The following is a 115,343-nucleotide window of genomic DNA, read 5'->3' on the forward strand; positions in this document are numbered from 1 at the left end:
TTTTGTTCATGAAACAGTTTTACAAGATTTAACAGATAAAGCAATTGGTTATATTGATGAAAAAGCTAAAGGAAACGAACCGTTCTTTTTATATTTTCCGTTACCTGCACCACATACACCAATTTTACCTACAAAAGAATTTTTAGGAAAAAGTAATACAAATGAATATGGAGATTTTGTAATGCAAGTAGATGATGTTGTACGTCAAATTAGAGAAACACTTAAAAAACAAGGTATTTCAGAAAATACATTATTGGTATTTACAAGTGATAATGGTTGTTCTCCAAGAGCAAATTTTAATGAATTAGAAAAGTTTAATCACGACCCTAGTTATGTTTATAGAGGAATGAAAGCCGATATTTACGAAGGAGGTCATCGTGTGCCTTTTGTTGTAGAGTGGCCAAGTAAAGCATTAAAAAATTCTAGTTCAGACCAAACAATTTGTACTACAGATTTTTTTGCTACTTGTGCAGAAATTTCTGGATATGAAATAAAAGATTCAGAAGGTGAAGATAGTTTTAGCATGTTGCCTTTAATTTTAGGAACTAATAAAGTTGCAGCTAGAGAATATACGGTTCATCATTCTATAAATGGAAGTTTTGCAATAAGAGAAGGAGATTGGAAATTATGTGTTACTGAAGGTTCTGCTGGATGGAGTTATCCAAAACCTCAAGAAATTAAAAATAAGAATCTAGATTTACCAGCAATGCAATTGTTTAATCTTAAAGATGATATTGGAGAAACTAAAAATCTAATAGCCGAATATCCAAAAAAGGCAGCTGAACTAAAAGAAGCATTAAAGAAAATTATTTTAGAAGGTAGAAGTACCAAAGGAACTACCCAAACAAATGAAGAAATGGATAATTGGAAGCAAATAGAGCCAATAATTAATTAAATTATGAGAAACGTATTTTTTTTTATTTTTTTAATTGCATTTATTGTTAGTAGTTGCAAAGCTCAAAATCCAATTTTAAAGAAAACAGACCCTGGATTTATTTATGCTGCAGATCCTGCTGCTGAGGTTTTTAATGGGAAGGTGTATGTTTATTCATCTAGAGATGTTCCAGATGCAGTAAATTTTAGCACTATGCAAGACTATGCTGTTTTAGAATCTTCAGATTTAAAAACTTGGATAAATCACGGAGTGGTTATAAAACCAAGAGAATATACTTGGGCTCATGGGCAAATGAATGCTCCAGATGTGGCTTATAAAAACAGTTGGTATTATTTCTATTTCCCTTATAATAAAACACATATTGGTGTAGCAAAAAGTAGAACTCCAATTGGTCCTTGGCAAGAAGCAGTTTCAGATAAGATTACAACTATTTTCGATCCTACAGTTTTTGTAGATGATGATGGTCAAGCTTATATTTATGGAAATGACCATAAAGTAAATATTGGCGAACCAGGAGCACATATTATGGGTGCAAAGTTAAAAGATAATATGATAGAACTTGATGGTCCTTGGGTTCGATTAAGTGAAGAAATTGTAAGCGAAGCAGTGCATATATTTAAAAGAAATGGTATTTATTATTTTAATGCAAGAGTAGGACCTGTTACTAAATATTGGATGGCAGATACGCCTTTACCACAATACGCAACCTTAAAGGGAACATTAGCACCTGATGCTCCTAATGCACCTAATCATGCATCTGCTATAGAATTTAATAACGAGTGGTATTTCTTTTACCATAGAGGAGATGTTAATGATGGTTCATTTTATCGTAGATCCGCTTGTTTTGAAAAAATGACATTTCGAGAAGATGGAACAATAGTCCCAATTGAGTATACATTAGAAAATGACAAAATTGAGAAATAAACTATATTAATTTATTTGACAAAATACTAGAGACTCTTAAATTATAATCAAAAAAAACTATCATTAATGAAAATAAAAAAATTGTATAATATCTGTTTAGTTATATTATGTTGTATGTTTTTCAACAGTACTTCTTATGCACAAGAAATAAATAAGCCTTACAATGGTAGTTGGGAATCACTTCAAAAAATGCAAGTTCCAGCTTGGTTTGATGATGGAAAAATAGGAATTTTTATCCACTGGGGGCCATATTCTGTAATTGGTCATAGAAAAGGAAATAGAGGTTATGCAGAACACGGACCTAAGATTTTGTATGAAGATCCAGCATATTATTATCCATATATGAAAGAACGTTGGGGAGCAAATCCACCAGACTTTGGATATAAAGATATAATCCCAGAATTTAAAGCAGAAAATTGGAATCCAGAAGAGTGGGCAGAATTATTTGCCGAAGTAGGTGCAAAATATGTTGTTTTAACAGCTGAACATCACGATGGTTGGGCAAATTGGGATTCAGAATTAACACCATGGAACTCAGTTGATATGGGGCCAAAAAGAGACATTGTTGGAGATTTAGGGAAAGCGGTACGTAAAAAAGGTTTAAAATATGCACCTTCTTACCACAGAGAAAGACATACTGGTTTTTTTGCAACACAAAAATATGTGGTTAATGGAGAGCCAAGACCAGATATTGTTGAAGAAATAAAACGTGTACCTAAAGCAGCATCACTTTATGGACCATTTACGTATAGTAAAGAATTTGTTGATGATTATGTAGCGCGTTGGAAAGAAATTCAAGATAAATACCAACCAGATTTTTTATGGATAGACGATATTCCAATCTTTACGCGTGATGGAAATAATGCGGCAAAAGCAATATTTAAACCAGAAATTCAATATTATTATGATCAATTAAGGTTAATGATAACCGATTTTATGAATAATGGAGCTGCAAAAGGACAAGAAGTTTATTTAAATAATAAAGGAGGAAATAGAAACTGGCCAGATGGAGTTGGAGCTTTAGAAAAAGATAATTTAAGATTAAAAGTAATAGGACCAAAATGGCAAAGTTGTACAACATTTGGTACTTCATTTGGTTATTTAGCAGAGGAAGAAGATCCTAATTATCCATTTAAAAAGAAATCTGTATCAGATGTTATTCATGAAATGGTAGAAATTATTAGTCGTAATGGAAATTTCTTAATTAATATAGGACCTAAAGGAGATGGAACCATTCCAGAATGGCAAGTAGAGCGCTTAAAGGCCATGGGGAAATGGTTAAAAATTAATGGAGAAGCTATTTATGGTTCTAGATATTGGAAAATAACACATCAAGATAATGAAAACTTATCTTTTACAACAAATGGAAAAAATTTATATGCTATTAAAACAACTAAACCATTAAACTCATTTATAATTGAAGGTACTAAAGGTTGGAAAAAAAGAACTGTAAAATCGGTTAGTTTAATAGGATCTGAAAGTAAAGTTAAATGGAAAATGACTTCAGAAGGACTTTTAATTACACCTCCAAAAGACTTAGGAAAAAGCATGTATGCATGGTCGTTTAAAATTGTAACAAAAAAGGAACAACATCATCCTAATGTAATTCAAAAAGATGCTTCAAAAGCATTAAAAGGAACAAAAAAAGTAGATTTAGACGGGTTTGACAGAGATTAAAAGAAGAATTAAAGTTTGTTTAAACAAAGCCTTCTGAAGAAATTTAATATGTTGTTTTTATTGGTAATACAACTAACAACCGTTTTTTTAGAAATCCTAATGTTAATAGAATGAAAGTGAAAGAATTATTTGATGTGTGTTTAATGATACTTTGTGTCGTTTCTATAAGTCACATTACGTATGCACAAGATGTGAAAACGGTGAATGTATTTGTTTCAAAAGTAGGTTCAAATATTAATGATGGAAGTGAACAAAAACCATTTTCAAAAATTTCGAACGCAATTGAAAAAGCAAAGCAAATTAAGTTTCAAGATTCTAAAACTAATATAATTATAAATATACTTCCTGGTGATTATTATCTATCAGAACCAATAATAATACCTTCAATATTAAGTGGTATTAGTATAAAAGGAACTAAAGCTTCAGAAGTTAGTATTAAGGGATCTAAAGTGTTAAATCCAATCTGGAAAAAATATGATAAAAATATTTTTGTTACTGATGTTGCTGAAAACTCAGATTTTGATCAATTATTAGTGAATGAAGTTCCACAAATTTTAGCACGCTATCCAAATTATAATGAAGATAGTCGTTATTGGCAAGGCTACGCTTCAGATGCAATTTCTAAGGAACGTGTAGCATCTTGGAAAAATCCTGAAGGAGCCTATTTTAATGCTTCACATGCTGGTAGATGGGGAGGTTTTCATTATGTAATTACGGGTGTAAATAAAGATGGAACTCCTATTTTAGAAGGCGGACAGCAAAACAATCGTATGTCTAAACCTCATAAAGAATATCGTATGGTTGAAAATGTTTTTGAAGAATTAAACAGTCCAGGTGAATGGTATTTAGATAAAAAAAATAGCAAACTTTATTATTGGCCTTTAGATGTAATTTCTATAAATACCTCAAAATATGAGGTGTCAGTACTTAAAGATTTAATTAAGGTAGTAGGTACATTAAATAACCCAGTAAAAAATGTATCTATTTCAGAAATTACTTTTAAAAATACCGAACGTACTTTTATGGAAACCTACGAACCTTTATTAAGAAGTGATTGGACAATCTACAGAGGAAGTGCATTGTTTTTTGAAGGAACTGAAAATTGTAAGGTAGAAAATAGTGTTTTTACGAACTTGAGTGGTAATGTTATTATGGCAAGTAAGTATAACAAAGGTTTAGAAGTCAAAGGAAATCATATACATAATTGTGGCGCAAGTGCTATTTCTTTTATTGGAGATGCTTCAGCTGCTAGGTCTCCATCTTTTAATTATACCGAATTTGTATCAATTTCAGAAATGGATACTATTGCTGGGCCTAAAAACGAATTGTATCCTAGAGAATGTTTAGTTGAAAATAATTTAATTCATCGGATTGGTAGAGTTGAAAAGCAAACCGCAGGTGTTCAAATTTCCATGTCTATGGATATTACAGTGCGTAATAATAGCATTTATGATGTACCTAGAGCCGGAATTAATATTAGTGAAGGAACTTGGGGCGGACATATAATTGAATATAACGATGTGTTTAATACTGTTTTAGAAACTAATGACCATGGCTCATTTAATTCTTGGGGTAGAGATCGGTTTTGGCATCCAAATCGTAATGTGTTAGATAGTTTAATTATTGCAAAATCAAATATGTATAAGTGGGATGCTATTAAAACTACCATTATTAGAAATAATCGTTTTCGTTGTGATCACGGCTGGGATGTAGATTTAGACGATGGTTCTTCAAACTACCATATTTATAATAATTTAATGCTAAATAAAGGGCTTAAATTACGTGAAGGCTTCAATCGTTTGGTTGAAAATAATATTATGGTTAATAATTCCTTCCATCCACATGTCTGGTTTGTAAATAGCGAAGATGTTTTTAAAAGAAATATTGTTTCAGGAGCATATAAAGATATTCGTTTATCGGGTTGGGGAAAAGAACTTGACTACAATCTTTTCCCTACTGAAGTAGCCTTGCTAAAATCTCAAATTCACAATAGAGATATTCATAGTATTTATGGAAATCCAATGTTTAAAGATCCGGCTAACTTAGATTTTTCGGTTGCTGAAAATTCACCAGCATTAAAAATAGGATTTAAAAACTTCCCAATGGGTAGGTTTGGTGTTCAAAAGCCTAGTTTAAAAGCCATTGCTAAAACTCCTAAAGTTCCAATTATTGAAAAAATTACAGAAAATAAAAAGGAAAGTAGTTCTGTAGTAGTGTGGTTAAAAAATAAGATTAAAAGTGTTGAATCTAAAGAAGAACAATCTGCTTACGGTTTAAATTTAGCTGAAGGTGTAATTGTATTAGAAGTTTTTAAAGAGAGTCCTGCAGTAAAAAACAACGGCCTTAAAATAGGTGATGTTATTTTAAAAGCTTCAGAAAAAAAGATTAAAACAGTTAATGATTTTTTAAAAGTTAATGTAGAAAATACTAATGGTAAAATAGACTTACTTATTATGAGAAATCAATCAGAAAAAGAAATATCAATTAATATTAAGTAAGTTCAGATTATAAAAACAAAAGTTTGAAGCAACATGTTGTTAAAGAATTTTTGAAGTAATAAGCGATATTAAAATTAGAATATAATGAATAAAAGAAACTCGAAAACAACTATTTTTTCAATTTTATTAGCACTTAGTTTAGTGATGAGTGCTTGTTCTACAAAACAAGAAATTTATCAAATTGATTCTCCAGATAATTCAGTGCAATTAAGTCTAAAAAAGTTAAAAGGAAACTTAGTTTATACCTTAAATTGGCAAAAAGAAAGTGTTATAGATACATCAGTCTTAACAATTAAACCAAATGCTGAAATTGAAATTATTAAAGCAGAACTTAAATCGTCTGATACTACGTGGAAACCTACTTGGGGACAATTTAGTGAAATTAGAGATTATTATAATGAGTTGGTTTTATCGATTAAAATAGATAGTATTGAAGGAAAACTTTTTGCAAGAACTTATAATGATGGTATTGGTTTTAGATTTGAGTTAGATGATATAAAAAAAGAAGATCAATTTAATTTTTATAGTGAATATAATTTATCTAATACAGATACTTTTTATTATACGGCTAAAGGAACACAGCCTAAAGGGCCCTATAAATTAAACAACCTTAGTAAACAACAAATAGGTATACCAGTAGTAGTTGAAAAATCATCGAAAAAATTTCTTTCTATTTTAGAATCAGATTTAATTTCTACAAAAGGATTTCAAACAATGAAAATTGATTTTGATGAGCATTCAGAAAAATTGATTTCTAAAAGTGAAACTAATAGTCTAGATGGAAAATTAATAACACCTTGGAAAGTAATTTTATTAGGAGAAACAGCAGGAGATTTGGTAATTAATTCAGTTGCATTAAATTTAGCAGCTCCTAATAAAATTGAAAATTCAGACTGGATAAAACCCGGTAAAACTTTATGGGATTGGCGCGTTCATGGCTATACAACTGCAGACGGATTTAAATATGGCGTAAACACAGATAGTTACAAGCGATTTATAGATTTTGCAGCAGAAAAAAAGATTGAATATTTTTTAATTGACGCTAATTGGTATACAAAAACATACAAAGGAAGTTTTGATATTGCTAAAGAATTAGACTTGCAAAAAGTAATTGCTTATGCCGCAAAAAAAGAAGTAGATTTATTACTTTATTACGACAGGCATAAAGGAAATTATGGGGATGATGCATTGTTTCCATATTTTAAATCTTTAGATATGAAAGGTATAAAATATGGCTTTATGGGAAATAATCCTAACTTTTCTAGAGATGCCATTATTAAAAGTGCTGAAAATAAATTGTTAATCGATTTTCATGACAGTCCTGTTCCTTTTACAGGTGTACAAAGAACCTATCCCAATGCAATTACTAGAGAATATTGTCACGCACAGCAAGATTCTAGAAGTGCATTTACGCCAGAAACCTTTATTAAGATGGCACTAATTAATGCAGTTCAAGGACCGTTAGATATGAATAATGGAAATTTTGATTTAACTGGAATTAATAAAGGAGATAGACAAAAAGGACCTAAAAAAACAAATTCTTATTTTTCTACAGTAACTTCTGAAGTAGCAAGAACTTTAGTGATTTTTAGTGGCTTGGTATGTATTCCAGATGCTCCAGAAGCCTATGAGTCAAAAGCAGATTTATTTGAATTTATTCAGAAAATGCCTGTGGGTAAATGGGATGAAAGTAAAGTTTTAAATGCTTCTATTGGTAAAAATATAACTACAGCACGTCGTTTTGGAAAAGAATGGTTTATTGGAAGTGTAATTGATCAAAAAGGAGGAACACTTGATATAAATTTAGATTTTCTTGAAGAAGGTCAAAATTATGAAGTTACGTTTTATGAAGATACAGCAGAAACTTATTGTAAAACTAATCCAGAGGCGTATCAAATTAGAAAAGGAAATGTAAAAAAAGGAGATTTAATTAAAGCAATATTAGCCCCTGGAGGAGGACATTGTATGTGGATTAGACCTGTAAAATAACAATTCTAAAAATGAAAATATGAATACACAAAAGTTACTGATAATACTATTTTTATCCAGTTTAAATTTTGGGTGTAAAAGTAAAATATCAACAATTGAGTCATCCCAAAGTACCTTTTCAGATAAAATGAAACTCGAATATGTAGGTGTTGCAGCAGAGAATAAAGGTATGCATGTTTGGGGTTCATCTCCAGTTATAGATAAAGATGGAAAAGTACATCTTTTTGCAGCCCAATGGCCTATGGCTACTCAAAAAGATTTTAGTGGCTGGTTTAAAGACTGTGAAATTGGTCATTATGTAAGCGATAGTCCAGAAGGACCTTTTAAATATGTTGGTATTGCGGTAGAAGATAAAAACGGATTATTTAACGCTCCACACAACCCAACTATTAGTTATATAGATGGTAAATATGTGTTAAATTTTATTGTAAACGAAAACAATAAATTAAAAACACAACGCATTATTATGTATGTGGCAGATGACCTTAATGGTACTTGGAGACCTGCAAAAGGAGCAGAAACTGATGGTACAATTTTAAGAAGACCATTAGATACAACAAAATGGAATTATACAGCGGTATTAGGAGTTTCTAATCCGTCGTTAATAAAATTTAAAGACAAATATATGTTGTATCATAAGTCGGTTATACCAAGAAAAGGAAGAGGAGGAGCTTATACTTATGGTGTTGCAGTTGCAGATAAATTAGAAGGGCCTTATGTTATTCATCCAGAAAAAGTTACACCACCTAATATGGCTTTAGAAGATGCTTTTGCATATACAGTAAAAGATTCAGTATATATGATGAGTCGTGATTTTGGAAGTACACTAGGAAACAGTGGAGGTGGTCTTTTATGGCGCTCTGCAGATGGATTTACTTTTCCTAAAGAAAATACAAAGAGAGCTTATGAAGATTTAGCACATTATTTAGGTAAAGAAACTTTAGAGAAAGGAACTGCATACAGAGGTAAAAAAGATGGTCATTTAGAACGTGCACAAGTTTTAATGATAGATGGCATACCTGCATACTTATACCTTGCAACAGGTGTGCAAGTAAAAGATGGCTACGGTAGTAGTTCGCATGTATTTAAAATTATTTTTGAATAATTTAGAATTTATTTTTTTTAAAGGGTTATAAAATTTAGTGTAAATTAAATTTTGTAACCCTTTTTAATGTAAAGCAAAAAAAAACACTAACTTTTAAAGTTAGTGTTTTTGAGCCGATGGAGGGACTCGAACCCACGACCTGCTGATTACAAATCAGCTGCTCTAGCCAGCTGAGCTACATCGGCTTTTGACGGGTGCAAATTAATTTAAATTATTTTATATGTGCAAGTCTTTTTTGAAAAAAAATCATTTTTTTTCATTTTTTTATTTTTAATGAATTTCTTCGCTTTTTTGACAAAATAAAAGTTGAGATTTTGCGTGTAGTTACTTTCTGTTTTTAAAAAAGAATATCTTTTTTAAGTAGCATATTTAGAGTGTTTTATCAAATTGAAATGCCAATGAGTTATTCAAGAATTAAAAATTGTTTCATAGTTTGCTAGTAATTGTTCATTTCTAAATATTTGTATACGTTAAGAAATACTTATATTTATTGAGAATTCGCATTGTATTATTTTACCAAATTATAAATTATCTTCATGTCAAATAAATTAAGTCTGTTTTTTATTTTAATAATTGTAATGTTACTTTTTTTTAATTGCAGTAGTGGTAAGTTAACAGCGCCTTACGTTTCTGGAAATATACCCTCGGTTGAAAGAGAGTTTAGGGCTGCTTGGATTGCTTCTGTTGCTAATATAAATTGGCCAAGTAAACCAGGCTTGTCTTCTGAAGAACAAAAAAATGAAGCTATAGTATTATTGAATGTACTTCAAAAAAATAATTTAAATGCTGCTGTATTACAAATTAGACCACAAGGTGATGCTTTGTATAAAAGTAATTTAGAGCCTTGGTCGTATTATTTAACAGGTTTACAAGGTAAAGCACCTGAACCTTATTACGATCCGCTTGAATTTTGGATTGAGCAAGCACATTTAAGAGGAATTGAATTACACGCTTGGTTAAATCCTTACAGAGCACATCATGTAAGTGGAGGGTCAGTTACGGATGCTTCCATAGTAAAAAAACACGCAGACTTAGTTGTTCCTTTAGAAACAGGGTATTGGTGGTTAGACCCAAGTAAGCAAGAAACTCAAGATTATAGTTATAATGTAGTTATGGATATTGTAAAACGTTATAATATTGATGGTATTCATTTTGATGATTATTTTTATCCATATCCAGACTACAATAATAATAAAGATTTTCCTGATGGTGAAAGCTGGAATTTATATACTCAAAATGGTGGAAAATTAGCCAGAGCCGACTGGCGTAGAGACCATGTAAATAAATTTATTAAACGAGTTTATAAAGGAATAAAAAAAGAAAAAGCAAGCGTTAAATTTGGTATAAGTCCTTTTGGTTTTTGGCGACCACATTATCCAGCTTCGGTAACTGTAGGTTTTGATCAGTATAATCAATTGTATGCAGATGCTAAATTATGGTTAAATAAAGGTTGGGTAGATTATTATACGCCTCAATTGTATTGGCCAATAAATAGGATAGAACTTAGTTTTCCTGTGTTGTTAAATTGGTGGAATAATGAAAATTATAAAGAACGTCATATTTGGCCTGGAATGAGTATAGGGAGCTTAAAAGGTGAAAGCGCTATTGATGAAGCTATCAACCAAATTATGATTACAAGAGGCATAACTTCTAAAGCTCCAGGACAAGTACTTTGGAACATAAAACCTTTAGTTACTTCGCCAAAATTGGCAACTGCAATATTAGAAGGTCCTTATAAAAAGCAAGCTCTAACTCCAAAATATTCTTGGTTAAATAAAAAAACACCATTAAAACCTAATGTTAGAACTTCCATAGAAAAAGAAATGTTGGCTGTTGAGTGGAGTCATAAAAACAAGAATGAAATAGCTCATTGGATTGTTTATACTAAATATGGGACAGTTTGGGATTATGCTATTTATGGAAGCTTAATAGAGTCTCAAAATATACCATTAAAAATAACAAATAAAAATAAGTCAGGTTCTTCTAAATCTAAAGAGCTAATAAAAACCTTAAACTCCATAGCTGTATCTGTTGTAGATAAATTTGGAAATGAAAGTGAACTTGTAGAAATAAAGAATTTAATACCTTAATAAAGTTCGATTACACAACTTTAATTTTCAGGTCAATTTAGTAGATAATTAACGTAAAATAGCGTTGTTTTTTAATTTTAGTTTTACTGTTGATAATGGTTGTTTGTTATAAGTTGTTGTTATTGGGTAGTTTACGTTTGAATTTGAAGTATTATTGGAATAACTGTATTCTTAAGTTTCTCTAAAGAATTGTTTATTAGATTTGTTATAAAATAATAACAGATATATCTGCAAACTCATTTATTAATCAATAAAATTTGGACAGATGAAACTATTAGAGAATATTTTATTAGCAAATGATTTTAGTAAATCATCTAAAAATGTTTTAGAAACTGCCATTGAGTTTGCAAAAGTTTTGCATTCTAAAATTATTCCAATTCATGTACTTCCTGACGATATTTTAAATAAAAAGGTACAGTTATTATTAAATGAAACTGCCCAAGAAAAGCTAGAAGAAACTGTAAAAAATATTGAAGATTCAGGTGTAGAAGCAGGGAAACCTATACTTAGATTTGGGTCAGTAAATGATGCCATAGTTAGAACGTCTATTGCTACAGATGTCAATTTAATTTTAATTGGTTCTGGAGAAAGTAAAAACGGAGATAGATTTCAATTAGGAACAACCGCAGAACGAATTATTCAAGAAAGTGACAAGCCGGTACTTGTTGTAAAAGAAGGAGTGCCACTTAATATTCAAAACATACTTTGTCCAATTGATTTTTCTGAAACTTCAAAATTAGCGCTTCAAAATGCAATAACAATGGCGCGTAGATTTAGAGCAGAATTAACCATTTTAAGTGTTTGTGAATTGCAAAGTTCTAGTTGGTTTACTTCAGAAAAAGATAGAGAAAAAGAAAATGATCTTAGATGCGCTTCGCACAAAACAAAATTCAATAAATTTTTAGAAGGTTTTAACTTAGAAGGTGTAAAATATATTAAAGAAACACCTGTTGGAAACCCAGCCGAAGAAATACTCAGTGTTATTTCAAGAGAAATGATTGATTTATTAATAATTGGTACTGCTGGAAGAACAGGTTTAAACCGTATGCTTATTGGAAGTGTAACAGAAAAAGTAATACGCGAAGTGCCATGCTCTTTCATTACTTTAAAAGAAGAAGATGTTATTAAGTTACAATTGGAAACCAAAATTAATGATATTGAAAATTCATACAATACGGCAGTTCAATTGGTTGAAGATGGTTTTTATACAGAGGCTATTGCTCAATTAAAAGCCTGTTTAAGAGTTAATAGTATGTATTTACCCGCTTATTTCGGAATTGCTAAGATTTATGAAAAAATGGATGAACCTGAGAAAGCAGCATCCTATAGAAATAGTGGAATGGAAATAAAAGAGAAAATTTATTATACAAAAATAGAAAGCGAAGTTCGTAAACTACGCGGCAGATAATTTATAAAAAATGAATAAATCAAAAGGACGAGTAGTCAGTGTAAACGAATCTCTGGTTGGTGTAGAGATTACCGAAGGGGCGGTAATAAATGGAGAAGTAGCTTACATTATAATTGAGGATGGAAAAAAACTCAAAGCAGAGGTTATAGATGTAAAAACCGGTAATATGGTTTATTTACAAGTTTTTGAAGATACTAGTTGGATGAAATTTGGAGACACTGTAGAGTTCTCCGGCCTTCCTCTAGCAGTAAAATTAGGACCTGGTATTTTAGGTTCTGTTACAGATGGTCTTCAAAATCCCTTGTATGAACTGGCAAAAAAAGAATGGTTTCTTGAAAGGGGATTAGAAGTAGCACCTTTAGATACAACTGTAGAATGGCACTTTACACCTTCCGTAAAAAAAGGCGATATTGTTACAGGAGGTTCGGTATTGGGTTCTGTACCAGAAAAACTTTTTAAACATAAAATTTTCGTACCATTTTCAATGCAGGGAAATTATACGGTTGAAAGTATTGTAGAAGAAGGCGATTATACTATTGAAAAAGATATAGTAATAATTAAAGATGCTGATGGTAATTCTAAAAAATTACAAATGGCGTTTGATTGGCCAGTAAAAACACCAATGCCTTTTAATAAACGTTCTGTTCCGGTTAATCCTTTACCTACAGGAATTAGAATATTAGATGCACTTTTTCCTATAGCTTATGGAGGTACAGCCTGTTGTCCTGGTCCTTTTGGAGCAGGTAAAACAGTACTTCAACATAGTTTGGCAAAACATTCAAAAGCAGATATTGTTATTATGGCAGCATGTGGTGAACGTGCAGGTGAAGCGGTTGAAATTTTTAAAGATTTTCCAGAGTTGATAGATCCAAAAACAGGAAAATCTTTAATGGATAGAACTTATATTGTAGGAAATACGTCATCTATGCCAGTAGCAGCTCGTGAGGCTTCGGTATATATGGCAACAACGGTTGGAGAGTATTACAGAAAACAAGGTTTAGATGTTTTAATGTTAGCAGATTCAACTTCGCGTTGGGCACAAGCTCTAAGGGAAACATCTGGGAGAAAAGAAGAAATACCTGGGCCAGAAGCGTTCCCAATGTATATTTCTACACTTATTTCTGCATTTTATGACCGAGCAGGTGTTGATATTTTAGAAAATGGAGAAACAGGATCGTTAAGTATTATGGGTACAGTGTCACCTGCGGGTGGAAATTTTGACGAGCCAGTTACGCAAGCAACTTTATTAAGTACCGGAGCATTTTGGGGATTGTCTAGAGCACTTTCCGATGCCAGAAAATATCCTGCAATAGATCGTATAGATAGTAATTCTAAATATCCTTCACTTTTAAAACATGAAGAAGTAACTTTTTTATTAGAACTGCTTCGTGAAGGGAAAACCATAGCTTCAAATATCTTACTTATGGGAGAAAAAGGAATTACAGATGAAGCTTATATCACTTATCAAAAAGCTGAATTGGTTGATGCAGTGTTTTTACAACAAAACAGTTTTAATGATGTAGATGGTGTTACCGATCCTAAAAGGTTAAGAATGATGTTTGATGTTGTAAAACAAATTATAGATGCCCCAGTAACATTAAAGGGTAAAGAAGAAATTAGGTCTCATTTTAATTTTATGAGGCAAGCTTATATCGATTGGAATATGGTACAAGTGGATGATGACACATTCCAAAAACAAAAATCACAAATATTGAATTTGGTTAAAACAATGGGAGCATGCTAAAGAAAACGTATGAAAATATAGATAGTATTGGAAGAGCCATTTTAAGCATAAAAGCAAAAGGGGTTCATAATAAAGAATTGGCAGAGGTAATTTATCCAGATGGAAAAAGGGCCTTTGCACAAGTTATTGCAATAGAAGGTGATCGTGTAACACTTCAGTTATTTGGAGGTGGATTTGGAGTTTCAACAGATTGTAAAGTACGTTTTCTAGGAAAACCAGTTCAAGTTGGGTTCTCTGATGATATGCTTGGTAGAGTATATTCTGGAAATGGACAGCCAATTGATGGTGGCCCAGAATTACATTCAGATTTAATTCGTGTTGCAGGTCCTTCAATTAATCCTGTAAAACGGTTGATTCCTAAAAATATGATTCGTACTGGTGTACCAATGATTGATGTGTTTAACACGTTGGTACAATCTCAAAAAATACCAATTTTTGCAAAAGCAGGTGAACCATATAATAAGCTGTTAGCAAATATTGCAACTCAAACAGATGCAGATGTTATTATTATTGGTGGTGTAGGATTAAAGTTTGATGAGTTTCACTTTTTTAAAGAACGTATTGAAGAAGCTGGTAGTAAAAGTAAAACCATTATGTTTGTCCATACACATAGAGATTCTATTGTAGAAGGGTTAATGGTGCCAGATTTAGCATTGGCTGTGGGTGAACGTTTTGCGCTTCAAGGAAAAAATGTATTTGTATTGTTGTCGGATATGACACAATGGTCAGATTATTTACGTCAAGTTGCAAATGCACAAGATCAAATTCCTGCAAATCAAGGTTATCCAGGAGATTTATATTCACAATTGGCAAGCCGTTACGAAAAAGCTGCAGATATTGATGGTGCTGGAAGTTTAACCATACTTGGAGTAACAACTATGGATGATGTAACACATCCTGTACCAGATAATACTGGTTATATAACCGAAGGTCAATTTTATATGAAAGATGGTTATTTAGAATTGTTTGGTTCGCTAAGTAGATTAAAACAACAGGTAAATGATAGAACTAGACCAGACCATAGAAGCATAATGAATGCAATGGCAAGATTGTTTTCTGATGCCGAAGAACGTGTAAAAGCACAAAAATTTGGTTCGGTAAAAGATGATTATTCTTTACGACTTTTAGAGTATAGAAAAGTGTTTCAAAAAGAATTAATGGATCCATTTAGATTTTTAGAGCTTGAAGATGCTCTTGATCTTTGTTGGGATATTTTAGCTAAACATTTCAAAAAAGAAGAAGTAGGGCTATCATCTAAATTAGTTGAAGCATATTGGCCAGAAAATGGGGAATTCAAAATTTTAAAAAACACGACCGATGTCTGAAAAAACATTAGATAAATTAATAGCATCGCTAAAAACTGAAGCTGTTGAAGCTGCAGAAAAAGAAGCAAAAAAAATAGTAGATGCAGCAAATGAAGAAGCTCAAAAAATACTTAGTAAAGCAGACGCTGAAAAAACGGAACTACTTGAAAATGCAGAACGTGAATCTGCTGAAATCATAGAAAAAGGTAAAGGTTTGTTAAAACAAGCAGCAAGAGATTTAAATGTTACCGTACAAAACGATTTACTTAAGTTGTTAAAAGCTGTTTTAAGTACAGAAGTTGAGAAAACATTTACTCCTGATCTTGTAAAATCTACGGTTTTAAAAATTATTGAAAATGTAGATAATACTGTAGAAATAAAGCTTCCAGAAGCTATAGAAAAAGAGTTGGCAGCATATGTTCAGAAACAATTGCAAGAATCAAATAACTTGGTTTCTATAACAAAAGATAATAGTATTTTAAAAGGTTTTACAGTTACAAAAACAGATGAAGGTTGGAGCTACCATATTACGCCAGATGAGGTTTCTGAAATTTTAAATACGCATCTAAGTGAAAAATGGGTGAATATCCTAAAAAATAAATAATAGTTGTTATGACAGGAAATCTGGAATATTTAATGAGTAGTTTGCCTGATTTATCTTTTAAAAATGAAGAAGATACAGAAGAGAAAGTGACTTCTTTGCTCAAAAAATATGCCGATGCATCTGAAGGGAAAACAGGTTTAGTTGCTATTTTAAATAATGAAGCAGCTAAATTTTTATCGCCAAATGAAAGTCAGTTGTTTCAAGAAATTCAACTTGAAAAGATTCATAATAATATTTTTCAGAAGAGTAAAAGTAAAGTGTTAAGTGAATTTTCGAGCTATGTTTTTAAGCTGAAAAAGGAAGTAGAACAATTAAGGATTTTTAGAAAATCTAGCGAAAATCAAAGAGGAGAAAATAAAAAAGCTATTCAAATTATACCAGGTAATCCGCTAGAAGAAGAAAAGCAACTTGTAGAATTTCAATGGGATAAAATTGAAGCAATTTCAACTGGACATTATGCCGATTTTGAAGCTTTAATAAGTTATAAATTAAAATTAATGTTGTTGGTAAGGCTGTGGAGCTTTAAAGCAGAAAATGGGTTTGGTATTTTTGAAAAAAGCATAAATATAGAAGAATATGGCAGATAAGATTTTAATGAATAAAAACTTTTTGGCTGCCTTAAAAATTGAGCTTAAAGAGTATAAAACAGCATTGCCTGTTTTTGAAATGAAAGAACAGCAGCTAAAAGGTGTGGTTCAAGAAATTGAAAATGATATAGTACGTTTACAACAGAGCATTGAGGAAACCAACACTAAAACAAAAGAATGGGTTGGTGTTATGGCAGAAAAAACTATTGATTTGTCTGAAATTGTAAAGGTAGATAGTGTAATTACAGAAAAACAAGAAATTGCTGGTGCCACTATAGATGCATTTGTAGACTTAAAATTTGAAGAGATAGAAATAGACTTGTTTGAAACACCTCTTTGGGTAGACACTGCTATTGAAGTTATTAAAGATCAGAAAACCGATTTGCTTATGATAGCAATAAAACGGAAAAATATTGAATTGCTTAGAGAAGAGTTAGCAGAAGCAAGGCGTATGAAAAATGCTCTTAAAGAAGTATTTATACCTGAAACAATTGATAATATTAGAAAAATTCAAATATACCTAGGTGATGTTGAAAGACTTGCCATTGGTTGTGCCAAATTAGTAAAAAAGAAAAAACAGGATAAAGGAGCTTCAGTATGATTGTTAGAATGAAAGAAATACTGCTTTTTACACTATCAAGTTCGGTAGACGAAACTATCCAAAAACTTGGAGAGTTAGGTGTATTGGATATCAATAAAATTAACCATACTGTTGGTGAGGTAGTTGAAAGAAGATTAGATGCTGTTAATAGAGCAGAAAATGCAATAGCTATTCTAGAAAATTATAATAATAAAAAGAAGCAAGTCTCTTTGGTAGATAATGCACCCATAGAGCCAAAAGAACTTGTAGATCGTATTTTGTTAACTCCAGAAATTGAGCAAAATTGTAATAATAAATTGCTTGAATTAAACCAGCAGTTAGAGTGGTATAATATATGGGGAGAAAATGTAGCTGTTAAAGATTTTAATTACCTACAAGAAAAAGGGATATTTGTGCGTTTGTATCTGGTTGATAAAAGTAGTGTAAATGAACTTAAAAAAGACCATTGTATTGCTACTCTTCAGGAGTATGATAACAAAGTTCCAGTCGCTTTATTTGCAACAAATGCAACAGAAAGGTTAGATTTAAAAGAAGAAACGTTACCTAAATTATCTTTAGAAGTTATTAAAGAACAACTAAAGGAAGCAGAAGAGCAATTAAAGGAATCTACTTTGTTTTTAGAAAATCAAGTTGGAAATATTGCATTATTAAAAGATTATCTTTTAGAATTAGAAGAGCGTTTAGGTGTAGAGCAAACGCTAAATGGAATGGGTAATATAGAAGGGAAACTTAGTTATTTAAAAGGCTATTTACCAAAAGATGCTGTAGAAGATTTTACAACTGTTGCTAAAGAGAATAATTGGGGATATACTATTTCTGAACCTGAAAACCCAGAAGATGTACCAGTTTATATTAAAAATCCGAAATGGATTAATATTATAAATCCAGTTATGAAATTTATAGATATTGTACCAGGTTATAAAGAAGTTGATGTATCTATTTATTTTCTTATTGCTTTTGCACTTTTTTTCGCAATGCTTGTTGGAGATGCTGGTTATGGTGCTATTTTTTTAATAGTAACGTTTTTATTTAGAAAAAAAGTAGATTCTCAAATGCGTTTTTTAATGTATGTACTTAGTGGCTCAACCATTATTTGGGGTGTATTAAGTGGAACTTATTTTGGATCTGAGGATATTGCAGCTTTACCATTTTTTAACGATTTAATTATAGATAATATAGCCAGTTTTGGAGTTGATAATATTTCATTTATGATGCATTTATCTTTTCTTATTGGTGCTATACATTTAACAATTGCTCATAGCGTAAGACTTTTTCAATTTATTAATTCTATAAAAGCACTTAGTGAGTTAGGATGGGTTAGTTTAGTTTGGGGATTGTTTTTTTTAACAGAACAATTGGTTTTAGGTAAAACAGCACCAGAATGGAATGTTTGGTTGTTTGTAGCCGGCTCTCTATTGGTTGCATTTTTCTCTGTAGAAAGTAAAAGTTTTTTTAAAAGTATGGGTGTTTCTGTAGCAAACTTACCATTAAGTTTAATTAGTGGATTTTCAGATATTGTATCTTATGTTAGACTTTTTGCAGTGGGTATGGCAACAGCGGCAGTAGCTTCTAGTTTTAATAATATGATAGTGCCTGATGGATTTTCAGATATGGGAATTTTAGATTTAATAATGGCTGCGGTAGCATTGTTTTTAGGTCACGGACTTAATATTGCATTAGCTTTAATGGCTGTTATGGTACACGGTATACGTTTAAATATGTTGGAGTTTGCAGGGCATTTAGGAGTGCAATTTTCTGGAGAAGCTTATAAACCTTTTAAATTAATAAGCTCAACCAATATAGTTAATAAAGAGAAAGTAAAATAAAACGATAGAAAAGTAAATTAAGAAATTATTCAAATTTTAAAAATTAAATTATGACAAGCATAGCATTAATTGAAACAACAGTAGTACAAGGGCTAGGAGATATGGGAATGTCTTTAAGCATTGCTGCAATAGGGTCTGCAATAGGAACAGGAATAGCCGGAATGGCTGCTATTGGAGCTTGGAAAAAAATGATAACCAATGGGCAAAAAGCAGCAACAGCCTTACTTATTTTTGTTGGAGCGCCTTTATCTCAGGTTATTTATGGGATGATTCTAAAAAACGCAATTGCAGATGCAAACTTAAATCCAGATTCATATTTTTGGCAAATATTAATAGGACTTTTTGCAGGTGCTGCTATGGCAGGATCAGCTATTTTTCAAGGTAAAGTAGGGGCAAGAGCTTGTGATGCTGTTGCTGCAGGTGCAAACGATATTGCAAAATATATTATGATTATTGGTGTTGTAGAAACCGTTGCACTGTTTGTAATGATATTTACAATGACAGGTTTACCTGGATAATATAAAATTTAATATCACTCGTTATTTTTTAAATTAAAATAGCTTTCATATAAAATTATATCCCACAATATAATATGATGTGATATTTTGAAAAGCAGCTGAAAAGCTGCTTTTTTTATGTATAAAAATGACTATTAGGTTAATTAATAATATCTTTGTTTAATTAATAATATTTTTTTCTATAGAAAAATATAAATCATTCAAGTGATGAAAATACTTGTTATTGAAGATAATATTGAATTATTGCAAGACATAAAGCATTTTATGGAAGCACAAGGCAATATCTGTGAAGTTGCACATGATTATAAATCGGCTTTTATGAAAGTAGTAATATTTCCTTACGATATTTTAATTGTTGATATAACATTACCAGATGGCTCAGGACTTGATATAATAAAGGAAGTTAAGCAAAAAAATATTGATGCAGGTATTATTATTATTTCTGCCAAAAATGCTATAGGAGATAAGATACAAGGTTTTGAAATTGGAGCCGATGATTACTTAACAAAACCATTCTATCTTGCAGAACTTAATGCAAGAATTAAAGCGATTTACAGAAGAAAAGTCTATAAAGGAAGTAACGAAATTAATTTTAATGAAATTAAAATTAAACCAGATAATTATGAGGTTTTTATAAATGATAAGCCTATAAATCTTACTAAAAAAGAGTTTAGTATTATTCATTTTTTTGTAGTGAATAAAAATAGGTTGCTAACTAAAGAAGCTATTGCAGAACACCTTTGGGGCGATCATATTGAAATGACAGACTCGTTTAATTTCATATATCCACATTTGGCTAATTTGAGGAAGAAAATAGCGAAATTTGGAGGGAAAGACTATATTAAATCAATCTATAATGTAGGTTATAAATTCGGCGAGTAAAAATGATTTTAGTAACAAAAACTAATAAATATTATTTCATTTTTTTTATATTATTATTTCCACTTATGCTTGGTGCCGATTATTATCTTATTCAACATAAAGTAAATAATGAGGTAGATGAAGTATTACAAAATGAAAGTAAACGAATTAATTATACAATTAAGGAAAAAGGAGTTCTTCTAGCTTCTAATTATTTGGTAACTGCAACACCTATTAATAAAGATATTTCTATTCCAAATAAATACAAAGACACCTTAATTTATGAAGCTTATCAAGGTAAATTAATTCCGTATAGAATTTACGAGTTTACAACAGATATTAATAAACAAAAGATGAGAATTTCTCTAAAACACGTTATTTTAGAGATGAATGAATTAATTATATGGCTTTTTGTAACAACTACATTAATAACATTGTTGTTGGTGTTAGGTGTATTTTTCATCAATCAAGAAATATATAAATGGGCTTGGAAACCTTTTTTTGAAAACCTTCCTAAGCTTACAAATTACGATGTAACTAAAAAAAATCCGGTGCAGCTTAAAGTCTCTAATATTAATGAATTTGAAGAGGTTAATAAGCTAGTTAAAACGCTGATGGATCAAGTGAAAAAAGATTTTCAGAAATTAAAAGAATTTAATGAAAATATTTCTCACGAAATACAAACACCTCTCGCCATTATTAGAAACAAAATGGTGCTTTTATTGGAGAGTCAAAAACTTAATGAGCAGGAACTTCAGTGGGTGCAAGCTGTATATCAAGAAGCTAATAAATTATCAAAAATAGGAAAATCGTTGACGCTAATTTCTAGAATTGAAAATCAAGAATTTACAAGGTTAGATAGTGTTGATGTAAGAGCCTTAGTGCATAATATTATTGGTAATATGGAAGAACTTATTACGTTTAAAAATATTAAAACGACTGTTGAATTGGATCCTGTTAAAATAAAATGTGATTTGGTTTTGGCTAATATTCTTTTTACCAATTTAATTAAAAATGCTATTCAACACAATCACGAAGGTGGTTATATAAAAATGTTTTTAAATAGTGAGAAATTTGAGATTATAAATTCAGGAAAAAACTCTAAAATTGCTACCGAAAAATTATTTAACCGCTTTCAAAAGGGAACTGAAGGAGCAGAATCTTTAGGTTTGGGCTTGGCTATCAATCAAAAAATATGTGAAATGTATAAATTTCAACTCGATTATAAACGTAATGATGGTGAACATAAACTGTCGTTAAAATTTCAAATAAATAATAAAAATCATAATAAATAAAACAATGAATATTTCTAATGAAGCCATTTTAGCATTAAAAAAACAATTATCTGCAGACGATATTTCTAACAAAATTATTCGTTTTTTTGGAACTGAAGGCTGTTGTGGTCCATCTGTACAAATGGCAATGATTGATCAAAAACTTGAAAAAGATGATAATTTCACTATAGAAGGTATTAATTTTAGCGTTGATCCAACTGTAAAAGAAATTTTAGAACCCGTATCACTTAATTTTTCTGAAGAAGGATTTAAACTTGATGGTTTTAAATCTTCTGGTTGTTGCTAAACATTATATAATGTTTTAATGCAAAAAAGCCTGTAAATATTAAGATTTACAGGCTTTTTTGTAATTATTTATAGCTTTATAAGTGTTAAATTATAAAATACTAGTTTTTGCTTTTAGATAAATAAATTCTAGATTATAGTTTCTTTTTAAAGAAATCGATAGTTCTTGTCCAAGCTAATGTAGCTGCAGCTTCATCATATCTTGGAGTTGTATTGTTGTGAAAACCGTGATTTGCATTTTCATAAAAATATGCTGTATGTTCTATTGAATTTTCTTTTAAAATCTTTTCATAATCAGGCCAACCTGCATTTACTCTTTTGTCTAATTCTGCAAATTGAAGTAGTAGAGGAGCTTTTATTTTTGCGGCTTCTTCATCAGAAGGTTGTCCGCCATAAAACGGTACAGCGGCTTTTAATGTAGGTATTTTAACGGCCATCATATTAGAAATCCAACCTCCAAAACAAAAGCCAACAACACCAACATTACCATTGCAATTTTTATGTGTTCTTAAATATTCATAAGCGGCAATAAAATCTTCAAGCATTTCGTCTCTATCACGTTTTCTTTGCATAGCTCTTCCGTCATCATCATTGCCAGGATATCCTCCAAGTGGAGAAAGAGCATCAGGAGCTAAGGTAATAAAGCCTTCTAAAGCAGCTCTTCTGCCAACATCTTCTATATATGGGTTTAAACCTCTGTTTTCATGAACAACAATAATTCCAGGTAATTTATCTTTATTTTTTGAAGGCATAGACAAAAGCCCTTTAATTGTTCCACCACCTTTTGGTGAATTGTATGTGATAAAATCTGAATTTAATCTAGGATCATTAGGTTTTACTGTAATAGTATCAACATAGTTTGGTGAAATAAAACTAAGTAAAGAAGGTAAAGTAATACCTCCAATAGTGTAAATTGATAGTTTTTCTATAAATTTTCTTCTTTCAAGTTTATTATGTGCGTATGAATCATATAACTCGAAAACCTCTTGCGGGATATCTTCTTTTTTTAACTTTTTCATGTTTTTGATATTTTTAATTTTTATAAAAATATGAAAATTCAGTTAATTAAGACTAATATTCATTGTTAACAAGTGTTAATTGAGGGTTTTGTTTAAATAGTTTTCTAATGAATTGTATTTAAATTTAAATCCTGTTTTTTTTATTTTTTCAGACGAAACTTTGCTTCCTTCTAAAAGCATAATAGCGAGTTCACCTAATAGAATTTTTAGAATAAATGCGGGTATATTAGGAAGCCATAGTGTTTTTTTTAATGTTTTAGCAGTTATTTTAGTAAACATTGTATTTGTGATGTTTTCTGGTGTTACCGCATTGTAAATACCTTTAATTTCTATGTTTTCAATAGCTGAAAGGTACATGTTGCATAGGTCCTCCATTGCAATCCAAGGCATGTATTGTTTACCAGTTCCTAATGCTGCACCAATACCAAGTTTTATAGGTTTTATAATTTTTTCTAGCGCGCCTCCTTCTTTAGATATTACAATTCCAGTTCTAAAAATAACCGTTCGTATTTTTAAAGAGTTGAATTTAGCAGTTTCTTTTTCCCATAGCATACATATTTTACTTAAAAAATCGTTGTGAGGCGTATCATTTTCAAAATATGTTTTTTCTGAAGTTATTGCACCATAATAACCAATACCTGAAGCAGAAATAAAACCTTTTAAATTAGGGTTTAATTCTTTTACTTTTTGAAACAATAAATTTGTGGATTTAACTCTACTGTCAACCAATACTTTTTTTCGAGCAGTGGTCCATCTTTTATCAGCAATACCTGCACCAGCTAAATGAATAATATAATCTGTATTTATAATTGCTTCTTTATCAATATAGTTTTTATCAATATTCCAGTAGAAAGTATTGCTTTTTTTTGTTTTACTTCTGCTTAAAACAAAAACAGAATGTCCTTTAGATTTTAGTAAATTACATAGGTTGCTACCTATTAGACCACTTCCTCCAGTAACTAAAATTGATGCCATAAAAAATCGATTATTTGTATGAAAAGATATTATAAAATAACCGATTTAAAAAATGTTTAACTTTATTTATTATTTTAGCTTGGTACTTTTTCGAGGGTAAAAGGTTTTACATTTTCCATTCCTTTTGAGATGGCTTCTTTATTTAGTGGAATTAAATTGTGGTAGCGTTCTGGTAACGATTTTTTTAAACCTTCAATTACATTATCTAATTCAACAATTGGTTTAATTTTTAAAAAAGCTCCCATTACAACCATATTAAATATTTTTTTATTTCCCATTTCAGTAGCTATTTTGTTAGCTTCAATTTGAAAAATATGAATATCTGTTCTAGACGGATGTTCTGATATTCCATTTGGTTCATACAATAAAATACCACCTGGTTTTACACTGTGTTCAAATTTGTCCATACTTTGTTGGTTTAAAATAATGGCTGTATCAAAAACTTTTAAATATGGAGAGCTTATTCTTTCATCGCTTAAAATTACAGTTACATTTGCGGTTCCTCCTCGCATTTCTGGACCATAAGAAGGCATCCAGCTAACTTCTTGATCTTGCATAATGCCAGAATATGCTAATATTTTACCCATTGATAGTACACCTTGTCCACCAAAACCTGCAATAATAATTTCTTCTGTCATAATTAATTATTTTAAAATACCGTTTACTTTTATATCACCTAAAGGAAAGTATGGAAACATGTGTTCTTCCATCCAAATATTAGACTCGTTTGGAGTCATTTTCCAACCAGAATTACAGTTAGAAACAATTTCAATAAAAGACAACCCTTTTTTCAATCGTGTATTTTCAAAAGCTTTTTTAATTGCTTTTTTAGTTTTTCTTGCGTGTTTATGTGTATGTACAGCTTGTCGAGTAACATAATATACACCAGGCAGATTTGAAATTAATTCGGTTATTTTTAACGGAGATCCCATAGTTTTAATTTCTCTACCATACGGTGAAGTAGAGGAGCGCATACCCTCTAGAGTAGTTGGTGCCATTTGTCCGCCAGTCATTCCGTAAATACCATTATTAATAAAAATAATGACAATATTTTCACCTCTATTGCAAGCGTGAATGGTTTCTGCGGTACCAATTGCAGCTAAATCGCCGTCGCCTTGGTAGGTAAATACATATTTTTCTGGCCAAGTTCTAGCAATAGCAGTGGCAACTGCAGGAGCACGTCCGTGTGCTGCCTGGGTCATATCAATATTCATAAAATCATATGCTAGTACAGAGCATCCAACGGGAGCAACACCAATGGTATCTTCGCAAATACCTAATTCATCAATAACTTCCATTGTTAAGTTATGCGCAGTTCCGTGTCCGCAACCAGGGCAGTATGACAGCGTAGTATCTGTCATTAATTTTGATTTACAAAATACTTGATTTTCGGGTTTTATTATGTCTAGTACGTTCATTTTATAATTTTTTGTTCTAAAGCTTCTAATACTTCTTCTGGTGTATGGATAATTCCACCGGTTCTACCAAAATGCTCTACAGGTACTTTGTGTTTTACAGAAAGACGTACGTCTTCTACCATTTGACCAGCATTTAATTCAACACTTAAAATTCCCTTTACTTGATTGGCTAAATCAAATAATATTTTTTTAGGATATGGGAATAGCGTTATTGGTCTTAATAAACCAGCTTTTATACCTTTATCTCTTGCTAATTTTACAGCTTTTTGTGCAATTCTAGCGCTAGAACCATAAGCTACAAATAGGTATTCTGCATCTTCTGTTTGAAATTCTTCGTAACGAAGATCTTCTTGTTCCATTTGTTCATATTTTTTCATTAGTCTATGAACTCTGGCTTCCATTTTTTCTGATTGTAAGTCTAAAGAGGTAACTATATTTCGTTCACGGGTTGTAGGTTTTCCAGTTGTTGCCCAATCGCCATTCAACGTTATAACTTCTTCATCTGTTAAGCGTTTTTGTTGCTCTTTAAGATTTACTTTTTCCATCATTTGACCTATTAATCCATCAGAAAGAATTAAAACAGGAGTGCGATATTTAAAGGCTATTTTAAAAGCATCTTCAACAAAATCTGCCATTTCTTGAACAGATGCAGGGGCAAGAACATATAATTTGTAATCTCCGTGGCCACCACCTTTTACAGATTGAAAATAATCTGCTTGAGAAGGTTGAATAGTACCTAACCCTGGTCCGCCTCTTACAACATTTACTATTACGGCAGGCAATTCGGCTCCAGCTATATATGAAATACCTTCTTGTTTTAATGAAATACCTGGGCTAGAGGAGGAGGTCATTACTTTTTTACCAGTACTTGCAGCTCCATAAACCATATTTATAGCAGCAAGTTCGCTTTCGGCTTGTAAAACAACCATTCCAGTTCTTTGTTCTGGGCGTTCTGTCATTAAATATTCAATAACTTCAGATTGTGGTGTAATAGGGTAGCCAAAATAGGCATCAACTCCTGCTCTAATTGCAGCTTCAGCTAATGCTTCATTACCTTTCATTAATTTTAATTCAGACATACTTTTTAATTTGTTTTTTATGCGGAAACTTTAACTCTATACACCGATATGGCTCTATCTGGACAAACTACTGCGCAATTAGTGCATCCTGTACAGGCTTCTGGATTTTTCATATAAGCATAATGGTATCCTTTTCTATTTACTGTTGAAGACATACCAATAACATCTTCTTTGCATACAGGCATACAAACTTCGCAACCTTTGCACGCTTCTGTGTCTACTACAATTGCTCCTTTAACTTTTGCCATTTTAATAAAATATTAGGTGAATATGAACTTATAATTCTGATATTCTCAAAGTTATGGTTAATTTATTACAAAAAGTATGATAATTATCAATTCGCTGACAATTATCATATAATTTTAAATATTTTTTATATGAAAAAAACATCTAAAAAGGTGTTTTGATAAAGTTATGTAAGAATAAGTTTTAAGTAAATTTTAATATAAATCCTTAAATTTTGAAGGATTTGTTTCTTGCATTATGGCATAAATTGTTTCAAAAATGTCTTCTGCATTTGGTTTTGAAAAATAATCGCCATCTGTACCGTAAGCAGGTCTGTGAGGTTTAGCTGTTAGTGTTGTTGGTTTACTGTCTAAATATTGGTATGCGTCTTGATTTTCAAGAATTTCATTCAATAAATATGCTGAGGCACCTCCAGGAACATCTTCATCAATAATTATTAGCCTATTTGTTTTTTGAATACTTTTTACAATATCATGTTTTACATCGAAAGGAAGTAAACTTTGTACATCTATAATTTCAATATCTATATCTACTTGGTTTAAATCTTTTGCAACTCCTTCAACAATTTTAAGTGTTGAGCCATAAGAGACAACAGTAATATCTGTACCTTCTTTTACTGTTTCAACTACACCGATAGGTGTTTTAAATTCGCCAAAATTAGTTGGATATTTTTCTTTTAATCTATAACCGTTTAAGTTTTCAATAATTAAAGCAGGTTCATCACATTCTAAAAGTGTATTATAAAACCCTGCTGCTTTAGTCATGTTTCTAGGAACTAAAATATTAACACCTCTTAAAAGGTGAATTAGCGCTCCCATTGGAGAGCCAGAATGCCAAATACCTTCTAACCTATGTCCTCTAGTTCTAATAATTAGTGGTGCTTTTTGTGTTCCAAGTGTTCTGTAATGTAATGATGCTAAATCATCACTTAAAATTTGAATGGCATATAATATATAATCTAAATATTGAATTTCTGCAATTGGGCGTAAACCTCTTAAAGCCATCCCAATACCTTGTCCAATTATAGTTGCTTCTCTAATTCCGGTATCTGAAACTCGGAGTTTTCCATATTTTTTTTGAAGTCCAACTAAACCTTGATTTACATCTCCAATATTACCTGTATCTTCTCCAAAAACAAATACATTATTGTTTTTTGCAAAGATAGTGTCGAAATTATCTTTTATAATAATTCTACCATCTACTAAATCTGCGTGTTTATTATAGGTTGGTAACACTTCTTTAATATGCGACACTTTTTTATTAGTTTCGCTGTATAAATGCGAACTGAATTTTGGTTGTTCTGTATTTAAATAGTTTGTAATCCAGTTTTGAAGTTGTTTTTTTTCAATAGAATTTTCATTTCTAACAAATACGGCAACTTTTCTTGCGGTGGCTAATAAATCTTTTCTAGAAGGTTCTAAAATAGTTGTTAATTCAGTTTTTAATTTATTTATAAAAACTTTGTTGTTGCTTTTAGTAGATAGGTTATTTAGAAGATTAACAAGTTTTAATTTTTCATTTTTTATTGGGTTTAAAAAAGCATTCCAAGCTTCTCTTTTTGCTTGAGCAACTAGTTTTTTAGCGTCTTTTTCAATTTGAATCAATTCAGATTCAGAATCTACAAATTTTAGTGTGTTATTGTTTTCGTCTTGTAATTCAAATTCAAAAATCCAGTCACGCATTTTAGCAATACAATCGTGTTGTTTTTCCCAAACTAAGCGTTCTTTAGATTTGTAACGCTCGTGAGAACCCGAAGTTGAATGCCCTTGTGGCTGTGTTAAGTTTTTTACGTGAATTAATACAGGAACATGTAATTTTCTTGCTATGTTAGACGCTTTGGTATAAGTTTCTATTAGTTGTGGGTAATCCCAACCTTCTACAACAAAAATTTCATAACCATTAAATTTATCATCTCTTTGAAATCCTTTTAAAATTTCAGAAATATTTTCTTTTGTAGTTTGAAATTTTGCAGGTACTGAAATTCCATAATCATCATCCCATACACTAATAATCATTGGTACTTGTAAAACTCCAGCAGCATTTATAGTTTCAAAAAATACTCCTTCAGAAGTACTGGCGTTACCAATAGTACCCCAAGATATTTCATTTCCGTTATTAGAAAATTTAGGGTTATTTACTTCTTCAACTTTTCTATATAATTTAGAAGCATAGGCAATACCTAACATTCTTGGCATTTGAGCTGCTGTTGGAGAAATGTCACTAGTTGAATTGTATTGTTCAGTTAAGTTTTTAAATTCTCCATTTTCATCTAAACTATGAGTTAAAAAATGGCCTCCCATTTGGCGTCCACCAGACATTGGGTCTGCTTTTAGGCAAGGATCTGCATATAAACCAGCAAAAAATTGTTGAGGAGTTAGTTCTCCTATAGCCATCATAAAGGTTTGGTCTCTGTAATAACCAGATCTGAAATCTCCTTTTTTAAAGGCTTTTGCCATTGCTAACTGAGGTACTTCTTTTCCATCTCCAAAAATTCCAAATTTAGCTTTCCCAGTTAGTACTTCTCTTCGACCTAGTATACTACATTCTCTACTAATTACTGCTGTTTTGTAGTCTTGTAATACCTCTTTTTTAAATTGTTGAAAAGAAAGTTGCTCTTGGCTTGTTGAAGTGGATTCTAGCTGCATACTTTATTTTTTTAGTTCTGCAAAGGTACAGAATTTATGTGATATTTAAAAATTACTATAAGGCTTTGAATTATTTTTAATAAAAACAATAAATAATGATATTTTTTTAAAAAAACAGTATTAAAGTGAAGATAAAGTTATAAAATAATAGAATTTAATAAAAACCTCTTTTTACAAAATTGTAAATTTGCTTTGGTTTAATAACTAATACAAATCTAATTTTAGAACTGTATTGTGGAGCTGAAACTTCCCAGCCTAGATTTGAATAAAAAGGAAAATAAACTTCTAAAATATCTTGAATAAAATTAAGACGTATACCGTTTTCGTGTGCAAAATAAATACTTTTATTTCTATTTTTTACAAAACCTACATCGTTATACACTTCTACCCATCTCCAAATTCCAACGCTTGTATTTAGTGTTGATAGCCATTGGTTTGCAAAAGAAACTGGTAATTTAGATTTAAAACCACCTTCATTAATAATAATTTGTTGACTAAAAATACCAGAGGTTTCAGATCTACCTAAATAATCGTATTGAAATAAGTAATCTGTTGGCCTGTCAAGTGCAAAACTAAAATAATCGGTTTCTGTTTTGTTGGTTAAAAAAGCACCTGCAAAAAATCTAAAATCAAATTGCCTGTTAGAATCTGTTAATTTTCTATACTGAGCTGTTAAGGTTAGTTTGCTAAATTTACTAGAAACTTCTAAGTCTGTTGAAAACCTAACATCGTCAATTATTCCTGGATTTGAGTAGCCATAACCTAAATTAAAAACACTATACTTGTTTGTTTCGTAATGTTCGGTTTGTGTTGGTGATTTTTCTTTATCTATAAATGTAAATGAAGCAACTAAAGCTTTGTTTCTAACATCTCTTAAGCTTTTTCTTCTAAACTCTATAAAAGCATACGGTCTAACTGTTGTGTACGATAAATTTGGAGCATAAAGAAAATTGCTACCTGAAATTCCGAAGGAAAACTTATTTATTTTTTTATTTTCAGGAAGGTATTCATATTGAAATGAGGCTGAGCCTGAAACTGTTTTGCTTTTAGTGCTAAAAGATGGTGTTAATTTATAGTTGATATTTTTATTTAGAAGTGTTTTGTTTGAAAATGCCATTCCTAAAACTAATCCATCGTAATAATTATAATTATAGATTGGTGTATAGAAAAGTTGATTGTAATAGGTGTCTTCTATGTCTTTAAAAAATTTTAATTGCAGCGGTCTGTTAAAAATTCTGTTGTCTGTGTCTTTCCAATTATTTCTTAAATTATATTCGGGTAATTGCGATTCATAATTTAATGAAAGCTTATTAAAATCTCCTTTTGGAATTGTAATAGTTGTAGTAGAATCTATATCTGTTAGCCACTTTTTAAACGTAATTTCTTTATCCTGAATTCCATATAACTGAATTGGGGCTGTAAAATTTCTTTTATTTGTAATACTTATTTCTAAAGAGTCATTCTTATCTGTTATATTTTTAATTGTATAGTCAATTTTTTTATTAGTTTTAAGGTAATCGTTTTCAAACCACGAAAGATCTTTTGTGGTTTTAGATTTTAAGTAGTCTAAATAATCGTTACTATTAATTTTTTTACCAGAATTTGTAAAACAAAATTCGAAGATTGATGATTGAATATCATAATCTTCAATATAACTTTCTAAATATTTTAAGCCAAGTCCTGCTTTGTATTTATTTGCTATTTTTCTATTGAAATTAGATAGGGAATCTGCTTGTGTTGTTAAAGCTTGATCTAGGTTTTTACGAGCAGCAAATTGATATATAAAATGGTATTTTTCGTTAAAGTCTAACTTTGCAATACTAAAGCTTTTAATACCCCAAAGTTTAGAAATATTACCAATAGCTTTAATTTCAGGATAATATTTTTCAACATATTTAATCATTAAATAAGCGTGTAAACCATCTGCTAGCCAGTAATCTTCTCTGTTGTTGAATAAAAATAATTGATCTATATATTTTTTTGAAAGTATTTTAAATAATTTTATATCCCATTCAAAAGCATTGTTGTAAGCTGCTAAAAATGACGGTAACTGGTTAAAACCATATACTGGATTTTTGTCGTATTCTATTTTGTTTAAAAATATTTTATCGTGTGGGTATTTTCCTAAAAATGTTTGAATAAAATAGAATTCTCTTTTTAGGATGCTTGTTTTAACTTCGTCGCTTAAATCATCAGATGATAGGTTTGTGATAAAGGTTTTATCATCAAAATTATATTCTTTAAAATTGGTTGTTTTTGTAATATTTAAAGAGATGTCGAGTCTGCTTTTACCGTATAAGTCATAGTTTTTTATGCTGTCTTTTATAAAATAGTCGGCATTTAAGTCGGTGTTTACATTATATTCTTTTGGTACTTTTAGGCTAATATTATAATCGGTATAATCTATATAAAGGTCGTCTATATCTAAATTGTTGTATAGTTTCCATTTTTTATCGAAAATAGCGGGTGCTAAATACCAGTATTTTAAATTGTATTCAAATTCATCTTCACCATATTTTGTAAATTTATCATTCGGAATTTTCACCAAATATGTTGCGGCTATTTTAACGGAATCATTAGGTTTTAGCGCTTCGTTTAAGTTTACTTTTAAAATATCTGGATTTTCTTTGGTAATTTCAAAGCTTGTAGATTCAAAATTGATAGAAATTCCGCTTATGCTGGTGTTTCCTCTAAGTTTATCGTTAGCAAAATGAAATGTTTTAGAATAATTTTCAATAAAACGTTTTGCTAAAGGAGTTTGTTTGTCTTTATAGGCGTTTGGCCAATTATGAAAGTAAACTTCATTTAAAATACTATCGGTTTTGTTGTAAAAAGTAGTTTCTTGTTGTATTTTAATTTCGTTTGTTTCTGGGTATAAAGTAGCATACATAGTTATTTTATTTGTTTGAGCAAAAAGTTTGCTCAAACAAATAAAAGAAACAGTACAAATACAATATGCTAACTTTTTCAAGGGTTTGTAAGGGTTTAAAAATTAGGGCTTAAACTGTATTTTTTGTAGAATGTGTCTATAACATCTAAAACTTCTTCTTTTGTGTCTACTATAGATATTAAATCAAGGTCTTTAGGGCTTATATTTCCTTCTTCAAGTAAGGTGTTTTTAATCCATTCAAGTAATCCGGACCAAAATTTAGTGCCGACTAAAACTATAGGAAATTTACCAATTTTTTTTGTTTGAATTAATGTGATTGCCTCAAATAATTCGTCCATAGTTCCAAATCCACCAGGCATTACTACAAAACCTTGAGAGTATTTTACAAACATTACTTTGCGTACAAAGAAGTAATCGAAATCTAAACTTTTATCAGAATCTATATAAGGATTGTCGTGTTGTTCAAAGGGTAATTCAATATTTAATCCAACCGATGTTCCTCTACCTCTAGCAGCACCTTTATTACCAGCTTCCATAATTCCAGGTCCACCACCAGTAATAACTCCATAACCACTTTGAGTTAAATGAAATGCAATACTTTCTGCTAATTTATAGTATTTATTATCTGGTTTTGTACGTGCAGAACCAAAAATGCTTACACAAGGTCCAATTTTACTTAAACGTTCGTAACCTTCTACAAATTCAGCCATAATTTTAAATATAGCCCAAGAATCGTTGGTTTTTATTTCATTCCAGGTTTTTTGTTCAAATTTTTCTCTTATTTTTCTGTCTTCATTTGTAATCATAAACTTCTAATAATTTTTTAAGTTGCTAAATATAAGTTTAAAAAAGTTAGTTGACTAATGTAATTCTTTTTTTAAGAATTTAGCAGTATAGCTTTTTTTATTCGTGCTAATTTCTTCGGGTGTACCGCAGCAAAGTAATTGACCGCCATTTTTTCCGCCCTCCATACCTATATCTATAATGTAATCTGCTAATTTAATAACATCCATATTGTGTTCAATAACAAGTATTGTATTTCCTTTGTTGGTGAGTTTATTTAAAACTTCCATAAGTACTCTAATGTCTTCAAAATGGAGTCCAGTTGTAGGTTCGTCTAAAATATAAAATGTATTTCCAGTATCTCTTTTAGATAATTCTGCAGCTAATTTTATACGTTGAGCTTCACCTCCAGAAAGTGTGGTAGATTGTTGACCTAGAGTAATATATCCTAGACCAACATCGTTTATGGTTTTTAATTTTCTATGAATTTTTGGTATGTTTTCAAAAAATACAACAGCATCTTCAATGGTCATATTTAACACATCTGAAATAGATTTACCTTTGTATCTAATTTCTAAAGTTTCTCGGTTGAAACGTTTGCCTTGGCAGGTTTCGCACTCTACATGAACGTCTGGTAAAAAATTCATTTCAATAACTCTAACACCACCACCTTGGCAGGTTTCGCAACGTCCGCCTTTTACATTAAATGAAAACCTTCCAGGTTTGTAACCTCTAATTGAAGCTTCGTTAGTTTTTGCATATAAACTTCTTATTTCGCTAAAAACACCGGTGTAGGTAGCAGGGTTGGAGCGTGGGGTTCTACCAATTGGAGATTGGTCTATGTCTATAACTTTATCTATATGTTCTAATCCTTTTATAGATTTGTATGGCATTGGTTTTTTTACACCTCTATAAATATGTTTGTTTAAAATTGGGTATAAAGTTTCGTTAATTAAGGTTGATTTTCCACTTCCAGAAACTCCTGTAACACAAATTAATTTTCCAAGAGGGAAATCTACAGAAACGTTTTTTAGATTGTTTCCTGTTGCTCCTTTTAACGAAATTGTTTTACCATTTCCTTTTCTTCTTTTTTTAGGAATTTCAATTTTTTTAGTTTCATTTAAATAATCTGCTGTTAAGGTGTGCTGTTGTTTTAATTCTTTAAAAGTTCCTTGGCTAACAATTTCTCCGCCGTGTACACCTGCTCCAGGGCCAATATCTAGAACAAAATCGGCATGTTCTATCATGTCTTTATCGTGTTCAACAACAATAACTGAGTTACCAACATCTCTTAAGTTTATTAGAGATTTAATTAGTTTTTCGTTATCTCTTTGGTGTAAACCTATGCTTGGTTCGTCTAAAATATAGAGTACACCAACCAATTGAGAACCAATTTGTGTTGCTAGTCTAATGCGTTGAGCTTCTCCTCCAGAAAGTGATTTTGAGCTTCTATCTAAGGCTAAATAATCTAGGCCAACGTCTAATAAAAATTGAATACGAGTTCTAATTTCTTTTAATATTTCTGAGGCTATTTTTAGCTGTTTTTTAGATAGTTTTTCTTCAATATTAGAAAACCATATTGCCAGTTCAGAAATGTCGAGTTGTGCTAATTCTGAAATATTTTTATTATTTATTTTAAAATATAAAGCTTCTTTTTTAAGGCGATTTGCATGGCAGGAATCACAATCAATTTCATCCATAAAATCTTTTGCCCAACGTTTTATTGAGGTAGAATCGCTTGCTTTGTATTGGTTTTCAATAAAGTTGAGAATACCTTCAAAATCAATTTCATAATTACGGGTAATTCCCATTGTTTTAGAAGCAATTTCAAACTTTTCATTACCGCCATTTAAAATAACCTCTAGAGCTTCTTTTGGAATTTTAGAAATTGGATCGGTTAATTGAAATTTATAACGTTCTGCAATAAGTTGTAATTGTTTAAAAATCCAACTGTTTTTTTGCTCGCCAATAGGGGCAATTCCTCCATTTTTAATAGAAATGCTTGTGTCTGGAATTATTTTTTTAATATTAACTTTATTAATTCTACCCAGTCCGTTGCATTTTGGACAAGCTCCTTTTGGAGAATTAAACGAAAATGAATTTGGTTCTGGATTTGGATATGAAATTCCGGTTTCTGGACACATTAATTCACGGCTGAAATAGCGAGGTATATCTGTGTTGTGTTCTAAAACCATCAATACATTTTCTCCAGAATATAGTGCTGTTGTAATTGTTTCTTCTAATCTTTTTTCTGAAGAGCTATTTATTAATAGGCGGTCAATTACAATTTCAATATCATGTGTTTTGTACCTGTCGAGTCGCATACCTTTTTCAATATCTCTAATTTCTCCATCAACCCGTACTTTTACAAAACCTTGTTTGGCAATTTGTTCAAATAATTCTCTGTAATGTCCTTTTCTAGATTTTATAACTGGAGCTAGAATTGCAACTTTTTTTTCGTTAAAATCAGACAGAATCAATTCTTTTATCTGTTCGTCGCTATAGCTTACCATTTTTTTATTGGTATTATAGCTATATGCATCTGCAGCACGGGCAAATAATAATCGTAAAAAATCGTAAATCTCAGTAATTGTTCCAACTGTAGATCGTGGACTTTTATTGGTAGTTTTTTGTTCAATAGAAATTACGGGTGAAAGTCCATCAATTTTATCAACATCCGGACGTTCTAATCCGCCTAAAAACTGTCTTGCATAGGCCGAAAAGGTTTCAATATACCTTCTTTGTCCTTCAGCATAAATAGTGTCAAAAGCTAATGATGATTTTCCGCTACCACTTAAACCAGTTATAACTACTAACTTTTCTCTTGGAATACGAACATCAATATTTTTTAAATTATGGACACGTGCTCCTAAAACTTCAATATATTCTTCTTGTTTTATCATTAGATTTTTGGAAAGTGGCAAAGTTAAAAAAATGTAATCACAATTTTCATGTAGTAGTTCATCTTATTTTGAAAATTAGTATATTGCGTTAAAATATTTAACTTTTGAACTTGATTAATTCTATAAGGCTTTTTTTTGAAAAACATGGTTTTGCAGTTTCATCTAGATTTGCAGATCGTTTAGGGATGAACGTGTCTAGTGTGCGTTTGTTTTTTATTTATATTTCCTTTGTAACCTTAGGTTTTTCATTTGGAATATACTTAACCTTGGCATTTTTACTGCGTTTAAAAGATTTAATTTATACAAAAAGAAGCTCTGTATTCGATTTATAAAACACGATGGATAGTAGGTCAAAATTAGTTATTTCAATAGGGTTATTACTTGTTGTAATTGCTATAGGGGTAACTGGTTATATGTTTATTTCTGGCGATAGTTTTATCGATTCGCTGTATATGACAATTATAACAATGACCACCGTTGGATTTGGAGAAATTCATCCACTTAATTATAATGAAAAGCTTTTTACTATATTTTTAATTTTAATAAGTATTGTTGTTTACGGATATACAGTAACGGCTTTAACGGAATATTTGGCAAATGGAAAAATATTTGAACGTTTAAAACATAAAAAAGTGCAACAAAAAATTCAGAATTTAAAAAATCATACTGTTGTTTGTGGTTACGGACGAAATGGAAAACAAGCAGTTGCAAAGTTAATTCAATTTAATCAGCCTTGTGTTGTTATAGAAAAGCGGGTAAATGAAATTGCTGAATTAGAAAAAGATAATATATTATTTATTGAAGGAGACGCTACAAACGATGAAGATTTAGCTAAACTTGGGCTTGATAGGGCTAAAAGTTTAATTACAGCTTTACCTTCTGATGCTGATAATTTATTTGTTGTTTTATCGGCACGACAATTTAATAAGGATTTTACAATTATTAGTAGAGCTTCAAATGAATCTTCTTATGGAAAATTAAAATTTGCAGGAGCTACAAATGTTATTATGCCAGACAAATTAGGAGGTGCTCATATGGCATCTTTAGTGGTAACGCCAGATTTAATTGAATTTGTAAACAGGTTAACAGTTACAGGTGATGTGGAGGCTAATTTAGAAGAAGTTTCTGTAAACGAATTGCCTTCAAAATATATTTTAAAAACTATTTTAGATTTAGATTTAAGAAAAAAAACAGGTTGTAATGTTATTGGTTTTAAAACACAAAAAAATGAATACATAATCAACCCAGATTCAAATACAAAATTAGAGAAAAATACATTTTTAATTGTGTTAGGAAATAAAGAACAAATATTAAAGCTAAGAAAGCTGTTTTAAGCTCTTAATTTTTTTTTAGTATATTATTTAGATTGGTATTAAATATTCTTTTTAATTGTTAAAAACTTGTAGTAACCTCATTTTTTATGGATATTGCAACGATTTTTAAAAATGAAATAAATTATGAAGAATAAGTACTTGTCGCTATTATTTATATTAGCACCCTTTTTAACATTTGCAAATGAAATGTCTATTGATGAAAAAATAGAAGCAAAATTTAAACCTTTTGCAGACGCTGTTAGCTCAGTGGTTTTTTATCCAGTTTCAATTGTAGGTATTGATGTTCCAATAGTAATAATAATATTATTGCTAGGTGCTTTATTCTTTACGTTATATTTTAAATTTGCAAATATTACCTTAATGGGTGTTGCAATAAGTGCAGCACAGGGAAAATATGATAAAATAGATCATCATTCAGTAGATGAAGTAGCAGGAGATCCTACGCCAGGAGGAGATGTGTTTGAAAGTGTTCAAGTAGAAGGTGTTGTGGGTGAAGTTACTCATTTTCAAGCGTTAACAGCGGCGCTTTCAGCAACAGTAGGTTTAGGGAATATTGCCGGTGTTGCAGTTGCAATTGCTATTGGAGGGCCTGGAGCTACTATTTGGATGATTTTAGCAGGTTTTATTGGAATGTCTACAAAATTAGTTGAAGCTACTTTAGGGGTTAAGTATAGAGAAGTTGGAGAAGATGGAAAAATATATGGAGGTCCTATGTATTACCTTAAAAAAGGTTTAAAAGAAAAAAAATTAGCAGGTCTTGGAAAGGTTTTAGCGGCAATGTATGCTGTTTTTGTAATTGGAGGTTCTTTTGGAGGTGGAAATATGTTTCAAGCCAATCAAGCAGCAGCGCAGTTTAAATTACTTTTTGGACTAGATTCTGGGTTTTTATTTGGTATTTTAATGGCTGTATTAGTTGGTATTGTAATTATAGGTGGAATTAAAAGAATAGGTCAAGTAACAGAAAGAGTAGTTCCTTTTATGGGGATTATGTTTGTTGGAGCTGCTTTAGTAATTTTAGTAATGAATTTTACTATAATTCCTGACGCAATGGTTCAAATATGGGAAGGCGCTTTTACTAGTACTTCTGTTGTTGGAGGTATTATAGGGGTAATGATTGTTGGTTTTCAGAGAGCTGCTTTTTCAAATGAAGCTGGTGTAGGTTCTGCATCTATTGCTCACGCCGCAGTTAAAACTAAATTTCCAGCAAGTGAAGGGATTGTAGCTTCTATTGGACCATTTGTAGATACAGTGATTATTTGTACTATGACTGCTTTGGTGATTGTTGTTACTAATTTAAAAAGTAATTTGTTTGAGTATTCTAACTTAGATAAAGGAGGTAATGTTATTATGAATGGCTCTGGAGAACATTTAGGAGGTGTTGACTTAACATCAATAGCATTTGATTCAGCAATTCCTAATTTTTCTATATTATTAACTATAGCAGTTATTCTTTTTGCTTTTTCTACAATGTTATCTTGGTCTTATTATGGAATTCAAGGTTGGAAATATTTGTTTGGAAAAAGTAAATTTGTAGATATTTCTTATAAAACATTATTTTTAATCTTTGTAGTAATTGGAGCATCTTCAAGTTTAGGGTCTGTAATTGAGTTTTCTGACGCAATGATTTTTGCAATGGTATTTCCTAATTTAATTGGTTTATTGCTATTAGCTCCAAAAGTAAAAGTTGAATTAAATAAATATCTTTCTGCTATAGGGCGGAAAAAAAATTAATGAATAAATGAAAAATATTAAATCCCATTTTAATTACAACAAAAGCCAAAGAAATGGGGTTTTCTTTTTATTATTGATTATAGTATTACTGCAAATAGGTTTCTTTTTAGTAGATTTTCCATTAAGTGAATCAGCTGATCTTTCTCAAAAGCAAATTGAAACTTTTAAAAAAGAACAAGATTCTTTATTAAAAATTAAGCTAGAACAAAATAAACCTAAAATTTATCCTTTTAACCCTAATTATATTACAGATTTTAAGGGGTATCAGTTAGGTATGAGTGCAGAAGAGATAGATAGGTTACTTTCTTTTAGAAAAACAGGGAAATTTATAAATTCAATTCAAGATTTTAAAAATGTAACTAAAATAAACGACAGCTTATTAAGTAAAATAAGTCCATATTTTAAATTTCCAGATTGGGCAACTGCTAAAGATAATAAACCCAATACTAATTTTATGCAACCAACAAAACAACAAATAACTGTAAAAGATTTAAATTTGGTTACAGTCGAAGATTTAATTAAAATTAGAGGAATAGGAGAGAAAACGGCTACAAGAATACTTAATTATAGAGAGAAATTACAAGGCTTTACTTATAGCGATCAGCTTTATGAAGTTTATTATTTAGATAAGGAAGTTGCAGATAAAGCATTGGAATATTATAAAATTTTATCAAAACCAACAATAAAAAAGATAAACGTAAATACAGCTTCATTTAAAGAAGTTTTAGCAATTGTATATGTTGATTACGAGCTTACTAAGAAAATATTTAATTACAGAGATGAGGTCGCTGAAATTCAATCGTTAGAAGAATTAAAAAAAATTGATGGTTTCCCTTTGGAAAAATTTAATAGAATAAGCTTATATTTGGTGGCTGAATAAAATTATAATCAAAATAGTCTATCTTTAAATGAACAACATGTACTTTACTGAAGAACACGAGTCGTTTCGACAAAGTTTTCGAGATTTTCTACTAAAAGAAGTAGTTCCGTATGTTAATAAATGGGAAAAACAAGGTTTTATAGATAGGCGAATTTGGAAAAAATTTGGAGAAATGGGGTATTTTGGATTGAATGCTCCTGAAGAATATGGAGGTTTAAATCTAGATCTTTTTTATACCGTTATATTCTTAGAAGAATTACAAAAAGTAAATTCAGGTGGGTTTGCAGCTGCCATGTGGGCGCATACTTATTTAGCAATGACTCATTTAAACGCTGAAGGAAGTAAAGAAATAAAAGAAAAATATTTGGTACCTAGTATAGATGGTGAGAAAATTGGGTGTCTTTGTGTTTCTGAACCATTTGGGGGGTCAGATGTTGCTGGTATGCGAACAATTGCATCTAAAAATGGGACTAATTATATAATTAATGGTTCTAAAACATTTATAACAAATGGTGTTTTTTCCGATTATTTAGTTGTAGCTGCAAAAACAAGTCCAGAATTAGGTAATAAAGGAATGAGTATTTTTGTTGTTGATAGAGAAACTAAAGGAATTTCAGCTACAAATCTTGAAAAATTAGGTTGGAAAGCTTCAGATACAGCTGAAATAGCATTTGATAATGTAATTGTTCCTGAAGAAAATTTATTAGGAAAAGAAAATAAGGGGTTTTCTTATATAATGCAACATTTTGCTTCAGAAAGACTTATAATGGGTATTAATGCTCATGCGAGAGCAGAATTTGCATTAAACTATGCAATACAATATATGTCTGAAAGAAAAGCTTTTGGAAAAACAATAGATCAATTTCAGGCACTAAGACATAAAGTTGCAGATATGGCAAGTGAAGTTGAAATGTGTAAAGAATTTAACTATTCTATTGTTTCTAGAATGGATAAAGGAGATTATGTGGTGAAAGAAGCAAGTATGTCTAAACTAATGGCAACAAAAATAGCAGATGAAGTTATTTATCAATGTTTACAGTTGTTAGGAGGTTATGGTTATATGGAAGATTATCCAATGGCACGACTTTTAAGAGATAGTAGGTTAGGTCCAATTGGTGGTGGCACTTCTGAAATTTTGAGAGAAATTATCGCAAAAATGATAATTGATAAGAAAGAGTATAAACCGGCAACGTAGGTTTTTGATATTATTTTTGCGAAAATAGTCCTCTAATTTGCAAAAATGATAATTGACAAGAAAGAATATAAACCAGCAACATAATTTTTTTGTTTTTTTACGTAAAATAAACATTGTAGAAAAGGATTGGAATTAAGTGATTTAGCTAAAAAAAGACGATTATTTTAAGTTAAAACTATAGATTTTAATTTTTTAATTCTTAAAATCCAATTTTTCAAATTAAAATTATATATTTGCAACCTTAAATTTAAAAGAGAACGACTTGAAAGGAGGTGCTAAAATATGTTAATCATACCAGTTAAAGACGGAGAAAATATTGATAGAGCGTTAAAACGTTATAAAAGAAAATTTGATCGTACTAAAACAATGAAAAATTTACGTAATCGTAAACAATTCAATAAGCCATCAGTTGTAAAACGTGCGCAAAACATAAAAGCTCAATATGTTCAAAAATTAAGAACAAACGAAGAGCAAGGTTAATTATTAGCCAAAAAATAAAAACCGTTAGTAAAAACAATTTACAATTTGTATGTTTGTTTTCTAACGGTTTTTTTTATGCCTACAAAATCCTTTTTAAATTATTTACTAATAGAGAAAAAGTATAGTAATCATACTATAATTGCGTATAAAAAAGATTTAAATGATTTTTTTGAATTTTACAGTGCTAATTATGGAGAGGTTGATATATTAGAAATAAACTATTCACAAATTAGAAGTTGGATAGTTGGTTTAGTAAATTCAGGTATTAGTAACCGTAGTGTTAATAGAAAGGTGTCTTCTTTAAAATCGTACTTTAAATTTCTTCAAAAAGCAAAACAAATTAAAGTAAATCCGTTAGCAAAACACCAAGCTTTAAAAACTTCAAAACAAGTGCAGATTCCTTTTTCTAAAAAAGAAATAAAGCAGGTGCTAGATTTAAAAAATGAAACTGAAGATTTTGAATCTGTTAGAAATAAATTAATTGTTGAATTATTTTATTCGACAGGTATTAGAAGAAGTGAATTAATTCATATAAAAATTGAAGCGATTGATTTTAATAATGAAACAATTAAAGTATTAGGAAAAAGAAATAAAGAACGGTATATTCCGTTATTAAAAACAGTACAAGCCTCGTTAAAAGATTACCTTAATTATAGAAATAAGATTAATTGTGAATTGCCTTATTTATTTATTACAAAAAAAGGTAAAATAATATACGATACACTTGTATATAGAATTATAAATAATTATTTTAGTACTGTATCATCAAAAGTGAAAAAGAGTCCACATGTAATTAGGCACTCTTTTGCAACACACTTATTAAATGAAGGTGCAGATTTAAACGCTGTTAAAGAATTACTTGGGCATTCAAGTTTAGCGTCAACACAAGTTTATACCCACAGTAGTTTGGGTAAATTAAAAGAAGTGTATAATCAAGCTCACCCAAGGAGCCAAAAAAAATAAATTTATGAAAGTAAACGTACAGTCAGTTAATTTTAATGCGGATAAAGAACTTATTGTTTTTGTAGAGAAGAAAATTAGTGGTTTAGAAAAATACTACGATAAAATTGTAGATTCAGAAGTGTATTTAAAAGTACATCAAACAAGTGAAAAAGAAAATAAAAATGTAGATGTAAAATTAAATATTCCGGGGAACGATCTTATAGTTAAAAAGCAATGTAAAACATTTGAGGAAGGTGTTATGTTGGCTGTAGATTCATTAAAACGAAAGCTTACACAAAAGAAAGAAAAAATAAGATCAAAATAATTTAAAAAAAAACTTTAAAAAGTTTTGTTTAAAACTAAAATTTAATACATTTGCAGTCCGTTAGAAATAGCGGACTTCTTTTATGGAGTAAAAAGCCGATGTAGCTCAGCTGGCTAGAGCAGCTGATTTGTAATCAGCAGGTCGTGGGTTCGAGTCCCTCCATCGGCTCAAATATTGAGAATAAGATTTTAAATTATTATTGTAAAAGAGAAATTTTAAAATTTGTCAATTTTTTTGACAATGATCTTTGAAAATACTGGTGAGATACTCAAGTGGCCAACGAGGGCAGACTGTAAATCTGCTGCGCAAGCTTCGAAGGTTCGAATCCTTCTCTCACCACAATAAATTGGAATTAAAATATTACCCAATGATGAATTGGATAAAAATTATTGCGAGAGTAGCTCAGTTGGTAGAGCTTCAGCCTTCCAAGCTGACTGTCGCCGGTTCGAGCCCGGTCTCTCGCTCTATTTTTTTTGGCCGGTGTAGCTCAGGGGTAGAGCGTTTCCTTGGTAAGGAAGAGGTCACGGGTTCAATTCCCGTCATTGGCTCAATAAAATGAATTGAATTTAACACTATATATAACTAAGATTTAAAAATTAATAATTATGGCTAAAGAAACTTTCGATCGTTCAAAAGCACACTTAAACATTGGTACTATTGGACACGTTGATCACGGTAAAACAACCTTAACAGCTGCTATTACTGTTGTATTAGCAGAGAAAGGACTTTCTGAAGTAAAAGATTTCGATCAAATCGATAACGCTCCTGAAGAAAAAGAAAGAGGTATTACAATTAATACTGCACACGTTGAGTATCAAACGGCAACTCGTCACTATGCTCACGTTGACTGTCCAGGTCACGCGGATTACGTAAAAAACATGGTAACAGGTGCTGCTCAAATGGACGGTGCAATTATCGTAGTAGCTGCAACAGATGGACCAATGCCTCAAACAAGAGAGCACATCTTATTAGGTCGTCAGGTAGGTATTCCAAGATTAGTTGTATTCATGAATAAGGTGGATATGGTTGATGATGAGGAATTATTAGAATTAGTAGAAATGGAAATTAGAGATTTATTATCTTTCTATGACTATGATGGTGATAATACTCCTGTAATTCAAGGTTCTGCTTTAGGTGGATTAAATCTTGAACCAAAATGGATGGAGAAAATTATGGAATTAATGGATGCCGTTGATACTTGGATTGAGTTACCAAAGCGTGATGTTGATAAAGATTTCTTAATGCCTATTGAAGATGTATTCTCAATTACTGGTCGTGGTACTGTAGCAACTGGACGTATTGAGACAGGTGTTGCTAATACAAGTGATGCTGTTGATATTATTGGTATGGGTGCTGAAAAATTAACTTCTACTATTACTGGAGTTGAAATGTTCCGTAAAATATTAGATAGAGGTGAAGCTGGTGATAACGTAGGTATTTTATTAAGAGGTATCGCTAAAGAAGATATTAAAAGAGGTATGGTAATTTGTAAACCAGGCTCAGTAACTCCTCACGCTAACTTTAAAGCAGAGGTTTATATCTTGAAGAAAGAAGAGGGTGGTCGTCACACACCATTCCACAATAACTATCGTCCACAGTTTTACGTACGTACAACTGATGTAACAGGTACAATTAACTTACCTGAAGGGGTTGAGATGGTAATGCCAGGAGATAACTTAACAATAACTGTTGAATTACACCAACCAATTGCATTAAACGTAGGTTTACGTTTTGCAATTCGTGAAGGAGGTAGAACAGTAGGTGCTGGTCAGGTAACAGAAATGTTAGACTAATCATTATCTAAATAAAAATATAAGGTGCTTCTTTTAACGAAGCACCTTTCTTTACGGGCGTAGCTCAGTTGGTAGAGCACTGGTCTCCAAAACCAGGTGTCGGGAGTTCGAGCCTCTCCGCCCGTGCAAAAAAATAAAAAATGAATTTAGTTAATTATATAAAAGACTCATTTGAAGAGTTACGCAATAAAGTCTCTTGGATTTCCTGGGAAGAAGCTCAGAAATCTACAGTGATTGTTGCGATTTTTACAATTATATTTGCCTTGGCTGTATTTTTAGTAGATAAATTCTTCCAAACAGGTTTAACTGAGTATTTTAAATTATTTTAATAATTAAGTTATGGCTGATTCTGTGAAAAAATGGTATGTTGTAAGGGCTATTGGTGGGCAAGAGAATAAAGTGAAATCTTATATAGAGAATGAGATTGCACGTTTAGGAATGACTGATTATGTTGATAGAGTTCTAGTACCTACAGAAAAAGTAATTCAAGTACGTAATGGGAAAAAAATTAACAAAGAACGTGTTTATTTTCCTGGTTATGTAATGATTGAAGCTAACTTAAGTGGAGAATTACCACATGTTATTAAATCTATTACAGGTGTAATAGGTTTTTTAGGTGAAGTAAAAGGAGGAGATCCTGTACCTATGCGAAAATCAGAAATAAACCGAATGCTAGGTAAAGTCGATGAATTATCTGTACAAAACGATAATGTTGCAATTCCTTATGTAGTTGGTGAAACTGTTAAAGTAATCGATGGTCCATTTAATGGTTTTGACGGTACAATAGAAAAGATAAATGAAGAAAAGCGTAAACTAGAAGTAATGGTTAAAATTTTCGGAAGAAAAACACCATTAGAGTTAAGTTATATGCAGGTTGATAAAATTTCATAATAGTTACATATAATTTACGATGTTACATTAGCTTCCAATTTATGTAATATCTAATTTAAGATTTAAAAATGGCAAAAGAAGTTAGTAAAGTAGTAAAATTACAAGTTCGTGGAGGTGCAGCAAATCCATCACCACCTGTTGGACCTGCTTTAGGGGCTGCCGGAGTTAATATTATGGAGTTCTGTAAGCAATTTAATGCTAGAACTCAAGAAAAACAAGGAAAAGTTTTACCTGTTGCAATTACTGTATATAAGGATAAATCTTTCGATTTTGTTATAAAAACTCCACCAGCAGCAGTGCAAATTTTAGAAGCAGCTAAAGTTAAAAAAGGTTCAGCTGAACCAAATAGAAATAAAGTAGCTACAGTTACTTGGGATCAATTGAAAACAATTGCTGAAGATAAAATGGTAGATTTAAATGCATTTACTGTAGAGTCAGCTATGCTTATGATGGCAGGTACAGCACGTTCAATGGGAATTAGGGTAAAAGGAGAAGCTCCTGTAAAACAATAAAACAGTTATTAAAAAATGGCAAAATTAACTAAAAAGCAAAAAGAAGCTGAAGCTAAGGTTGATAAAACTCAAACTTACAGTTTAAAAGATGCTTCTGCTTTAGTAAAAGAAATTACTAATGTAAATTTTGATGCATCTATTGATTTAGCTGTTAGATTAGGAGTTGATCCTCGTAAAGCAAATCAAATGGTTAGAGGGGTAGTAACATTACCTCACGGAACCGGTAAAGATGTTAAAGTTTTAGCATTAGTAACTCCAGATAAAGAAGCAGATGCTAAGGAAGCAGGTGCAGATTATGTTGGATTAGATGAATACCTTCAAAAAATTAAAGAAGGTTGGACAGATGTTGATGTTATAATCACTATGCCTAGTGTTATGGGAAAATTAGGTCCATTAGGTCGAATTTTAGGACCTAGAGGTTTAATGCCAAACCCTAAAACAGGTACAGTAACAATGGATGTAGCGAAAGCTGTTACTGAAGTTAAAGCTGGTAAAATTGACTTTAAAGTTGAAAAAACAGGGATTGTTCATGCTGCTATAGCTAAAGCATCGTTTTCTGCAGATAAAATTGCAGAAAATGCTAGTGAATTAATTCAAACTTTGGTAAAGTTAAAACCAACAGCTGCTAAAGGAACTTATGTTAAAAGCATTTATATGTCTAGTACTATGAGTCCAGGTATAAGTATTGATACGAAATCAGTTAATAGTTAAAAAATAGAAATTATGACTAGAGAAGAAAAATCACAAGTGATAGATGCTATAACAACAAAGTTAACTGATCAAAATGTTATTTATTTAGCAGATATCTCAGGTTTAAATGCTTTAGACACCTCTAATTTACGTAGAGCTTGTTTTAAAGCAAATATAAAACTTGCAGTTGTTAAAAATACATTGCTAGAAAAAGCAATGATGAAATCGGATAAAGATTTTGGAGAATTACCTTCAGTATTAAAAGGGAATACTTCAATTATGTTATCTGATACTGGTAATGCACCAGCAAAATTAATAAAAGAATTTCGTAAAAAATCTGATAAGCCTTTATTAAAAGGAGCTTATGTTGCTGAAGCTATTTATGTTGGTGATGACCAATTAGAAACTTTAGTTAGCATTAAATCTAAAGAAGAAGTTATTGGAGAAATCGTTACGATTTTACAATCACCAGCTAAAAATGTTATTTCAGCATTACAGTCAGGTGGCACAAAATTATCTGGTATAATTAAGACATTATCAGAAAAAGAATAAGCGCACTAATAAACTAATATAATAAAAATTAAACAAAGAGAAATGGCAGATTTAAAAGATTTCGCAGAACAACTTGTTAACTTAACAGTAAAAGAAGTAAACGAGTTAGCTAATATTTTAAAAGACGAGTATGGTATTGAGCCAGCTGCAGCAGCAGTTGCAGTAGCAGGTCCAGCAGCAGGTGGAGCAGCAGAAGAAGAAGCTCAAACTGAATTTGATGTAATTTTAAAAGCAGCAGGTGGTTCTAAATTAGCAGTTGTAAAACTAGTTAAAGAATTAACTGGTTTAGGATTAAAAGAAGCTAAAGGTGTTGTAGATAGCGCACCAGCACCAGTAAAAGAAGGTGTTTCTAAAGAAGAAGCTGAAGCATTAAAAGCATCATTAGAAGAAGCTGGAGCAGAGGTTGAGCTTAAATAAGCTAACAACAGCTAAAACAATTTAAGGTTTAGGTCTGGGGCAATCCTAAGACCTAAACCATTTTGCGTATATATTCGTTCTTATATTTTAATAGTTTTTTAACTTAAAGTTTTTGTCCATTGGCATCAAAAAATTTCACCGAAAGAATAAACTTTGCATCAGCTAAATTGGTAACTGAATATCCAGATTTTTTAGATATTCAGGTTAAATCGTTTCAAGATTTTTTCCAATTAAAAACTAAAGCTGACGAACGAAGTACCGAAGGCTTATATAAAACCTTCCTTGACAACTTCCCAATTACAGATACTCGTAACCAATTTGTGTTAGAGTTTATAGATTACTTTGTAGATCCTCCTCGATATTCTATTCAAGAATGTATAGAGAGAGGTCTTACTTATTGTGTGCCTTTAAAAGCACGCTTAAAGTTGTACTGTACAGATCCTGAACATGAAGATTTTGAAACTATTGTTCAAGATGTGTATTTAGGTACAATTCCTTATATGACAAATAGTGGTACTTTTGTTATTAATGGAGCTGAAAGAGTTGTAGTTTCTCAATTACACCGTTCTCCTGGAGTATTCTTTGGACAATCATTCCACGCAAACGGAACAAAATTATATTCTGCAAGAGTAATTCCTTTTAAAGGTTCTTGGATAGAGTTTGCAACTGATATCAATCAAGTAATGTATGCTTATATTGATAGAAAGAAAAAATTACCAGTAACTACATTGTTTAGAGCAATTGGTTACGAAAGAGATAAAGATATTCTTGAAATTTTTGATCTTGCTGAAGAAATTAAAGTTTCTAAAAGCGGTCTAAAAAAAGTATTAGGTAGAAAATTAGCTGCACGTGTATTAAAAACTTGGTTTGAAGACTTTGTTGATGAAGATACAGGAGAGGTTGTTTCTATTGAAAGAAATGAAATTGTATTAGATAGAGATACAATTTTAGAAAAAGAACAAATAGAAGAAATTATAGAGTCTGGAGCTAGAACCATTTTACTTCATAAAGAAGATAATGAAATGGCAGATTATGCAATTATTCATAACACGCTACAAAAAGATCCAACAAACTCTGAAAAAGAAGCTGTTGAACATATATACAGACAATTACGTAATGCTGAACCGCCAGATTTTGAAACTGCGAAAGGTATTATAGATAAACTATTCTTTTCTGAACAACGTTATAACTTAGGTGAAGTTGGACGTTACAGAATGAATAAAAAACTTGGTCTAAACGAAGATATAAATCAAAAAGTTTTAACAAAATTAGATATTATTACCATAATCAAAAACTTGATTAAATTGGTAAATTCTAAAGCTGAAGTAGATGATATTGACCACTTATCTAACCGTCGTGTTAGAACTGTTGGTGAACAATTAGCTAGTCAGTTTGGTGTTGGTTTATCTCGTATGGCTCGTACCATTCGTGAACGTATGAATGTTCGTGATAATGAGGTGTTTACACCTATTGATTTAATTAATGCTAAAACATTATCATCAGTAATTAATTCATTCTTTGGAACCAATCAGTTATCTCAATTTATGGATCAAACTAATCCATTAGCAGAGATTACACACAAACGTAGATTATCAGCATTAGGACCTGGAGGTTTATCTAGAGAAAGAGCCGGATTTGAGGTGCGTGATGTTCACTATACACATTACGGGCGTTTATGTCCAATTGAAACACCTGAGGGGCCAAATATTGGTTTAATTTCATCTTTAGCAGTATTTGCAAAAGTAAATAACTTAGGGTTTATTGAAACTCCATATAGAGAGGTTATTGATGGAAATGTTAATATTTCTGAAGAACCTAGATATTTAAGTGCTGAAGAAGAGGAAGGAATGAAATTTGCACAGTCAAATTTACCTTTAGATGATTCTGGTAAATTTACTGATGAAAAAATTATTGTTCGTGAAGAAGCAGATTATCCGGTTGTTGAACCTTCTATGGTTAACTTTATGGATGTTGCTCCTAATCAAATAGCTTCTATATCTGCATCTTTAATTCCATTTTTGGAACATGATGATGCGAATAGAGCATTGATGGGATCGAATATGATGCGTCAGGCTGTACCTTTATTAAAACCAGAGTCACCAATTGTTGGTACTGGTTTAGAATTAAGAGTCGCTAAAGATTCACGTATTTTAATGAATGCTGAAGGGCCAGGAGTCGTAGAATATGTAGATGCAAATACTATTACTATTAAATACGATAAGACAGATGAAGATCGTATGGTTAGTTTTGAAGGTGATAGTAAATCATATAACCTAATTAAATTTAGAAAAACAAATCAAGGAACTTCTATTAATCTAAAACCTATTGTTCAAAAAGGAGATAGAGTAGAAGAAGGACAAGTACTTTGTGAAGGTTATGCAACAGAAAAAGGAGAATTAGCACTTGGTAGAAATATGAAAGTAGCCTTTATGCCTTGGAAAGGGTATAACTTTGAGGATGCGATTGTAATTTCTGAAAAAGTGGTAAAAGAAGATATATTTACTTCTATCCATATTGATGAGTATTCTTTAGAAGTTAGAGATACAAAATTAGGAGCAGAAGAATTAACTAATGATATTCCTAATGTTTCAGAAGAGGCTACTAAAGACTTAGATGAGAATGGAATGATTAGAATTGGAGCTGAAGTTAAACCTGGAGATATTTTAATTGGTAAAATTACTCCAAAAGGTGAATCAGACCCTACTCCTGAAGAAAAATTATTAAGAGCTATCTTTGGTGATAAAGCTGGTGATGTAAAAGATGCATCTTTAAAAGCTTCTCCATCATTAAGGGGGGTAGTAATTGATAAAAAATTATTTGAAAGAGCTGTTAAAGATAAATCTAAACGAGCTCAAGATAAAGTTAGTATTGCTAATTTAGAAAGTAAATATACTGCTAAATTAGAAGATTTAAGATCTGTTCTTATTGAAAAATTATTTACTTTAGTTAGTGGAAAAACTTCTCAAGGTGTATTAAATGACCTTGGTGAGGAAATACTAATAAAGGGTAAGAAATTTACTTTAAAGATGTTAAATGCTGTTCCAGACTTTAATTATTTAACCAAAGGTGTTTGGACTACAGATGATCATATTAATATGCTTGTTACAGAATTAATTCACAATTATAAAATTAAAGTGAATGATTTACAAGGAGCTCTGAGACGTGAGAAATTTACTGTTTCTGTTGGAGATGAATTACCTGCAGGAATTTTAAAACTTGCTAAAATTTATATCGCTAAAAAACGTAAGTTAAAAGTGGGTGATAAAATGGCAGGTCGTCACGGAAATAAAGGTATTGTTGCACGTATTGTTCGTCAAGAAGATATGCCTTTCTTAGAAGATGGTACCCCAGTAGATATAGTGCTAAACCCACTTGGTGTACCTTCTCGTATGAATATTGGTCAAATTTATGAAACTGTTCTAGGTTGGGCAGGTCAAAAATTAGGAACCAAATATGCAACACCAATATTTGATGGAGCAAGTATTGATGAAATTACTAAAATAACTGACAAAGCAGGTGTACCACAATACGGTCATACATATTTATATGATGGAGGTACAGGAGAACGTTTTGACCAAAAAGCAACGGTAGGTGTAATTTATATGATTAAACTAGGTCATATGATTGATGATAAAATGCACGCACGTTCTATAGGTCCTTACTCATTAATTACACAACAACCATTAGGTGGTAAAGCACAATTTGGAGGTCAACGTTTTGGTGAGATGGAGGTTTGGGCACTTGAGGCTTATGGTGCTTCTAGTACATTACGTGAAATTTTAACTGTAAAATCTGATGATGTTATGGGTAGAGCTAAGACGTATGAGGCCATTGTAAAAGGTGATGCTATGCCAGAACCTGGATTGCCAGAATCATTTAACGTATTAATGCACGAACTTAGAGGTCTTGGATTAGACGTTAGATTAGAAGAATAATTTAAGTAAACACTATTCAGTCTCAGTTATTAATAAACTGTGACTGAATACTGAATACTGCCAACCAATTACTGAATACTATAAAAAATGGCAAGAAAAACTGATAAATACACTGTAAAAAAGTTTAATAAAATTTCAATTGGTTTATCATCTCCAGAAGCAATTCTAGAGAAATCAAACGGAGAAGTATTAAAACCAGAAACTATAAATTATCGTACGCATAAACCAGAAAGAGATGGTTTGTTTTGTGAACGAATTTTTGGACCTATAAAAGATTATGAATGTGCTTGTGGTAAATACAAGAGAATTCGTTATAAAGGTATTGTTTGTGACCGTTGTGGTGTAGAAGTTACAGAAAAAAAAGTACGTAGAGATAGAGTAGGACATATTAATTTAGTTGTTCCTGTAGCTCATATTTGGTACTTTAAATCATTACCTAACAAAATGGGATACCTTTTAGGTTTACCATCTAAAAAGTTAGATATGATTATTTACTACGAACGTTATGTAGTAATACAACCTGCAGGAGCAAAAAATGCAGAAGGAGAACCATTGCAAAAAATGGACTTCTTAACTGAAGAAGAATATTTAGATATTTTAGAAACTTTTCCAGTTGAAAATCAATATTTAGATGATAGTGACCCAGATAAGTTTATCGCTAAAATGGGTGCTGCTTGTTTAATCGATTTATTTAATAGAATTGATTTAGACGAATTATCTTATGAATTGCGTCATAAAGCAAACACAGAAACATCTAAACAACGTAAAACAGAAGCATTAAAAAGATTAAACGTAGTTGAATCTTTTAGAGATGCTAATAAAAATAGAGAAAACCGTCCAGAATGGATGATAATGAAAGTAATTCCGGTAACACCACCAGAATTACGTCCATTAGTGCCATTAGATGGTGGTAGATTTGCAACATCAGATTTAAATGATTTATACAGAAGGGTAATTATTAGAAACAATCGTTTAAAACGTTTGGTTGAAATAAAAGCACCAGAAGTAATTTTACGTAATGAAAAACGTATGTTACAAGAATCTGTAGATTCATTATTTGACAATACTCGTAAATCTTCAGCTGTAAAAACAGAATCTAATCGTCCATTAAAATCATTATCAGATTCATTAAAAGGTAAGCAAGGACGTTTCCGTCAAAACTTACTTGGTAAACGTGTTGATTATTCTGCACGTTCTGTAATTGTTGTTGGACCAGAATTAAAATTATACGAATGTGGATTGCCAAAAGATATGGCAGCTGAATTGTACAAACCTTTTGTTATTAGAAAATTAATAGAAAGGGGTATTGTAAAAACAGTAAAATCTGCTAAGAAAATTATAGATAAAAGAGAACCAGTTGTATGGGATATCTTAGAGAATGTTTTAAAAGGACATCCTGTAATGTTAAACCGTGCACCTACGTTACACAGATTGGGTATACAAGCTTTCCAACCAAAATTAATTGAAGGAAAAGCAATCCAATTACACCCATTGGTATGTACGGCATTTAACGCCGATTTTGATGGGGATCAAATGGCGGTTCACTTACCATTAGGACCTGAGGCTATTTTAGAGTGTCAGTTATTAATGTTAGCATCACATAATATATTAAATCCAGCAAATGGAGCACCAGTAACAGTTCCTTCTCAGGATATGGTACTTGGTTTATATTATATGACTAAAGAAAGAAAATCTACTCCAGAACATAAAATTAAAGGAGAAGGTTTAACTTTTTACTCTCCGCAAGAAGTAACAATAGCTTTTAACGAAAAAGCTGTAGACTTAAATGCAAGTATTAAAGTTAAAACTAAAGACTTTGATGATGAAGGAGTTTTGGTTGACCAAATTATTGAAACTACTGTTGGTAGAGTTTTATTTAATGAAGTTGTACCAGAAGCTGCAGGTTATGTAAATGAAGTATTAAATAAAAAATCATTAAGAGACATTATTGGTTACATTTTAAAAGTAACCGATGTTCCTACTACTGGAAAATTCTTAGATGATATGAAATCAATGGGATATAGTTTTGCATTCCGTGGTGGTTTATCATTTAGTTTGGGAGATATTATTATTCCTCCAGAAAAAGTTGATATGATTGCAACTGCAAATGCTCAAGTTGACAATATTATGGCTAACTATAATATGGGTATGTTAACAAATAAAGAGCGTTACAACCAGGTAATTGATATTTGGGGTTCTACAAACAACCGTTTAACAGAACTATCAATGAAACGTTTGCGTGAAGATCAACAAGGGTTTAACTCTGTATTTATGATGCTTGATTCTGGTGCAAGGGGTTCTAAAGAACAAATTCGTCAGTTAACAGGTATGCGTGGATTAATGGCGAAACCTAAAAAATCTACAGCAAGTGGTGGAGAAATTATTGAAAATCCAATTCTTTCTAACTTTAAAGAAGGTTTATCAATTCTTGAATACTTTATTTCTACTCACGGTGCTCGTAAAGGTTTAGCGGATACAGCATTGAAAACTGCCGATGCAGGTTATTTAACACGTCGTTTAGTTGATGTTTCTCAAGATGTTATTGTAAACGAACACGATTGTGGTACTTTAAGAGGATTGGTTGTTCAACCACTTAAAAAGAATGATGAGATAGTTGAGTCGTTAGGTGAAAGAATTGTAGGTCGTGTATCATTACATGATGTTTCAGACCCTATTACTGAAGAAATATTAGTACATTCAGGTGAATTAATTACACCTGAAATTGCAAAAATAATTGAAAGCTCTGCAGTTGATAGTGTAGAAGTTCGTTCTGCATTAACTTGTGAAGCTAAAAAAGGTATTTGTGCACAGTGTTATGGAAATAGCTTGTCTACAAATAAAATGGTTCAAATTGGAGAAGCTGTGGGTGTTGTAGCCGCACAATCTATTGGAGAACCAGGTACACAGTTAACATTAAGAACTTTCCACGTTGGTGGGGTTGCAGGTAATATTTCAGAAAATAATAAGTTAATTTCTAAATTTGCGGGTAAAGCTCAAATTGAAGATTTAAGAACTGTTGCAGGTACAGACTCTGACGGAACTCCTATTGATATTGTTATTTCTAGAACATCAGAAGTAAAAATTATTGATGAGAAATCTGGATTAACATTAAGTGCAAATAACATTCCTTATGGTTCAACTGTATATATTGCAGATGGAGAAAAAGTTAAGAAAAACGATGTTATGTGTAAATGGGATCCATTTAACGGTGTTATTGTTTCAGAATTTGCAGGAACTATTCAGTTTGAAAATATTGAAAAAGGTCTTAATTACCTTGTAGAAATTGATGAACAAACTGGTTTCCAAGAAAAAGTAATTATTGAATCTAAAAATAAAAAGACTATTCCTACATTATTATTGAAAGATGATAATGATAATGTAATTAGATCGTATAACCTACCTGTAGGTGCGCATTTAATTGTTGAAGATGGCGATAAAATTGCATCAGGAATGATAATCGTTAAAATTCCTCGTAAATCAGGACGATCTGGTGATATTACAGGAGGTTTACCACGTGTAACAGAATTATTTGAAGCACGTAATCCTTCTAATCCAGCTGTTGTTTCTCAAATTGATGGAGTTGTATCTTTTGGAAAAATTAAACGTGGTAATAGAGAAATTATAGTTGAATCTAAATTAGGAGATGTTAAAAAGTATTTAATAAAACTTTCTAATCAAATTCTAGTTCAAGAGAATGACTTTATTAAAGCTGGTATGCCACTTTCTGAAGGAGCTGTTACACCAAATGATATTTTAAATATTGAAGGACCTGCTAAAGTTCAGGAATATTTAGTAAATGAAATTCAAGAGGTGTACCGTTTACAAGGGGTGAAAATTAATGACAAACACTTTGAAGTTGTTGTACGTCAAATGATGCGTAAAGTTAGAATTATTGATTCTGGAGATACATTATTCTTAGAAAATCAATTAATTCATAAAAATGACTTTATTGAGCAAAATGACAATATTTATGGAATGAAAGTTGTTGAAAATGCAGGAGATTCTACCAATTTAAAAGAAGGTCAAATTGTTACACCGCGTCAATTAAGAGATGAAAACTCTGTATTACGTAGAGAAGATAAAGCCTTAGTTGAAGCTAGAGATGCAAAACCAGCTACAGCAGAACAAATTTTACAAGGTATTACAAGAGCATCTTTACAAACTAAATCGTTTATTTCTGCAGCTTCCTTCCAGGAAACTACAAAAGTATTAAACGAAGCCGCTGTAAGTGGTAAAGTTGATGATTTAGAAGGGTTAAAAGAAAATGTAATTGTAGGTAAACGTATTCCTGCAGGTACAGGTATGAGAATATATGATAATATTATTGTAGGTTCTCAAGAAGAAATGGATTCAAACCTTTAATTATGAGTGATCAAAAACCTAAAAAAGAAGGACAAATTAATATTGAATTAGATGATAAAACTGCTGAAGGAACTTATTCTAACTTAGCAATTATTAATCATTCTGTTTCAGAATTTATTGTAGATTTTGTTAGTGTAATGCCGGGGCAACCTAAGGCTAAAGTAAAATCGAGAATAATACTTACTCCTCAGCACGCTAAGAGGTTGGTAAAAGCTTTAGCTGATAATGTGCATAGGTTTGAACAAAGTCACGGAGAAATTAAAGATTATGAGCAGCCTCCAATACCAATGAATTTTGGTCCTACAGGCGAAGCATAAAAAATTAAAGCCGAACATTTATTTGTTCGGCTTTTTTATTTTAATAGTATGTTATTATAAGCTGTTTTTAGTTTTTTAATAACAATTTCTATTTCTATTTCATTTAAATGTCCAAAACCAAAACGAATGGCACAGGTGTTTTTGTTCTGATAAAGAATTGTTTTTGGTAGAAATAAATCGTTTTTCTCAGCTTCTTTAGCTAATTTTAGTAGTGATATTTTAGGTGAAAATTGCAACCACATAGCCAAACCACCAGAAGGAACATTCCATTGTGCAATAGTTGAAAAATATTGAGTTAAAAGTTTACATAAAATAGCTCTTCTTTTTTTATAGATTACAATGTTCTTTTTTGTAAGTCTGTAAATTTCACCTTCATTAATTAATTCAAATAGCATTTGTTCTTGAATTAAATCGCCTTGTTTATCTAATAATTCTAAATAATTTCGTGCTTCCAATATTAAATCTTCTGGAGCTATCACAAATCCTGTTTGAAAACTTGGAAATAAAGACTGTCCAATTTTTCCTAAATAAATAATCATTCCACCTGCATCTGAACTCGCCATTGGTAATCTTGCAGATCCTTCAAATTGAAAATCGTAATCGTAGTCATCTTCAATAATTGCAAATTTATATTTTTTTGCTAATTGTAATAGAGCTAAACGTCGTTCAGCACTTAAAGAAACAGTAGTTGGATAATCTCTATGGGTACATATATATATGCATCTAATACTGTTTTTTACAAAGTTCTTTTTTATATAATCAACATCTAAACCGTTGACATCAACAGGGACTGTTTTAATTTGAGCACCTGTTTGTTGAAAAATCATATTAGCGGCGTAATTACTTAATTGACCTACTAGAATTACATCGTTTTGTTTTAGTAAGAGTTGAGATACTACGTACAAACTCATTTCTGTGCTACGTGTATTTATTAGGTTGTTTGGGCTAATATGAAAACCTCTGGTTGCATTTAAGTAATTGCATAATTGCGTTAGAAATAATGAACTGTCAAAATCATAAGATCTATTCCATTTATTAATTAATGTTTTTCGTTTCATAGCAGCGCTGTACCACCTTGTAAATTGATGAACTGGATGCAAACGTAAATCTGGTTTTCCATCATTAATAGAATACTTGGCGTTTGTTACTTGAACAGTTGAAGCTAAATGAAAGGAATTTTGAAATGGAAATCCTGTTGTTTTAGCATAGGTATACCTTTCATTTATTTTTTGAGAAGTTGCTTTTATTTTAGCCGTTTTTTGTTCTGGTTCTAAAATAAATGTGCCTTTATTAGATATAATTTCAACCCAGCCTTGTGAGGCTAATTCTTCGTAGATTGCAACAGCTGTATTTCTATGGATGTTTAATAACTGACTTAATACACGAGTTCCTGGAAGATTTGTTCCTTTGGTTAGATAATTGCGCTGTACGGCATTTATAATTTGTCTCGAGGCTTGTAAATATAGCGGTTGCGATTCAGATTTATCTAAATTAATTAGCTGTTTAAAAAGTGTACTAACCGGACTATCTATCATTTTAAAACTGGTCTATATTAATCGTCCGGAAAGTTACTACTTTTACAATGATTATAAATTACTATTTATGAAAATTTCAAATAGAATACTATTCGTTTTATTATTTACGTATACTTCAATATATGCCCAAAAAGATACTGTAAAGCTTAAAGAAGTTACAATAACATCTAATAGAATTGCATTACCATTTTCTAAAACTTCTAGAACGTTGAATATTATTACTTCAGAAGAAATACAAAAATCTCCAGCTTCTAATGTATCAGATTTGCTACAAAGTGTTGTTGGAATAGATATTAGAAGAAGAGGAATAGACGGTATGCAATCTGATTTATATATTAGAGGAGGAAATTTTGATCAAACATTAGTTTTAATTGATGGAGTTAAAATGGATGATCCTCAAACTGGACATCATTCAATGAATGCAATTTTATCATTAGATAATATTGAACGTATAGAAGTTATAAAAGGTCCTGCAGCTCGTGTATATGGACAAAATGCATTTACGGGAGCCATAAATATTGTAACAAAAAAAATTAAAACGAATACGTTAAAAGCCAATCTAGGATATGGATCTTACCAAAATTTAAAAGGAGGAATAACCTTTAGTCAAAAATTTGATAATGGAGGTATACTTGCTTCATTAAATTATCAAGAGTCTGACGGATATAGGTATAATACAGATTTTGAAAATAAATCAGTTTTTATAAAAGCTAATTTGGGTAATTACAACCTAACTTCATCTTTTACAGCTCGAGATTTTGGTGCAAATGGATTTTATGCAAGTCCTGCTGCAATTGACCAATATGAAGAAACTCAAACTAGTTTAGTAGCTTTAGATGTTAGGTATAGAGTAGGAAATATTACTATAAAGCCTAGAGTTTATTGGAAGCGTAATCAGGATTTATATTTGTATTTAAGACATAATCCACCTGCATATCGCAATTTACATATATCAAATAAAGCAGGAGCAGAGACCAATATTGTATTAAATTCTTCTTTAGGTAAAACAGGTGTAGGTATTGATGTTTCTAGAGTATTTTTAGTAAGTAATAATTTAGAGGATCATAATAGAACTGTAATAACAGGTTTTTTTGAACATAGATTTGAAATTAATAATTTTGATATAACCCCAGGAATAGCAATTAGTTCGTTTTCAGATTTCAATACAAAAGCTTTTCCAGGGTTAGATGTTGGTTATAGATTTTCTGAGCATTTTAAATTGTATAGTAATATTGGTTATACCTATAGAGTACCAACATTTACAGACCTTTATTATGTTGGAGGAAATGAAATAGGTAATCCAGATTTAAAACCTGAATCTGCTTTATCTGAAGAACTAGGTATTAAGTATAATACAAGTAGTTTAGATATTAATCTAGCCCTTTTTAATAGAGATGCCGAAGATTTAATTGATTGGGCAAAAGAAAATCCAGAGGATCTTGAAGAAAAATGGAAAGCAAAAAATTTTAGTGAGGTTTCAACAAAAGGATTTGAAATTGATTTAGGATATAGATTTAATTTATGGAATTTTGAACAACGATTTAATTTGGGATATAGTTTTATAGAAGATGAAAATAAAGATGAATATACTAGATATGCTTTAAATAGTATTAAACATCAGGTAAATTCGGGGATAGATTTTAAATTTACTAAATTATTTAGTCAAAATATTTCTTATAGATTTGTTGAAAGAGCAAGAGGAGAAAGCTATACTATAATTGATGCTAAAATTATGGCAGAGTTAGCAAATAGAATGGAATTATTTTTAAGTGCCAATAATATTTTTAATACTTCATATACCGAAACTAATCTGGTACCAATGCCAAAAGGAAATCTAATGCTAGGACTTAGTTATAAATTTTATTAGTTATAAATCTAATATTTAAATTTTGAAACTAACTTTTTAATTATTTTTCAGTCATTTAATAAGCTAACATTTCCTAATTTACCTAAATATTGTTGAAATATAAGCTAAGGTTATTATAAAACATATTTATTGTTAATAGCTAAAATTGATTTAATTTATAAAAATGTTAAATATATAACGTTTTCGTTAGTTGAATTTAAGATATAATATCTTATATTGTTAAAAATATGATAAATATGTAAAATAGAAGTTGAGTATGTGTATAAGTGTTGTATATTTGCAGGCTAATAACTACTAAAAATATCGATATGAAAATTATCAACAAATTAAAAAATCAAGAAAGTAAAAAGAGAATGACAACAGTGGATTTTAAAAATGCTAAAAGTATTACTTGGAATAGCAAAAGAAGATTCGGAATTTAAGAAAGTACTTAAATATATTTTAAATAAAAGTGGTAGTTCATCTACCACTTTTTTTATGCTTAAATTTTAAAACAAATTGCTTTAAATCTAAATTAAAAAATTAGTGCTATTTTTTTATGTAAATAGTTTTATCTTTGAAAAATTAAATAAAAACTCAATAACAAATTATGAAAAAAATAATAACATTAATAACTGTTTTGGCATTTATTTCATGTAAACAAGAAGTAAAAGTTGATTATGCAGTTTTATCTGGTAAAATAGAAAATGCCAAAGATGATAAACTTACATTTAATAGTTCTAAAAGTCTTATTAAAGAAATAATTAAAGTATCAGAAGAAGGTATATTTTTAGATACTTTAAAAGTTTCAAGAGGATATTATATATTATCAGACGGTAAAAATAAAACTACACTTTATTTAGAAGCTGGTAATACCGTAACAATTAATTTTGATGCAAATGATTTCGAAAATTCATTAGAACTTTCTGGAGCAGGATCAGAAATAAGCAATTATTTAATTAATAAAAATAAGAAAGTAAAAGAATTATTAGGAGAAGGAACCGATATTTACCTTTTAGAAGAAGCTGATTATAAAGCTAAAATGAATGAAGTTAAAACCGCTTCAGAAGAATTATTAAACACTTCAGAAGGAATTTCAGAAGATTTTAAGGCGAAAGAGAAAAGAGATATAAACTATACCTATTTAGGTTTTGTTGATAGATACCAATTATACCATTCTCATTATGCTAAAAAGAAAGATTTTAAAGTTTCAGATGATTTTTTAAAAGAGTTAGAAACTATAGATTATAATAATGAAGAAGATTTTTTATTTTCTAAAAATTATGAAAATCTTGTAAATTCGCATTATCAAAAAGAAGCTAAAAAGTTAGCTGAAAAAGAATCTATTCCTGATGATATTGCTTATTTAAAAACTATAAAAGAGCAAGTTTCTAATGAAATAATAAAGAATAAATTAGCGTATGTAAATTCTAAATACGGTATAACTTATACAGAAAATTTAGAAGAATTTTACGCTTTATTTATGAAGATTTCAACAAATGAAGAGCATAAAAAGGACATTACTGAAAGCTATAATAAATTAAAAACAGTTACAAAAGGGCAACCTTCTCCAAAATTTGAAAATTATATTAACTTTAAAGGAGGAACTACTTCTTTAGACGATTTAAAAGGTAAGTTTGTATATGTTGATGTTTGGGCAACTTGGTGTGGACCTTGTATTGCAGAAATACCTTCTTTAAAAGAAGTAGAAGCTAAATACCATAATAAAAACATTGAGTTTGTTAGTATTTCTGTTGATGCTGAAAAGGATTATGAAAAATGGAAAACAATGGTTAAAGATGAAGACTTAAAAGGAATTCAATTGTTTTCAGATAAAAGTTGGAAATCAGATTTTGTTACTGGGTATTTAATAAAAGGGATTCCTCGTTTTATCTTAATAGATCCTAATGGAAATATTGTAAGTTCAAATGCTCCAAGACCTTCAAGTGAAAAATTAATTGAGTTATTTAACGAAAATAATATTTAAGAATTTACTTTTAAATTTTTAAAAGAAGAGGCTGTCTTAAAAGTGAAAACCCATCATTCCGAAATAAATTTAGGTTGATGAAAATTTCACTTTTAAGATAGCTTTTCTTATTTTAAGCTTCTGTATCATTAGCTTCTTCTTCAATAGGATTACCATTATTAAACAAATCTAATAACGCATTTGGTAAGTATTTTAGAATAGACGAAGCCGTAAAGGTTTCATAAGCTGTTTCTGAGATTGCTATATCTGCAGTTTTTCCATGTAGATAAACACCCAAAATAGCGGCGTTAATAGCTTGGTAACCTTGAGCTATTAATCCTATAATAATTCCAGTTAAAACATCACCGCTTCCAGCAGTTGCTAAGGCTGGATTTCCGGTTGAGTTAAAGTATTTTGTGGCTCCGTCTACAATAACAGTATGTGCGCCTTTTAGAATCACAATAACTTCGTATTTTTCTGAAAAAGCGGTAGTTTTATCTAATTTTTCAAAATCATTTTTCCAAGGTCCAACTAAACGTTCCAGTTCTTTAGGATGTGGAGTTAAAACTGTATTTTTTGGTAAAAATTTTAAAAGTGATTTATTTATAGCTAATAAATTTAAAGCATCTGCATCTATTACTAATGGTAGCTTATTTTCTTTTATAAATTTTTCAAAGCCAATAGCTGTTTTTTCATGTGTTGACATTCCTGGTCCAATAGCAATTGCAGTAGCTTTTGTTTTAAAATTAAAGTGCTCTAGAACAGTATCATTGTCAACTTCAACCATAGCTTCTGGGATAGCAATTTGTAGAATATTATAACCACATTTAGGTACGTATGCGCTAACTAAGCCGCTACCAATTTTTAATGCAGCTTTTGTTGTTAAGCTTACTGCCCCAATTTTACCAAAGCTACCTCCAATAATAAGTGCATGTCCAAAAGTACCTTTATGAGACCACTTATTTCTAGGTTTGTATAATTGTAAAACTTCACTTTTAAGATTATAGTGTAGAGTAGGGGTTAAACTTTTAATGAAATTTAGATCAAGACCAATATCAATTACCTCCCAAGTATCTATAAAATCGCGATTGTCTGGTATTAAAAGCGCTAATTTTGGTGTTTGAAATGTAAGTGTATGTGTTGCTTTTAAAACTGCATTTTTATCAATTACTACCGTATCACTAAACAATCCAGAAGGTAAATCTATTGCTAAAGTAAAAGCTTTAGTACTGTTTATATAATTAATTAGACTTTTAGTAAAACCTTCAGGAGCTCTTGTTAGTCCGTTTCCAAAAATTGCATCGATTACAATATCTTCAAAAGAAATATCTGGAAAATCATTTTCACCATTAATAATTGTTGGCCATTTGCCTATTTCTTTTAACCGATTGTAGTTCACCAAAAATTCATTGGTTCTTTTTTCACTAAAATTTACTACATAGCAGTTAACATTATAACCATTTTCATATAGGTAACGAGCAATAACTAAACCATCTCCACCATTATTTCCAATTCCGCAAAATATATGTATTTTAATATTTTGACTTTGTAAACGTGTGTGTAACCAATTAAAACATTGTTTAGCAGCATGTTCCATTAAATCAATAGAACTAATATTGTTATTGGTTATTGTTGCCTTATCTGCAGCAGCAATTTGATGTGAGTTGAGTATAAACATAGCTTAAAATTAATGAAAAAGAACCTGTTTAAAAAGTATAATTTTCTTAATCTTAAAATAATATTTTTAATTTAGAATAGTTTAACTTATTAAAATAATAAACCTCAGATTTGAAGTCAATTCTGAGGTTTTAATTTATATAGTTTATAAAAATATGGAGGTTAAATTACCCTTTGAATTCACCCATTTCTGCATATTTATTCATTCGTTTTTTTACTAAATCATCAGGCTTTAAATCTTTGAGTTCTTTAAAAGCCTTTAAGATTGTTTTTTCAACTTCTTTAAAAGCATTTTCTCTATCATAATGTGCACCACCAAGAGGTTCTTTAATAATACCATCAATTAATTTTTGCTTTTTCATATCTGTAGCAGTAAGTTTAAGAGCTTCTGCTGCTTTCTCTTTGTATTCCCAACTTCTCCATAGAATTGAAGAGCAAGATTCGGGAGATATAACGGAATACCAAGTATTTTCCATCATATAAACTCTATCACCTACACCAATACCAACAGCACCACCAGAAGCACCTTCACCAATTACAATTGTTATAATAGGTGTTTTTAGCAGTGTCATTTCAAAAATATTACGAGCAATTGCTTCACCTTGTCCACGTTCTTCAGCTTCTAATCCAGGATAAGCACCAGGAGTGTCTAGAAGTGTAATAACAGGAATTCCAAATTTTTCAGCCATTTTCATAAGCCTTAGAGCTTTTCTATAACCTTCAGGATTAGACATTCCAAAGTTTCTGTATTGGCGTGTTTTGGTATTGTAACCTTTTTGCTGACCGATAAACATAAATGATTGATCTCCTATTTTACCTAGTCCGCCAACCATTGCTTTATCATCTTTTACAGTTCTATCACCGTGTAGTTCCATAAAAGTACCATTTGTTAGATAGTTTATATAATCTAAGGTATATGGTCTGTTTGGGTGTCTCGACAACTGAACTCTTTGCCAAGCTGTAAGGTTTTTATATATTTCGGTTTTAGTTTTTAGCAATTTTTTTTCAATGTTTTTGCAACTTTCTGTTACATCTACATCACTTTCTTTACCAATTAATTCGCACTTCGTTAATTGTTCTTCTAATTCTTTTATTGGTAATTCAAATTCTAAATATTCCATGTTTTTTAAATTTGGATGTTATACAAATATAATAACTTCTAGTTTTTATGTATACACTTAGGTGCTTTTTTTATTTTTTAACATTCCATTTATAACTACTGTAACAAAAATTATAGCAGCTCCTAAATAAAATTGTGGGGTCATTTTTTCTGACTCTCCAAATATTAATACGGCTAAAAGAATTCCATAAACGGGTTCTAAATTTATGGTAAGCATTACTGTATACGGTGTTAGGTATTTCATAATATCAATAGAAATTATAAAAGCATATGCTGTACAAATTGTGCTTAAAATTATTAAATAAATTATATCGTTGGTAGTTAATGTAAAAGCTTCAGAAGTAAACCCTGTTGAAAATAAAATATAAACAGTTATAAATAATACCCCAAAAAGCAATTGATAGAATGAAATTGTTGCTCCATCATTTTGTTTAACAAATAAGCCATTGATTACTGTAAATAATGCAGAAAGCAATGATGCTATTAGGGCGTAAATAATACCAAGTGTATAATCGTTTTCTACATTAAAAATTATGTATAAACCTGAAATAACAATAAGGCCAAAAATTAATTCAGTAATATTTATTCTTCGTTTAAAAAAAAGAGGTTCAATAAACGAAGTGAATAAGGCTCCTGTACTCATTGAAACTAATGCAATTGAAACATTAGAAACTTTTATAGCTGAAAAAAAGGCAATCCAATGTATGGCAATAAGCACACCACCTATAAAAAATTTTATAAGTGTTTTGGGTGGTACTTTTAGGTTCTTTTTTTTAATTAAAAAGTAAATAAAAAGTACAATTACAGCGAGTGACATTCTATACCAAACTAATGGTATTGCGTCTATAGTTATTAGTGCTCCTAATACAGCTGTAAATCCCCAAATAAATACTATAAAGTGGAGATGTAAATAGTTTTTTAAGTTAGTTTTTGGCATTTTTATAATATAAGTATGCTGCAAGTGCTCCAAAAAAGATATTTGGGAGCCAAACCATTACAAATGCATTTGTTTCTGCACCAGCACCTAAAACTTCAACAATTTTTAAGAAAAATACGTACACAAACATTAAGGTTATTCCTATAGCTAGATTAATACCCATACCACCTCTTCTTTTTTTTGCGGCTAAACTAACTGCTATAAAAGTAAGTATGTATGTTGAAATTGGTAAACTAGTTCTTTTATGAAGTTCTACCAAATAAGTATTTAAATTACCAACACCTCTTTGTCTAGATTGTTCTATGTATTCGTATAACTTAATAGAAGTCATTTCTTTAGCTAAATCATCTATGTTGACTAAATCATTTGGTTTAAAGGCTAATAAGGTGTCTAATTTTATACCTTGTTTTATAGAGTCTCTATCTTCTAAGAGGAATCTTTTTTTGTAAGTATTAAGTCTAAAAACGGTATCTTTCTCTATCCATCTAATATTTTCAGCCATTAACTTATATTTTAATTTAGTGCCCTCAAATTTTTCATAAGAAAATTTTTGACCTTGTTTTGTGCCTAAGTTGTAACTTTTTAAATAGATATAGTCATTAGAGTCAAGTTGTAAATTGATATTTGTTATATGATTTTCATTGTATTTTTTACTTTTTAAGTATTTTTTACTGAATTTATTAAAAATCTCATTACTATTTGGAACTACAAAATGATTCATACCTAAAGCTAATAAGGTAACTAAAGTAGCTCCAATAAAATAAGGTTTTAAAAATCTAGTGAAAGAAATTTTAGCTGAATGAATTGCTATAATTTCTGTGTTTGAAGCTAATTTAGATGTAAAAAAGATTACGGCAATAAATAATGCTAAAGGCATAAATGTATTACCAAATATTACAATAAAATGGATGTAATAATCTTGTATAATTTCTGTTACTGATAAATCTGCGTGGCGTAAAAATTTATCTACTTTTTCAGCAACATCAATGGCAATTGCTATTGGTAGTAGTAATACTAGCACCAAAGCAAAGGATGATAAAAATTTTGAAAGTATGTATTTATCTAATATTCTCAATTTAAGCTATTTGTTTTAGTTTATTACAAGCGCTTATTCATTTGATTTACCATACGGTTTTTCCATTCGGTAAAATCTCCTGCTAATATATGCTTTCTAGCTTCACGAACCAACCATAAATAAAAGCCTAAATTATGTATAGAAGCTATTTGTTTACCTAATAATTCTTTCGCAATAAATAAATGACGTAAATAAGCTTTAGAATAGAGCGTGTCTACGTATGTTATTCCCATTTCATCAATTGCAGAAAAATCATCTTCCCATTTTTTATTTTTTATATTTATGGTTCCGTGTGCTGTAAAAAGCATTCCATTTCTAGCATTTCTAGTTGGCATTACACAGTCGAACATATCTATACCTAACGCAATATTTTCTAAAATATTTATAGGTGTTCCAACTCCCATTAAATAGCGAGGTTTATCTTCGGGTAAAATAGCTGTTACAACTTCTGTCATTTCATACATTTCTTCAGCAGGTTCTCCAACTGAAAGTCCTCCAATAGCATTTCCTTCAGCACCAACAGAGGCAATAAATTCGGCAGATTGTTTTCTTAAATCTTTATAAGTACTTCCTTGCACAATTGGGAAAAAAGCTTGACTGTAATCGTATTTAAACGGAGTTTTTTCTAAATGAGTAATGCAACGTTTTAACCATCTATGTGTCATATGCATAGAGCGTTTTGCGTAATTATATTCGCAAGGGTAGGGTGTACATTCATCAAAGGCCATAATAATATCAGCACCAATTGAGCGCTGAATTTCCATAACATTTTCAGGAGTAAAAGTATGGTAAGAACCATCTATATGACTTTTAAATTTTACACCTTCTTCTTTTATTTTTCTTCTTCCTGAAAGAGAATATACTTGATAACCACCACTATCGGTTAAAATATTACGATCCCAATTCATAAATTTATGCAAACCACCGGCTTTTTCTAATATTTTAGTTTGCGGGCGTAAGTATAAATGGTAGGTGTTTCCTAAAATAATATCAGGATTTATCTCATTTTTTAACTCTGTTTGGTGCACACCTTTTACTGTTCCAACAGTACCTACAGGCATAAAAATTGGAGTTTCAATAGTGCCGTGGTCGGTTGTTATAATCCCTGCTCTAGCTTTGCTTTGAGCGTCTTTACTTTTTAGTTCAAATTGCATAGTCGGCAAATATAGTTATAAAGTTGAAAGGTTTAAAAGTTAACAGTTGAAAAGTTTTTATTTTAGCCATTAGCTATAATTATCTTCTTTTTTTTCTTTTTGGTTTAAAACGTGTATTGTTTTTAGGAGTAAATTTTCGTTTATTTTGTGGATGTTTTTTCTTTTTAGCCGGATTTTTAGATGCTTCTTCGGTTTTAGAAGATGATGCAACCATTTTATTAATTTGTTGCATTTCTTCAGAAGTTAATTCTCGCCAACTTCCTTCAGCTAAATTAGCTAAACTAACATTCATAATTCGTGTGCGAACGAGTTTAGTAACTTCATAATTTAGATATTCGCACATACGTCTAATTTGTCTATTTAACCCTTGGGTTAAAATAATTTTGAAGCTTTTTTTTGAAATTTGTTCAACTGTACATTTTTTGGTAACAGTTCCTAAAATAGGAATTCCATTTCCCATTTTTTGAATAAATTCTTTAGTTATAGGTAAATTAACCGTTACTATATATTCTTTTTGGTGATTGTTTCCTGCTCTTAGAATTTTGTTTACAATATCCCCATCATTTGTCAAAAATATTAAACCTTGTGATGGTTTATCTAAGCGCCCAATTGGAAATAGCCTTTCTGTATGATTAACAGCACGTACTATATTATTTCGTTCTTTAGAATCTGTGGTGCAAACAATACCCATAGGTTTATTATAGGCAATATAAAGTGTTTTGGGTTTAGATTTTAATGCTTGTCCGTTAATTTTAACAATGTCTCCATCAAATACGCGATTACCTAGTTGGGTAGGTTTGCCGTTTATTGTAACTTTCCCTTCAATAATTAGTTTTTCAGCTTCTCTTCTTGAACAAATTCCAGTGCTGCTAATGTATTTATTTAAATTTATTGAGTTTTTATTTACGTTTTCCATCGAACTAATTTTCAATGTGCGAAGTTACTAATAATACGGCTCAATTTTATAATGAAGTGTTTTTTCGCTGAATTTTTTGTTTAATTCCAAACTTATAATAGAGTAGTACACCTATTAAACTTAAAAAAAGAACAATTAACACCCAAATAAGTTTTTCATTTCCTTTAAAATCATTTTTCAGTATGTCTATTAGTGCTATTATTGGAAGGATTATTGATATAATAATGATAATCTGCCAAAAGAACAGACCAAAAGAGAAGTTGTCTATAATTATTTCCATAGTTTTTTTTAAGGTATATGCTTACTTATAACAATGTAATTTTGTGTTATTACGTTTTAATTCGCTGATTTCTTCCAATTGTAAAATATAAAATAGCTCCAATTATATTTAAAAACAAGACAACTAATACCCAAACAATTTTATTATTACCCTCAAACTTATTTTTTAAAATATCTATTAAAGCAATAATTGTTGGTATAATTCCAACTAGAAATATTATAACCATTAAAATAATTATTTGCCAAGGTCCAATCATATTTAAATATGTCATTTTTTTGTTTTTTTTAGTAAAATTTAAAATTACAATTTTGTTTTTAAATAAAGAGTTTTAACTTTATTATTTATTCAAAATGTAGGGACATATCTATTTATTCATTTTCATAAAGGCGTAACCTACTTTTTAAGGCATTTAACTCTTCTTTGAGTTTTAATTCTTTTTGTAAGAGATTAAAAACAATATCAATACCTTCAATATTTACATTTAATTCGTTGTGAAGTCGTATCATTTTTTCAAGATCACTTATTTTATCTTCGTGAATGAATTTAGTATTCTCGTAGGTTTCAACAGTTATAAGTCCTATGTTTTCAAGATCTTTAATAAATGAAATTTCAACTTTATAGTGATAACAGATTGTTTCTATTTGTATTAAATTTTGCTTATCCATTAGATCTTAATTTTTTTAATTCATTAAACAAATCTTTTTCTTTTTCAGTTAATTTTGTTGGTATTTTAATGTTATACGTAATAATTAAATCGCCAAAAAGGGCTTCTTTTTTATAGATAGGGAACCCTTTTCCTTTTAATTTCACTTTTGTGCCGTGTGTTGTTTCTGGTGCAATTTTTAGTTTTACTTTACCATTAAAGGTATCAATAGTAATTTCTCCTCCTAAAATTGCTGTATATAAATCTAAGTCTATGGTTGTGTATAAATTATTACCGTCTCTTTTAAACTTTGTATGGTTTGCTATTGAAAATTTAATGTATAAATCTCCATTAGGTCCTCCGTTAATGCCTTTTCCACCTTTTCCCTTTATTTTTATAGTTTGTCCGTCTGCAATTCCGGAAGGAATGGTAAGTCTAATATTGTTGCTATTAACGGTTAATACTTGTTTATGAGTAGTATATACGTCTTTTAAATTTAAATGAAGTTCGGTATTAAAATCTTGCCCTTTAAATTGACTACTGCTTTGTTTAGAATAGGATTTTTTACCTCCAAACATAGACTCAAAGAAATCTGAAAAATCTTGTTCAGTGTAATTTTTACCGTTTCCAGAGTAATTTTGATATTGTTGCTGTGATTTTTGTTGTTTTTGTGCTTTTTCAAAAGCTTCACCATGTTTCCAATCTTTTCCATATTTATCATATTTTTTCCGATTTTCAACATTGCTTAATACTTCATTAGCTTCATTAATTTCTTTAAATTTAATTTCAGCTTCTTTGTTGTCTGGATTTAAGTCTGGATGGTATTTTCTAGCTAATTTTCTATATGCTTGCTTAATATCTTTTTCACTAGCATTTTTATCTATTCCTAATATTTTATAATAATCTACAAATTTCATTTACTGAGTTTTTAGTGTATTAATAAAACTTATTTAGTAGTTATTGTTAAGCGGTAATTCTATATTAAATATAATTAAATTTAAGGTGATTTATTATATTTTAATTAAAATATTTATCATTAAAGCTTATTAATGGAACTTCACCAAAAATTTCCATTTCTATAACCAAATCGTTATGAAATAATTTTGTTAAAAGATTTTTATCTTTATTTCGTTCTAACATGGCAACCATGTCTGCTTTTATTTCTTTTAAATACAATTTTAAAAAATAGGCAGTATCGTTAGAATTGTACAAATTAAAATTTATCTTACGGTAAGAAATTTTCTCAAGTAGCTTGTCTTTTAACCATTGCATTTGCAACATACTATCTTTTTCTGTTGGAAGAGAGATATGAATTACTTTAATTTCAGTATTGTAAATAGCTGCAATTTTAGAAAGTTCAATTATTGCATAAATGTCTTCTTTTTCGAATGCTGTAGCATACACAATTGTATTTAGTTGTTTTAAAGTTTGTTTTTTAGGAATTGCAAGTATTGGACACGGAGCGGTAGAAATTAATTCTTTAGTTGTGCTTCCTATTAGAAAACTTTTGAATTTACTTTTACCTTTTAGACCAGTAAGTATAAGTGAAGCTTTTACTTTATTAACTTTAGAAATAATTCCATGTATAATTGAAGTGTCTTCAATAACTTCAATTTCTATATTTTTAGAACAAGGAGTTTTACCTAAATGTTTTATACAGAAATCTTTTAATTTAGAAATTTGTTCTTCTTTTAATTCTTTTTTTGAGGAAGCTTTTAAAGAGAAAGCATCACAGACATTAAGAATGTATAATTTAGATTTAATTTTAGAGCATAATTTATCAGCATATTTAAGAGCAGCGATTGCATTTGGTGAATAGTCGATAGCACATACTATTGTTTTCATAAACAATTATGATTTAACATTTAAAGGTAAACTTTGTTTTTTGAATTTTAAATGATAAATCTCACTTTTACAATAATTTATGTAGTTTAGATGTACTACCAATATTTAAGCTTAAAGTAGTTTTAATTTAATAATTGGGTTTCATCATCATCTTCTCCAGGTAATTCTAATGCTTTTACAGATTGAATGGCATTACCAGCAATCCCTTTTATAGAACCATACATATCTATGGTATTTGTTACAACTTTTTCTATTTGTTTATCGCGTTGTTTCCAAATACGTTGCATAGAACGTTTTTCACTTTCTAAATCCGATTTCATTTGGGTGAATCCTTCAACAATGGCTTCTATTTGCATTCTAAAAGTGTTACTTGTTAGAAAATTATAGAGCATATCCATTTTATCTCCTTTATTTTCTTGAGTGCTAATGGCGTTATTTATTTTAATTATAGATTCTCTTAAAACGGTGCAGAGGCCTTTAAATTCTTCAAAATTACAAATCCAAATGCCATCTTTTAGTCCAAACCTTTCCATGTCTGAAGGCATTACTTCTGTAACTAAAACTCCAATATTTGCGCCTTTGTCTCTAATATCTGCTTTAAATTTTTCTATCCAACTAGGTTGAAAATCTTTTGTACGTTTACTTTCATAATAAATAGAGCCACAGTTTTGCTCAGTTCGTGTATGTACAATTTGAATACAATCACCACCGCGAGCCCCTTTTTTTATTTCTTCAATAGTATCTAACGGAAATTTAGAGCCTAACCATTCTTCTATTGCAAGTTCTTGAACTTCTCCTTGTATTTGCATGGAGCCTTGTTCTTGTTTGCGTCTCATTTCTTCGGTTAGTTTTTTTTGCGCTTCTAATTGCATTTGTAATTCTTTAAAGCGCAATTCGTTTTTATCTTCTTCAGTTTTTTTTATTTTTTCTCTTTCTTTTAAGAGTGTTTCATTCAATTTTTTTTGCGCTTCGGCTTCAGCAATTTCTTTTAATTCTCTTTTTTCGCGTTTTAGTTTTTCTATTTCAGCTTTAGTTCTGTTAAGTTCTTTTATCTGTTCAGATTTTTCGTTTAACTCTTTTTGTAAAGCGTTAAATTGTTCTATTTGTTCCTCTTTTAATTTAGACTTTAAAGTAGCTTCAATATTCTTTTTTTCTTGCTTTATTTGTGCTTCTAAACGATTTTGAAATAATTCGTTTTCTTGTTTTTTCTTTTGTTCAAATGCTGCTTTAGCTTTATTTAAAGATTCTAAACTTGCCTCGTATTTTTGTTTTTCAGCAGCGATACTCGATTGGTACTTTTTTTTAATTTCTTCTTCTAATTGATGAGATAAAATATCTTGAACGTCTATTGAAGTACCACAATTAGGGCATTTTATTTGTGTTTCTTTTTTCATTTAATATCTGGTGTTTAGTTTGCAACAAATGGTATTGAATTTATTTTTCCTCTTTATCCCAACCTGTTAAACCGGCTGAAACTATAAATTTCATAACTTGACTAGAATTTGCATTTATAGTTTTTATATTTTTTCTTGGGACAATAAATAATTCTCCAGAAAAATTATAAGAATGTGGAAAATATACAGCTACTTTATCTAATTCATCTAAAATTTCTAGGTTTTCTTCAGTAATAAAACCCAATTTTTCTAAATCAGAAATCGTGTTAACTTTTACTAAAACAGGTTTGCTAAATTTTTTTTCTTTACCAACAAATGCCGAAAATAGATCGTTTAAAGCAGTGTAAATAAATTTTAATAGTGGAATGCGATTAATTATTTTTTTAAAAATAATTTTTAAGGGTTCTGCAATTATTGTTCTTCCAATAAAACCTACTATAATTAAAAATAATAAAAGAGATAAAACCCCCAAACCCGGAACTTTTACATCAAAAAAATTGGCTATTAATTGTTGCGATAAACTGTCCATAAACATAAAAATCGCATAAATTATATAGGCTGTTATTCCTAAAGGTGCAATGTATAATATGCCTTGAAGTAAATAATTAATTAATTTTTTCATAATTTATAAATTGTTAAATCGCTATTATGTTTTTTTAAATTAGAACCAATGTATTTTTAAAAATTAAAGATACAAACAATTTTAAGTTGTCTAAAACTTAATAGTTCTATTTGTGTTTAAAAATAATATGATTTTTCTAATATCAATTATAAGGTTTATAGTTTTTGAAGTTTAAATATGCAAAATAAAAAACCCACTGTTTAAATAACAATGGGTTTTTAATTGAATTATATAAATCTTAGTGAACTATGCTAGCATAGTAACTGGATTTTCAATATATTGTTTTAATGTTTGTAAAAATGCTGCGCCAGTAGCACCATCAACAGTTCTATGGTCACAAGCTAAAGTTACTTTCATTGTGTTTCCAACTACAATTTCACCATTTTTCACAACAGGTTTTTGAATAATTGCACCTACTGATAAAATTGCTGAATTTGGTTGATTTATAATTGAAGTAAATTCTGAAATACCAAACATACCTAAGTTAGAAACTGTAAAAGTGCTTCCTTCCATTTCAGCAGGAGTTAACTTTTTGTTTTTAGCTTTAATAGCTTTGTCTTTTACTTCAGCTCCAATTTGTGTTAAGCTTTTTTGATCTGTAAAAGGAATTACAGGAACTAATAAACCATCTTCAACGGCAACTGCAACACCTACATTTACGTGATGATTTATACGTGTTTTATCGTCAAACCATTGAGAGTTTACTTGTGGATGTTTTTTTAGTGCCATTGCACTAGCTTTTACAACCATATCGTTAAATGAAACCTTAGTATCAGGAATTTCATTAATTACTTTACGAGATGCAATTGCATTATCCATGTTAATTTCTAACATTAAATAGTAATGCGGTGCAGTAAATTTAGATTCACCTAATCTGCGCGCTATAGTTTTACGCATTTGAGAGTTTTTAGTTTCTTCGAAACTTTCTTCACCCATTGCTATAACTGGAGCGGCTGCAGCTGCAGGTGCGGCAGCAGTTACTGGAACGTAATTTTCAATATCTTGTTTTACAATTCGTCCATTATCACCTGTACCAACAACATGTGCTAAATTTATTCCTTTTTCTGCAGCTATTTTTTTAGCCAATGGTGAGGCTACAATTTTTCCTGTATTTACAACTGGTTGTTGTACTGCAGCAGCAACTGCGGTTTGTGGTGCAGCAGCGGCTGGTGTGCTTGTAGCTGCAGGTTTTGCAGCAACTTCTTTTGTTTCAGTAGCGGCAGGAGCTTTTTCTGTAGATCCGCTGGTTTTAAAATTAGAAACAACAGCAGTCACATCTGTTCCGGCTTCACCAATAATAGCTAATAAAGAATCAACTGGAGCATTTTCACCTTCTTCTAAACCTACATATAGTAAGGTTCCTTCATTAAAAGATTCGAATTCCATAGTTGCTTTGTCAGTTTCAATTTCAGCAAGGATATCTCCTTCTGAAACTTTATCTCCAACTTTTTTTAACCAAGTAGCTACAGTTCCGTCTGTCATAGTATCACTTAAACGAGGCATTGTAACAACAGCAATATTGTCTGGAATTACAAAAGCATCTGTAGCAGGTTTAGTTTCTGCTGGTGTTGCAACTTCTTCTTTTGCTTCAGGAGTTGCTTGTTTAGGAGCATCTCCAGCTAATAAAGCAGTAATGTCTTCACCTTTTTCACCAATAATAGCGATTAAGGAATCAACAGGGGCAGTTTCACCTTCTTGTAATCCTATATGAAGTAAATAACCTTCGCTAAAAGATTCGAATTCCATTGTAGCTTTATCAGTTTCAATTTCAGCAAGGATATCACCTTCTTCAACTTTGTCTCCTACTTTTTTTAACCACTGTGCTACAACTCCTTCAGTCATTGTATCACTTAAACGTGGCATTGTAATTATTTCAGCCATTTATTTATGTTTTAAAAAAGGGTAATTTTCTTGTTCGTAAACCATATCGTATAATTGCTGTGTTTCTGGGAATGGAGATTCTTCGGCAAATTTTTGACATTCAGAAACTTTGTCTTTCACTTCTTTGTCCCAAGCTTTAATTTCATCTTCCGTAGCATATTTTTTAGATTTAATAATGTCTAAAACTTGTGTAATTGGATCAATTTTACGGTATTCGTTTACTTCTTCTTTAGTTCTATAGTGTTGAGCATCACTCATAGAGTGTCCTCTATATCTATATGTTTTAATATCTAAAAGCGTTGGTCCATCACCTCTTCTTGCACGTTCAATAGCTTCTTCCATTGCTTCTGCAACTTTAACAGGATTCATACCATCTACTGGTCCACAAGGCATTTCGTAACCTAAACCAAGTTTCCAAATATCTTCGTGATTAGCAGTTCTTTCTACTGAAGTACCCATTGCATAACCATTGTTTTCACAAATAAATACTACAGGAAGTTTCCAGTTAATGGCCATGTTGAATGTTTCGTGTAAAGAACCTTGACGTGCAGCTCCATCACCAAAATAAGTTAATGTAACTCCATCTCTTTCATTGTATTTATCAGCAAAAGCTAATCCAGCACCTAAAGGTATTTGACCACCTACAATACCGTGACCACCATAAAAATTATGTTCAGGAGAAAAAATATGCATAGAACCACCCATTCCTTTTGATGTTCCAGTTACTTTTCCTAATAATTCAGCCATAATTTTTTTAGGATCAACGCCTAAACCAATTGGTTGTACATGGTTACGATAAGCTGTAATAATTTTATCGTTTTCCTTCATTACATGTAATGCACCTGCTAATACTGCTTCCTGACCATTGTACAAATGTAGGAAACCTCTCACTTTTTGTTGGATATATAAAGCAGCTAACTTGTCTTCAAATTTTCTCCAAAATAGCATGTCTTTATACCAATTGATATAAGTTTCTTTGGTTATTTTTTTCATTTCCGATTGAGATATTATATTTATACCGAGGTGCAAAAGTACTATTTTGCTTAATAGAATAAAAATATGTTTAAATATTTTTTACAATTATGTTTCTGATATAAAAATAAAAGTTATTATTATAGTTTTTTTATGCATCTATATAGTCTTCAATAGGGTTGCATGAACAAATTAAGTTTCTATCTCCATAAGCGTCATCAACCCTTCTTACTGAAGGCCAAAATTTATTTTCTTTTAGATAAGGTAAAGGAAACGCAGCATGTTGGCGTGTGTATGGGTAGTTCCATTCATCTGCCGTTAGCATTTCTTGTGTATGTGGTGAATTTTTAAGTGCGCAATTTGTGTCTCCACTTTTTAATGCATCAATTTCAGCTTTAATATTTATTAAAGCATCACAAAAGCGGTCTAATTCTGCTTTGTTTTCACTTTCTGTAGGTTCTATCATTAAAGTTCCGGCTACTGGGAAAGATACTGTTGGGGCATGATAGCCATAATCCATTAATCTTTTAGCAACGTCGGTAACTTCAATTCCTTTTTCTTTAAATTCTCTAAAGTCAACAATCATTTCGTGTGCTGCAAAACCATTTTCACCAGTGTATAAAATGCTGTATTCTTTTTCTAAACGAGCTTTTACATAATTTGCATTTAAAATAGCGTTTATTGTTGCTTGTTTTAAACCGCCAGTTCCTAGCATTTTTATGTAGCTATAAGAAATAAGTAATACCAATGCAGAGCCCCAAGGAGCTGAAGATACAGCTGTTATAGGTGATTTACCTCCTGTAGGTATAATTGGGTTTGATGGTAAAAAAGGAGCTAAATGTTCTACAACACATATTGGTCCAACTCCAGGTCCACCACCTCCATGAGGAATGGCAAAAGTTTTGTGTAAATTTAAATGACAAACATCGGCGCCAATTGTAGCTGGGTTTGTTAATCCAACTTGGGCATTCATATTTGCTCCATCCATATAAACTTGTCCGCCACGTTCATGTATAATTTGTGTAATTTCTTTAATGGTACTTTCAAACACTCCGTGGGTAGACGGGTAGGTAACCATTAAAGCTGCTAAATTATCTTTATGAAGTTCTGCTTTAGCTCTTAAATCTTCTACATCAATATTTCCTTCAGCAGTAGATTTTGTTACAACTACTTTCATACCAGCCATTACTGCCGATGCAGGATTTGTACCATGTGCCGATGCAGGAATAATACAGATGTTTCTATGAGCTTCGCCTTTAGATTTATGATATGCTTTTATTACTAATAAACCAGTATATTCTCCAGATGCTCCAGAATTTGGTTGTAAAGAAGTAGCGTGAAAACCTGTTATTTCGTTTAAGGCATCTTCTAATCCTTTAATAACTTCTTGGTAACCTTGTGCTTGGTCAATTGGAACAAATGGATGCATAACACCCCAATTTGGCCAGCTTATAGGTAACATTTCTGTTGCTGCATTTAATTTCATAGTACACGATCCTAATGAAATCATTGAATGGTTTAAAGATAAATCTTTACGTTCTAATTTTTTTATATAACGCATTAATTCGGTTTCTGAATGGTAGTTTTCAAAAACTTCATTGGTCATAAAAGTTGATGTTCGTGTTAAATTTTCTGGTAAAGAATAGTCTTCAATTAGATTTACTGAAATTTTGTCTTTTCCTTCAGCTTCAGCTAAAATTTCTAAAATCTGATTTACATCTTCAATAGAATTTGTTTCATTGATAGAAATACTTATTGTTGAATTTGATGCATAATAGAAATTAATGCATTTTTTTTCTGCAATTTCTTTTACTTTTAAAGCATTTGATACTTCTATTAAAAGCGTATCAAAAAAGAGAGTATTTAATTGTTTTATATTTAAGTTCGCTAACCCCTTGTTTAGAGTAGTAGTTAAATTTTGAATTTTAGTAGCTATATAGGACAATCCTTTTGGACCGTGATATACGCCATACATACCAGCCATAACAGCTAAAAGTACCTGAGCAGTACAAATATTTGAAGTTGCTTTTTCGCGTTTTATGTGTTGCTCACGTGTTTGTAAAGCCATACGCAAGGCTCTATTACCATCTTTATCTTTAGTAATTCCTATAATTCTACCAGGAATTGTTCGTTTGTAAGTTTTTTTAGTAGCAAAATAACCTGCATGTGGACCACCGTATCCCATAGGGATTCCAAAGCGTTGTGTTGTTCCAACAACAACATCAGCACCCCATTCGCCTGGAGGTGTTAATAAAGCTAAACTTAATAAATCTGCAGCGGCAACAATTTTTGCATCTACTTTTTTAGCATTTTCTACAAACTCAGTATAATCAAAAATTTGCCCGCTTTTTGCAGGGTATTGTACAATTCCTCCATAGAATTCTTCTGTAAATTCAAAAGAGGTATGATCTCCAAAAACCAATTCAATTTCTAAAGGAGTTGCTCTTGTTTTTAAAACATCAATTGTTTGGGGTAACACTTCATTAGAAACAAAAAACTTAACCACCTTCGCTTTTTTTTGTGCTCTAGATCTGGTGTTTAATAACATTATCATTGCTTCACCAGCAGCAGTTCCTTCGTCTAATAAAGAAGCATTTGCTAATTCCATTCCGGTAAGATCACTTACCATTGTTTGGAAGTTTAGTAAAGCTTCTAAACGACCTTGTGCAATCTCAGCTTGGTAAGGTGTGTAGGCAGTATACCATCCTGGATTTTCTAAAATATTTCTTTGAATTACACCAGGTAAAATTGTTGGGTGATATCCTAAACCAATATAATTTTTAAATAATTTGTTCTTAGTAGCAAGTTCTTGAATATGATTCATATATTCATGTTCACTCATTGCTTTTGGCAAATTAAGGTTTTGGGCTAATCTAATATCTGCAGGGATAGTTTTATCTATTAATTCATCTACTGAAGATACTCCAATAGTTTTTACCATTTCATTTACCTCGCTTTCACTTGGTCCTACGTGTCTTAAAACAAAAGAATCTGTTCTCATTTATGTAAAATATTATATAAAAATTATTGCTTCAAAAATACTTAAAATTAATGCTTCAACATGGTATAATAATCACTAATTTATAATATTTTGTTAACCAAAAAACTTGGGATATTAACAAATAGTTACATTTGTTTCATGAATTATTTAAAAAGATTATTTGATTTTTATATTTTTAGTAACATTCATGTGGCTTTTGCTGGTTTTTGTATTACTAAAATAAGTTTGTTAAATTTTGAATATTCGGAGAATTTAACTCCTTTGTTTGTAGCGCTTTCTATTGTTTTTTCTTATAATTTTATACGATTGTATGAAATTAAATATGAACGACTTAATTGGTTAAGAAAATGGTTTTTTAATCATAAATTACAGTTGTCAACTTTAGCAGCTATTGCAGTTTTAGGTTTGTCTTATATTGTTTTTTTTACAAACTTTAATAAACAAGCCATTTATATATTGCTTCCATTTTTTTTTATGACCTTTTTTTATGTGATTCCTTTGTTTAAAATAGGAAATATTGAAATTTCATTTCGTAATTTTCCTGCAATAAAAATATGGAGTATTTCAATTGCTTGGGCTGGAATAACAGTTTTATTTCCGTTATTTGAAATAGGGTATGACTTTACAAATACTGTATATATAGAATTTTTTCAACGCGTATTATTTATAATTGCAATTACTATTCCTTTTGATATAAGAGATGTAAAAACAGATTCTAAATTATTAAAAACCTTGCCTCAATTGGTTGGTGTGCATAATTCTAAATTTATTGGAGTTGGTATTTTAATTGTATTTTTGGGAATTGAATTTTTTAAACAACCAATTTTTAAATCAGAATTAATTGTAACAGTTTGTATAGCAATTATTACAACATTATTTTTACTGTTTTCTTCTGAAAATAAATCTAGATATTATACTAGTTTTTGGGTAGAAGCAATACCTATATTCTGGCTGTTTTTAATTTATTTATTTTAAACAATTAATATTAGTTATACTATTTTATTATGAAAAACAACAATAAATATTTTGAAGTAAATAACGACACATGGAATAAAAAAGTAGGTATTCATTCTAAATCTAAGTTTTATGATGTTGAAGGTTTTAAAAGAGGAAATACCTCATTAAATAACTACGAATTAAATGAAGTAGGTAATGTTAAGGGGAAATCGTTATTACATTTACAATGTCATTTTGGACAAGATACTTTGAGTTGGAGTAGGTTAGGAGCTAAGTGTACAGGGATAGATTTATCTATTGAAGGAATACTGCTGGCAAGAAAACTCAATAAAGAATTGGGTTTAGATGCCGAGTTTATTGAAAGCAATTTATATGATGTTCCTAAAAATGTAGGTGGAGAATTTGATATTATTTTTACATCTTATGGTGTAATAGGTTGGTTGCCAGATTTAAAAACTTGGGGAGAAATAATTGCAAGTAAATTAAAGAAAGGCGGTGTATTTTACTTGGTAGAGTTTCATCCTATAATTTGGATGTATAATTTTTTAGAAACACCACCTAAATTAACATACCCTTACCAGACTAGTAATGTAATTTATGAAGAATATAAAGGTACTTATGCAGATAATAAAGCTAAAATAATAAGTAAAGAGTATGGTTGGAATCACGGTTTAGGTGAAGTAGTTTCTGCTTTAACATCTGCTGGTTTAAGTATTGATTTTTTACATGAATTTGAAAAATCGCCATACAATATATTTCCAGAAATGGAAGCTACAGAAGAAGGTATGTTTCTTTTAAAAAAAGAACAGCGAAAGTTTCCTTTGGTATATTCTGTGCGTGCTGTAAAAAAATAAAACTGTCTGAAGCGCAATAAAAGTGTTGCGTTCTAGACAGTTTTTGTATATTGTAAAGAGTTAATTTTTAACCTAATAGCTTTTCAATTTTTTCTCTTTCTTCTTCAGCTAAAGCACCATCAACTAAAATTCTACCACTGTGCTCGTCTGTAATAATTTTTTTACGACTCGCAATTTCAACCTGTCTTTGAGGTGGAATTGTAAAGAAAGATCCTCCAGAAGCTCCTCTTTCAATCGAAACAACAGCTAATCCATTTTTTACAGATGAACGAATTCTTCTATAAGCTTTTAATAAATTATCGTCGATTGATTCTGAGTATTCTTCAGATTTTTTAAGTAATAATTCTTCTTCTTTTGCTGTATCACCCATAATATCGTTTAACTCAGCAGCTTTATGTTTTAATAAATCTTCTTGTTTTGCAATATTTTCTTTAGTAGAATTAATTACTTCGTTTTTTTGTTCAATTTGAGCTTTAAACTCTTTAATTCTTTTTTCAGCTAATTCAATTTCTAGTTCTTGGTATTCAGTTTCTTTACTTAAAGAGTTAAATTCTCTGTTGTTACGAACCTTTTTTTGTTGTTCGGCATATTTCTTTAATAAAGATTTAGCTTCGTCAATTATATTTTTTTTGGCAGAAATTTCATCTTTTAAATTTGAAATATCTCCATCTAAATTAGAAAGTCTTTTATTTAAACCAACAATTTCATCTTCTAAATCTTCAATTTCTAAAGGTAATTCACCTCGAACATTCTTAATTTCATCAACTCTTGAATCAATTAATTGTAAGTCGTAAAGTGCTCTTAATTTTTCTTCAACAGTAACTTCTTTCTTTTTAGCCATATTATAAGTAATAAATTGGATTTGTGTTTTTTTTCGATAAAATGATTGCAAAATTAGGAAATTTTTTTGTAAGTAGCTCTACTAAAAGATTTTTTGTGAACTGTTCACTCTCATAATGACCAATATCTGCAATAATTAGTTTGTTTTCTGCTTTGTAAAATTCGTGATATTTTATATCAGCTGTAATATAAATATCTGCGTTAGCGTTTATGGCATTGTTTATAGCAAAACTTCCAGAACCTCCTAGAACAGCTACTTTTTTAATTGGTTTGTTTAATAGAGCAGAATGTCTAATGCCTTTTGCTTGCATTGTTTTTTTAAGGAAATTTAAAAAATTGGTTTCAGACTGTTCTTCAGTTAATTCACCTATCATTCCCATACCAATTTCTTGATTTATATTTTCTAAGGAAACAATATCATATGCAACTTCCTCATATGGATGAATTTCAAAAAGTGCTTTTAAGATAGATTTTTCAAGATGTTTTTCAAAAATAACACTAATAAATGTTTCATTTTCTGTGTGAAGCTTTCCTTTTTCTCCAATTACAGGGTTAGAATTTTCATTGCCTTTGTAAGTGCCGTAGCCATCGGTATTATAACTGCAGTTATCGTAGTTTCCTATATTTCCTGCTCCGGCTTTAAAGAGTGCCGTTCTAACTTCATCTGCATTTTCTAACGGTGCATAGGTTGTTAATTTTTTTATTGTATTTTTTTGAGGAATTAGAATCTTTCTATTTTTTAAACCTAAAACATCACAGATTTTTGCATTAACACCGTTAAAAGAATTGTCTAGAGCTGTGTGCATTGCATAAATAGCAATGTCATTTTTAATAGCTTTTAAAACAACGCGTTCTACATAATTATTACCGTTTATTTTCTTTAACCCCGAAAAGATTATAGGATGAAAGCTAACAATTAAATTGCAATTTTGCTCAATTGCTTCATCTACAACATTTTCTAAAGTATCTAATGTAACTAAAACACCAGAAACTTTAGTGGTGTAATTTCCAATTAGTAGGCCTACATTATCAAAACCTTCGGCGTAATTTAAAGGGGCAAATTCTTCAATACAATTTGTAATATCTTTAATAGTCATAATTTAATTGGTAAAGTTAGAACAAAGATAAATTTTACGCTATAAAGTTAAAGTTTTAATGTGTAAAAATTATAATTTGTTTTGTATTTTCGCTTTCATGAACTTTTTAAGAAAAATAGCGTATCCTTTTTCCATTCTGTATGGAATTATAACAAGTATACGTAATTTTTTGTATGATATTAATGTTTTAAAATCTACAAAATTTAAAACACCTACACTTGTTGTTGGTAACTTAAGTGTTGGTGGTACAGGAAAAACTCCTCAGATAGAATATTTAATTAGGTTGTTAAAAAACGATTATAAAATTGCTGTTTTAAGTAGAGGTTATAAAAGAAAAAGCACAGGATTTATAATTGCAGATTCTCAGGCAAGTGCAGAGTTAATAGGAGATGAGCCTTATCAATATTATAAAAAATTTAAAAATATTATAGTTTGTGTTGATGCTGACAGAACAAATGCAATTCAACAATTAGAAAAATTAGAGAATCCACCAGATGTTATTTTGCTAGATGATGCCTATCAACATAGAAAAGTAGTTGGAGGATTCAATATTTTATTGACGGATTATAGCAACCTATATGTAAAGGATACTATGTTGCCAACAGGAAATTTGCGCGAACATAAATCGGGCGCTAAAAGGGCGCAGCTTATTGTTGTAACTAAATGTCCTAAAAATCTTACAAAAGAGGCACAACTTGTAATAACTAAAAAAATTAATCCAGCTAAAAATCAGCAAGTATTTTTTACAGCAATAGATTATAACTCCAATTTAAAAGGTGCTTCAGAAATAGATTTAAGCGAATTGCAATATTTTGAAGTTTTATTAGTTACAGGTATTGCAAATCCTGTTCCTTTAACTAATTATTTAAAGGAGCAAAACATTCATTTTAAACATTTAGAATATCCAGATCATTATAATTTTAAAACTCAGGATATCGATAAAATAAATGCAGAAATAAACAATTTTAAGTTGAATAAGAAATTAGTTTTAACCACAGAGAAAGATTATGTGCGTATCTTTGATAAGGTTAAAGATTTACATTATATAAGTATAAAATCATTTTTTATAAGTGATGGAAATGATTTTGATAAAAAAATAAAAAATTATGTGGAACAAAGTTCAAGAAACAGTTAAGTTTTTAAAAGATAAAGGAATAAGTGCACCAGATTACGGTATTATTTTAGGTACAGGATTGGGTAATTTAGTAGAAAAGATTAGTATTGATATTGCTATTCAGTATGCTGAAATTCCAAATTTTCCGGTATCAACCGTTGAAGGGCATTTAGGAGAATTAATATATGGTACTTTGGGAGGCAAAACTGTTGTAGCAATGCGTGGCCGTTTTCATTATTATGAAGGCTGGACTATGGAGCAAACTGTTTTTCCGGTTAGAGTAATGAAATATTTAGGTGTAGAGAAATTAATTGTTTCTAATGCTTCTGGAGGTGTTAATTCAGCTTTTAAAGTTGGAGATATTATGATAATTACAGATCATATTAATTTTATGCCAGAGCATCCACTACATGGTAAAAATGATGCGCGTTTTGGGCCTCGATTTGTAGATATGCATGAGGCTTATAGTAAAAGAATGATAGCTCAAATGGAACAAGTAGCTGAAAAATTAGATGTTACAGTACATAAGGGAATTTATTTGGCATTACAAGGACCGACTTTTGAGACTCCTGCAGAATATAAAATGGTGAAGATTTTAGGCGCAGATGCTGTTGGAATGTCAACTGTACCTGAAGTAATTGTAGCTAAACATATGGGTATGGAATGTTTTGGGATTTCTGTAATTACAGATTTGGGAGTTGAAGGTATTGTTGAAGCAGTTTCTCATGAAGAAGTACAGGAGGTGGCTAAAATTTCAGAAAAAATAGTTGGCAAATTAGTAGAAGAGTTTGTTAAAATTTAATTTGGCATTATTTTAGTAGTTTAGCATTAAAATATTAATTATGAAACGTGTTTTTTTTAGTTTTTTTATATGCATTAATTTTACAGCTATAAGTTTTGCTCAAGATAATGTAGCAATGCATACTATTTCAGAAAATATTTGGGAACAAGATTTTTTAAAAGCAGAAAAACTTACAAAATCTTCAGATAAACCTATGTTGATTTATTTTACAGGTTCAGATTGGTGTGGACCTTGTAAAATGTTAGTTGCAGATATTTTTGAAACAGATAAGTTTAAAGAAGGATATAAAGATGAATTTATATTTTACGAAGCTGATTTCCCTAGAAATTTAGATTTAGTTTCTGTTACTCAGAGGAAAGATAATAATAAATTAAAGCAAAAGTATGGTGTAAAATCATATCCTACCATTGTTATTGTAAACTCTAAAGGAAAAGAAATAGGAAGGAAAAAAAGTTATAGTTTAATGAGGGATCCTAGTTATCATTATTCTTTTTTTGACGAAATGCTTAAAAAATATAGATAAAAAAAATCCGCTGAAAAGCGGATTTTTTTATCTATAATAAAGAGATATTATTGGTTAATAACTCTAAATGTAGTTCTTCTATTTGCTCTGTGTTCTTTTTCTGTACAAGAAACACCATCAGAACATCTGTTAGTTAATCTAGTTTCACCAAATCCATTAGCAGTTAATTGACTTGGATTAATTCCTTTAGAAATTAAGTAGTTAGAAACAGCCATTGCTCTTCTTTCAGATAAGTCTTGGTTGCTTTCTTTTGTTCCTCTAGAATCTGTGTGAGATTCAAGAGCAACAGCTACTCCAGTTCTTAAAACAGGTAATAAACGAGTGTCTATTATAGATTTAGCTTCGCTAGTTAATGTAGCACTTGCTAAATTCCAGTTAATTGGTAAAATACTATTTTCTGTTAATTCACAGTCAACTTCTTTCCAAGATGTTAAACCACCTTTTTTAACTAATACCTCTTTTGTAACAGTTTTGTATTCAGCAGGTACAGTTACAGATTTTTCAGTTGCATCACTTACTAAAACAACTTTAGAAATTGTTTCGTATTCAGCAGGTATGTCTATAACTCTTGTAGTTGGAGGAGTTACCATAACTGTTTTTTTAACAACTTTTGTAACTTCTGGAATTTCAATTTTTCTTGTAGTAGGTTGTTTAGCTACAACTGTTTTTTTGTAAGTTTTATCAAAACCAGGTACACTTGTTCTTTGCGTGTGTGCATCTACATCTAACTTTGTTAAAGGAATGGTAGTATATTCAGCTGGAATTGGTTTGTAACACCAGTATCTACAATCGTTAGGATCGCTTGATTCACAATCAGGAGCTACATCGCTCATTTGCCAAACTGCAGTTGCAGGTTTAATTTCAATTGTTTCAGAATCTGGTTTAAAAGTTGCAGGAATTACATTTAATTTTGAAGCATCTTCTTTTGCAGTATAGGTTATAGTTTCTGAACCAAAAGTTCCAGGAATAACTTCTAATTTATGACTAGCCTCTTTAACAACAACTACAACATCTCTAGTTTCGTATACAGCTGGTACAATTTCTAAACGTTGACTAGCTTCTTTAACAAGTACTCTTTCTGTAATAGTTTTGTATTGAGCAGGAACAGTAGTGATTTTTTTGTAAGCAGCTTTTGTTTCAATAGTTACATCTTCATTTTTCCAAATATCTGGAGTTTTACAACGAACGTAACATTTTCCAGGTTCTGGGTTAGTTGGTAGGTCTTGTGCAAATGCACTAGCTCCAAAAACCAATAGAGTGATAGAAAATAATAATTTTTTCATTTTTTTTAGCATTTTAAAAATTAGGTTAATTCCAAATAGATTTTCTAAATGGTATAAATTATGACACAAAATAAAAGGAAAGGTCACAATTAATTACAAAAATAGCTAAAAATCTTAAAAAAATGTTAAAATAAGATTATAAGTTTTTAAAATAAAGGCTTTTAACAATACCATCTGCTAAACCAATTTTAGGAACAAATACCTTTTTTGAATTACTCCATTTCATTGCAGAGAGGTATATTTTTGTAGCAGGAATTATAACATCGGCTCTATCTGGATTTAAATCTAATTCAGTAATACGTTCTTCAAAAGACATTTTTTTAAGAAATTGATATTGAGCTTTCATATAAATTAAAGAAAGTGGTTTACCTATAGGTTTTCCAGATAATTTAAATATTTTATTAATATTGCCACCAGAACCAATTAAAGTTGGTTTATTTAGTTTTTGGGTGTTTGCTTTAATCCAAACCTCCATATTTTCCCAAATATCTTTAAATGATTTTTGTTTATTAAGTAAACGAACAGTTCCTATTTTAAACGATTTTGAATTGATTATTTTACCATTTGAAAAAATAGTTATTTCTGTACTTCCTCCACCAACATCTACATATACATAAGATTTGTCGCTTTTAATAATATTAGTTAAATCTGTAGAGAATATGATAGCAGCTTCTTTTTTACCATCAATTAGATTTATTTTAACTCCAGTTTTTTCTAAAATTTCGGAAGCCACTTCTTGTCCGTTTTTAGCTTCACGCATAGCAGAAGTTGCACAAGCATAATAATTTTCAACACCATGAACTTCCATTAGTAGTTTAAAAGCTTTTATGGCTTTTACCATTCTATTTCTGTTGTCTTCAGAAATATTACCTTTTAAAAAAGTGTCAGCTCCTAAACGAATTGGAACACGAACTAAGGCTGATTTTTTAAAACTGGGAATTTTACTGTTTTTATCTGTGATTACGTTTGATACTAATAATCTAATTGCATTTGATCCAATATCTATACCTGCAAGTTTTTCAATTTTCAAAATAATATTATTTATAGTTTTTAGGAAATTCAGTTAAAATTGTGGTACCATTTTTAATGTTTTTCCAATAGTTTGTGTCAAATTTAATTCCAATTACACCACAAGTTGGTACATGGTCTAATTGAATACTACCAAATTTATTAACAAAATCGCTAATGCCGTGATCGTGGCTAAATATAATGGCAGAATCAAAGCCGTCGTCTAAGGCTTTTACGGTTTTAATTAAATAACCATCGCTAAAATTGTAGAGTGATTTGCTAATTTTTAGGTTAGCTAGTGGATAGTTAAAGGTGTAGCTAAAAATCATTCCGGTATGCAAAGCTCTATTTGCACAACTTGAAATAAAAACATCTGGTGTTGCTATTTTTTTTAGCAAAACATTTGAAACCAGATAGGCATCATTAATTCCTCTTTTTTTTAGAGGGCGGTCAATATCTTTTATGTTTTTGTATTTCCAAGAAGATTTTGCGTGTCTAACTATATAAAGTGTTTTCATGGGTTGTTAGTTGAATTTCAAATTTATAAAATTATGGGGCTAATCTTTCAATTTTCCAATCATAATTCTCTTGTAAAGTATATCTAATTCTATCGTGCATTCTATTAGGTCTACCTTGCCAAAATTCAATACTTATTGGTCTTACAATATAGCCACCCCAATTTTTAGGTCTTGTAATTTCTTTATTTTCGAATTTTCTTTCAAAAGAAGCTAATCTGTCATCTAAATATTTACGCGAAGGAACAGGCTCACTTTGGTCTGATGCCCATGCGCCTAATTTACTTCCGTCGGGTCTTGATTCAAAATAACCATCAGACATATTTTCTGAAATTTTTTCAGCAACGCCTTTTATAATTACTTGTCGCTCGGTATTATGCCATAAAAATGATAGGCATACATTAGGATTGTTTTCTATAGCTTTACCTTTTTCGCTATTGTAGTTCGTATAAAAAATAAATCCTTCCCAAGTATATTTTTTTAATAATACAGCTCGGCTTTTTGGAAATCCATCAGCGCCAATAGTAGCAACTGTCATTGCATTTGTTTCTGCGTCTCCACCAAAATTTTCTACTTCAAAAAACCATTTTTGAAATAGTTCCATAGGGTTTTCAGAAATATCTTTTGTAGAGAGTTCAATCTTTTTATAATTTCGTCTATAATTACTTAAGTCCGTTTCCATAGTGTAAAAATAAAAAATCTTTTAGAGTTTTAAATTCTTTTAAAAAGTATTTACGAATTCGTTTTTTTTATTAACAATAAACCTAAAAATGTTAAAAATCCGTTTACAATTAAAAGCTCATAACCAAAAACATAACCGTTTAATATTGTTTCTGAATGGCTATTTATAAAATAGGTAGCTATAACAGATAAAACGCCAACAATCCATACATACTTGTCTTTAATCTCAATTTTTGTAAATATTCCAAAAGTAAATAAGCCTAATAACGGTCCATAAGTAAAAGATACAATTTGTAATAAACTGTTAATTACATTGTCTTCTAATACATATTTAAACATTATAATTATTACTACCAGTACTATTGAGACTGTTATATGTGTTTTTTTTCGAATTAATTTTTGTTTCGATTTTTCTTTATTTTCAATGTCTAAAAAATCGATACAGAACGATGTTGTTAACGATGTTAATGCACTGTCTGCACTTGAGTAGGCTGCAGCAATTAAACCTAAAATAAATACAGTTCCAATAAAAACACCTAAATTGCTATTTAATGCAATTTCTGGGTACAATAAATCTGTTTTTAGGGCTCCATCAACTGTTGGAACTGCAATACCAAACTTGTTTGCATAAATAAATAATAAAGCGCCTAAGGTTAAAAAAACAAAATTTACAACAATTAAAATAAAGCCAAGTGAAACAACATTCCATTGTGCTTCTTTTATGTTTTTGCAGGTTAAGTTTTTTTGCATCATATCTTGGTCTAAACCCGTCATAGCAATGGTTATAAACATACCTCCTAAAAATGATTTTATCAGGTGATTTTTATCGTTAAAATTATCTGTAAAAATAATTTTACTGTATTTTTCAAATTCTTGAGATGTAAAAATATCTGTAACAGACCAATTTAATTGATTGATTATTATAAAAATAGTAGCAAAAACTGCTGTTAACATAAACAAGGTTTGCAGTGTGTCTGTCCAAACTATTGTTTTAATTCCTCCTTTAAATGTGTAAACCCAAATTAAGAGAATTGATAGAATTACTGTAATTTCAAAAGGAATATTCCAAGCGTCAAAAATAAAATATTGCAGCACAGAAGCTACCAAAAACAATCTAAATGAAGCGATTAAAGCTCTTGAGATAAAAAAGAAAAATGCACCTGTTTTATGTGAATTTGTTCCAAATCGTAGTTTTAAAAATTCGTATATAGATGTAACTTTTAATTTGTAATATATAGGTATAAGCACATAAGCAATTACAAAATAGCCAAATAAATACCCCACAACAATTTGTAAATAACTAAATTGAGAACTTTGTACCAAACCAGGAACAGAAATAAAAGTAACACCAGATAACGAGGCACCAATCATACCAAAGGCAACAATATGCCAAGGAGAACTTTTATCGGCCTTAAAAAAGGAGTCGTTAGAGTCGTTTTTACCGGTAAAATATGCAATAGCTAAAAGTACACAAAAGTAAGTGGCAATTAGTAAAAGAATATATAGTGGTTGCATTTACTAGTTTTAATAGTTTATAGAGAACAAAGAAACTAAAATTATTGAGAATATCGTTTGAAATTGTACATTTGCGATATGAATTTTTCTTCAAAACTTTTAGAAAATGCTGTAAATGAAGTCTCTCAATTACCAGGTATTGGTAAAAGAACAGCATTACGTTTGGTATTACATTTGTTAAAACAGCCAAACACGCATACGCATCAATTAGCAACCGCGTTAACTAGTTTAGTTGATGAAATTAAGTTGTGCAAAAAATGTCATAATATTTCTGATTTTGAAATTTGTGAAATTTGTGCAAATCCTTCACGCAACGAAGAAATTATTTGCGTTGTAGAAGATATTAGAGATGTAATGGCTATAGAAAATACATCTAGATTTAAGGGGTTGTACCATGTTTTGGGTGGTAAAATTTCTCCAATTGAAGGGGTTGGACCTCAAAACTTAACAATAGATAGTTTGGTTGAAAAGGTCGAAAAAGGTATTGTTAAGGAAGTGATTTTTGCTTTAAGTTCAACTATTGAAGGTGATACAACCAATTTTTATATTTTTAAGCAATTAGAAAAATATGGAATTAAAACATCTACAATTGCACGTGGAATTGCTGTTGGTGATGAGCTAGAGTATGCAGATGAGGTGACTTTAGGTAGAAGTATTGTAAATAGAATTCCATTCGAAAATTCACTTTAAAATTTTATGGATGTTTCTATAGTAATTGTTAATTACAATGTACGGTATTTTTTAGAGCAATGTATTTTAAGCATACTAGCAGCTTCAAAAAATATAAATTCAGAAATTATTGTGGTTGATAACAATTCTACAGATGAAAGTTGTAAATTACTGAAACAAAAATACCCTGAGGTTGTTTTAATTCAGAATACAAAAAATGTAGGTTTTTCCAAAGCAAATAATCAAGGCGTTAAAATAGCTAAAGGAACCTATGTTTTAATATTAAATCCAGATACTATTATTGCCGAAGATACTTTAGAACGTATACTTAATTATTCAAAAACGAAACAAAATTTAGGTGTCTTAGGTGTGAAATTAATTGATGGGTCGGGAGTGTTTGCCCCAGAAAGTAAAAGAGGAATACCAACTCCAAAAACTTCTTTTAAAAAGCTTTTTGGTATTTCTAGCAAGCAAAATGGTAAATATTATGCTACGCATTTAGATGAGGATGCATCTGGAGAAATTAAAGTTGCTTCTGGTGCTTTTATGTTTATTAAAAGAGTTGTTTTTAATGAAGTTAAGGGTTTTAATGAAGCTTATTTTATGTATGGTGAAGATATAGATTTAAGTGTAAAATTATTGAAAAATGGTTATCAGAATTATTATTATTCGGGCACTAAAATAATTCATTTTAAAGGAGAGAGCACAATTAAAGATGTAAAATACTTAGGTCACTTTCACAATGCAATGCGTATTTTTTATAAGAAACATTATAAGTTAAATAAGGTGTACGATTTTTTTATTAAAATAGGAATTGAGTTATGGTATTTCTTAAAATATTTAAATTATAAAAATACGAAAGCTGTTAGTAAACCTACTTTTAATGTTTTGTATTTAGGTGACGATAATTTTATTGTTGATTTTTTAAATGAAAAATACCTACTGGTAAAAGAAACTTTAATAGATGATTATTTAAAAATAAAAGAGCTCATAAAAAATAATAAAATTGATACCATTGTTTTTGATAACTCTACATTATCTAATAAAAAAATAATAGCACATTTTGAATCGCTAAAAAATGAAAAAGTAGCTTTTAAAATTCATCCAAAAGATACTAATTTTATTATTGGAAGTACAAGTCCAAATATTCGAGGATATGTTGAAATTATTAAATAATTTATGTTGTTTAATGCTTTCATTCCTGCCGAAGCAGGAATGATTATTAGAAGAAAAGTAGTACACACTATAAAAATACCTACTTTTCAATTCTAATTCTAGCATCAACCGAAAAAATTTCTTTTTTAGTACCTAAAAGAGGATTCAAATCTAATTCTATAATTTCAGGAGCTATACTAACCAAATTTGATATTTTTTCAATTATTTCAGCAAAAAGCATTTCGTCAACACCATTTTGGTTTCTAAAACCTTTAATTATTTTATACGATTTTAAATTTTGAATCATTTCAAGCGCTTCACTTTTAGAAATTGGAGCCAGCGCAACTTGTATATCTTTTAAAACTTCAATGTAAATTCCTCCTAAGCCACAAACAATTAAATGACCAAAATTGGTTTCTTTTTTTGCCCCAATAAATAATTCTATACCTTTTTTCATAGGTTGGATTAAAACAGCAGTAGCTCTTTCAATCTTCATTATTTTATAAAACGAGGTAATTAATGTATCTTCAGAAGTTATGTTTAAAATAATTCCTCCAACATCACTTTTATGAATTGGACCAACAACTTTCATAACTACTGGAAATCCAAATTTTTTAACTGCTACAATACAAGTGTCTTTTGAAGTGCAAATAACTTCATTTACAATTGGAATTTCGGCAGCGATTAGAATTTCTTTTACTTGTTGAGGTTTTAAGTAACCATTTTTGGCTGTATCAATTAGGGTTCTAATTTTTTCGATATTAATTGTTGTAATTACTTTTGAAGTTACTTTAGGTTTAGCTGTATTTATCACTTTTCCTAGAGCATTACCAAACAACACTTCGTCAGAAAAATGAATGTTTCCTTTTGAAGTAAAATAAGCTATTTCTTTTTTTACATTTACTACCGATGGTAAAATTGGGAAAATAGGTTTTTTACAAGTTTTCATCTTTTTATGAAGTACATCATACACATCATAAACTTTAAATAAACCTGGACTTCCAAAAATAACAACCATTGCATCAATTTCAGAAAAACAGTTTTCACAGTAATCGATAATTATTTCTAATTGTTTTACATTTCCTGTAGCTAAAAAATCAATCGGATTAGCTACAGAAGATCCTAAGAATAATTTATGTAATAATTCCTTACTTTTTGGATCTTTAATTTCGGGGACTTGTAAGCCGTTTTTAGAAAGTGCATCGGTTAACATTACTGCTGGTCCACCAGCGTGTGTAATAATGGCTATATTTTTGCCTTTTAATTCTGGAAACATAAATATTGCAGCCACAGTAATTAATTCATTTCTACCATAGCAACGTACAATTCCAGCTTTTTTAAATAGCGCATCAACCGCAACATCCGAATTAGCCAAGGCTCCAGTATGTGAACTTGCAGCTCTGCTTCCTGCAGTAGAACTTCCTGCTTTTATAGCGGCAATATTACAGCCTTTTAATATTAATGAACGTGCGTGTTTTAGTAGTTTTTTAGGATTTTCTATACTTTCAATATAAAGTAGCTTTACTTTTGAACTTGTGGTTTTATCAAACGATTCGTCTAAATGTTCTAATATTTCTTCAATACCAATTTGTGCAGAATTTCCAACGGAATACACGCTAGAAAATGTTAAGCCTGTTTCCATAGCTGCTTCAATAATAAAAACTGCGGTAGCGCCAGATCCTGAAATAAAATCGACGCCATTTTTATCCAGCTTTGGAATTGGAGTGGTAAATACTCCGGTATAATTTTGATTGATTAAGCCAATATTGTTTGGACCTAATAAGGTGCCGCCAACTGAATTAATTTCTTTAACAATTGCTTTTTCTAGTTTTTTTCCTTCGGAATCTTTTTCACTAAAGCCAGCAGAGAAAATTATAAAACCTTTGGTGTTTTTTTGCTGGGTTAATACTTTTATAGTTTCTAATATAAATTTGGCTGAAATAGCAATTATTGCAGTATCAACTTTAGGAATGTCTATTACATTTTGATAACATTTAATACCTTGTACATTTGTTCCTTTTGGATTTACAGCAAACAATTTACCTTTAAAATTGTGATCTAAAAGGTTTTTTAATACACGTCCTCCAGGAGTTTCAATAGAGTTTGAAGCTCCTATAATTACAATGCTTTTAGGGTTTAGTAATTTTTTGTGTAACATTTATAATTTAGTATTAAGAAGCCATTACAGAAGCAATTTCTTTTCCTTTTTCGTATGCTTCTAAATTTTTATTGATAATGCGTTCTCCTTTTCTTTCAAATAATGTTTTAATTGCGTTTTGCAAACTATCATTACTTAAAGGAAGCAGGGAAGCGGCAGCTCCTAATAAAACAATATTGGTAGCTTTAGAGTTTCCAATTTCTTTGGCAATTTCTTTTGCATCAATTAAAATAGAGTTTTTATGCATTTTAATTTCCTTGTATAAATCTTCTAATTCTGGGTAATTATTTATGTTTTTAAACGGATTGGAATCTGTGATTAAAAAACCATCTTTTTTTAAAAAAGGCAGGTAACGTAATAATTCCATTGGTTCTACGGAGATTATAATATCTGCTTTTCCTTCAGGAATTAAATCAGAAAATATTTCTTTATCTGAAATTCTAACGTGACTTTGCACTGCACCACCTCGCTGACTCATTCCGTGGACTTCAGATTGTTTAATGTTAAGGTTGCTATTAATGGTTGCAGTATCTAAAATAGCGGCAATTGTTAAAATACCCTGTCCGCCAACACCTGCCAAAATTATATTTCTTTTCATTTTATATTTAGTTTATTGCTACTTGTTTTAGCTTTTTTAATTGATCTTTTTTTTCTTTGGAAAGTTGAACACAAGGTCGTTGTGAAATAACAATTGAAACGCCTTTGTAGTTAATTTCATTTCTGATTACATCTATGTTTTCATCTAATTTTTTATGAAGTGGAGTTATAACTTTTAAATGATCTTTATCAACACCAATTCCTTTACATATATTTATAAGTCTTCCAGAAGCAGCAGAATCTTGTGCACCTGTCATTGCAACTGCAGAATTATCGGATATAATTACAGTAATTGGAGTGTTTTCTATAACGGCATCTAATAGGCCAGTCATACCAGAATGTGTAAAAGTTGAATCACCTATAATTGCAATTGAAGGATGTATTCCTGCATCTGAAGCACCTTTAGCCATAGTTATGGAAGCACCCATATCTATTAATGTATTTATACTTTCATATGGAGGTAAGGAGCCAAGTGCATAGCAACCAATATCGCCAAAAACTTGTTGTTTTGTGTTTTCTGTTTTTAATTGGTTAATAGCATCAAATAAGTCTCTATGAGCACAACCAACACATAATTCTGGAGGTCTTGGGGTAACTATTTTTGGAATTTTATTAGCAAAAGTCCTTTCAAAACCTAAAGCTTCAGCAATATTGTCTGGATTTAACTCTCCAACTCTGTTTAAATGCCCTGTTAGTCTTCCTATAACTTTTTTGTTTTCATCAAAATAATCAGCAATTAATTCTTCAATAAAAGGAGCGCCATCTTCTAAAACCAATATTTTTTTACACTTATCAAAAAGTTTTTTTACTTGTCTTTTTGGTAGTGGATATTGAGATATTTTAAGAATTGGGTACGGACAACTATCATTTTCAAAATTTTCCATTAAATAATTAAAAGCTATACCTGCAGCAATAATTCCCATTGATGTATTTGGGCCTTCAATAAATTTATTGAAATAACTATTTTCTGAATTTTCTCTAATATCACTTTGAATACCAACTAAATGTTGATATCTATTACGAGCGTGCATTGGAATAAGCTGAAATTGGTGTGGATTTTTTGATAATTTAATAGTGTTTTGAGTATTTCTTTTACCAATATTAATTGCAGCTCTAGAATGTGAAAGTCTTGTAACCATTCTAATCATAATTGGTAAAGCTAGCTGTTCTGAAAGGTAAAATGCATACGTTGTTATATCATAAGCTTCTTGTTGATTTGTAGGTTCAAAAATAGGAATCATTGCGAATTTTCCATAATTTCTAGAATCTTGTTCGTTTTGCGAAGAATGCATAGAAGGATCGTCGGCTACAACAACAACCAAACCTCCATTTATTCCTGAAACAGCCATATTCATAAAGACATCAGCTGCTACATTTAAACCTACATGTTTCATAACGGTTAATACTCTTTTCCCTGCGTACGACATTCCTAAAGCGGCTTCCATGGCCGTTTTTTCATTCACAGACCATTTAGAGTGAATGTTTAACTCTTGTGCTATTTTAGAGTTTTGTATGTATTCAGTGATTTCTGTTGATGGAGTTCCAGGATAGGCGTAAACACCAGAGATACCAGTATCAATTGCTCCTTGAGCTAAAGCTTCGTTTCCTAGTAAAAGTTTTTTCATAAGTTTTAACGTTACAAGTTTTTCTTTGCAAGAAGTTAAAAGTACGAAATCGTTTTCGTTTATAAAATGATTTTAATCATTTTAATGGTTTAATGAGTTGATATGTAGCTTTTTATATTGTTGTTTAAAATGTGTTTTTAATGATTTTTTCAGAAGTAAAATTGTTAAATAGTATTAACTTAATAAAGATTTTAAAAAGTAGTTGAAGCATTGATAAAAATAATTTATTTGTCCCAACTATTTTTATTTCTAATGTTTTTATATAATTTAATACCTAGCATTAATAAAATTGAAAAACCAATAATACCAACAGTTCCAAAAACCCATCCTAAAGAATTTTTAAGTACTACTAAAAATACACAAGCAAATAAAATTATAGTAGCAACTTCATTCCAGATTCTTAAAAATGTTGAAGAATATTTTAAGGTGTTATTTTGAGTTTGTTTGTAGATTACTTGACAGGTTCCGTGGTAAAAAAACAACAATGCAACAAATGCTAGTTTAATATGCATCCAACTTTGTTGAAGCCAGACAGGTTGTAAAATTAGTAGAATAATAGCAAAAGTTGTAGCTAAAATTGCAGAAGGCCAGGTAATAATATACCAAAGTCTTTTTATCATTAATTGGTATTGTTTGGTTAAAATTGCTTTTTCTTCAGCTGGTTTTTCTTCAGCTTCTTTAAAATATATAAACAAACGAATAATATAAAATAATCCTGCAAACCAGGTTGTTATAAATATAATGTGAAGTGATTTTATGTATAGATATTCCATTTTATTTTGCCCAATTATTAATCCAATTTGTAACAGTGTTTACCCAGACAGCATCATCGTTTAAACAAGGAATTGTTGAGAAGTGTGTACCTCCATTTTCTTCAAAAGATTCTTTTGCCTCCATTCCAATTTCTTCTAGAGTTTCTAAGCAGTCTGAAACAAAAGCAGGTGTTACAACTGCTAAATTTTTAACACCATTTTTTGCAAATTCATCAATAGTTTTATCGGTATAAGGTTGTAACCAAGGATCTTTTCCTAGACGCGATTGAAACGAAGTGCTATAAGTTCCTTCTTTTAAATTTAAAAATTCAGCAACATTTTTTGTGGTTTGATAACACTGGTGTCTGTAACAAAATTCGTGTGCTGGTGAAGGAGTGTTACAACAACTACCATCAATTTTACAATGCGATTTTGTAATGTCAGATTTTTTTATGTGACGTTCTGGTACACCATGATACGAAAATAATAAATGGTCTGGTTTCTCTATTTCTAAATGTTTTTGAATACTATTACTTAGAGCTTTAATATAAGATGTGTTGTTGTAAAAAGCAGGAAGATCTGTAATTTTTATATGTGGAAATTGTTTTTTTACAATTTTATTAGCTAAAACAACAATGGTTTCTGTTGTAGCCATTGCAAATTGTGGGTACAATGGAATTAAGAAAATTTCTGTCACTCCTTGATCTGCTAATTTTTGAATACCTTTTTTTATGGAAGGATTTCCATAACGCATTGCTAATTCAACAGGGATGTTAGAACTTTGTTGTACTTTTTTGTGCAACCTTTCAGATAAAACAATAAGAGGAGAACCTTCCGGCCACCATATTTTTTTATAAGCTTCGGCAGATTTTTTTGGTCGTGTATTTAAAATAATTCCTTTTACCACAAAAGCTCTAACAAGGTAAGGTGTGTCAATTACTCGCTTATCCATTAAAAATTCGTCCAAATAATTTTTTACATCTTTTACAGAGGTGCTATCTGGAGAACCTAAATTTACTAATAATGCTCCTTTCATAATTACGATTTTGCGTATTGTTTTGGTGTTATTTTAAATTTTCTTTTAAATGCTGCAATAAAATGGCTTGATGTGCTGTAACCTAATTGCGCAGCTATTTCGTTTACATTTAATCGTTGTTCTTTAAGTAATTCTTTAGCCAAATCCATTTTATAATTTAATAAAAAAGTAAAAACAGGTACACCATAAAACTCTTTAAAATCTGTCTTTAATTTTTTTATATTTAACCCCACTTTTTTTGCTAGGTTCTCTAGAGATGGAGGGTTGGTCATTTCTTCAATAATTATTTCTTTAGCGCGTTTTATTTTGCTTACAGTTTCTTCATTTGCTATGTATGGGCAATTTTCGTTTTCGTTCTCATTTGCATTAGAAGTGTTAAAATAATAACTTAATAATTCATACACTTTACCTTTAATAAAAACGGGACGTAAAGCCTTGGTAATTTGTTTTGAAATTAATTGATTTAATATGTGTTGAATTGTTGGTGTTATTGGTTTAGGTTCTATAATTGGCTTTCCAATTTTAAAACTATTAAAGTTAAATAAAAAATTACCATCAATAGAAAATAATGAATGAAAATATTCTATAGAAATTAAAACAGAAATTAGTTCATTTCTTGGAGGTAAATTATAAAGAATGTTCATTTTTTCATCTTTAAAATAAACCATTGTAGAATTTCCGGCTTCTAAATGTGTTGCGCAATGTTCAAAATTAAAAGCAACAATACATTTATGGGTGTTGCAAAAGTAAATTTGAATGTAGTTGTTAGTTAATTGCTGTTGAAATAACTGGTTGTTAGAAGTTAAGTTGTTGAAATGATAAACTTTAAAAGTGTCTTTATCGTTAAAAAGCAGATTGGTACTTTTGTCGATATATTTGTAATTTTCAAGATTAGATTTCATAAGTCATTTTTCTAAAAATTCTATAAAATAATTACAAAAGTACGATAAATATTTATACTCTAAATTGTTTTTTTTATTATAAAATATGATATAAGTCATATTTTTTAAAGCTTTATTTTGCTGATTAATATGGAGTTAGTGTTTAATAATTTGTTATTTAGAGATGTTCTAAATTAGAGCAAATAACTTATCTCGACAATAAAAGTACTTTTGTCGTTGTTTTGAGCAATAATATATTTGTACTTTTGTCGATACTTATTGGTAATACAAAATTTTATGAGTTTAGAGAATTTACCTACAAAGTTTTACAACGTAGGTTTAAGTTATAAAAAAGCAGATGTAAAAGTGCGTGGGGCTTTTAGTTTAACTAAAGAAAATCAAAAACTTTTATTAGTTGAGGCTAAAGAAAAAGGGATTGAGGGAATTTTTGTTTTATCTACTTGCAATAGAACTGAAATTACGGGATTTGCTAAGCACCCGTTTGAGTTAATTAGTTTGTTAACTAAATACTCTAATGGAAGTGTAGAAGATTTTATAAATGTATCGTATGTTAATAAAAATAACGAAGCAATAAATCATTTGTTTAATATTGCCACAGGGTTAGATAGTCAAATTTTAGGCGATTATGAAATAGTAGGTCAGTTAAAACAAGCTTATAAATTAGCTAAAAAATTAGGAACAACAAATGCTTATTTAGAGCGATTAATGAACTTGGTATTGCACGCGAGCAAAAGTGTTAAAAACAATACTAAATTAAGCTCTGGAACAACTTCAGTAGCCTATGCTGCAATTCAATATATTATTGATACGGTAGAAGATTATAACAATAAAAAAGTTTTAATTTACGGCTTAGGCGAAATAGGAAAAAATACCTGTAAAAACTTATTGGAATATACTTCAAATAGAAATATTACTTTAGTTAATAGAACTCTTGAAAAAGCAATTGGTTTTGAACAAGTGCATAAAGATGTAAAGGTTGTTGATTTTTCTAATTTAACAGAAGAAATACATGCAGCAGATATTTTAATTGTTTCTACGGGGTCTACAACACCAACAGTCTTAAAATCGCACTTAAAAGCAGGTAATGAAATGTTGATTATAGATTTATCAATGCCAGAAAATGTTGATTTTGCTGTAAAATCAGAGCCAGGTATTCGATTGATAAATGTAGATGAACTTTCTAAAATTACAGATAGAACTATTGAAACGCGTAAAGCACAAATTCCTTTAGCTGAAGAAATAATTGAAAAATATAAAAATGAATTTTGTGACTGGATTTCACATAGAAAATATGTGCCAGCTGTAAATGCGTTAAAAGAATCTTTACAAGCAATTCAACACGATGAAATTGATTTTCATTCAAAAAAAATAAAGGATTTTAATGTTGAACATGCAGAGTTTGTAACTAACAGAATGATTCAAAAAATAACTACACAATTTGTAAAACATTTAAAAGATGAAGAAACTTCGGTGGATCAAAGCATAAATGTGATTAGCAAAATATTCGACTTAGAAAAAACCGAAATTTAGAATGGATAAAATTATTAGAATTGGTACGCGCTCAAGTGAACTAGCACTTTGGCAGGCTAATACCGTTGCACAACAATTAGAGCATTTCGGTCATAAAACAGAAATTGTAAAAATAGATTCTTTAGGAGATGTTGTTTTAGATAAACCTTTATATGAATTAGGAATCACTGGAGTTTTTACCAAAAATTTAGATATTGCTCTGTTAAATGGTGAGATAGATATTGCGGTGCACTCTTCTAAAGATGTACCTACAAAATTACCTGAAGGAATTGTGCAAGCAGCTTATATAAAAAGAGGTGATTTTAATGATGTATTGGTAATTAAAGAAGATGAAAATTTTTTCACACAAGATACAGCAACTATTGCAACTGGAAGCTTACGTAGAAAAGCACAATGGTTATATCGTTATCCACATCATAAAATTACAGGAATTAGAGGTAATGTAATTACACGTTTGCAAAAATTAGAAGAGAGCGATTGGGATGGAGCTATATTTGCAACTGCAGGTTTAAAACGATTAAAATTATTGCCTGAAAAAGAAAAGCATATAAAATTAGATTGGATGATTCCTGCACCAGCTCAAGGCGCTGTAATGGTTGTTGCTTTAGAAAAAAACGAAGAAATTTTAGAAGCTTGTAAAGAAATAAATCACGAAGAAACTGCAATTTGTGTTAAAATTGAACGCGATTTTCTACAAACTTTAGAAGGTGGTTGTACTGCTCCAATTGGTGCCTTGGCAATGATTTTTGATGATGAAATAAAATTTAAAGGCGCGTTGTTTAGTCCAGATGGAAAACAAAAAATGGAATTTTATAAGGAAGTTGCAGCAAACAATGCAACTGATTTAGGAAAGTTTGGTGCAAATTATATTCTAGAAAGAGGTGGTAAAAAAATAATGCGTCAAATAATTGATATAGAAAAATCGACACTTATTTATTCTACAAAAAGCCTTTCTCACGATCAAACTAATTTGTTAAACTCAAAAATAGGAGTAACAAGTAGCGATTTTATAACAATTAGAAATAATAGACTAAGACCAATAGTGGTTAAAAAACCTCTTAAAAATGTGCTTTTTACGAGTCAAAATGCTGTAGAAGCACTGTTGAGCAATTTTTCTCCTATGGAATTAGATTTTGAAAATATCTATTGCGTTGGAAGAAGAACAAAACGATTGATAGAAAAGCGCATAGGTAAAGTTGCTCATATTGAAAATTCTGCAGAAAAACTTACAGATTATTTAATCTCTAATTTAAAAGAAGATGAGGTTACTTTTTTCTGTGGAAATAAACGAAGAGATGAACTTCCAACTAAATTAACCGAAAATAATATTAAAGTTAATGAGGTTGAGTGTTACCAAACACAACTAACACCAAGAAAAATTGAAGAAAAATATAAAGGAATCCTATTTTATAGTCCTTCAGGTGTAGAAAGCTATTTAAAAGAAAATGTAGCTAATGATATTGTGGCTTTTTGTATTGGTGCAACTACAGGAGAAGAAGCTAAAAAACACTTTAAAAATGTTGTTGTTTCAAAATTATCTACTGTAGAAAGTGTGTTAAAGTCTGTAAATAAGTATTTTGAAGATATTATTGAAAATAGTTAAAAGCTATAAATCAATACTTAATAAATAATTAAATAGTATTAAAATGAATAGAACCAGACGTTTACGTAAAACAGAAAATATTCGCCGCTTAGTTAGAGAAAATAAACTAACAATAGACGATTTAATTTACCCTTTATTTATTGAAGAAGGTACAAATATTGAAGCAGAAATTGTTTCAATGCCAGGAATTAAGCGGTACTCTTTAGATACTATTTCAAAAGAATTAGATGAAGTTGTGGCTTTAGATATTCCTGCAGTATTGTTATTTGGAATTCCTTCAAAAAAAGATGATACCGGTTCTGAAACATGGAATGATGAAGGAATTATGCAACAAGCAATTCGTTTTATTAAAAAAAATTACCCGAGTTTATATGTAATTACAGACGTTTGTTTTTGCGAATATACAAGTCACGGACATTGTGGAATTATTCACGATAAAGATGTGGATAATGATGCAACTTTAGTAAATATATCGAAACAAGTAATTTCACATGCAAAAGCAGGTGTTGATATGGTTGCGCCTTCAGGAATGATGGACGGGATGATTGAAACTATTCGAGAAGCGCTTGATAATACAGGTTTTTCTAATTTGCCAATTATGTCGTATGCTGTAAAATACTCTTCTGCATTTTATGGACCATTTAGAGACGCTGCAGATTCAGCGCCAACTTTTGGAGATAGAAGAACGTATCAAATGGATCCTTCAAATAGAGATGAAGGTTTGCGCGAAGCAACTTTTGACGATCAAGAAGGGGCAGATATTTTAATGGTAAAACCGGCCTTAGCTTATTTAGATATTATTAGAGATTTAAAAAATAATTTTGACCGTCCAATTGCGTGTTATAATGTAAGTGGAGAATATGCAATGATAAAAGCGGCAGCAGAAAAAGGGTGGATTGATGGTGAACGTGTAATGATGGAAAGCTTATTGTCTATGAAAAGGGCAGGAGCCGATATTATTATTACTTATTTTGCTAAAGAGGTAGCAAGATTATTAAAAAAATAAAACATTATGAAATTAGAAAAATCCATAGAACTTTATACAAAAGGTAAAAAACATTTAGTTGGAGCGGTAAATTCACCAGTAAGGGCATTTAAATCTGTTGGTGGAGTTCCTATTTTTATTGAAAAAGCCAAAGGAAGTAAAATTTATGATGTTGATGGAAATGAGTATGTTGATATGGTTTTATCTTATGGTCCAATGATTTTAGGTCATAGAAATAGTACCGTTGAAAAAACTATAAAAAAATACTTAAAAAACGGATATACTTTTGGAGCTTCAACCAAAGGAGAAATAATACTAGCAGGCTTGGTTTGTGATGCCTTTCCTGGTATGGATAAAGTTCGTTTTGTAAACTCTGGTACAGAAGCTGTTTTAAGTGCAATTCGTTTGGCTAGAGCGTTTACAGGCAAAAATAAAATAATAAAATTTTCTGGTTGTTACCATGGTCATTCCGATGCTTTATTGGTTGCAGCGGGTTCTGGTTTAGCAACATTAAGTATTCCTGGAAGTAAAGGAGTACCAGAAGAAGCTGTAAGAAATACGCTTATTGCAGAGTATAATAATATAGATAGTGTAGAAAAACATTTAAGAAAAGATGATGTAGCAGCTGTTATTATTGAGCCAATAGCTGGAAATATGGGTGTTATTCAACCAAATGAAGATTTTATTGAAGAATTAAGAGCATTAACAAAAGCTAGTGGTGTTTTATTAATAGCAGATGAGGTAATGACTGGTTTTAGATCTCAATTTGGAGGAGCACAAGAATTGTTAGGTTTTGAAGCTGATATTACTTGTTTAGGAAAAGTAGTAGGTGGAGGTTTTCCAGTAGGTGCTTATGGAGCAAGAAATGAAATTATGGAAATGGTTTCACCTCTAGGTGATATGTATCAAGCTGGAACATTGTCTGGAAATCCAATAGCAATGTCTTGTGGTATTGCAACTTTAAAAGAATTAAAAAAACAAGATCCATATAAAGATTTTGAAAAAACTGCAGCATTTTTAGAGCGTGAAATGAAAGCTGCAGCCAAAGAAAATGGTATAGATTTACAAGTAAATAGATTTGGGTCTATGTTAAATCCATTCTTTACTAAAGAAAAAGTAGTAGATTTTAAAACAGCTCAAACCAGTGATACCAAAAAGTTTAAAACATTCTTTTGGAAAATGATGGAGCACGGAGTATTCTTACCACCATCACAATTTGAATCTTGGTTTTTGGCAACTGCTATGACAAAAAGAGATATTTATAAGGTGCGTTCGGCAATACAAATAGCAATGAAAGCTGTTGCAGATAAATTTAATTAAAAGTTTGAGGTATCTAGTAATAAATACTTAATACCAACTATAAGATACCAACTACCAGATACTAAAAAAATGATAAAAAACGATTTATTTTTAAGAGCATTAAAAGGAGAAACTGTTGAGCGTCCACCAGTTTGGATGATGCGTCAGGCAGGAAGATATTTACCAGAGTTTATAGCTATTCGTGAAAAATATGATTTTTTTACACGTTGTAGAACTCCAGAATTAGCTTCAGAAATAACAGTACAACCAATTCGTAGATATGGTATGGATGCTGCTATTTTATTTTCTGATATTTTAGTAATTCCTCAAGCTATGAATATTGAGGTTGAAATGAAACCAGGTGTTGGTCCTTGGTTACCAAACCCTATTCGATCTCAAAAAGATGTAGACAATGTAATTGTGCCAGATGTAACTGTTGAATTAGGTTATGTTATGGAAGCAATTAAAGCAACCAAAGAGTTGTTGAATAACGAGATTCCGTTAATTGGTTTTGCAGGTTCACCTTGGACAATTTTATGTTATTGCGTACAAGGTCAAGGTTCAAAAAACTTTGATAAAGCTAAAGAATTTTGTTTTACACAACCAATTGCAGCGCATACGTTATTGCAAAAAATAACAGATACAACCATTGCTTACTTAAAAGAAAAAGTAAAATCGGGTGTAAATGCTGTTCAAATTTTTGATTCTTGGGGAGGAATGTTATCTCCAACAGATTATCAAGAATTTTCTTGGAAATACATCAATCAAATTATTGAAGCATTAAAAGATGATGCGCCAGTAATTGCCTTTGGAAAAGGATGTTGGTTTGCATTGGAAGATATGGCAAATTCAAATGCATCAGCTATTGGTGTTGATTGGACAGTTGCTCCAAAAGTGGCAAGAGCATTAACTGGAAATAAAGTAACTTTACAAGGTAATTTTGATCCAGTTCGTTTATTGTCGCCTCCAAAAGTAATTAAAACAATGGTGAAAGATATGATTGATGAATTTGGAAAAGATAAATATATTGTAAATTTAGGTCACGGAATTTTACCACACGTACCTTTAGATAATGCCAAAGCATTTATTGATGCTGTTAAAGAGTATAATAACTAGATAATAGAATTGAGATTTTAATATTGAATAGGATTTTATTACTCATTTTTTATTACTAACAACTCACTGCTAATTATGAAGAATCTAATTCAAAAATATAATATTCCAGGGCCTAGATATACCAGTTATCCAACGGTTCCGTTTTGGGATAAAGAAGGAATTGTACAACAAGATTGGGAACGTACCGTTAAAAAATCTTTTGATGAAAGTAATGCTGTTGAAGGAATTAGCTTATATATTCACCTACCTTTTTGCGAAAGTTTGTGTACGTTTTGTGCGTGTCATAAAAAAATAACAAAACGTCACGAAGTAGAACAACCTTATATAGAAACTGTTTTAAAAGAATGGGATTTATACTGTGATTTATTGGTTGAAAGACCAAAAATTAGAGAAATTCATTTAGGTGGAGGAACACCAACTTTCTTTTCTTCAGAAAATTTAAAAAAACTAATAAACGGAATTTTTAAAAGAGCCGATAAGTTTGAAACTTTTGATTTTAGTTATGAAGGACATCCAAATCATACTTCAGAAGAACAATTACAAACTTTATATGATTTAGGTTCAAGACGAAATAGTTTTGGAATTCAAGATTACGATCCTAAGGTTCAAAAAGCAATACATCGTGTTCAAAGTTTTGAGCAAGTAAAACGTGTAAACGATTTGTCTAGAAAAATAGGTTATGAATCTATCAGTCACGACTTAATTTTTGGATTGCCTTTTCAAACCGAAGAAAGTATACGAAATACTATAAAAAATACCATTGAATTAAAACCAGATAGAATAGCATATTATAGCTATGCACATGTACCTTGGATTAAAGGTGTTGGACAACGAGGTTTTGATGAAAATGATTTACCAAAAGATAATGAAAAACGCCATTTATACGAACTAGGAAAACAACTGTTTTTTGATAATGGTTATGTAGAAATTGGAATGGATCACTTTGCTTTACCAACAGATTCGTTACATAAAGCTATGAAATCTAAAAAATTACATAGAAATTTTATGGGATATACTGCAGGTAAAACAGAGTTGATGATTGGTTTAGGAATGTCTTCAATATCAGATTCTTGGTATGCTTTTGCACAAAATGAAAAAGAGGTTGATACCTATACTAAAAAAGTGAATAATGGAATTATACCAGTTTTTAGAGGTCATTTATTAACGGATACCGATTTAGTTATTCGAAAACATATTTTAAATTTAATGTGTAATCTAGAAACTGAATGGGGTAATGAGATAAGTGAAAAAGTAAAAACTGAAATTATTGAACGTTTACAAGAGATAATTGACGATGGTTTGGTTGAAGTTTCAAATACTAAAATAACTGTAAAAGAAGAGGGAAGAATGTTTATTAGAAATATTTGTATGGCCTTTGATTTGCGTTTAATTGAAAATAAACCAGAAACCAGAGTCTTTTCTATGACTATTTAAGTGTAATTATAAAAATACTTAACTTAAACTCGAACATTTAAAATGTTCGAGTTTTTTTATGCATAATATGTTGTAAAACCTATCTAGCATATATTTTGTTAAGTGTATTAATATGTTTTTAAGGTTAAGTTTTTTACAAATCAAATATTATTAAATTTTTTAAAGGAAACTCTTGCTAGAATATAAAGCTCAACATATTTAATATTGGGCTATAATTTTTGTAAATTTGCCGAACTTAAAAAAACACACATAATGGCAAAATTTGAAGTAAAAATTCCTAAAATGGGTGAAAGTGTTGCAGAAGCAACTATAACTTCTTGGTTAAAAGAAGTTGGCAGTAGTGTTGAACTAGATGAGGCAATTGTTGAAATTGCAACAGATAAAGTAGATTCTGAAGTGCCAAGCGAAGTTGAAGGAACTTTAGTAGAAATATTGTATGAAACAGATAGTGTAGTTAAAGTAGGTGATACTATTGCAATAATTGAAACTCTAGGAGAAAGCGAAAGTACAGGTACTACAGATGAGGTTGTGGCTGTTGAAGAAGCCAATGCTATAGAAATTGAAAAAGAAGTAAATGAAGCTATAGAAACAATTAGTATAGAAAAAGTTTCTAAGTCAGGTAAATTTTATTCACCATTAGTAAGAAATATAGCAGAAACTGAAGGTATTACAATGGAGCAATTAGAAGCTATTGTTGGTACAGGAAAAGATAATAGAGTTACAAAAGACGATATTTTTGCATATATAGAAAGTGGTAAAAAACAACTAGATTCAACTGAAAATAAAAAAGAACCTGTTGTAAAAAATGTGGTTGAAGAGAAACCTTTAGTTAAGCAAGCTGTTCCGGTTTCAGTTAATGGAGGTGATGAAATAATTGAAATGAGTAGAATGGGTAAGTTAATATCCAATCATATGATAGCATCTACTCAAACATCGGCTCATGTACAATCTTTTATAGAAGTAGATGTTACTAATATAGTTAAGTGGAGAACTAAAATTAAAGATCAGTTTCTTGCTAGAGAAGGTGAAAAAATCACATATACTCCAATTTTTATGCAAGCAGTTGCAAAAGCAATTAAAGAGTATCCTATGATTAATATTTCTGTTGATGGAGATAAAATTATCAAAAGAAAAAATATTAATTTGGGTATGGCTGCTGCATTGCCTGATGGAAATTTAATAGTTCCTGTAATTAAAAATGCCGATCAGTTAAATTTAGTTGGAATTACCAGAGCTGTAAACGACTTGGCTTCTAGAGCTAGAAGTGGAAAATTGAATCCCGATGAAATACAAGATGGTACGTATACCGTTACAAATGTTGGAGGTTTTGGTAGTGTTTTTGGAACACCTATTATCAATCAACCACAAGTAGCAATTTTAGCTTTAGGAGCGGTTAGAAAAGTACCTGCTGTTATTGAAACTCCGGAAGGTGATTTTATAGGAATAAGACATAAGATGTTTATTTCGCATTCTTACGACCATAGAGTTGTAAATGGTGCTTTAGGAGGAATGTTTATAAAAACAATTAAAGATACTTTAGAAGCTTGGGATGTAAATGCTAAATTTTAAGACTACTAATTAATAGTAAAACATACTCTTATTTTTTTACTAAAAGAATACAATTTATTATACTCATATTTTTGGCTCTATGTTTTTTAGAAGCATATAAAATATGAGTATTTAATAATTACTTTAAAAACATTAGTTTTAAACAACTTAATTTTACTAAAAATTATAATATGATAAATTCTATTGAATTTTTTGATTACGCTAACTTTATTAAAGAAGTTTTAATAGATAAGGGAATATCTAATTTTTGGGCAGAACTATTAAATTTAATTATTACATTAAGTATTATTGGGTTAATTGCTTTTTTTTTAGATAGGGTTTTAAGAAGGTTTATTATTAAAGGTTTTGATGTGTTTTCAGTAAAAACTAGCACTACGTTTGATGATTTTTTAGTGCAAAGTAAATTTTCAAGATATTTTGCTCACATAATACCTCTTATATTTTTAAAAGCTTTTGTACCGCCAGTTTTAAAAGATTTTACATTTCTATTTACCAGTTTTGACGATGTAATTAACATATATACCATAATTTTAATTGTAAAGATTGTAAGGAGTTTTTTAAGATCGACTCAACGGTATTTAAGAACAAAAGAGCGTTATAAAGACAAACCTTTAGAAAGTTATGTGCAGGTTGCAATGATTTTTTTATGGGGATTAGCAATTATTTTTATTATTTATCAACTAACAGGGAGAGATATTTTAAGCTTTGCCACATTAGGTGCTGCTTCTGCAGTAATATTGTTAATTTTTAAAGATACTATTTTAGGCTTTGTAGCGTCAATTCAGGTTTCTGTTAATGATATAGTTAGAATTGGAGATTGGATTGCTTATACTAAATTTGGAGCAGATGGTACCGTTACAGATATAAATTTAGCCTCAGTTCGCGTACGTAACTGGGATAATACCTTTACTACTATACCTACCTATAGTTTAATTTCAGATTCTTTTCAAAACTGGCGAGGAATGGAAGAATCTGGAGGAAGAAGAATAAAAAGAGCGGTATTAATTAAACAATCCTCTATTAAGTTTTTAAATCCAGAAGAAATTAAAGATTTAAAAAAAATACATTTAGTAGCTCAATATTTAGAAAATAAGTATAAAGAAATTACAGACTATAATAATGAAATTAATGCGGATAAATCTGTTTTAATAAATGGAAGAAATCTTACTAATTTTGGTGTTTTTAGAAAGTATTTAGATGCTTATTTAGAACAAAATAATGCTGTAAGTAAAGAGTTGTTTTCTATGGTGAGGCAATTAGCACCTACTTCAAAAGGAATCCCTTTAGAAATTTATTGTTTTAGTACTAACAAACAATGGGCAAATTATGAAGAGGTAATGGCAGATATTTTTGACCATGTGATTGCAGCAATTCCTTATTTTGATTTAGAAGTTTTTGAAGAGCCTACAGGAAAGGATATTAAATCTTTAGTGAGTCAATCTCAAAGTTAAAAATTGTAGTCATTTATTTTTTAGATGCTTTTTCTTATTTTTATTATTAGTGCACTGCGGTTTAAAATTTTTAATAATTTATTCTAAATAGAATATTTTAATGAAACTTTTAGTGTGTTATAGTATATTGATAGTGAGTTAATCAAGTATTTCTATAACTATCAATCATTAATATTGTTAGAACTATTTTTATTTGTTCCAATATTGAAAACTAAATAAAGCGGACAAAATTCTATTAAACTTGTAATTAATAGTAGTCCTGCAAAAAAGTACAAAATGTAGGTTATAAGAGCTCCTTTAAGTATATTAAAATACAATAAAACTAGAATTAATAAAGCGATACAAACCCTTATTGTTTTGTCTAAAATCCCAATATTTTTTTTCATCTTAGTTAATTTAAATAATAGGAATAAGATAGTTAACTAATATTGCTGTAAAGTTATTAAGTTGTTAATTTTAAGTTAAGTAAGTAGTGAAATTAAAACTCTGCTTAGTAATTCATTTTTTGTGTTTTACTAAGCAGAGTAGGTGGAATAATAACTCTAAAATTTATTCATCTTCGTCGTGTCCGTATTGTGGGTTTTCTCTATCATATTTGCAACAGTCGTGTAAACTATCATACGCTTTATCTGTAGCCTTAACTTTAGGAGTATCATGGCCAACTGCAGCTATATTTTTATGAATAGTAAGTTCATCTACTTTACGTTCATCCATAATTAAAGAAAGTTCATGTGTTTCTATGCTCCAAGAGCAAAATTTTACTCCTTTAGTTTTTAAAACTGCTTTTTCTATACGGTCTTTACACATTTCACAAATACCATTTACATCAAAAGTAAGTTTAGCATTCTTATTTTTCTTTTGTGCCTGAGTTGAAATTCCTATAAAAAAAATTGCAACAATTAAGAGTGTTTTTTTCATGTTGTTAAGTTTATTTAAGTTAAAATTTATAATATTTTTTATGTTTGCCTTCCTGTGAAAGTAGAAATCTGTTTTACGCTGTATAGATTCCTGCCTGCGCAGGAATTGACAACTATTTATTCTTATGTTGGTGTTTTTACCAATCAATTTATTCAATATTAAATCTAATTCCTGTATAGTACATAGCTCCAAGTACTGAAGAGTATACAATACTTGAATCGAAATTTGCTCCAAAAGGATTATCAGCACCTAAAATTGGTGTTTTTTGCCTGTGATTAGACAGGTTTTCACCTCCAATATACCATTCAAAACGAGGAGAAAATACTTTTGTAATTTGAGCATTCATACTCGTATGTGCATCTGCATATTCAGGTAATTGATAGTTTGCTGTAAAAATACTTGTATCTGGTAACCGTTGTTCACTTACCCAATTATAGGTATAATCGAATTTCCAATTTCCACCTTTATTATTTTGATGTGTTTGAAAAAATAAATTAGTAAAAAATCTATTTTTAGGTTGCATAGGTTGCTGTTTTTCACCAGAGATATAATTGTTGTTTGTATCTTGATATTTATATGCGGTTTTAATATTAAAATGTATAAAAGGACTATAATTTACTTCTACTTGAAAGCTATTGGCCTTGGTATTGGTATCAGCATTGTAAAATGAAATTTCTGAAGGATTCTCCATATCTACAATAATTTGTTCACTAAAATCGGTTTTATAATAATCGAAAGTTATAGAGCCGTTTCTATTTAAAAATTTAAATTTTTGTGTAAATGAAGTTCCGTAATTCCAAGCTACTTCAGGATTTAAACCATAAAATTCACCATTGTTATTAATAATATTAATGGTTCTATTTGTTCCAAATAACCATTGGTTTTCAGCAAATATAGCAGCGCTTTTTTTCCCTCTTCCAGCAGAAAAACGTAAAGTTCCTGTTTCCCAAGGCAAGTATTTTAAATGCAAACGCGGTGTTACAAAGGTTTCTAATAAATTATGGTGATCTATTCTAATTCCTGCAGATAAGCTTAAATTAGATAAATTATCATAATTGTATTCAAAAAAAGCACCAACAGAGTTTTCGTTTCTATTGTAATTATTTGTTAAAACCAATTCATCAAAATTATCAAAAGTAGTGCTTATTCCAGTAACAAATTTATTACGTGTATCTGAAATTATTGAATTGTAAATTAAATTGGCATAACCACTTTTATGGTTGATGTTATATTCATTCAATCCAAAATATGAATCTTGATTATGAGAACTATAAGCAACTTGTAAACCAAAACTTTTATAAGGTAATTCTGGAAAAACATAGCCAATTTTAGCGGAAGCTTCAAAGCGTTCTGTGTTTATTTCACTTCCCCAAAAAGTAGTAGTGTTTTTATGAACATCTGGATCAAAATCTATTTCTCCAGTTGTTTTATCATCTTTTAAATAACGTAAATTTATAAAGCTAACCCAACCTTTTTCTAGGTCTGTATATTGCCAACGATTCATAATGTTTACTTGTTTGGCAAGTGGAGCATCTAAAAAATTATCGTTATTATCATCAATTTTTTTATCTCTCATGTTTCCATGTAAATACAGACCAGTATCCCATTTATCAGAAACTTTTGTGTTAAAATGCGTGTTTAATTCTAGTCTTCCATTTAACGAACCGAATGCATTTACAAAAACAGAATTGTCTGTTGATGGTTTTACTAATTCTGCATTAATTTGTCCTGTAATACTTTCATAACCATTAACTACGCTTCCTGCTCCTTTTGTAATTTGAATGCTTTCAACCCATGTTCCAGGGGTAAAAGTTAATCCATACGTTTGGGCAGCACCTCTTATATTAGGTATGTTTTCTTGAACAATTTGAATGTAAGGACTTGTTAAGCCCAACATTTTAATTTGTTTTGTACCTGTAAGTGCATCACTATAATTTACATCTATAGATGGATTGGTTTCGAAACTTTCAGCTAAATTGCAACAAGCTGCTTTTAAAAGTTCATCTTTGTTAACGTTTATTACGTTTTTTACAACATAACTAAGTCTGCTAGAACTTTTTTTGTTAGTTTGAATTTGAACTTCATCTAACTGATTATCTGCAATTAAAATTATTTTTAGATTTTCTAAATTATTTATTGAAATTGTTTGTGTTTTAAATCCTATAAAGCTAACAACCAATTGGTTGTTGTTTTTAATAGATTGTATTTCAAAATTCCCTTGTTCATCAGAATTTGTTCCTGTTTGAGAGTTTTTCCAATAGATACTTGCTCCAAAAATAGGCGAGTTGTTTGTATCTAAAATGGTTCCTTTAATTGTTTTTTGACTAAATACTACAAAAGGAAATAGTATTAAAAATATAAAAATATGTTTATTCATGTTATTTTCTTAATAGTTGATAACTGGCCAATAATTAAATAATTAAAGGCTTTTAAGCTTAAAATAAGCTTTGTATCAAATTAAGAATGTTTGAAAAAGAACTTGTTTATTTGAAACAAGTTTTTGAGGAGAAAAGTCTTTATAATACTTATTTGTAGTATTTAAATAAGTAGGTTTTTCAATAAAATTATAGTAAAACGAAGCTAAAAATAAAACTTGACTTTTGTTTATTTTAACTGGGTTTGTAGTGTCGAATATTTGAATATCGGTAGTAGATGTTTCATTCTTACAGCAACTTTTTTCCGAGAAATTTAGAGTGTCACTTTTTAAAGGTGCTTTTTTAGATTCGCAACAACTGTCTACTTTTTCAGTTGAAATAGTTACTAAATTATCACCGCAAAAATGTTTATAAACAGAAAAAGAAGTTGTTGATAGCAATAAAATTGCGACCATTAAAACTGCTGATATTTTTCTGAAAACTTTTTTCATTTTGTCAAAAATACAATTTAGAATTAAAATAAATAGTTAAAATTTTATAAACTTTATTGTTCGTTAACTTTTAATCGGGCAGTTGCAGTTGTTTTATCTTCAGAAAAGTCGTTTTCTAAATATTTTAAGTAACCAGTAATAGCAATCATTCCGGCATTGTCTGTGGTATATTCAAATTTTGGAATGTAGGTAGTCCAACCATATTTAGATTCAGTTTCTTTTAGTGTTTTTCTAATTTCAGAATTAGCACTTACACCACCAGCAATTGCAATATGTTTTATACCTGTTTTTTTTACAGCTTTTTTAAGTTTATCGAATAAAATTTCTACAATAGTAAATTGTATTGAGGCACAAATATCGTTAAGGTTTTCTTCAATAAAATTCGGATTTTCTTTTACTTTTTTCTGGATAAAATATAAGATCCCCGTTTTTAAACCGCTAAAGCTAAAATTTAAATCGGCCATTTTAGGTTTTGTAAATTTAAAAGCTAACGGATTACCCAGTTTAGCGTATTTGTCAATTAATGGACCGCCAGGGTATGGTAGCCCTAAAATTTTAGCAGATTTATCAAAAGCTTCTCCAACAGCATCATCTAAAGTTTCACCAATAACTTCCATTGTAAAATAATTTGTAATTTTTACAATTTGTGTATGTCCTCCACTTATAGTTAAACATAAAAATGGAAATGGTGGTTTTTGTTTATTTTCTTCATCAATAAAATGCGCTAAAACGTGTCCTTGCATATGATTTACAGGGATTAACGGAATATTTAACGCAAGAGCTAGTGACTTCGCAAACGAGGTTCCAACCAATAAAGAACCCATTAATCCAGGTCCGCGTGTAAAAGCTATGGCATTTAAGTCTTTTTTGTCGATATTTGCCTGTTGAATTGCTTGTTGTATAACAGGAACAATATTTTGTTGATGAGCACGAGAAGCTAATTCTGGAACAACACCACCATATTTGGTATGAATATCTTGATTAGCAACAACATTTGAAAGTATTTTTCCGTTGCGGATAACAGCGGCACTTGTATCGTCGCAAGAAGATTCAATACCAAGTATGTAAACAGATTTATTTTTAATCATAATTTAACAAAT

The 115,343-nt window shown here is 30.2% G+C and carries 98 protein-coding genes and 6 tRNA genes (1 of these 104 running past the window's edge); 58 read left to right on the forward strand and 46 right to left on the reverse strand.

Going from position 1 to position 115,343, the window contains the following annotated elements:
• The 6 genes from MKD41_RS15675 to MKD41_RS15700 form a co-directional block, all read left to right on the forward strand.
• Positions 1-895: the 3' portion of a sulfatase family protein gene (locus MKD41_RS15675; protein WP_240243285.1), read on the forward strand. It extends 683 nt beyond the left edge of the window; 895 of the gene's 1,578 nt are visible here — the last part of the coding sequence; its start codon lies beyond the left edge, outside the window; it ends in the stop codon at positions 893-895.
• Positions 896-898: 3 nt separating this feature from the next.
• Positions 899-1,819 carry a family 43 glycosylhydrolase gene (locus MKD41_RS15680; protein ID WP_240243286.1) on the forward strand — a complete coding sequence of 307 codons (921 nt, stop codon included), beginning with the start codon at positions 899-901 and terminating at the stop codon, positions 1,817-1,819.
• 114 nt (positions 1,820-1,933) lie between these two features.
• Positions 1,934-3,496: an alpha-L-fucosidase gene (locus MKD41_RS15685; protein ID WP_240243287.1), complete on the forward strand. Its 1,563-nt coding sequence runs from the start codon at positions 1,934-1,936 to the stop codon at positions 3,494-3,496.
• 110 nt (positions 3,497-3,606) lie between these two features.
• Positions 3,607-5,994 carry a PDZ domain-containing protein gene (locus MKD41_RS15690; RefSeq protein WP_240243288.1) on the forward strand — a complete coding sequence of 796 codons (2,388 nt, stop codon included), beginning with the start codon at positions 3,607-3,609 and terminating at the stop codon, positions 5,992-5,994.
• Between the two features lie 84 nt (positions 5,995-6,078).
• A complete protein-coding gene (locus tag MKD41_RS15695) occupies positions 6,079-7,983 on the forward strand; it encodes a glycoside hydrolase family 97 protein (protein ID WP_240243289.1) in 1,905 nt (634 codons plus the stop codon).
• A 19-nt stretch (positions 7,984-8,002) separates the two neighbouring features.
• A complete protein-coding gene (locus MKD41_RS15700; RefSeq protein ID WP_240243290.1) occupies positions 8,003-9,088 on the forward strand; it encodes a glycoside hydrolase family protein in 1,086 nt (361 codons plus the stop codon).
• 111 nt (positions 9,089-9,199) lie between these two features.
• Here MKD41_RS15700 and MKD41_RS15705 read toward each other — a convergent pair.
• Positions 9,200-9,273 (reverse strand) — tRNA-Thr (locus MKD41_RS15705).
• Positions 9,274-9,624: 351 nt separating this feature from the next.
• On the opposite strand from MKD41_RS15705, the gene MKD41_RS15710 reads away from it, so the two are divergent.
• From MKD41_RS15710 to MKD41_RS15765, 12 genes are all read left to right on the forward strand, one after another.
• A complete protein-coding gene (locus MKD41_RS15710) occupies positions 9,625-11,178 on the forward strand; it encodes a glycoside hydrolase family 10 protein (RefSeq protein ID WP_240243291.1) in 1,554 nt (517 codons plus the stop codon).
• Positions 11,179-11,443: 265 nt separating this feature from the next.
• Positions 11,444-12,586, forward strand: coding sequence for a universal stress protein (locus MKD41_RS15715; RefSeq protein ID WP_240243292.1), 1,143 nt, complete (start codon positions 11,444-11,446; stop codon positions 12,584-12,586).
• A 10-nt stretch (positions 12,587-12,596) separates the two neighbouring features.
• Entirely contained in the window at positions 12,597-14,330 is a 1,734-nt protein-coding gene (locus tag MKD41_RS15720; RefSeq protein ID WP_240243293.1) for a V-type ATP synthase subunit A, read from the forward strand.
• Complete coding sequence (locus MKD41_RS15725; protein ID WP_240243294.1) at positions 14,324-15,655, forward strand: V-type ATP synthase subunit B; 1,332 nt, start codon at positions 14,324-14,326, stop codon at positions 15,653-15,655. The genes MKD41_RS15720 and MKD41_RS15725 overlap by 7 nt, the downstream gene beginning before the upstream one ends.
• Positions 15,648-16,238 (forward strand): hypothetical protein, encoded by a 591-nt coding sequence (locus MKD41_RS15730; protein ID WP_240243295.1) that lies wholly within the window; start codon positions 15,648-15,650, stop codon positions 16,236-16,238. Before MKD41_RS15725 ends, MKD41_RS15730 begins: the two co-directional genes overlap by 8 nt.
• A gap of 8 nt (positions 16,239-16,246) precedes the next feature.
• Positions 16,247-16,825, forward strand: a complete 579-nt coding sequence (locus tag MKD41_RS15735) for a hypothetical protein (protein ID WP_240243296.1) — start codon at positions 16,247-16,249, stop codon at positions 16,823-16,825.
• Complete coding sequence (locus MKD41_RS15740; protein ID WP_240243297.1) at positions 16,815-17,426, forward strand: V-type ATP synthase subunit D; 612 nt, start codon at positions 16,815-16,817, stop codon at positions 17,424-17,426. The genes MKD41_RS15735 and MKD41_RS15740 overlap by 11 nt, the downstream gene beginning before the upstream one ends.
• 8 nt (positions 17,427-17,434) lie before the next feature.
• Complete coding sequence (locus MKD41_RS15745; protein ID WP_240243298.1) at positions 17,435-19,252, forward strand: V-type ATP synthase subunit I; 1,818 nt, start codon at positions 17,435-17,437, stop codon at positions 19,250-19,252.
• A gap of 50 nt (positions 19,253-19,302) precedes the next feature.
• The gene (locus MKD41_RS15750) at positions 19,303-19,770 is read left to right on the forward strand and encodes a hypothetical protein (RefSeq protein ID WP_240243299.1); all 468 of its coding nucleotides are present in this window, start codon (positions 19,303-19,305) and stop codon (positions 19,768-19,770) included.
• A 207-nt stretch (positions 19,771-19,977) separates the two neighbouring features.
• On the forward strand, positions 19,978-20,652 hold the full coding sequence (locus MKD41_RS15755; RefSeq protein WP_240243300.1) for a response regulator transcription factor: 675 nt from the start codon (positions 19,978-19,980) through the stop codon (positions 20,650-20,652).
• A 2-nt stretch (positions 20,653-20,654) separates the two neighbouring features.
• On the forward strand, positions 20,655-21,926 hold the full coding sequence (locus MKD41_RS15760; RefSeq protein ID WP_240243301.1) for a type IX secretion system histidine kinase PorY: 1,272 nt from the start codon (positions 20,655-20,657) through the stop codon (positions 21,924-21,926).
• Between the two features lie 4 nt (positions 21,927-21,930).
• Positions 21,931-22,212: a hypothetical protein gene (locus MKD41_RS15765; RefSeq protein ID WP_240243302.1), complete on the forward strand. Its 282-nt coding sequence runs from the start codon at positions 21,931-21,933 to the stop codon at positions 22,210-22,212.
• Positions 22,213-22,345: 133 nt separating this feature from the next.
• Here MKD41_RS15765 and MKD41_RS15770 read toward each other — a convergent pair whose 3' ends face one another.
• The 10 genes from MKD41_RS15770 to uvrA all read right to left on the reverse strand — a co-directional run bounded on the left by MKD41_RS15770 (position 22,346) and on the right by uvrA (position 36,169).
• Positions 22,346-23,230 carry a dienelactone hydrolase family protein gene (locus tag MKD41_RS15770; protein ID WP_240243303.1) on the reverse strand — a complete coding sequence of 295 codons (885 nt, stop codon included), beginning with the start codon at positions 23,228-23,230 and terminating at the stop codon, positions 22,346-22,348.
• A gap of 75 nt (positions 23,231-23,305) precedes the next feature.
• A complete protein-coding gene (locus MKD41_RS15775) occupies positions 23,306-24,205 on the reverse strand; it encodes a TIGR01777 family oxidoreductase (protein ID WP_240243304.1) in 900 nt (299 codons plus the stop codon).
• Positions 24,206-24,279: 74 nt separating this feature from the next.
• Complete coding sequence (locus MKD41_RS15780; RefSeq protein ID WP_240243305.1) at positions 24,280-24,843, reverse strand: 2-oxoacid:acceptor oxidoreductase family protein; 564 nt, start codon at positions 24,841-24,843, stop codon at positions 24,280-24,282.
• A 6-nt stretch (positions 24,844-24,849) separates the two neighbouring features.
• Positions 24,850-25,623 (reverse strand): thiamine pyrophosphate-dependent enzyme, encoded by a 774-nt coding sequence (locus MKD41_RS15785; protein ID WP_240243306.1) that lies wholly within the window; start codon positions 25,621-25,623, stop codon positions 24,850-24,852.
• A complete protein-coding gene (locus MKD41_RS15790; RefSeq protein ID WP_240243307.1) occupies positions 25,620-26,702 on the reverse strand; it encodes a 3-methyl-2-oxobutanoate dehydrogenase subunit VorB in 1,083 nt (360 codons plus the stop codon). Before MKD41_RS15790 ends, MKD41_RS15785 begins: the two co-directional genes overlap by 4 nt.
• 17 nt (positions 26,703-26,719) lie before the next feature.
• Positions 26,720-26,950 (reverse strand): 4Fe-4S dicluster domain-containing protein, encoded by a 231-nt coding sequence (locus tag MKD41_RS15795; RefSeq protein WP_240243308.1) that lies wholly within the window; start codon positions 26,948-26,950, stop codon positions 26,720-26,722.
• A gap of 192 nt (positions 26,951-27,142) precedes the next feature.
• Entirely contained in the window at positions 27,143-29,593 is a 2,451-nt protein-coding gene (locus MKD41_RS15800; protein ID WP_240243309.1) for an alpha-ketoacid dehydrogenase subunit alpha/beta, read from the reverse strand.
• Positions 29,594-29,747: 154 nt separating this feature from the next.
• Positions 29,748-32,519: an aminopeptidase gene (locus MKD41_RS15805; RefSeq protein WP_240243310.1), complete on the reverse strand. Its 2,772-nt coding sequence runs from the start codon at positions 32,517-32,519 to the stop codon at positions 29,748-29,750.
• 59 nt (positions 32,520-32,578) lie between these two features.
• Positions 32,579-33,289 (reverse strand): TIGR00730 family Rossman fold protein, encoded by a 711-nt coding sequence (locus MKD41_RS15810; protein ID WP_240243311.1) that lies wholly within the window; start codon positions 33,287-33,289, stop codon positions 32,579-32,581.
• 54 nt (positions 33,290-33,343) lie between these two features.
• Positions 33,344-36,169 (reverse strand): excinuclease ABC subunit UvrA, encoded by a 2,826-nt coding sequence (gene uvrA, locus MKD41_RS15815; protein WP_240243312.1) that lies wholly within the window; start codon positions 36,167-36,169, stop codon positions 33,344-33,346.
• A gap of 110 nt (positions 36,170-36,279) precedes the next feature.
• On the opposite strand from uvrA, the gene MKD41_RS15820 reads away from it, so the two are divergent.
• The 23 genes from MKD41_RS15820 (at position 36,280) to MKD41_RS15930 (ending at position 56,525) form a co-directional block, all read left to right on the forward strand.
• Positions 36,280-36,501: a PspC domain-containing protein gene (locus MKD41_RS15820; protein WP_240245054.1), complete on the forward strand. Its 222-nt coding sequence runs from the start codon at positions 36,280-36,282 to the stop codon at positions 36,499-36,501.
• Positions 36,502-36,507: 6 nt separating this feature from the next.
• Positions 36,508-37,503, forward strand: a complete 996-nt coding sequence (locus MKD41_RS15825) for a potassium channel family protein (protein ID WP_240243313.1) — start codon at positions 36,508-36,510, stop codon at positions 37,501-37,503.
• A gap of 123 nt (positions 37,504-37,626) precedes the next feature.
• A complete protein-coding gene (locus MKD41_RS15830) occupies positions 37,627-39,234 on the forward strand; it encodes an alanine/glycine:cation symporter family protein (protein WP_240243314.1) in 1,608 nt (535 codons plus the stop codon).
• Positions 39,235-39,241: 7 nt separating this feature from the next.
• The gene (locus tag MKD41_RS15835; RefSeq protein WP_240243315.1) at positions 39,242-40,114 is read left to right on the forward strand and encodes a ComEA family DNA-binding protein; all 873 of its coding nucleotides are present in this window, start codon (positions 39,242-39,244) and stop codon (positions 40,112-40,114) included.
• 28 nt (positions 40,115-40,142) lie between these two features.
• On the forward strand, positions 40,143-41,309 hold the full coding sequence (locus MKD41_RS15840; protein WP_240243316.1) for an acyl-CoA dehydrogenase family protein: 1,167 nt from the start codon (positions 40,143-40,145) through the stop codon (positions 41,307-41,309).
• A gap of 282 nt (positions 41,310-41,591) precedes the next feature.
• A complete protein-coding gene (gene rpsU, locus MKD41_RS15845; RefSeq protein WP_240226949.1) occupies positions 41,592-41,789 on the forward strand; it encodes a 30S ribosomal protein S21 in 198 nt (65 codons plus the stop codon).
• Between the two features lie 75 nt (positions 41,790-41,864).
• Positions 41,865-42,752: a tyrosine-type recombinase/integrase gene (locus MKD41_RS15850; RefSeq protein ID WP_240243317.1), complete on the forward strand. Its 888-nt coding sequence runs from the start codon at positions 41,865-41,867 to the stop codon at positions 42,750-42,752.
• Positions 42,753-42,756: 4 nt separating this feature from the next.
• Positions 42,757-43,056, forward strand: a complete 300-nt coding sequence (gene hpf / locus MKD41_RS15855) for a ribosome hibernation-promoting factor, HPF/YfiA family (RefSeq protein WP_240243318.1) — start codon at positions 42,757-42,759, stop codon at positions 43,054-43,056.
• A 94-nt stretch (positions 43,057-43,150) separates the two neighbouring features.
• Positions 43,151-43,224 (forward strand) — tRNA-Thr (locus tag MKD41_RS15860).
• 90 nt (positions 43,225-43,314) lie between these two features.
• Positions 43,315-43,395, forward strand: a tRNA-Tyr gene (locus tag MKD41_RS15865).
• A 52-nt stretch (positions 43,396-43,447) separates the two neighbouring features.
• Positions 43,448-43,520, forward strand: a tRNA-Gly gene (locus MKD41_RS15870).
• A 12-nt stretch (positions 43,521-43,532) separates the two neighbouring features.
• Positions 43,533-43,604: transfer RNA gene (locus tag MKD41_RS15875), tRNA-Thr, on the forward strand.
• Between the two features lie 57 nt (positions 43,605-43,661).
• Positions 43,662-44,849, forward strand: a complete 1,188-nt coding sequence (gene tuf / locus MKD41_RS15880; RefSeq protein WP_240243319.1) for an elongation factor Tu — start codon at positions 43,662-43,664, stop codon at positions 44,847-44,849.
• A 53-nt stretch (positions 44,850-44,902) separates the two neighbouring features.
• Positions 44,903-44,975: transfer RNA gene (locus MKD41_RS15885), tRNA-Trp, on the forward strand.
• A 14-nt stretch (positions 44,976-44,989) separates the two neighbouring features.
• Complete coding sequence (secE, locus tag MKD41_RS15890) at positions 44,990-45,178, forward strand: preprotein translocase subunit SecE (protein WP_240243320.1); 189 nt, start codon at positions 44,990-44,992, stop codon at positions 45,176-45,178.
• A 10-nt stretch (positions 45,179-45,188) separates the two neighbouring features.
• Positions 45,189-45,740, forward strand: a complete 552-nt coding sequence (nusG, locus tag MKD41_RS15895) for a transcription termination/antitermination protein NusG (RefSeq protein ID WP_240226954.1) — start codon at positions 45,189-45,191, stop codon at positions 45,738-45,740.
• A 68-nt stretch (positions 45,741-45,808) separates the two neighbouring features.
• Positions 45,809-46,252 carry a 50S ribosomal protein L11 gene (rplK, locus tag MKD41_RS15900; RefSeq protein WP_240243321.1) on the forward strand — a complete coding sequence of 148 codons (444 nt, stop codon included), beginning with the start codon at positions 45,809-45,811 and terminating at the stop codon, positions 46,250-46,252.
• A gap of 15 nt (positions 46,253-46,267) precedes the next feature.
• A complete protein-coding gene (gene rplA, locus MKD41_RS15905) occupies positions 46,268-46,963 on the forward strand; it encodes a 50S ribosomal protein L1 (RefSeq protein WP_240243322.1) in 696 nt (231 codons plus the stop codon).
• A 12-nt stretch (positions 46,964-46,975) separates the two neighbouring features.
• Positions 46,976-47,494: a 50S ribosomal protein L10 gene (rplJ, locus tag MKD41_RS15910; protein WP_240243323.1), complete on the forward strand. Its 519-nt coding sequence runs from the start codon at positions 46,976-46,978 to the stop codon at positions 47,492-47,494.
• 42 nt (positions 47,495-47,536) lie between these two features.
• Positions 47,537-47,911: a 50S ribosomal protein L7/L12 gene (gene rplL / locus MKD41_RS15915; protein WP_240243324.1), complete on the forward strand. Its 375-nt coding sequence runs from the start codon at positions 47,537-47,539 to the stop codon at positions 47,909-47,911.
• A gap of 119 nt (positions 47,912-48,030) precedes the next feature.
• Complete coding sequence (rpoB, locus tag MKD41_RS15920; protein WP_240243325.1) at positions 48,031-51,846, forward strand: DNA-directed RNA polymerase subunit beta; 3,816 nt, start codon at positions 48,031-48,033, stop codon at positions 51,844-51,846.
• A gap of 87 nt (positions 51,847-51,933) precedes the next feature.
• Positions 51,934-56,208, forward strand: coding sequence for a DNA-directed RNA polymerase subunit beta' (gene rpoC / locus MKD41_RS15925; RefSeq protein WP_240243326.1), 4,275 nt, complete (start codon positions 51,934-51,936; stop codon positions 56,206-56,208).
• Between the two features lie 2 nt (positions 56,209-56,210).
• Positions 56,211-56,525, forward strand: a complete 315-nt coding sequence (locus tag MKD41_RS15930; RefSeq protein ID WP_240243327.1) for a DUF3467 domain-containing protein — start codon at positions 56,211-56,213, stop codon at positions 56,523-56,525.
• 35 nt (positions 56,526-56,560) lie between these two features.
• On the opposite strand, the gene MKD41_RS15935 is transcribed toward MKD41_RS15930, so the two are convergent.
• Complete coding sequence (locus MKD41_RS15935; protein WP_240243328.1) at positions 56,561-58,060, reverse strand: aminotransferase-like domain-containing protein; 1,500 nt, start codon at positions 58,058-58,060, stop codon at positions 56,561-56,563.
• Positions 58,061-58,127: 67 nt separating this feature from the next.
• Between MKD41_RS15935 and MKD41_RS15940 the strand changes: the two genes are divergently transcribed.
• Positions 58,128-59,927, forward strand: coding sequence for a TonB-dependent receptor plug domain-containing protein (locus MKD41_RS15940; protein WP_240243329.1), 1,800 nt, complete (start codon positions 58,128-58,130; stop codon positions 59,925-59,927).
• A 589-nt stretch (positions 59,928-60,516) separates the two neighbouring features.
• The gene (locus MKD41_RS15945; RefSeq protein WP_240243330.1) at positions 60,517-61,893 is read left to right on the forward strand and encodes a TlpA family protein disulfide reductase; all 1,377 of its coding nucleotides are present in this window, start codon (positions 60,517-60,519) and stop codon (positions 61,891-61,893) included.
• A gap of 112 nt (positions 61,894-62,005) precedes the next feature.
• On the opposite strand, the gene MKD41_RS15950 is transcribed toward MKD41_RS15945, so the two are convergent.
• From MKD41_RS15950 to gcvP, 16 genes are all read right to left on the reverse strand, one after another.
• Positions 62,006-63,550, reverse strand: coding sequence for an NAD(P)H-hydrate dehydratase (locus MKD41_RS15950; RefSeq protein ID WP_240243331.1), 1,545 nt, complete (start codon positions 63,548-63,550; stop codon positions 62,006-62,008).
• Positions 63,551-63,716: 166 nt separating this feature from the next.
• Positions 63,717-64,670: an acetyl-CoA carboxylase carboxyltransferase subunit alpha gene (locus MKD41_RS15955; RefSeq protein ID WP_240243332.1), complete on the reverse strand. Its 954-nt coding sequence runs from the start codon at positions 64,668-64,670 to the stop codon at positions 63,717-63,719.
• Positions 64,671-64,727: 57 nt separating this feature from the next.
• A complete protein-coding gene (locus MKD41_RS15960; RefSeq protein WP_240243333.1) occupies positions 64,728-65,606 on the reverse strand; it encodes a DMT family transporter in 879 nt (292 codons plus the stop codon).
• Positions 65,593-66,681: an LptF/LptG family permease gene (locus MKD41_RS15965; RefSeq protein WP_240243334.1), complete on the reverse strand. Its 1,089-nt coding sequence runs from the start codon at positions 66,679-66,681 to the stop codon at positions 65,593-65,595. The genes MKD41_RS15960 and MKD41_RS15965 overlap by 14 nt, the downstream gene beginning before the upstream one ends.
• 23 nt (positions 66,682-66,704) lie before the next feature.
• Complete coding sequence (tgt, locus tag MKD41_RS15970) at positions 66,705-67,835, reverse strand: tRNA guanosine(34) transglycosylase Tgt (RefSeq protein ID WP_240243335.1); 1,131 nt, start codon at positions 67,833-67,835, stop codon at positions 66,705-66,707.
• A 79-nt stretch (positions 67,836-67,914) separates the two neighbouring features.
• Positions 67,915-68,751 (reverse strand): 23S rRNA pseudouridine(2604) synthase RluF, encoded by an 837-nt coding sequence (rluF, locus tag MKD41_RS15975; RefSeq protein WP_240243336.1) that lies wholly within the window; start codon positions 68,749-68,751, stop codon positions 67,915-67,917.
• Positions 68,752-68,797: 46 nt separating this feature from the next.
• On the reverse strand, positions 68,798-69,031 hold the full coding sequence (locus MKD41_RS15980) for a PLDc N-terminal domain-containing protein (RefSeq protein ID WP_240243337.1): 234 nt from the start codon (positions 69,029-69,031) through the stop codon (positions 68,798-68,800).
• A 49-nt stretch (positions 69,032-69,080) separates the two neighbouring features.
• Positions 69,081-69,302 carry a PLD nuclease N-terminal domain-containing protein gene (locus MKD41_RS15985; RefSeq protein ID WP_240243338.1) on the reverse strand — a complete coding sequence of 74 codons (222 nt, stop codon included), beginning with the start codon at positions 69,300-69,302 and terminating at the stop codon, positions 69,081-69,083.
• 97 nt (positions 69,303-69,399) lie between these two features.
• Positions 69,400-69,696: a chaperone modulator CbpM gene (locus tag MKD41_RS15990; protein ID WP_240243339.1), complete on the reverse strand. Its 297-nt coding sequence runs from the start codon at positions 69,694-69,696 to the stop codon at positions 69,400-69,402.
• On the reverse strand, positions 69,689-70,591 hold the full coding sequence (locus tag MKD41_RS15995) for a DnaJ C-terminal domain-containing protein (RefSeq protein WP_240243340.1): 903 nt from the start codon (positions 70,589-70,591) through the stop codon (positions 69,689-69,691). Before MKD41_RS15995 ends, MKD41_RS15990 begins: the two co-directional genes overlap by 8 nt.
• A gap of 100 nt (positions 70,592-70,691) precedes the next feature.
• Positions 70,692-71,519 carry a universal stress protein gene (locus tag MKD41_RS16000; RefSeq protein WP_240243341.1) on the reverse strand — a complete coding sequence of 276 codons (828 nt, stop codon included), beginning with the start codon at positions 71,517-71,519 and terminating at the stop codon, positions 70,692-70,694.
• Between the two features lie 122 nt (positions 71,520-71,641).
• Positions 71,642-72,913: a DUF2130 domain-containing protein gene (locus MKD41_RS16005; protein WP_240243342.1), complete on the reverse strand. Its 1,272-nt coding sequence runs from the start codon at positions 72,911-72,913 to the stop codon at positions 71,642-71,644.
• Between the two features lie 40 nt (positions 72,914-72,953).
• Positions 72,954-73,535, reverse strand: a complete 582-nt coding sequence (locus MKD41_RS16010) for a DUF502 domain-containing protein (protein WP_240243343.1) — start codon at positions 73,533-73,535, stop codon at positions 72,954-72,956.
• 246 nt (positions 73,536-73,781) lie between these two features.
• Positions 73,782-75,416 (reverse strand): pyruvate dehydrogenase complex dihydrolipoamide acetyltransferase, encoded by a 1,635-nt coding sequence (locus MKD41_RS16015; protein ID WP_240243344.1) that lies wholly within the window; start codon positions 75,414-75,416, stop codon positions 73,782-73,784.
• A complete protein-coding gene (gene pdhA / locus MKD41_RS16020; RefSeq protein ID WP_240243345.1) occupies positions 75,417-76,409 on the reverse strand; it encodes a pyruvate dehydrogenase (acetyl-transferring) E1 component subunit alpha in 993 nt (330 codons plus the stop codon).
• Positions 76,410-76,539: 130 nt separating this feature from the next.
• Positions 76,540-79,389: an aminomethyl-transferring glycine dehydrogenase gene (gene gcvP, locus MKD41_RS16025; RefSeq protein WP_240243346.1), complete on the reverse strand. Its 2,850-nt coding sequence runs from the start codon at positions 79,387-79,389 to the stop codon at positions 76,540-76,542.
• Positions 79,390-79,527: 138 nt separating this feature from the next.
• On the opposite strand from gcvP, the gene MKD41_RS16030 reads away from it, so the two are divergent.
• Entirely contained in the window at positions 79,528-80,364 is an 837-nt protein-coding gene (locus MKD41_RS16030; RefSeq protein WP_240243347.1) for a hypothetical protein, read from the forward strand.
• 29 nt (positions 80,365-80,393) lie between these two features.
• The gene (locus MKD41_RS16035) at positions 80,394-81,200 is read left to right on the forward strand and encodes a class I SAM-dependent methyltransferase (RefSeq protein WP_240243348.1); all 807 of its coding nucleotides are present in this window, start codon (positions 80,394-80,396) and stop codon (positions 81,198-81,200) included.
• Between the two features lie 67 nt (positions 81,201-81,267).
• Here MKD41_RS16035 and MKD41_RS16040 read toward each other — a convergent pair whose 3' ends face one another.
• Together MKD41_RS16040 and MKD41_RS16045 are read right to left on the reverse strand one after the other, a co-directional pair.
• Positions 81,268-82,041, reverse strand: coding sequence for a zinc ribbon domain-containing protein (locus tag MKD41_RS16040; RefSeq protein WP_240243349.1), 774 nt, complete (start codon positions 82,039-82,041; stop codon positions 81,268-81,270).
• A gap of 1 nt (position 82,042) precedes the next feature.
• Entirely contained in the window at positions 82,043-83,137 is a 1,095-nt protein-coding gene (locus tag MKD41_RS16045) for a Nif3-like dinuclear metal center hexameric protein (protein ID WP_240243350.1), read from the reverse strand.
• Between the two features lie 97 nt (positions 83,138-83,234).
• Here MKD41_RS16045 and lpxK point away from each other — a divergent pair, with 97 nt between their 5' ends.
• The 3 genes from lpxK to MKD41_RS16060 are packed head-to-tail and all read left to right on the forward strand — an operon-like array spanning position 83,235 to position 85,576.
• Positions 83,235-84,272 carry a tetraacyldisaccharide 4'-kinase gene (gene lpxK / locus MKD41_RS16050; RefSeq protein WP_240243351.1) on the forward strand — a complete coding sequence of 346 codons (1,038 nt, stop codon included), beginning with the start codon at positions 83,235-83,237 and terminating at the stop codon, positions 84,270-84,272.
• Positions 84,244-85,053 carry a purine-nucleoside phosphorylase gene (locus MKD41_RS16055; RefSeq protein ID WP_240243352.1) on the forward strand — a complete coding sequence of 270 codons (810 nt, stop codon included), beginning with the start codon at positions 84,244-84,246 and terminating at the stop codon, positions 85,051-85,053. Before lpxK ends, MKD41_RS16055 begins: the two co-directional genes overlap by 29 nt.
• 40 nt (positions 85,054-85,093) lie before the next feature.
• A complete protein-coding gene (locus MKD41_RS16060) occupies positions 85,094-85,576 on the forward strand; it encodes a thioredoxin family protein (RefSeq protein WP_240243353.1) in 483 nt (160 codons plus the stop codon).
• Positions 85,577-85,623: 47 nt separating this feature from the next.
• Here the strand turns inward: MKD41_RS16060 and MKD41_RS16065 are convergent, their stop codons facing one another.
• The 5 genes from MKD41_RS16065 to MKD41_RS16085 form a co-directional block, all read right to left on the reverse strand.
• On the reverse strand, positions 85,624-86,859 hold the full coding sequence (locus MKD41_RS16065) for an OmpA family protein (RefSeq protein ID WP_240243354.1): 1,236 nt from the start codon (positions 86,857-86,859) through the stop codon (positions 85,624-85,626).
• Positions 86,860-86,995: 136 nt separating this feature from the next.
• Complete coding sequence (locus tag MKD41_RS16070; RefSeq protein ID WP_240245055.1) at positions 86,996-87,892, reverse strand: Ppx/GppA phosphatase family protein; 897 nt, start codon at positions 87,890-87,892, stop codon at positions 86,996-86,998.
• A 4-nt stretch (positions 87,893-87,896) separates the two neighbouring features.
• Positions 87,897-88,385 carry a SixA phosphatase family protein gene (locus tag MKD41_RS16075; protein ID WP_240243355.1) on the reverse strand — a complete coding sequence of 163 codons (489 nt, stop codon included), beginning with the start codon at positions 88,383-88,385 and terminating at the stop codon, positions 87,897-87,899.
• 31 nt (positions 88,386-88,416) lie between these two features.
• A complete protein-coding gene (gene pdxH / locus MKD41_RS16080; RefSeq protein ID WP_240243356.1) occupies positions 88,417-89,064 on the reverse strand; it encodes a pyridoxamine 5'-phosphate oxidase in 648 nt (215 codons plus the stop codon).
• A 50-nt stretch (positions 89,065-89,114) separates the two neighbouring features.
• Positions 89,115-90,578 carry a sodium:solute symporter gene (locus MKD41_RS16085; protein WP_240243357.1) on the reverse strand — a complete coding sequence of 488 codons (1,464 nt, stop codon included), beginning with the start codon at positions 90,576-90,578 and terminating at the stop codon, positions 89,115-89,117.
• A 78-nt stretch (positions 90,579-90,656) separates the two neighbouring features.
• Between MKD41_RS16085 and recR the strand changes: the two genes are divergently transcribed.
• Both recR and MKD41_RS16095 read left to right on the forward strand, forming a co-directional pair.
• Positions 90,657-91,268, forward strand: a complete 612-nt coding sequence (gene recR, locus MKD41_RS16090; protein ID WP_240243358.1) for a recombination mediator RecR — start codon at positions 90,657-90,659, stop codon at positions 91,266-91,268.
• Positions 91,269-91,274: 6 nt separating this feature from the next.
• Entirely contained in the window at positions 91,275-92,423 is a 1,149-nt protein-coding gene (locus MKD41_RS16095; protein ID WP_240243359.1) for a glycosyltransferase family 2 protein, read from the forward strand.
• Positions 92,424-92,502: 79 nt separating this feature from the next.
• Here the strand turns inward: MKD41_RS16095 and MKD41_RS16100 are convergent, their stop codons facing one another.
• The 6 genes from MKD41_RS16100 to MKD41_RS16125 form a co-directional block, all read right to left on the reverse strand.
• A complete protein-coding gene (locus tag MKD41_RS16100; RefSeq protein WP_240243360.1) occupies positions 92,503-94,560 on the reverse strand; it encodes an acetate--CoA ligase family protein in 2,058 nt (685 codons plus the stop codon).
• Positions 94,561-94,573: 13 nt separating this feature from the next.
• Positions 94,574-95,158, reverse strand: a complete 585-nt coding sequence (locus tag MKD41_RS16105) for an indolepyruvate oxidoreductase subunit beta (protein WP_240243361.1) — start codon at positions 95,156-95,158, stop codon at positions 94,574-94,576.
• A gap of 7 nt (positions 95,159-95,165) precedes the next feature.
• Positions 95,166-96,782 (reverse strand): thiamine pyrophosphate-dependent enzyme, encoded by a 1,617-nt coding sequence (locus tag MKD41_RS16110; protein WP_240243362.1) that lies wholly within the window; start codon positions 96,780-96,782, stop codon positions 95,166-95,168.
• A 224-nt stretch (positions 96,783-97,006) separates the two neighbouring features.
• Positions 97,007-97,555, reverse strand: a complete 549-nt coding sequence (locus MKD41_RS16115) for a CopD family protein (protein ID WP_240243363.1) — start codon at positions 97,553-97,555, stop codon at positions 97,007-97,009.
• Position 97,556: 1 nt separating this feature from the next.
• A complete protein-coding gene (hemH, locus tag MKD41_RS16120) occupies positions 97,557-98,570 on the reverse strand; it encodes a ferrochelatase (RefSeq protein WP_240243364.1) in 1,014 nt (337 codons plus the stop codon).
• Between the two features lie 2 nt (positions 98,571-98,572).
• Positions 98,573-99,472 (reverse strand): helix-turn-helix domain-containing protein, encoded by a 900-nt coding sequence (locus tag MKD41_RS16125; RefSeq protein WP_240243365.1) that lies wholly within the window; start codon positions 99,470-99,472, stop codon positions 98,573-98,575.
• A gap of 276 nt (positions 99,473-99,748) precedes the next feature.
• Between MKD41_RS16125 and hemA the strand changes: the two genes are divergently transcribed.
• The 8 genes from hemA to MKD41_RS16165 all read left to right on the forward strand — a co-directional run bounded on the left by hemA (position 99,749) and on the right by MKD41_RS16165 (position 110,459).
• Entirely contained in the window at positions 99,749-101,002 is a 1,254-nt protein-coding gene (gene hemA, locus MKD41_RS16130; protein WP_240243366.1) for a glutamyl-tRNA reductase, read from the forward strand.
• A gap of 1 nt (position 101,003) precedes the next feature.
• Complete coding sequence (hemC, locus tag MKD41_RS16135; RefSeq protein ID WP_240243367.1) at positions 101,004-102,605, forward strand: hydroxymethylbilane synthase; 1,602 nt, start codon at positions 101,004-101,006, stop codon at positions 102,603-102,605.
• Positions 102,606-102,648: 43 nt separating this feature from the next.
• Entirely contained in the window at positions 102,649-103,611 is a 963-nt protein-coding gene (gene hemB / locus MKD41_RS16140) for a porphobilinogen synthase (RefSeq protein WP_240243368.1), read from the forward strand.
• Positions 103,612-103,617: 6 nt separating this feature from the next.
• Positions 103,618-104,910: a glutamate-1-semialdehyde 2,1-aminomutase gene (gene hemL, locus MKD41_RS16145; RefSeq protein ID WP_240243369.1), complete on the forward strand. Its 1,293-nt coding sequence runs from the start codon at positions 103,618-103,620 to the stop codon at positions 104,908-104,910.
• Positions 104,911-104,979: 69 nt separating this feature from the next.
• Positions 104,980-106,005, forward strand: coding sequence for a uroporphyrinogen decarboxylase (hemE, locus tag MKD41_RS16150; RefSeq protein WP_240243370.1), 1,026 nt, complete (start codon positions 104,980-104,982; stop codon positions 106,003-106,005).
• A gap of 75 nt (positions 106,006-106,080) precedes the next feature.
• Entirely contained in the window at positions 106,081-107,439 is a 1,359-nt protein-coding gene (gene hemN, locus MKD41_RS16155) for an oxygen-independent coproporphyrinogen III oxidase (RefSeq protein ID WP_240243371.1), read from the forward strand.
• Positions 107,440-107,691: 252 nt separating this feature from the next.
• Positions 107,692-109,008: a dihydrolipoamide acetyltransferase family protein gene (locus MKD41_RS16160; protein ID WP_240243372.1), complete on the forward strand. Its 1,317-nt coding sequence runs from the start codon at positions 107,692-107,694 to the stop codon at positions 109,006-109,008.
• Between the two features lie 170 nt (positions 109,009-109,178).
• Complete coding sequence (locus tag MKD41_RS16165) at positions 109,179-110,459, forward strand: mechanosensitive ion channel family protein (protein ID WP_240243373.1); 1,281 nt, start codon at positions 109,179-109,181, stop codon at positions 110,457-110,459.
• 161 nt (positions 110,460-110,620) lie between these two features.
• Here MKD41_RS16165 and MKD41_RS16170 read toward each other — a convergent pair whose 3' ends face one another.
• From MKD41_RS16170 to tsaD, 5 genes are all read right to left on the reverse strand, one after another.
• Positions 110,621-110,845, reverse strand: a complete 225-nt coding sequence (locus tag MKD41_RS16170) for a YgaP family membrane protein (RefSeq protein ID WP_240243374.1) — start codon at positions 110,843-110,845, stop codon at positions 110,621-110,623.
• Between the two features lie 163 nt (positions 110,846-111,008).
• Entirely contained in the window at positions 111,009-111,377 is a 369-nt protein-coding gene (locus MKD41_RS16175; RefSeq protein ID WP_240243375.1) for a heavy-metal-associated domain-containing protein, read from the reverse strand.
• A 148-nt stretch (positions 111,378-111,525) separates the two neighbouring features.
• Entirely contained in the window at positions 111,526-113,754 is a 2,229-nt protein-coding gene (locus tag MKD41_RS16180) for a TonB-dependent receptor plug domain-containing protein (protein ID WP_240243376.1), read from the reverse strand.
• A 75-nt stretch (positions 113,755-113,829) separates the two neighbouring features.
• Positions 113,830-114,243 carry an HYC_CC_PP family protein gene (locus MKD41_RS16185; RefSeq protein ID WP_240243377.1) on the reverse strand — a complete coding sequence of 138 codons (414 nt, stop codon included), beginning with the start codon at positions 114,241-114,243 and terminating at the stop codon, positions 113,830-113,832.
• Positions 114,244-114,296: 53 nt separating this feature from the next.
• Complete coding sequence (gene tsaD, locus MKD41_RS16190) at positions 114,297-115,331, reverse strand: tRNA (adenosine(37)-N6)-threonylcarbamoyltransferase complex transferase subunit TsaD (RefSeq protein ID WP_371824275.1); 1,035 nt, start codon at positions 115,329-115,331, stop codon at positions 114,297-114,299.
• Positions 115,332-115,343 lie beyond the last annotated feature (12 nt).

It is taken from the genome of Lutibacter sp. A64, from assembly GCF_022429565.1.
GTDB lineage: Bacteria > Bacteroidota > Bacteroidia > Flavobacteriales > Flavobacteriaceae > Lutibacter.

Coding starts and splice junctions, on each gene's coding strand:
- MKD41_RS15680 (WP_240243286.1), top strand. CDS start 899: ATGAGAAACGTATTTTTTTTTATTTTTTTAATTGCATTTATTGTTAGT.
- MKD41_RS15685 (WP_240243287.1), top strand. CDS start 1,934: ATGTTTTTCAACAGTACTTCTTATGCACAAGAAATAAATAAGCCTTAC.
- MKD41_RS15690 (WP_240243288.1), top strand. CDS start 3,607: ATGAAAGTGAAAGAATTATTTGATGTGTGTTTAATGATACTTTGTGTC.
- MKD41_RS15695 (WP_240243289.1), top strand. CDS start 6,079: ATGAATAAAAGAAACTCGAAAACAACTATTTTTTCAATTTTATTAGCA.
- MKD41_RS15700 (WP_240243290.1), top strand. CDS start 8,003: ATGAATACACAAAAGTTACTGATAATACTATTTTTATCCAGTTTAAAT.
- MKD41_RS15710 (WP_240243291.1), top strand. CDS start 9,625: ATGTCAAATAAATTAAGTCTGTTTTTTATTTTAATAATTGTAATGTTA.
- MKD41_RS15715 (WP_240243292.1), top strand. CDS start 11,444: ATGAAACTATTAGAGAATATTTTATTAGCAAATGATTTTAGTAAATCA.
- MKD41_RS15720 (WP_240243293.1), top strand. CDS start 12,597: ATGAATAAATCAAAAGGACGAGTAGTCAGTGTAAACGAATCTCTGGTT.
- MKD41_RS15725 (WP_240243294.1), top strand. CDS start 14,324: ATGCTAAAGAAAACGTATGAAAATATAGATAGTATTGGAAGAGCCATT.
- MKD41_RS15730 (WP_240243295.1), top strand. CDS start 15,648: ATGTCTGAAAAAACATTAGATAAATTAATAGCATCGCTAAAAACTGAA.
- MKD41_RS15735 (WP_240243296.1), top strand. CDS start 16,247: ATGACAGGAAATCTGGAATATTTAATGAGTAGTTTGCCTGATTTATCT.
- MKD41_RS15740 (WP_240243297.1), top strand. CDS start 16,815: ATGGCAGATAAGATTTTAATGAATAAAAACTTTTTGGCTGCCTTAAAA.
- MKD41_RS15745 (WP_240243298.1), top strand. CDS start 17,435: ATGAAAGAAATACTGCTTTTTACACTATCAAGTTCGGTAGACGAAACT.
- MKD41_RS15750 (WP_240243299.1), top strand. CDS start 19,303: ATGACAAGCATAGCATTAATTGAAACAACAGTAGTACAAGGGCTAGGA.
- MKD41_RS15755 (WP_240243300.1), top strand. CDS start 19,978: ATGAAAATACTTGTTATTGAAGATAATATTGAATTATTGCAAGACATA.
- MKD41_RS15760 (WP_240243301.1), top strand. CDS start 20,655: ATGATTTTAGTAACAAAAACTAATAAATATTATTTCATTTTTTTTATA.
- MKD41_RS15765 (WP_240243302.1), top strand. CDS start 21,931: ATGAATATTTCTAATGAAGCCATTTTAGCATTAAAAAAACAATTATCT.
- MKD41_RS15770 (WP_240243303.1), bottom strand. CDS start 23,230: ATGAAAAAGTTAAAAAAAGAAGATATCCCGCAAGAGGTTTTCGAGTTA.
- MKD41_RS15775 (WP_240243304.1), bottom strand. CDS start 24,205: ATGGCATCAATTTTAGTTACTGGAGGAAGTGGTCTAATAGGTAGCAAC.
- MKD41_RS15780 (WP_240243305.1), bottom strand. CDS start 24,843: ATGACAGAAGAAATTATTATTGCAGGTTTTGGTGGACAAGGTGTACTA.
- MKD41_RS15785 (WP_240243306.1), bottom strand. CDS start 25,623: ATGAACGTACTAGACATAATAAAACCCGAAAATCAAGTATTTTGTAAA.
- MKD41_RS15790 (WP_240243307.1), bottom strand. CDS start 26,702: ATGTCTGAATTAAAATTAATGAAAGGTAATGAAGCATTAGCTGAAGCT.
- MKD41_RS15795 (WP_240243308.1), bottom strand. CDS start 26,950: ATGGCAAAAGTTAAAGGAGCAATTGTAGTAGACACAGAAGCGTGCAAA.
- MKD41_RS15800 (WP_240243309.1), bottom strand. CDS start 29,593: ATGCAGCTAGAATCCACTTCAACAAGCCAAGAGCAACTTTCTTTTCAA.
- MKD41_RS15810 (WP_240243311.1), bottom strand. CDS start 33,289: ATGATTACAAATGAAGACAGAAAAATAAGAGAAAAATTTGAACAAAAA.
- uvrA (WP_240243312.1), bottom strand. CDS start 36,169: ATGATAAAACAAGAAGAATATATTGAAGTTTTAGGAGCACGTGTCCAT.
- MKD41_RS15825 (WP_240243313.1), top strand. CDS start 36,508: ATGGATAGTAGGTCAAAATTAGTTATTTCAATAGGGTTATTACTTGTT.
- MKD41_RS15830 (WP_240243314.1), top strand. CDS start 37,627: ATGAAGAATAAGTACTTGTCGCTATTATTTATATTAGCACCCTTTTTA.
- MKD41_RS15835 (WP_240243315.1), top strand. CDS start 39,242: ATGAAAAATATTAAATCCCATTTTAATTACAACAAAAGCCAAAGAAAT.
- MKD41_RS15840 (WP_240243316.1), top strand. CDS start 40,143: ATGAACAACATGTACTTTACTGAAGAACACGAGTCGTTTCGACAAAGT.
- rpsU (WP_240226949.1), top strand. CDS start 41,592: ATGTTAATCATACCAGTTAAAGACGGAGAAAATATTGATAGAGCGTTA.
- MKD41_RS15850 (WP_240243317.1), top strand. CDS start 41,865: ATGCCTACAAAATCCTTTTTAAATTATTTACTAATAGAGAAAAAGTAT.
- hpf (WP_240243318.1), top strand. CDS start 42,757: ATGAAAGTAAACGTACAGTCAGTTAATTTTAATGCGGATAAAGAACTT.
- tuf (WP_240243319.1), top strand. CDS start 43,662: ATGGCTAAAGAAACTTTCGATCGTTCAAAAGCACACTTAAACATTGGT.
- secE (WP_240243320.1), top strand. CDS start 44,990: ATGAATTTAGTTAATTATATAAAAGACTCATTTGAAGAGTTACGCAAT.
- nusG (WP_240226954.1), top strand. CDS start 45,189: ATGGCTGATTCTGTGAAAAAATGGTATGTTGTAAGGGCTATTGGTGGG.
- rplK (WP_240243321.1), top strand. CDS start 45,809: ATGGCAAAAGAAGTTAGTAAAGTAGTAAAATTACAAGTTCGTGGAGGT.
- rplA (WP_240243322.1), top strand. CDS start 46,268: ATGGCAAAATTAACTAAAAAGCAAAAAGAAGCTGAAGCTAAGGTTGAT.
- rplJ (WP_240243323.1), top strand. CDS start 46,976: ATGACTAGAGAAGAAAAATCACAAGTGATAGATGCTATAACAACAAAG.
- rplL (WP_240243324.1), top strand. CDS start 47,537: ATGGCAGATTTAAAAGATTTCGCAGAACAACTTGTTAACTTAACAGTA.
- rpoC (WP_240243326.1), top strand. CDS start 51,934: ATGGCAAGAAAAACTGATAAATACACTGTAAAAAAGTTTAATAAAATT.
- MKD41_RS15930 (WP_240243327.1), top strand. CDS start 56,211: ATGAGTGATCAAAAACCTAAAAAAGAAGGACAAATTAATATTGAATTA.
- MKD41_RS15935 (WP_240243328.1), bottom strand. CDS start 58,060: ATGATAGATAGTCCGGTTAGTACACTTTTTAAACAGCTAATTAATTTA.
- MKD41_RS15940 (WP_240243329.1), top strand. CDS start 58,128: ATGAAAATTTCAAATAGAATACTATTCGTTTTATTATTTACGTATACT.
- MKD41_RS15945 (WP_240243330.1), top strand. CDS start 60,517: ATGAAAAAAATAATAACATTAATAACTGTTTTGGCATTTATTTCATGT.
- MKD41_RS15950 (WP_240243331.1), bottom strand. CDS start 63,550: ATGTTTATACTCAACTCACATCAAATTGCTGCTGCAGATAAGGCAACA.
- MKD41_RS15955 (WP_240243332.1), bottom strand. CDS start 64,670: ATGGAATATTTAGAATTTGAATTACCAATAAAAGAATTAGAAGAACAA.
- MKD41_RS15960 (WP_240243333.1), bottom strand. CDS start 65,606: ATGCCAAAAACTAACTTAAAAAACTATTTACATCTCCACTTTATAGTA.
- tgt (WP_240243335.1), bottom strand. CDS start 67,835: ATGCAATTTGAACTAAAAAGTAAAGACGCTCAAAGCAAAGCTAGAGCA.
- rluF (WP_240243336.1), bottom strand. CDS start 68,751: ATGGAAAACGTAAATAAAAACTCAATAAATTTAAATAAATACATTAGC.
- MKD41_RS15980 (WP_240243337.1), bottom strand. CDS start 69,031: ATGGAAATAATTATAGACAACTTCTCTTTTGGTCTGTTCTTTTGGCAG.
- MKD41_RS15985 (WP_240243338.1), bottom strand. CDS start 69,302: ATGACATATTTAAATATGATTGGACCTTGGCAAATAATTATTTTAATG.
- MKD41_RS15990 (WP_240243339.1), bottom strand. CDS start 69,696: ATGGATAAGCAAAATTTAATACAAATAGAAACAATCTGTTATCACTAT.
- MKD41_RS15995 (WP_240243340.1), bottom strand. CDS start 70,591: ATGAAATTTGTAGATTATTATAAAATATTAGGAATAGATAAAAATGCT.
- MKD41_RS16000 (WP_240243341.1), bottom strand. CDS start 71,519: ATGAAAACAATAGTATGTGCTATCGACTATTCACCAAATGCAATCGCT.
- MKD41_RS16005 (WP_240243342.1), bottom strand. CDS start 72,913: ATGAAAAAAGAAACACAAATAAAATGCCCTAATTGTGGTACTTCAATA.
- MKD41_RS16010 (WP_240243343.1), bottom strand. CDS start 73,535: ATGAAAAAATTAATTAATTATTTACTTCAAGGCATATTATACATTGCA.
- MKD41_RS16015 (WP_240243344.1), bottom strand. CDS start 75,416: ATGGCTGAAATAATTACAATGCCACGTTTAAGTGATACAATGACTGAA.
- pdhA (WP_240243345.1), bottom strand. CDS start 76,409: ATGAAAAAAATAACCAAAGAAACTTATATCAATTGGTATAAAGACATG.
- gcvP (WP_240243346.1), bottom strand. CDS start 79,389: ATGAGAACAGATTCTTTTGTTTTAAGACACGTAGGACCAAGTGAAAGC.
- MKD41_RS16030 (WP_240243347.1), top strand. CDS start 79,528: ATGAATTATTTAAAAAGATTATTTGATTTTTATATTTTTAGTAACATT.
- MKD41_RS16035 (WP_240243348.1), top strand. CDS start 80,394: ATGAAAAACAACAATAAATATTTTGAAGTAAATAACGACACATGGAAT.
- MKD41_RS16040 (WP_240243349.1), bottom strand. CDS start 82,041: ATGGCTAAAAAGAAAGAAGTTACTGTTGAAGAAAAATTAAGAGCACTT.
- MKD41_RS16045 (WP_240243350.1), bottom strand. CDS start 83,137: ATGACTATTAAAGATATTACAAATTGTATTGAAGAATTTGCCCCTTTA.
- lpxK (WP_240243351.1), top strand. CDS start 83,235: ATGAACTTTTTAAGAAAAATAGCGTATCCTTTTTCCATTCTGTATGGA.
- MKD41_RS16055 (WP_240243352.1), top strand. CDS start 84,244: ATGTGGAACAAAGTTCAAGAAACAGTTAAGTTTTTAAAAGATAAAGGA.
- MKD41_RS16060 (WP_240243353.1), top strand. CDS start 85,094: ATGAAACGTGTTTTTTTTAGTTTTTTTATATGCATTAATTTTACAGCT.
- MKD41_RS16065 (WP_240243354.1), bottom strand. CDS start 86,859: ATGAAAAAATTATTATTTTCTATCACTCTATTGGTTTTTGGAGCTAGT.
- MKD41_RS16075 (WP_240243355.1), bottom strand. CDS start 88,385: ATGAAAACACTTTATATAGTTAGACACGCAAAATCTTCTTGGAAATAC.
- pdxH (WP_240243356.1), bottom strand. CDS start 89,064: ATGGAAACGGACTTAAGTAATTATAGACGAAATTATAAAAAGATTGAA.
- MKD41_RS16085 (WP_240243357.1), bottom strand. CDS start 90,578: ATGCAACCACTATATATTCTTTTACTAATTGCCACTTACTTTTGTGTA.
- recR (WP_240243358.1), top strand. CDS start 90,657: ATGAATTTTTCTTCAAAACTTTTAGAAAATGCTGTAAATGAAGTCTCT.
- MKD41_RS16095 (WP_240243359.1), top strand. CDS start 91,275: ATGGATGTTTCTATAGTAATTGTTAATTACAATGTACGGTATTTTTTA.
- MKD41_RS16100 (WP_240243360.1), bottom strand. CDS start 94,560: ATGTTACACAAAAAATTACTAAACCCTAAAAGCATTGTAATTATAGGA.
- MKD41_RS16105 (WP_240243361.1), bottom strand. CDS start 95,158: ATGAAAAGAAATATAATTTTGGCAGGTGTTGGCGGACAGGGTATTTTA.
- MKD41_RS16110 (WP_240243362.1), bottom strand. CDS start 96,782: ATGAAAAAACTTTTACTAGGAAACGAAGCTTTAGCTCAAGGAGCAATT.
- MKD41_RS16115 (WP_240243363.1), bottom strand. CDS start 97,555: ATGGAATATCTATACATAAAATCACTTCACATTATATTTATAACAACC.
- hemH (WP_240243364.1), bottom strand. CDS start 98,570: ATGAAAGGAGCATTATTAGTAAATTTAGGTTCTCCAGATAGCACCTCT.
- MKD41_RS16125 (WP_240243365.1), bottom strand. CDS start 99,472: ATGAAATCTAATCTTGAAAATTACAAATATATCGACAAAAGTACCAAT.
- hemA (WP_240243366.1), top strand. CDS start 99,749: ATGAGTTTAGAGAATTTACCTACAAAGTTTTACAACGTAGGTTTAAGT.
- hemC (WP_240243367.1), top strand. CDS start 101,004: ATGGATAAAATTATTAGAATTGGTACGCGCTCAAGTGAACTAGCACTT.
- hemB (WP_240243368.1), top strand. CDS start 102,649: ATGAATAGAACCAGACGTTTACGTAAAACAGAAAATATTCGCCGCTTA.
- hemL (WP_240243369.1), top strand. CDS start 103,618: ATGAAATTAGAAAAATCCATAGAACTTTATACAAAAGGTAAAAAACAT.
- hemE (WP_240243370.1), top strand. CDS start 104,980: ATGATAAAAAACGATTTATTTTTAAGAGCATTAAAAGGAGAAACTGTT.
- hemN (WP_240243371.1), top strand. CDS start 106,081: ATGAAGAATCTAATTCAAAAATATAATATTCCAGGGCCTAGATATACC.
- MKD41_RS16160 (WP_240243372.1), top strand. CDS start 107,692: ATGGCAAAATTTGAAGTAAAAATTCCTAAAATGGGTGAAAGTGTTGCA.
- MKD41_RS16165 (WP_240243373.1), top strand. CDS start 109,179: ATGATAAATTCTATTGAATTTTTTGATTACGCTAACTTTATTAAAGAA.
- MKD41_RS16170 (WP_240243374.1), bottom strand. CDS start 110,845: ATGAAAAAAAATATTGGGATTTTAGACAAAACAATAAGGGTTTGTATC.
- MKD41_RS16175 (WP_240243375.1), bottom strand. CDS start 111,377: ATGAAAAAAACACTCTTAATTGTTGCAATTTTTTTTATAGGAATTTCA.
- MKD41_RS16180 (WP_240243376.1), bottom strand. CDS start 113,754: ATGAATAAACATATTTTTATATTTTTAATACTATTTCCTTTTGTAGTA.
- MKD41_RS16185 (WP_240243377.1), bottom strand. CDS start 114,243: ATGAAAAAAGTTTTCAGAAAAATATCAGCAGTTTTAATGGTCGCAATT.
- tsaD (WP_371824275.1), bottom strand. CDS start 115,331: ATGATTAAAAATAAATCTGTTTACATACTTGGTATTGAATCTTCTTGC.